The sequence below is a fragment of the Pseudoselenomonas ruminantium genome, assembly GCF_900113715.1.
Lineage (GTDB): Bacteria > Bacillota > Negativicutes > Selenomonadales > Selenomonadaceae > Selenomonas_A > Selenomonas_A caprae.
Map to the genome: position 1 here is coordinate 115,343 of NZ_FOQK01000002.1, position 86,501 is coordinate 201,843.

89 protein-coding genes and 2 pseudogenes (1 of these 91 cut by a window edge) are annotated in these 86,501 nt (G+C 49.9%); 67 read left to right on the forward strand and 24 right to left on the reverse strand.

Annotated elements, in window-relative coordinates; genetic code table 11:
* A protein-coding gene (locus tag BM181_RS01655; protein WP_075441995.1) for a metal ABC transporter substrate-binding protein crosses the window boundary here: on the reverse strand, positions 1 to 311 show its beginning. The gene continues 550 nt to the left of window position 1, outside the view; 311 of the gene's 861 nt are visible here — the first part of the coding sequence; its start codon is at positions 309 to 311; its stop codon lies off the left edge, out of view.
* 193 nt (positions 312 to 504) lie between these two features.
* A complete protein-coding gene (locus tag BM181_RS01660; RefSeq protein WP_075441835.1) occupies positions 505 to 942 on the reverse strand; it encodes a Fur family transcriptional regulator in 438 nt (145 codons plus the stop codon).
* A gap of 247 nt (positions 943 to 1,189) precedes the next feature.
* Here BM181_RS01660 and BM181_RS01665 point away from each other — a divergent pair, with 247 nt between their 5' ends.
* The 13 genes from BM181_RS01665 (at position 1,190) to BM181_RS01725 (ending at position 11,903) form a co-directional block, all read left to right on the forward strand.
* Positions 1,190 to 1,912, forward strand: a complete 723-nt coding sequence (locus BM181_RS01665; RefSeq protein WP_075441837.1) for a bifunctional metallophosphatase/5'-nucleotidase — start codon at positions 1,190 to 1,192, stop codon at positions 1,910 to 1,912.
* 149 nt (positions 1,913 to 2,061) lie between these two features.
* Complete coding sequence (locus BM181_RS01670) at positions 2,062 to 3,582, forward strand: FAD-dependent oxidoreductase (RefSeq protein ID WP_256211239.1); 1,521 nt, start codon at positions 2,062 to 2,064, stop codon at positions 3,580 to 3,582.
* Positions 3,583 to 3,637: 55 nt separating this feature from the next.
* Positions 3,638 to 5,161: an FAD-dependent oxidoreductase gene (locus BM181_RS01675; RefSeq protein ID WP_082336107.1), complete on the forward strand. Its 1,524-nt coding sequence runs from the start codon at positions 3,638 to 3,640 to the stop codon at positions 5,159 to 5,161.
* Between the two features lie 31 nt (positions 5,162 to 5,192).
* Positions 5,193 to 5,879 (forward strand): hypothetical protein, encoded by a 687-nt coding sequence (locus BM181_RS01680; RefSeq protein ID WP_075428352.1) that lies wholly within the window; start codon positions 5,193 to 5,195, stop codon positions 5,877 to 5,879.
* Between the two features lie 65 nt (positions 5,880 to 5,944).
* A complete protein-coding gene (locus tag BM181_RS01685) occupies positions 5,945 to 6,283 on the forward strand; it encodes a hypothetical protein (RefSeq protein ID WP_075441839.1) in 339 nt (112 codons plus the stop codon).
* A gap of 40 nt (positions 6,284 to 6,323) precedes the next feature.
* Positions 6,324 to 7,811: an FAD-dependent oxidoreductase gene (locus BM181_RS01690; RefSeq protein ID WP_143092077.1), complete on the forward strand. Its 1,488-nt coding sequence runs from the start codon at positions 6,324 to 6,326 to the stop codon at positions 7,809 to 7,811.
* Positions 7,812 to 7,839: 28 nt separating this feature from the next.
* Positions 7,840 to 8,661, forward strand: coding sequence for an acetolactate decarboxylase (gene budA, locus BM181_RS01695; protein WP_075441841.1), 822 nt, complete (start codon positions 7,840 to 7,842; stop codon positions 8,659 to 8,661).
* Positions 8,651 to 9,226, forward strand: a complete 576-nt coding sequence (locus BM181_RS01700) for a L,D-transpeptidase family protein (RefSeq protein ID WP_256211240.1) — start codon at positions 8,651 to 8,653, stop codon at positions 9,224 to 9,226. Before budA ends, BM181_RS01700 begins: the two co-directional genes overlap by 11 nt.
* Positions 9,227 to 9,369: 143 nt before the next feature.
* Positions 9,370 to 10,050 carry a hypothetical protein gene (locus BM181_RS15220; protein ID WP_075441843.1) on the forward strand — a complete coding sequence of 227 codons (681 nt, stop codon included), beginning with the start codon at positions 9,370 to 9,372 and terminating at the stop codon, positions 10,048 to 10,050.
* 13 nt (positions 10,051 to 10,063) lie between these two features.
* Complete coding sequence (locus tag BM181_RS01710; protein WP_256211241.1) at positions 10,064 to 10,504, forward strand: STAS domain-containing protein; 441 nt, start codon at positions 10,064 to 10,066, stop codon at positions 10,502 to 10,504.
* Between the two features lie 95 nt (positions 10,505 to 10,599).
* Entirely contained in the window at positions 10,600 to 10,905 is a 306-nt protein-coding gene (locus tag BM181_RS01715) for a transporter substrate-binding domain-containing protein (RefSeq protein WP_075441845.1), read from the forward strand.
* 91 nt (positions 10,906 to 10,996) lie between these two features.
* A complete protein-coding gene (locus tag BM181_RS01720; protein ID WP_074514168.1) occupies positions 10,997 to 11,590 on the forward strand; it encodes a DUF5662 family protein in 594 nt (197 codons plus the stop codon).
* Positions 11,556 to 11,903, forward strand: coding sequence for an arsenate reductase family protein (locus tag BM181_RS01725; RefSeq protein ID WP_075441847.1), 348 nt, complete (start codon positions 11,556 to 11,558; stop codon positions 11,901 to 11,903). Before BM181_RS01720 ends, BM181_RS01725 begins: the two co-directional genes overlap by 35 nt.
* A 503-nt stretch (positions 11,904 to 12,406) precedes the next feature.
* Here the strand turns inward: BM181_RS01725 and BM181_RS01735 are convergent.
* Positions 12,407 to 12,736 (reverse strand): branched-chain amino acid transporter permease, encoded by a 330-nt coding sequence (locus BM181_RS01735; protein ID WP_075441851.1) that lies wholly within the window; start codon positions 12,734 to 12,736, stop codon positions 12,407 to 12,409.
* Complete coding sequence (locus BM181_RS01740; RefSeq protein WP_256211242.1) at positions 12,723 to 13,475, reverse strand: AzlC family ABC transporter permease; 753 nt, start codon at positions 13,473 to 13,475, stop codon at positions 12,723 to 12,725. Before BM181_RS01740 ends, BM181_RS01735 begins: the two co-directional genes overlap by 14 nt.
* A 130-nt stretch (positions 13,476 to 13,605) precedes the next feature.
* Between BM181_RS01740 and BM181_RS01745 the strand changes: the two genes are divergently transcribed.
* From BM181_RS01745 to BM181_RS01755, 3 genes are all read left to right on the forward strand, one after another.
* Positions 13,606 to 14,481 (forward strand): LysR family transcriptional regulator, encoded by an 876-nt coding sequence (locus BM181_RS01745; protein ID WP_075441853.1) that lies wholly within the window; start codon positions 13,606 to 13,608, stop codon positions 14,479 to 14,481.
* A 181-nt stretch (positions 14,482 to 14,662) separates the two neighbouring features.
* Entirely contained in the window at positions 14,663 to 15,046 is a 384-nt protein-coding gene (locus BM181_RS01750; protein WP_256211243.1) for a DUF488 domain-containing protein, read from the forward strand.
* A 156-nt stretch (positions 15,047 to 15,202) separates the two neighbouring features.
* Complete coding sequence (locus BM181_RS01755; protein WP_075441855.1) at positions 15,203 to 15,919, forward strand: hypothetical protein; 717 nt, start codon at positions 15,203 to 15,205, stop codon at positions 15,917 to 15,919.
* Between the two features lie 22 nt (positions 15,920 to 15,941).
* On the opposite strand, the gene BM181_RS01760 is transcribed toward BM181_RS01755, so the two are convergent.
* Positions 15,942 to 16,283, reverse strand: a complete 342-nt coding sequence (locus tag BM181_RS01760; RefSeq protein WP_075441857.1) for a winged helix-turn-helix transcriptional regulator — start codon at positions 16,281 to 16,283, stop codon at positions 15,942 to 15,944.
* A gap of 124 nt (positions 16,284 to 16,407) precedes the next feature.
* Here BM181_RS01760 and BM181_RS01765 point away from each other — a divergent pair, with 124 nt between their 5' ends.
* From BM181_RS01765 to BM181_RS01785, 5 genes are all read left to right on the forward strand, one after another.
* The gene (locus BM181_RS01765; protein WP_075441859.1) at positions 16,408 to 17,208 is read left to right on the forward strand and encodes an amidohydrolase family protein; all 801 of its coding nucleotides are present in this window, start codon (positions 16,408 to 16,410) and stop codon (positions 17,206 to 17,208) included.
* A 137-nt stretch (positions 17,209 to 17,345) separates the two neighbouring features.
* Positions 17,346 to 17,915 (forward strand): hypothetical protein, encoded by a 570-nt coding sequence (locus BM181_RS01770; protein WP_075441861.1) that lies wholly within the window; start codon positions 17,346 to 17,348, stop codon positions 17,913 to 17,915.
* A 53-nt stretch (positions 17,916 to 17,968) separates the two neighbouring features.
* A complete protein-coding gene (locus BM181_RS01775) occupies positions 17,969 to 18,484 on the forward strand; it encodes a hypothetical protein (protein ID WP_143092078.1) in 516 nt (171 codons plus the stop codon).
* Between the two features lie 172 nt (positions 18,485 to 18,656).
* The gene (locus BM181_RS01780) at positions 18,657 to 19,019 is read left to right on the forward strand and encodes a DUF805 domain-containing protein (RefSeq protein ID WP_075441865.1); all 363 of its coding nucleotides are present in this window, start codon (positions 18,657 to 18,659) and stop codon (positions 19,017 to 19,019) included.
* A gap of 12 nt (positions 19,020 to 19,031) precedes the next feature.
* On the forward strand, positions 19,032 to 19,748 hold the full coding sequence (locus BM181_RS01785; protein ID WP_075441867.1) for a hypothetical protein: 717 nt from the start codon (positions 19,032 to 19,034) through the stop codon (positions 19,746 to 19,748).
* A gap of 43 nt (positions 19,749 to 19,791) precedes the next feature.
* On the opposite strand, the gene BM181_RS01790 is transcribed toward BM181_RS01785, so the two are convergent.
* Entirely contained in the window at positions 19,792 to 20,247 is a 456-nt protein-coding gene (locus BM181_RS01790) for a lecithin retinol acyltransferase family protein (RefSeq protein WP_075441869.1), read from the reverse strand.
* 173 nt (positions 20,248 to 20,420) lie between these two features.
* Between BM181_RS01790 and BM181_RS01795 the strand changes: the two genes are divergently transcribed.
* Positions 20,421 to 21,911 (forward strand): class I adenylate-forming enzyme family protein, encoded by a 1,491-nt coding sequence (locus tag BM181_RS01795; RefSeq protein ID WP_075441871.1) that lies wholly within the window; start codon positions 20,421 to 20,423, stop codon positions 21,909 to 21,911.
* A gap of 71 nt (positions 21,912 to 21,982) precedes the next feature.
* Here the strand turns inward: BM181_RS01795 and BM181_RS01800 are convergent, their stop codons facing one another.
* Positions 21,983 to 22,213 carry a hypothetical protein gene (locus BM181_RS01800; RefSeq protein WP_075441873.1) on the reverse strand — a complete coding sequence of 77 codons (231 nt, stop codon included), beginning with the start codon at positions 22,211 to 22,213 and terminating at the stop codon, positions 21,983 to 21,985.
* Positions 22,214 to 22,560: 347 nt separating this feature from the next.
* On the opposite strand from BM181_RS01800, the gene BM181_RS01805 reads away from it, so the two are divergent.
* The 17 genes from BM181_RS01805 (at position 22,561) to BM181_RS01885 (ending at position 36,323) form a co-directional block, all read left to right on the forward strand.
* Positions 22,561 to 22,959 carry a hypothetical protein gene (locus tag BM181_RS01805; protein WP_075441875.1) on the forward strand — a complete coding sequence of 133 codons (399 nt, stop codon included), beginning with the start codon at positions 22,561 to 22,563 and terminating at the stop codon, positions 22,957 to 22,959.
* 175 nt (positions 22,960 to 23,134) lie between these two features.
* A complete protein-coding gene (locus BM181_RS01810; RefSeq protein WP_075441877.1) occupies positions 23,135 to 24,451 on the forward strand; it encodes a YkvI family membrane protein in 1,317 nt (438 codons plus the stop codon).
* 205 nt (positions 24,452 to 24,656) lie between these two features.
* A complete protein-coding gene (locus tag BM181_RS01815; RefSeq protein WP_218150076.1) occupies positions 24,657 to 25,244 on the forward strand; it encodes a TetR/AcrR family transcriptional regulator in 588 nt (195 codons plus the stop codon).
* A 20-nt stretch (positions 25,245 to 25,264) separates the two neighbouring features.
* Positions 25,265 to 25,870 carry an alpha/beta fold hydrolase gene (locus tag BM181_RS01820; RefSeq protein ID WP_075441881.1) on the forward strand — a complete coding sequence of 202 codons (606 nt, stop codon included), beginning with the start codon at positions 25,265 to 25,267 and terminating at the stop codon, positions 25,868 to 25,870.
* Between the two features lie 16 nt (positions 25,871 to 25,886).
* Positions 25,887 to 26,369, forward strand: coding sequence for a GNAT family N-acetyltransferase (locus tag BM181_RS01825; RefSeq protein WP_082336110.1), 483 nt, complete (start codon positions 25,887 to 25,889; stop codon positions 26,367 to 26,369).
* A gap of 1 nt (position 26,370) precedes the next feature.
* A complete protein-coding gene (locus tag BM181_RS01830; protein WP_075441883.1) occupies positions 26,371 to 27,054 on the forward strand; it encodes a flavodoxin family protein in 684 nt (227 codons plus the stop codon).
* A 65-nt stretch (positions 27,055 to 27,119) separates the two neighbouring features.
* Positions 27,120 to 27,746 (forward strand): GNAT family N-acetyltransferase, encoded by a 627-nt coding sequence (locus tag BM181_RS01835; protein WP_075441885.1) that lies wholly within the window; start codon positions 27,120 to 27,122, stop codon positions 27,744 to 27,746.
* A 72-nt stretch (positions 27,747 to 27,818) separates the two neighbouring features.
* Positions 27,819 to 28,901, forward strand: a complete 1,083-nt coding sequence (locus tag BM181_RS01840; RefSeq protein ID WP_075441887.1) for a flagellar assembly protein T N-terminal domain-containing protein — start codon at positions 27,819 to 27,821, stop codon at positions 28,899 to 28,901.
* A gap of 123 nt (positions 28,902 to 29,024) precedes the next feature.
* The gene (gene ylxM, locus BM181_RS01845) at positions 29,025 to 29,384 is read left to right on the forward strand and encodes a YlxM family DNA-binding protein (protein WP_075441889.1); all 360 of its coding nucleotides are present in this window, start codon (positions 29,025 to 29,027) and stop codon (positions 29,382 to 29,384) included.
* A complete protein-coding gene (gene ffh / locus BM181_RS01850) occupies positions 29,381 to 30,769 on the forward strand; it encodes a signal recognition particle protein (RefSeq protein WP_075441891.1) in 1,389 nt (462 codons plus the stop codon). Before ylxM ends, ffh begins: the two co-directional genes overlap by 4 nt.
* A gap of 44 nt (positions 30,770 to 30,813) precedes the next feature.
* Positions 30,814 to 31,086, forward strand: a complete 273-nt coding sequence (gene rpsP, locus BM181_RS01855; RefSeq protein ID WP_075441893.1) for a 30S ribosomal protein S16 — start codon at positions 30,814 to 30,816, stop codon at positions 31,084 to 31,086.
* 14 nt (positions 31,087 to 31,100) lie between these two features.
* Positions 31,101 to 31,328 carry a KH domain-containing protein gene (locus tag BM181_RS01860; RefSeq protein WP_075441895.1) on the forward strand — a complete coding sequence of 76 codons (228 nt, stop codon included), beginning with the start codon at positions 31,101 to 31,103 and terminating at the stop codon, positions 31,326 to 31,328.
* Positions 31,329 to 31,395: 67 nt separating this feature from the next.
* Positions 31,396 to 31,827: a YlqD family protein gene (locus BM181_RS01865; protein ID WP_075441897.1), complete on the forward strand. Its 432-nt coding sequence runs from the start codon at positions 31,396 to 31,398 to the stop codon at positions 31,825 to 31,827.
* Positions 31,799 to 32,326 (forward strand): ribosome maturation factor RimM, encoded by a 528-nt coding sequence (rimM, locus tag BM181_RS01870; protein WP_075441899.1) that lies wholly within the window; start codon positions 31,799 to 31,801, stop codon positions 32,324 to 32,326. The genes BM181_RS01865 and rimM overlap by 29 nt, the downstream gene beginning before the upstream one ends.
* A complete protein-coding gene (gene trmD, locus BM181_RS01875) occupies positions 32,316 to 33,062 on the forward strand; it encodes a tRNA (guanosine(37)-N1)-methyltransferase TrmD (protein ID WP_075441901.1) in 747 nt (248 codons plus the stop codon). The genes rimM and trmD overlap by 11 nt, the downstream gene beginning before the upstream one ends.
* Positions 33,063 to 33,256: 194 nt before the next feature.
* A complete protein-coding gene (locus BM181_RS01880; protein ID WP_075441903.1) occupies positions 33,257 to 35,329 on the forward strand; it encodes a methyl-accepting chemotaxis protein in 2,073 nt (690 codons plus the stop codon).
* Between the two features lie 139 nt (positions 35,330 to 35,468).
* A complete protein-coding gene (locus tag BM181_RS01885) occupies positions 35,469 to 36,323 on the forward strand; it encodes a tetratricopeptide repeat protein (RefSeq protein WP_075441905.1) in 855 nt (284 codons plus the stop codon).
* Between the two features lie 595 nt (positions 36,324 to 36,918).
* On the opposite strand, the pseudogene BM181_RS15055 reads toward BM181_RS01885, so the two are convergent.
* A pseudogene (locus BM181_RS15055) lies at positions 36,919 to 37,869 on the reverse strand (DDE-type integrase/transposase/recombinase).
* A gap of 240 nt (positions 37,870 to 38,109) precedes the next feature.
* On the opposite strand from BM181_RS15055, the gene BM181_RS15825 reads away from it, so the two are divergent.
* The 6 genes from BM181_RS15825 (at position 38,110) to BM181_RS01920 (ending at position 42,640) form a co-directional block, all read left to right on the forward strand.
* A complete protein-coding gene (locus BM181_RS15825) occupies positions 38,110 to 38,415 on the forward strand; it encodes a DnaA ATPase domain-containing protein (protein ID WP_075441906.1) in 306 nt (101 codons plus the stop codon).
* Positions 38,416 to 38,427: 12 nt separating this feature from the next.
* Entirely contained in the window at positions 38,428 to 38,937 is a 510-nt protein-coding gene (locus BM181_RS15830; RefSeq protein WP_177207145.1) for a DnaA ATPase domain-containing protein, read from the forward strand.
* A 109-nt stretch (positions 38,938 to 39,046) separates the two neighbouring features.
* Entirely contained in the window at positions 39,047 to 40,033 is a 987-nt protein-coding gene (locus BM181_RS01905; RefSeq protein WP_075441910.1) for a cell division protein FtsZ, read from the forward strand.
* Between the two features lie 19 nt (positions 40,034 to 40,052).
* Complete coding sequence (locus BM181_RS01910) at positions 40,053 to 40,622, forward strand: HD domain-containing protein (RefSeq protein WP_075441912.1); 570 nt, start codon at positions 40,053 to 40,055, stop codon at positions 40,620 to 40,622.
* 21 nt (positions 40,623 to 40,643) lie between these two features.
* The gene (locus BM181_RS01915) at positions 40,644 to 41,705 is read left to right on the forward strand and encodes a restriction endonuclease (protein ID WP_075441914.1); all 1,062 of its coding nucleotides are present in this window, start codon (positions 40,644 to 40,646) and stop codon (positions 41,703 to 41,705) included.
* 257 nt (positions 41,706 to 41,962) lie between these two features.
* Entirely contained in the window at positions 41,963 to 42,640 is a 678-nt protein-coding gene (locus BM181_RS01920; RefSeq protein ID WP_075441916.1) for a hypothetical protein, read from the forward strand.
* Positions 42,641 to 42,766: 126 nt separating this feature from the next.
* On the opposite strand, the gene dnaE is transcribed toward BM181_RS01920, so the two are convergent.
* The 5 genes from dnaE to BM181_RS01945 form a co-directional block, all read right to left on the reverse strand.
* Positions 42,767 to 44,464, reverse strand: a complete 1,698-nt coding sequence (gene dnaE, locus BM181_RS01925) for a DNA polymerase III subunit alpha (RefSeq protein WP_075441918.1) — start codon at positions 44,462 to 44,464, stop codon at positions 42,767 to 42,769.
* 27 nt (positions 44,465 to 44,491) lie between these two features.
* Entirely contained in the window at positions 44,492 to 45,067 is a 576-nt protein-coding gene (locus tag BM181_RS01930) for an HD domain-containing protein (RefSeq protein WP_075441920.1), read from the reverse strand.
* The gene (locus BM181_RS01935) at positions 45,058 to 45,861 is read right to left on the reverse strand and encodes a hypothetical protein (protein ID WP_143092079.1); all 804 of its coding nucleotides are present in this window, start codon (positions 45,859 to 45,861) and stop codon (positions 45,058 to 45,060) included. Before BM181_RS01935 ends, BM181_RS01930 begins: the two co-directional genes overlap by 10 nt.
* A 427-nt stretch (positions 45,862 to 46,288) precedes the next feature.
* On the reverse strand, positions 46,289 to 46,918 hold the full coding sequence (locus BM181_RS01940; protein WP_075441924.1) for a formate dehydrogenase: 630 nt from the start codon (positions 46,916 to 46,918) through the stop codon (positions 46,289 to 46,291).
* Between the two features lie 287 nt (positions 46,919 to 47,205).
* Entirely contained in the window at positions 47,206 to 49,260 is a 2,055-nt protein-coding gene (locus BM181_RS01945) for an AAA family ATPase (RefSeq protein ID WP_075441926.1), read from the reverse strand.
* Positions 49,261 to 49,418: 158 nt separating this feature from the next.
* Between BM181_RS01945 and BM181_RS01950 the strand changes: the two genes are divergently transcribed.
* From BM181_RS01950 to BM181_RS01960, 4 genes and pseudogenes are all read left to right on the forward strand, one after another.
* Positions 49,419 to 50,402, forward strand: a complete 984-nt coding sequence (locus tag BM181_RS01950) for a helix-turn-helix transcriptional regulator (protein WP_075441928.1) — start codon at positions 49,419 to 49,421, stop codon at positions 50,400 to 50,402.
* Positions 50,403 to 50,501: 99 nt separating this feature from the next.
* Positions 50,502 to 50,969 (forward strand): helix-turn-helix domain-containing protein, encoded by a 468-nt coding sequence (locus tag BM181_RS01955; RefSeq protein ID WP_143092081.1) that lies wholly within the window; start codon positions 50,502 to 50,504, stop codon positions 50,967 to 50,969.
* Between the two features lie 6 nt (positions 50,970 to 50,975).
* Positions 50,976 to 51,170, forward strand: a pseudogene (locus BM181_RS15700) (helix-turn-helix domain-containing protein); the annotation flags it as partial.
* A complete protein-coding gene (locus BM181_RS01960) occupies positions 51,167 to 52,081 on the forward strand; it encodes an IS3 family transposase (RefSeq protein WP_177207146.1) in 915 nt (304 codons plus the stop codon). The pseudogene BM181_RS15700 and the gene BM181_RS01960, both read left to right, overlap by 4 nt.
* A 108-nt stretch (positions 52,082 to 52,189) precedes the next feature.
* On the opposite strand, the gene hypF is transcribed toward BM181_RS01960, so the two are convergent.
* Positions 52,190 to 54,550: a carbamoyltransferase HypF gene (hypF, locus tag BM181_RS01965; protein ID WP_075441930.1), complete on the reverse strand. Its 2,361-nt coding sequence runs from the start codon at positions 54,548 to 54,550 to the stop codon at positions 52,190 to 52,192.
* Positions 54,551 to 55,018: 468 nt separating this feature from the next.
* Between hypF and BM181_RS01970 the strand changes: the two genes are divergently transcribed.
* On the forward strand, positions 55,019 to 57,844 hold the full coding sequence (locus BM181_RS01970) for an ATP-binding protein (protein WP_075441932.1): 2,826 nt from the start codon (positions 55,019 to 55,021) through the stop codon (positions 57,842 to 57,844).
* A gap of 213 nt (positions 57,845 to 58,057) precedes the next feature.
* Positions 58,058 to 58,342, forward strand: coding sequence for a LysM peptidoglycan-binding domain-containing protein (locus tag BM181_RS01975; RefSeq protein ID WP_075441934.1), 285 nt, complete (start codon positions 58,058 to 58,060; stop codon positions 58,340 to 58,342).
* A gap of 47 nt (positions 58,343 to 58,389) precedes the next feature.
* On the opposite strand, the gene BM181_RS01980 is transcribed toward BM181_RS01975, so the two are convergent.
* The 4 genes from BM181_RS01980 to cooS are packed head-to-tail and all read right to left on the reverse strand — an operon-like array spanning position 58,390 to position 62,983.
* The gene (locus tag BM181_RS01980; protein ID WP_075441936.1) at positions 58,390 to 59,163 is read right to left on the reverse strand and encodes an ABC transporter ATP-binding protein; all 774 of its coding nucleotides are present in this window, start codon (positions 59,161 to 59,163) and stop codon (positions 58,390 to 58,392) included.
* Positions 59,160 to 59,924 (reverse strand): ABC transporter permease, encoded by a 765-nt coding sequence (locus BM181_RS01985; RefSeq protein ID WP_075441938.1) that lies wholly within the window; start codon positions 59,922 to 59,924, stop codon positions 59,160 to 59,162. The genes BM181_RS01980 and BM181_RS01985 overlap by 4 nt, the downstream gene beginning before the upstream one ends.
* 28 nt (positions 59,925 to 59,952) lie before the next feature.
* Positions 59,953 to 60,903 (reverse strand): ABC transporter substrate-binding protein, encoded by a 951-nt coding sequence (locus tag BM181_RS01990; protein WP_075441940.1) that lies wholly within the window; start codon positions 60,901 to 60,903, stop codon positions 59,953 to 59,955.
* 25 nt (positions 60,904 to 60,928) lie between these two features.
* The gene (gene cooS / locus BM181_RS01995; protein WP_082336113.1) at positions 60,929 to 62,983 is read right to left on the reverse strand and encodes an anaerobic carbon-monoxide dehydrogenase catalytic subunit; all 2,055 of its coding nucleotides are present in this window, start codon (positions 62,981 to 62,983) and stop codon (positions 60,929 to 60,931) included.
* 259 nt (positions 62,984 to 63,242) lie between these two features.
* Between cooS and BM181_RS02000 the strand changes: the two genes are divergently transcribed.
* The 5 genes from BM181_RS02000 to tnpB all read left to right on the forward strand — a co-directional run bounded on the left by BM181_RS02000 (position 63,243) and on the right by tnpB (position 68,254).
* On the forward strand, positions 63,243 to 64,637 hold the full coding sequence (locus tag BM181_RS02000; RefSeq protein WP_075441942.1) for a GntP family permease: 1,395 nt from the start codon (positions 63,243 to 63,245) through the stop codon (positions 64,635 to 64,637).
* 12 nt (positions 64,638 to 64,649) lie between these two features.
* Entirely contained in the window at positions 64,650 to 65,795 is a 1,146-nt protein-coding gene (locus BM181_RS02005; protein WP_075441944.1) for a glycerate kinase family protein, read from the forward strand.
* A 221-nt stretch (positions 65,796 to 66,016) separates the two neighbouring features.
* Entirely contained in the window at positions 66,017 to 67,441 is a 1,425-nt protein-coding gene (locus tag BM181_RS02010; RefSeq protein ID WP_075441946.1) for a hypothetical protein, read from the forward strand.
* 221 nt (positions 67,442 to 67,662) lie between these two features.
* Entirely contained in the window at positions 67,663 to 67,992 is a 330-nt protein-coding gene (gene tnpA / locus BM181_RS15835; protein ID WP_442758762.1) for an IS66 family insertion sequence element accessory protein TnpA, read from the forward strand.
* A 34-nt stretch (positions 67,993 to 68,026) separates the two neighbouring features.
* Positions 68,027 to 68,254, forward strand: a complete 228-nt coding sequence (gene tnpB, locus BM181_RS15705) for an IS66 family insertion sequence element accessory protein TnpB (RefSeq protein ID WP_082336114.1) — start codon at positions 68,027 to 68,029, stop codon at positions 68,252 to 68,254.
* Between the two features lie 204 nt (positions 68,255 to 68,458).
* On the opposite strand, the gene BM181_RS02020 is transcribed toward tnpB, so the two are convergent.
* The 4 genes from BM181_RS02020 to uraA form a co-directional block, all read right to left on the reverse strand.
* Positions 68,459 to 69,262, reverse strand: coding sequence for an Rpn family recombination-promoting nuclease/putative transposase (locus tag BM181_RS02020; RefSeq protein ID WP_075441948.1), 804 nt, complete (start codon positions 69,260 to 69,262; stop codon positions 68,459 to 68,461).
* A gap of 153 nt (positions 69,263 to 69,415) precedes the next feature.
* Positions 69,416 to 70,408, reverse strand: a complete 993-nt coding sequence (gene fba / locus BM181_RS02025) for a class II fructose-1,6-bisphosphate aldolase (RefSeq protein WP_074514112.1) — start codon at positions 70,406 to 70,408, stop codon at positions 69,416 to 69,418.
* Between the two features lie 150 nt (positions 70,409 to 70,558).
* Positions 70,559 to 71,437, reverse strand: a complete 879-nt coding sequence (locus BM181_RS02030; protein ID WP_075441950.1) for an RluA family pseudouridine synthase — start codon at positions 71,435 to 71,437, stop codon at positions 70,559 to 70,561.
* A 4-nt stretch (positions 71,438 to 71,441) separates the two neighbouring features.
* Positions 71,442 to 72,695, reverse strand: a complete 1,254-nt coding sequence (gene uraA, locus BM181_RS02035) for a uracil permease (RefSeq protein ID WP_075441952.1) — start codon at positions 72,693 to 72,695, stop codon at positions 71,442 to 71,444.
* A 336-nt stretch (positions 72,696 to 73,031) separates the two neighbouring features.
* On the opposite strand from uraA, the gene BM181_RS02040 reads away from it, so the two are divergent.
* The 9 genes from BM181_RS02040 to BM181_RS02080 all read left to right on the forward strand — a co-directional run bounded on the left by BM181_RS02040 (position 73,032) and on the right by BM181_RS02080 (position 83,719).
* On the forward strand, positions 73,032 to 74,261 hold the full coding sequence (locus BM181_RS02040; RefSeq protein WP_075441954.1) for an aspartate kinase: 1,230 nt from the start codon (positions 73,032 to 73,034) through the stop codon (positions 74,259 to 74,261).
* A gap of 264 nt (positions 74,262 to 74,525) precedes the next feature.
* Positions 74,526 to 75,770 carry an aminotransferase class I/II-fold pyridoxal phosphate-dependent enzyme gene (locus tag BM181_RS02045; protein ID WP_075441956.1) on the forward strand — a complete coding sequence of 415 codons (1,245 nt, stop codon included), beginning with the start codon at positions 74,526 to 74,528 and terminating at the stop codon, positions 75,768 to 75,770.
* A gap of 185 nt (positions 75,771 to 75,955) precedes the next feature.
* A complete protein-coding gene (locus BM181_RS02050; protein WP_075441958.1) occupies positions 75,956 to 76,582 on the forward strand; it encodes a DUF47 domain-containing protein in 627 nt (208 codons plus the stop codon).
* Positions 76,575 to 77,573 (forward strand): inorganic phosphate transporter, encoded by a 999-nt coding sequence (locus BM181_RS02055; RefSeq protein ID WP_075441960.1) that lies wholly within the window; start codon positions 76,575 to 76,577, stop codon positions 77,571 to 77,573. Before BM181_RS02050 ends, BM181_RS02055 begins: the two co-directional genes overlap by 8 nt.
* A 98-nt stretch (positions 77,574 to 77,671) precedes the next feature.
* On the forward strand, positions 77,672 to 79,303 hold the full coding sequence (locus tag BM181_RS02060; RefSeq protein ID WP_075441962.1) for a nucleoside kinase: 1,632 nt from the start codon (positions 77,672 to 77,674) through the stop codon (positions 79,301 to 79,303).
* 332 nt (positions 79,304 to 79,635) lie between these two features.
* Positions 79,636 to 80,985, forward strand: a complete 1,350-nt coding sequence (locus BM181_RS02065; protein ID WP_075441964.1) for an ATP-binding protein — start codon at positions 79,636 to 79,638, stop codon at positions 80,983 to 80,985.
* A gap of 283 nt (positions 80,986 to 81,268) precedes the next feature.
* Complete coding sequence (locus tag BM181_RS02070) at positions 81,269 to 81,949, forward strand: HI0074 family nucleotidyltransferase substrate-binding subunit (RefSeq protein ID WP_256211248.1); 681 nt, start codon at positions 81,269 to 81,271, stop codon at positions 81,947 to 81,949.
* A gap of 259 nt (positions 81,950 to 82,208) precedes the next feature.
* Complete coding sequence (tnpA, locus tag BM181_RS02075) at positions 82,209 to 82,604, forward strand: IS200/IS605 family transposase (protein WP_075441968.1); 396 nt, start codon at positions 82,209 to 82,211, stop codon at positions 82,602 to 82,604.
* Positions 82,605 to 82,609: 5 nt separating this feature from the next.
* Positions 82,610 to 83,719 carry an RNA-guided endonuclease TnpB family protein gene (locus BM181_RS02080; RefSeq protein ID WP_256211246.1) on the forward strand — a complete coding sequence of 370 codons (1,110 nt, stop codon included), beginning with the start codon at positions 82,610 to 82,612 and terminating at the stop codon, positions 83,717 to 83,719.
* A 35-nt stretch (positions 83,720 to 83,754) separates the two neighbouring features.
* Here the strand turns inward: BM181_RS02080 and BM181_RS02085 are convergent, their stop codons facing one another.
* Positions 83,755 to 84,318, reverse strand: a complete 564-nt coding sequence (locus tag BM181_RS02085) for a helix-turn-helix domain-containing protein (RefSeq protein WP_075441970.1) — start codon at positions 84,316 to 84,318, stop codon at positions 83,755 to 83,757.
* A 239-nt stretch (positions 84,319 to 84,557) separates the two neighbouring features.
* Between BM181_RS02085 and BM181_RS02090 the strand changes: the two genes are divergently transcribed.
* The gene (locus BM181_RS02090; RefSeq protein ID WP_075441971.1) at positions 84,558 to 85,523 is read left to right on the forward strand and encodes a helix-turn-helix transcriptional regulator; all 966 of its coding nucleotides are present in this window, start codon (positions 84,558 to 84,560) and stop codon (positions 85,521 to 85,523) included.
* A gap of 324 nt (positions 85,524 to 85,847) precedes the next feature.
* Entirely contained in the window at positions 85,848 to 86,129 is a 282-nt protein-coding gene (locus BM181_RS02095; protein WP_075441973.1) for a YkgJ family cysteine cluster protein, read from the forward strand.
* Positions 86,130 to 86,207: 78 nt separating this feature from the next.
* Here the strand turns inward: BM181_RS02095 and BM181_RS02100 are convergent.
* The coding region (locus tag BM181_RS02100) for an IS3 family transposase (protein ID WP_143092083.1) at positions 86,208 to 86,501 on the reverse strand (294 nt) is incomplete at its 5' end.

Sequence of the window (86,501 nt, forward strand, 5' to 3'; positions counted from 1 at the left end):
GACGCGTCAATCACCTTGAGGTCCTTCTGTTCCTTGATGACCTTGCCGAGGAAGTTTTCCATGCCAGCACCGTTGGCGATGAGGGCATCGGCCTTCTCCAGGGTCTTCATATCCTCGGTGGTCAGCTGGTAGTCATGCAGGCAGCCGGTCTGCGGCTTGGTCATATTGGTGACCGTGACGCCGTCAATGCCCTGGGTGATGTTGATGGCGTCGATGTACATGGGATAAAAGGTAGTGACAATGTGGAAGCTGCCGTCCTTGGCGGCGTCCGGTGAAGAGCTCGTGCTGCCCGCGCCACAGCCGGTGAGCATCAGGCAGAAGGCGGCGAGCAGGCAGAAAAACGAAGTTTTGCATTTCAAAGTGATGACCTCCTAGAAAAGAAAATAAGTAAATAGTAATATTACTATTTACGATTATAGCATGCAAAATAAAAATGACAAGAGCAGTTTGATAATTTTTATCATTGCTCTTGTCATTGACTTGTCAACGCTTGCCCTTGACTTGTCAATCTTTATGTTTTTTCTGCTGGCACTTTTGGCAGAGCCCGTAGAACTCGAAGATATGGCCCGTGATCGCAAAGCCTTTTTTCGCAGCCTCCTGCGCATAGGCATCGGTCATCGGGCAGACATCGATGCATTCGGTATGACCGCATTCGGTGCAGACCAGATGATGGTGATGATGGGCCGCATCGGCAAGCTCATAGACATTGCCGGAGCTGCGGAAGATCTCGTGGACGATGTCGAGCTCTGTCAGCAAGGAAAGGTTGCGGTAGATCGTATCGAGCGATACGTCGGGCTGCTGCTTGCGGACTTCTTCACGGATCTGTTGGGCGGTCGGGAACGGCGGGCAGGCGGAAAAGGCCTGCAGGACGGCGCGGCGCTGTGGTGTTATTTTATAGCCCTTGTCCCGCAAGCGGTCAAGGGGCGTTTGTTTTTTCGTCATAGGTTATCCCCTCGGTTGTCATGTTCTGCTGTCTGTTATTATAACGTCATTGTTCAAATTTTGCCAAGCGTAAAATAAAAGGAAAGGCTGTAGACGGTTTATGAGATTCAAGTTAGCAGGAAAATAAGGAAACGTGCGGAATACTAAGGAAAGCTAAATCAGTGCCAACCTGTACGATAAGGGCAGTCAAACCTGTATCTTTGCGCCCTATAAGTCTTTTACGTTCCATGGCGTCAAGGTGGCCGTCGTGGGGCTGACGACACCGGAAACGGCTTATAAGACGAATCCCGACAACGTAGCGGCCGTTACCTTTGCCAATCCCCTTGTGATTGCGAGGAAACTCCTGCCAAAACTGCGGGCTGACCATGATGTGGTAATCGGCCTGATGCATATGGGCGTAGATAAGAGCTCGGCAATCACCTCCGAGCGCATTGCCAAGGAGGTGCCGGGCTTTGATGTGATCATCGATGGCCACAGCCATACGACGCTGCCCCAAGGGCTGAAAGTAGGCAAGACCTTGATTTGCCAGACGGGATATTATGGGCATGATTTAGGCAAGGTGGAGCTTGTGGTCAAGGATCATAAAGTACGCAAGGTGCAGGGCATGCTGCTGGATCGGCAAGGGGTAGAGAAACTGGCAGCTAAGCCTAGCGATGGCGTGGCGCAGACCCTGAGCGAAATCAAGACGCAGGTGGATAAAGAGATGCAAGAAGTCGTAGCGGAAAGCCCGCGGGAACTGACGAGTGAGCGGGCCATCGTGCGCAAGCAGGAATCTGAGCTTGGCAATCTGGCCGCCGATGCGATACGCCATGCTGCTGGCGCAGATATCGCCTTTATCAACGGTGGCAGCCTGCGTAGCAATCTGCCCAAGGGAAAGGTGACAGATACTTATGATGCAATCATGTCTGGCCTGGATAAACTTCAGGCGGAATATACGGCGAACAATGCGGCAACAGAAATATCTGCATAAATAATAGCGGCAAGGAGAGTTTGACTGGTCAAGTTTGACCGGTCAATTTTTTTGCCTTTTAGCAGGGATTGTAGCAAAAAGAAAGAAATATAGAGATGTAATGTCAGATTATTTTCTTTTTTCAAATATTACTATAGGGGAGGCGTATTATGGAAAAATCCTTTTCGATTCCGATTTCCCGCCGCACATTCATGAAACTGGTCGGCATGGGGACTGTAGGGATGCTGGCTGGAGCGGCTGCTCCTGGCGGCGAAGCCGCAGCTGCACCGCTGGGGGCAAGTGGCGAAGGTCTGCCGACGATTCTGACTGCTGATGTCTGTGTGGTTGGCGGCGGCTCGGCGGGGACGGCTGCTGCTGTCAGTGCCGCACGCAAGGGCGCGAAGGTTGTCCTGGTTGAACGGGGGATTTCCCTTGGCGGTCTGGCGACCCAGGGATGTGTATTTCCCTGTATGCCAACCTTTGTCGATGGTAGTGACACGCCTTATATCACGGATCTGAACAAACGCATGGAAAAGCAGGGGGCATCGCCATCCCTGGGGATAGATACCGATACCTATTATGGTGGTGGCAGGTCACAATTTGTGCCAGAATATCTTTCGTATGTCTACGATGAGATGTGCGAAGAGGCTGGTGTTGAGATCCTTTACAATGCTGCCTTAGCGGGAGCTGTGAGTGATGGCGGCAAGATCACTGCCTGCATCGTCCAGACGCTAGAAGGCCTGGCTAAGGTAGAGGCCAAGGTGTTCATCGATGGCACGGGCGATGCCTTGCTTTCCCGGTTTGCCGGCGTTCCTGTAGAAAAGGGCTCAGAAAAGACGGGACATAACCAGCCGATGAGCCTGCGTTTTGAGATGGGCGGCGTTGATGTCGGCAAGGTCTTCCAGTTCTTTCAAAAGGAATTGAAAGATGATTATACACGAGGCCTGTTCGTTGATATTGTGGAGAACGCTCTGAAAGAGAAGAAACCGCCATTCTTTGAGTTTGCCAAGTGGAAAAAGAATGAGAAATTCTTCCAGGGGGGTGTTGCTCGCGGGGAACTGACCCAGGATGATATCCTGTATATCCAGGCCTTTGCGATTCCTGGCAAGCCCACTGTAATGTCGATGAACTGTCCGGAGATGCCGCCACTGAACTTCAGTGCTACTGATGCCGTTTCTTACAGCAAGGCGGTATCCTTCGGCCGGAAGATGATGCGCCGCTTAGCTGGATTCTTCAGCAAGAATATTCCTGGCTTTGAGCACGCCTATATCTGCCGCGAGGCAAGCATGGTGGGCGTGCGCGAGTCCTGGCGGGTTCGCGGAAAATACTATATGGAGGCCGAGGACTACCTGAAGGCCCATCATTTTGCGGATGCAGTCTGCCGCACGGCCTATCCGATTGACATCCACGATGTGAAACTTGATCTCTTTGAAAAACTGAAAAAAGGAGAGTATTACGAGATTCCCTATCGTGCCTTGGTAACGAACGAGAGGTCCAATCTGCTGGTTGTGGGGCGCTGTGCCAGCGGCAGTTTCGCCGCGCAGGCGTCCTTCCGCATACAGCCGACCTGTATGAGCATGGGCGAGGCAGCCGGCATTGCTGCCGCTTGGGGGCTTTCCCAGAACGTAGCTATAAACGAAATCAAATGGGAAGAGATTCCAGAAAGTATGCGCAGTTATGTAAGCAAATAAACACGATCGGCATATGAAGAAAAGAGATGAGGATAGTAAGTTTTAGGAGGAGCATATGGAAAAATCGTTTTCGATTCCGATTTCCCGCCGTGCATTCATGAAACTGGTCGGGATGGGGACCGTAGGTGTGCTGACAGGAGCGGCTGTCCATAGCAGCAAAGCCGCAGCTGCACCAATCGGAGCAAGTGGCAAAGGGCTGCCGCCGCTTCTGAGTGCTGATGTCTGCGTGGTTGGCGGCGGTGCCGCGGGAACGGCAGCGGCTGTCAGCGCTGCACGCAAAGGCGCGAAAGTTGTCCTTATCGAACGTGGTATTTCCCTTGGTGGTCTGGCGACGCAAGGATGCGTTTTTCCCTGCATGCCAACTTTCGCCGAGGGCAGTGACACGCCTTATATCACGGATCTGAACAATCGCATGGAAAAACAGGGAGTATCACCCTTTCAAGATGTCACAGACAGCGATACCTTTTACGGTGGCGGCAGAGCGCGATATGTGCCGGAGTATCTTTCTCTTGTCTACGAGGAAATGTGCGCGGAGCAGGGAGTGGATATCCTTTACAATGCAGCCTTAGTGGGGGCGCAGACCGATGGGGGGAGGATCACCGCTTGCATTGTCCAGACGGTAGCAGGGCTGGGAAAGGTAGAGGCCAAGGTGTTCATCGATGGCACAGGCGATGCCTTGCTTTCCCGGTTTGTGGGCATTCCCGTCGAAAAGGGCTCGGAAAAGACCGGACGCAACCAGCCCATGAGCCTGCGCTTTGAAATGGGCGGTATTGATATGGCGAAAGTCTATCATTTCTTTCGCGATGAGTTAAAGGACGGCTGGAAAACTCCATTGTCTGACAGACTCATAATAGATGCCTTGAAAGACGGAAGGACACCCTTCGTGGAATTCGATAAGATGAAAACCACGGCGAAATTCTTCCAAGGCGGTGTGTCGCGGGGCGAGCTGACAAAGGATGATGTCGTGTATATTCAGGCCTTCTCAATTCCGGGCAAGCCTGACGTAATGTCCATGAACTGCCCGGAGATGCCAGCACTGGAATTCAGTTCCACCGATGCGGTTTCTTACAGCAAGGCGGTATCCTTCGGCCGGAAGATGATGCGCCGTCTGGCGGCTTTCTTCATCAAGAATATCAAGGGCTTTGAGCATGCCTATATCTGCCGCGAGGCAAGCATGGTGGGCGTGAGGGAGTCCTGGCGGATTCGTGGGAAATACTATATGGAGGCCGAGGACTACCTGAAGGCCCATCATTTTGCGGATGCAGTCTGCCGCACGGCCTATCCAATCGACATCCACGATGTGAAACTTGATCTTTTCAAGAAATTGAAAAAAGGCGATTATTACGAGATTCCCTATCGTGCTTTGGTAACCAACGAGATGTCCAACCTGCTGGTTGTGGGGCGTTGTGCCAGCGGCAGTTTCGCCGCGCAGGCGTCCTTCCGCATACAGCCGACCTGTATGAGCATGGGGGAGGCAGCCGGCATTGCTGCTGCCTGGGGGCTTTCCCAGAATGTTGCCATAAACGAAATCAAATGGGAAGAGATTCCAGAAAGTATGCGTAGTTATGTAAGCAAATAAACATAAAGGAAAGGTTAAGGAGGAGACTATCATGCAAAAGAAGAAAATCGTGACGGCTGTTGCTGTTGCTGCGTTTGGCGTAAGCCTTGGCATTGGTGCGATGACGGCTCAGGCAGAGTTCCGCCCGGCTACGCAGGGAGCCATGGAGACCCGTACTGGCGTGCCAGTGGGACCAGGACAGGATTCGGCTGAGGATAAGCTGCCAGCCTCGGAGCGTTTTGTGAGTTCGAAGGATATGGGCTCACAGCTTGAGTATCAGCTTTGCCTGCCGCGTTGGTATGACTCGAGCAAGTCTTACCCGCTGATTGTCGTCATCAATGATGTGGCCGGGGAGACCGATGGCAGAGCCCTGCTGAAACAGCCGGATGGTGTCAGCGCCTGGGTGGACGAGCTGGAGAAAAACCAGCAGTATGCGATCGTGCTGACTATCCAGACTACGCAGGCTTCTGATGCGCGCATCGGTCATCTGACGAGCACGGAAGGCATGAATGTCCTGCGGGGAATCTTAAAGGATGTCCGCCAGAACTATGGCGTCAATAAGGATGCTATCTATGGCATCGGCGAAAATAAAGGTGCCTGGGCTATCCAGCTCATCAATGAACAACTGCCGAGCTATTTCAAAGCATTCTATAACGATGAGAATACGGCCGATGGCAAGATCGATAACAAGGTAATCCATGACTGGCTGATGAAGGAAATGGCATCGCAGGCCAAATGATGGCATTGGGAGAGCAGGCGAGGGGCTGAGTTGATTCAGCCCCTTGTGCCTTATAAAAGGAGGTGATGGGATGTTTCTGGGCGAAAAGGGGAAATACAGGCTCGTGCAAAATTGTGTCCTTTGTGGTGCTGTTCCGTGTGATACGGCCTGCCCAGAAGGGCTGGCACCCGCACGGCAGCTGCGGAGCCAGCATTCCCATCCTTGCGAAACTCACGCCGAATGTGGCGCGCATGAGCCCCGAGGCTGAAGCGGCCCTTAGCGGCGGTGCGGATGGACTTTCGGCTATCAACACCATCAAATGGATTGTGCCAGGTGCTGGCCATGCTGACGCCAAGAATACGGCACCAAAAGAGTATTTTACGCATGTCTTTGACTTTTTAGAGACCTATATGCGAGCAGATTGAGCGGTCAATTGACAAGTCAAATTTGAATGGAGGTACTTCCATGGGAAAATCTTTTTCGATTCCGATTTCCCGCCGTGATTTCATGAAAATGGCCGGTATGGCCGCCATAGGGGTCCTGGCAGAAGGCGCGATTGGCGGGACAGATACCGTAAGCGCTGCAGGGAGTAAGGCAGGCACCATAAACTATGGGGGCAAGGAAATCCCGGTGCTGTTTTCGGTAGATGTTTGCGTGGCTGGCGGCGGCCCCTCGGGAACAGCAGCGGCCATTATGGCGGCGCGCAATGGGGCCAAAACCGTGCTGATCGAGCGTGGCGTGGCCCTCGGGGGCCTGGCCGTGCTTGGCTGCGTCTATCCCTTTATGGATACCCATGCGCCGGACAGCGATACGCCCTATGTGGCCGAGGTCAAGGCGCGCCTGCGCCAGCATGGCATCGAGCCTTTTGATGGCGTGACCCAGCAGACCTGGCATAATCCGGAGACGCTGACCCTCATCTATGATGAGATGTGCAGCGAAGCTGGCGTGAACGTTCTCTTTCAGACGGTGGTGGTCGATACGGTGGTAGAGGGCCAAAAACTTACGGCCTGCATCGTCCAGACCATTGCGGGCCTGGCAGCCATCCAGGCCAAGACCTTTATCGACAGTACTGGCGATGCCTATCTTTCGCGTTCGGCAGGTGTTCCTTATGAGCGTGGTTACGAAAAGACCGGGAACAACCAGCCGCTGTCCTTCCGTTTTGAGATGGGCGGCATCGATGTCGGCAGGCTTTATCAGCATGTGGCCGTGGAGCTCCAAGAGGACTGGTGCAAGTCTAAGCCGCCGTACTTTGAGATCGCCGAGGCCATGCACCGCAAGCAGCGGTATAAGCTCGAAGATCTGATGGCAAAAGGTGTGGCAAGCGGCGAAATCACACAGGAAGAGGCCGAGTACATGCAGGCCTATACCATTATTGGCAAGAATGGTGTCATGAGCATGAACTGCCCGGAGATTCCTGTGAAGTTTTCGGCCACCGATCCCGTTTCCTATAGCAAGGCCGTAGCCTATGGCCGCCGCATGATGCATAATATCGCTAGCTACCTCATCGCCCATCTGCCCGGGTTTGAGAAGGCCTTCATCAGCCGGGAGGCGGCCATGCTGGGAGCCAGGGAGTCTTGGCGCATCCGTGGCAAGCATTATCTGGTGGAGGACGATTATCATAGCCAGAGCCGCTTTGCCGACGCGGTCTGCCGTACGGCCTGGTTCATCGATGCCCATGGGGAAAAGGTTTCGGAGAAGCTGCCCAAGGGCGGCTATTATGAGATCCCTTATGGCTCATTGGTGACGGAGGAGGTAGAAAACCTTATCGTGGCGGGACGCTGCATCAGTGCCAGCTTCATCCTGCAAGCCTCGATGCGCATTCAGCCCACCTGCATGAGCATCGGCGAAGCCGCGGGCATTGCGGCGGCCTGGGGGCTCAAAAAGCATATCGCGGCCAATGCGATTGCCTGGGATAAGATTCCCCCCGAGAAACGCAGCTATGTCAGTAAATAAGCATTGAATATAGAGAGGAGCGTTCTTTATGTATCGGACAAAGAAAATCTTGGCATCTGTTCTGGCAGGTCTGCTGCTTGGCAGCACGGGCTATGCGGCCGCGGCTGATCGGGAAAGCATTGCGCAGGTAGCGCTCTTGCAGTCGCTGGCTCAAGGATATTTTGGCGGCACAGTCACATCCGGGCAGCTGCGTGCGCTTGGCGATACGGGAATCGGTACGTTCGAGGGATTAAATGGCGAGATGATCGTGCTCGATGGCAAGGTCTATCAGGCGCTGGGCGATGGGCGCGTCATCGTTGCCCCGGACAAGACGATCATCCCGTATGCCACCGTGACTTTTTTTGACCAGGATATTGCCGTTAGCCTCAAGGATATCAAGGATAAGGCAGCCTTTGAAAAGGTCTTGAACGATACCGTCCAGAAACAGGGCGCCAACAGTTTCTATATGGTGAAACTCCATGCGCAATTTGATTCGGTGCTGTTCCGGAGCGAATATGGCAGCAAGGAGCCCTATCCTACGCTGGTGGAAGCTTTGAAGGGGAAACAGACGGAGTTTACGGAGAAGAACATCAACGGCACCTTGGTGGGCCTGTATTGCCCCAGCTATATGGCGGGACTCAACTCGCCGGGCTGGCATTTCCATTTCTTGTCGGACGACAAGAAAAAGGGCGGTCATATCTTAGAACTCACGCTGAAAGAAGGGACTATCTATCTGGACAAGACGGATAAGTTCACGATGATACTGCCTGATGACAAAAAGTTCCATGATATCAATCTGGCTAAGGATATGAAGGAAGATATCCGCAGTGCGGAGCAGGATACCAAGAGCAGTCTGCAGGGTGGAAAATAAACAGACTACGGCCTGGGTGTCAATGCATGAAAAGGACGGAAATGGTCAGTGGCAGCAAGTCATGACTACGCCGGGCTATATCGGCAAGAATGGCTTGGGCAAGACCAAGGAGGGCGACAGCAAGACGCCGGTGGGCGTCTTCCGTTTCAACAAGGCCTTCGGTATTGCCCCTGACACTGGCTGTGCCATTCCCTATACGCAGGTAGATGAACATATCTATTGGTCTGGCGACATGCGTCCCGGCATGAGATATAACGAGATGGTGGATATCCGCAAGTTCCCAGGCCTTGATAAAGAAGCCAGCGAGCATATCGCTGACTATACGGTTCACTATGTCTACTGCTTGAACATCAGCTACAATGAGGCTGGTGAGCTTGGCAAGGGTTCGGCCATTTTCCTGCACTGCACGGCGCCGATGAAACCATACACTGGCGGCTGCGTAGCCATCCCACAGGACAAGATGCGCTTTGTGCTGCAGAGGGTACGCCCTGACTGTGTGGTATTGATTGATTCCCTCAAAAATATCGCCCCGTCTGTGGCGGCTGATTGGGGCGTGTTGCAATGAATTCCCTTCTTGTAGAGCGTAGGAAGAAGGCAGGAGGTACAGCCGCAGCGTCGGTAAGTTCAGCAACAACTATATCTGGGAAGAAACCATGGGCGATGCTATTTGCCGGAATGTATTTGCGTAGAAATAATGGAGGTCCCTAAATGTCAGTAAAGAGTATGCAGGCACGAGTCAATCCCGTATATCTAACCGCTAAGACAGCTGTGTGCTTGATGGAAAGGGCGAAAATACCAGGGGCTGAGGAGATTGCCTGTGCCTTGGCTTTAGACGATAAGGCACTGCTGCAAAATATGAAGGATGAAGAAACCATCCTGGGCAATGCGCTGGTGGTTGAGGCCAAGTATCGCACGATGTGCCGCTTGATTGAGGCGTCTGGGATTATGACCTCTGTAGATTTGCCCTGCGGCTATACGCCAAAGGCAATTTATATGACGGAACATGGCAGGAAATTTGTTGGACTGGATCTGCCAATCGTCATACAGGAAATAGAACCGATTATCCGTCAATTGGCTGGCCAAGCGGAAAATGTGACCTTCTATGGAGTAGACGCTACCAATTACAGCTCATTGAAAGCTGCCTTGTATGATGTTAGCGGGCCCTTATGTATCTCAACCGAGGGCATGATGATGTATTTCAGTGATGACGAGGCTGATACCGTCATCGCCAATATCCAATGCCTGCTAAGCGAATATGGCGGCTGCTGGATAACGCCTGACCCTGAATATGCGCTGCAGTTTTGCGGCACTTTCCAGGCCGTTTTCGGCGAAGAATCGCTGGCGAAACTCATGGCGACAAGGGACACGGCTCAAGGCCAAGAAGATTAATCTTGGGGAACATATGCCGGAATTAAGCGTTTATAAGCAGCTTGCTCCAGAGCAGATTGTGCGCTTTAAGGAGGCCATGAGGCATTGTCATTATTGGGTCATTACCCTTGACGAGACAAAGGGATTACACGATACGGCGAGGTTCATGGAAGAGCAGTCCTTTGCGATGGAATATGCGTTGGAAAAGGGAATCCTGCACCTGTCGTTGTGTGGTAGGCTTGATACCATCTCAGCACCGCAACTGCTGCTGGTGTGGGAGAAAGCCAATCATGGCGGAAACATTGAAGGGATAAGGATTGATTGTACCCGACTGAAGTATATATCATCGGCAGGAATCCGCTTGCTGCTTGAGATACAGGAAAACTGCGGCAGACCTCTAGGTTTTTCTGGAGTCAATGCAAAAGTAAAAGAAATCTTGCAGCAGAATGGTTTGGCGGAGCTGAATGAAAGCTGAATGGTGGGAAGGTGGAACAGTTATGCTGAAAAAAGTTGCGCTGGTTAATCGGATATGCCTGCTATTGCTGGCAGTATTGATGCTGGTGGGGACAAATGCGGAGGCTGGTCATCTTCAAGCAGGCCCAGCTTATCGTTCATGATGACAATGCGGATATTCCCCGGCAGATTGCCGAGGGCAAGGCGGACATCATGATTACGGAAACCGTAGAGGCTGCACATTATGTCCGCATGGACAAGCGGCTGGCCGCTCCACTCAAGGACAAGCCCTTCACGCGTCACTCCTGTGGTATCCTGATGCAAAAAGGCGACCAGGAATGGCTCAACTACATTAACTTTGTACTGGCAGAACTGAAGATGGACGGGACCTTGGCAAACTTGGAGGAAAAATATCTGAAATAGAGAAAAGCAGCAGGAAATAAAGGATATACAGGACACGCGAAAGGTATTATACTTGATAAGGAATATTTGTCGATAGTTGGAGGCTGTGTTTGTGAATCTGGTGGAACGTGTCTGTGGTCATACTTGGATGATCCTGCGTCATAAGTATTGGGTGTTTCGGTTTTGCTGCATTGCGGGGATTCCGTGGCAGGGATTTATGCACGACTGGTCGAAATTTTCGCCGACGGAGTTTATCGAAAGCGTAAAATACTACAATGGCAAGGTTTCGCCGATAAAGATCTGCAAACGGGAAAACAATGGGCTGTCCATGGCCTGGATTCACCATCATGGACGGAATCTCCATCATTATGAGGCTTGGTGGGATAATTTTGACCATGGCGCCCATCCCCAGGATATGCCCTATAAATACGCGGTGGAAATGATATGTGACTGCCTGGGGGCAGCTAAGGCCTACGGCCGGGATGAGTTCACCTTTCAGGCCGAATACGAATGGTGGCAGAATAAATGTGCCACCGGTGTTGGCATGAGCCCGAACATGCAGGCTTTTGTGGAAACGATACTCAGTCAGCTGGCGGCGACGGAGGATTTGAACTTGCTGCGGCCCAAGTCCCTGCGAAAAATTTATGCATCAGTTGTGAAAGAAGGAAAATATGAATATACAGATTTTCGGCACCAAGAAGTGTAACGATACGAAGAAAGCCCAGCGGTTCTTTAAAGAGCGCGGAATAAAGTTCCAATTCATCGACATGCTGGACAAGGGCATGAGCAAAGGCGAATTCCAGTCCGTGGCCAGGGCCCATGGAGGCATCGATGGGATGATCAATCCGGATTGCAAGGATAAAGAAGCCTTAGCCCGCGTAACCTATATGGCCGATAAGCTGAAGACGCTTCTGGAGAATCAGCAGGTCATAAAGACACCGGTGGTAAGGAACGGCAAAGAGTCAACCGTTGGTTATGAGCCGGAGATTTGGAAAAGCTGGCAGGCAGCAAAGGGATAACCTGCGCAAACAGGCGGTCTGACATGTCAAATCTTGACATGTCAGACCGCCTGTTTACGTGGAAGCTAGCCCTCGTCACCATTTGGAGGCATCGGATCTGTGGGGGAGATTGCCAGAGTTGGGGTAACAGGCTGACAATCAGTCCCGGCATGATGATGCCGCAGGCCGGTAATGGATTCGTGCAGGATGATTTGAGCAATGGCCAGGCCAATTACGGGAATCAGCAGGGAAAGCGGTGCTACTTTTGCGGCAGTATATTTTCCAAGCAGTACACTCCACATGCCATAGCCAAACAGAGTAGTACCATAGGACAGGTATCCATTTTCCCCCGAAGATTTCCAGCCCGTATTCTAACGGACAGTGGATATTGTACGCGCTTTTGGCTGCGTATCCCAGCCGTAAATGGTTGTAAATGCTGTTCCTTTGCTGTGTCATAAGATAACCGCCCCACAGGCTATAATCCTGCGGAGCGGTTGGCTGGTTATGGGAGACAGAGGAATAGCTCAGCGGAAGACAAGCTGCACAAGCAGCATATAGAGAGCGGTACCGCCGCCGATGGCTAGCAGCATTTGATGGGTGCGGGCCTGGATGAAGGCGGTGACGGCAACGGCGGCAGCTTCGGGAAGACCATGGCTGCCGCCGGTCAGCTCTACGCCCCGCAGGCAGTAAACGACTAGAAAGCCAAAGACCGCTGCTGGCAGGACTTTGCCCAGATAGCGGACAAAGTTAGGGGTGTGCTCCGGGGTCGGGAAGAGGGCAAAGGATAAAAAGCGGGTGAGGGATGTGGCTGCCACCACCATCAATACGGTGATGATCTGTTCAGTCAGTGACATGTTCCGGCTCCTTTCTAGCGGGGGCGAAGTAATGGCGGCCCAGGGCAAAGACAGCGAAAATTGCCAGCAGGGTGGGGACAAGGTATTGTTCCGGTCCCCATAGCATGAGGCACAGGAGAGAAATTGCGATGCCGGCAAGGGAACTTTGGTGGCGTTCCTCCAGCAGCCATTGCTCCGTAAAGATGCTGACAAACATAGCTGTCAGCACGAAATCGAGCCCCCGAGTATCAAAGGTCAGCAAGGAGCCGCATAGCCCGCCGACAGTGGCTCCGCCAACCCAGTAAAGATGATTGAGCAGCGTTACCCAGAAGAAAAACCAGCCTTTGTCGATATCCGCAGGGATTTTTGCGGTGAAGTTGATGGAAAAGCTTTCATCACACATGCCGTAAATGAGATAAGGCGTTTTCAGGCCATGGCCCCGGTATTTTTCCAGCATGGATATGCCATAAAAAATATGCCGGGCATTGACAATCAGCGCCACCAGGAAGGCATGCAGGGGATTGAAGGGGGCCAGCAGCATGGGGACTGTCAGGAATTCCACCGAACCAGCAAAAATAAGCAGGCTCATCAGGGCAGGATAGATGAAACTAAAGCCGGAAGCATTCATGAAGACACCATAGGCAATGCCGATAAGGAGAAAACCGGCAAAGATGGGCATGGTATAGGGGAATGCCGTCTGCAATGCCCGCCAAGCAGGATGCATGCTGGGGGATGTGCTGTTTGTAGTTTCTGTAGACATGTTTGTACTCCTCCTAGGTATGCGCTTGCTGAAATGTTACAGATAGATTACAATAAAAATAAACATGATACAACATGCAAAAAATCATAGTTCGCATGATTTTTTGTCATGGAGAAAGGAGTTACGCAGGATGGACGCCATCAAATGCCGGGCTTTCCTAGTGGCTGCCCAGAGGGGGAGCTTTACAGCGGCAGCACAGGAACTGGGGTACACCCAGTCAGGCATCACCCGCATGATAAATGCGCTGGAGGAAGAACTGGGATTTCGGGTTTTTGCCCGTGTCAGAGGCGGTGTACAACTCACCGATAACGGTCATAGGATACTGCCCTTGCTGGAAAATATTGTTCGTGCCTGCCAGCAGGTGGAGGAATACAGCGGGGATATTTGCGGCCTGGTACGGGGCACGGTTTCCGTGGGCTGTTACTATAGTGTATCGTTTATGTGGATGCCGCAGATCATTCGCAAATTCCAGAAACGGTATCCGCATATCCGTGTGAATATGCTGGAACGCAGCAACCGTGATCTGGCCCCCCTGCTGGCCAGCCGCCGTCTGGATATCTGCGTGGGGGCCAGGCTGTCTGAGGTAGACTACGAATGGATTCCCCTTTACCGTGACGAGATGGTGGCCTGGCTGCCCCAGGGACACCCGCTGACCAGAGCCAAACAGCTCATGCCGAAGATGCTGGAGGGAGAGACTTTTATTCAGCCGCTGCCTCAACAGGATACGGATTTGGATAGGCTGCTGCAGGGCGAAAATCTGTCGATGAATCTGCGCTATTCCACCCAGGAGGCGTTTACCGCTTACAACATGGTAGAAGCCGGGTTGGGGGTAAGCCTCAATCAAAGGTTGATTTCACAAAAATGGCACGGTCAGGTAGAACTGGCATCCTTTTCTCCGCCCCAATACTTCGAGATGGGCATAGCTGTGCCGTGTCTCAAAGAAGCATCGCCTGCCACCAGAAAGTTAATCGAATGTATCCGTGAAACTGTGGCAGAACTTATATAATATGCGCAGCCTTTATCTAGGTAAAATACGGATGGCATCAGGGAAAAGGATACGCCGGCAGCAAGAAAATGAGCCGTAGAGTTGGAACCTGTGTATTCGCGTGGGGCTGTGATAAAGCTGACAGCAAATGGGGATGGGATGTGCTAAGGTATTCCTAGATAGGGGCAGATGGAGGGAGGGCTTGCAGAAAGGATTGCTTATGGAGAACAGGATTTTACTCAAGCGCATCTATGAACCGCCAGAGGAAAGTGATGGATACCGGATACTGGTGGATAGATTGTGGCCACGAGGCATCAAGAAGGAAGCGGCTCATCTCGATGAATGGGCCAAGGTCATTACGCCTAGTACCGAAATCCGGCGCTTGTATCATCAAGGCGAGATGCCCTTTGATGGCTTTGCGGAGGCCTACCAGGAAGAACTGGCAGCTAGTGAAGGGGCGGTGGCCTTTGCTGCCCATTGCCGAGAGCTGTTAGCGGCGCAGAATGTGACCTTGGTGTATGCGGCGAAAAACGAGCAGGAAAATCATGTACTGGTGCTGCGGGAGTGGCTGCGGCGGAATATGTAAGAATGGGCGGTTTGACAAGTCAGATTTTGACTTGTCAGGCCGCTCGTTGTATTTTTACGGAAGGTTGACCGGTCAATGGGAAACGTTAAGTAAACTATAAGAATTAAAGGGTATAATACGGATTGTTTCACGTTGCAAAATCAAAGGAGGCTTATTGTGAGTACTTTTTGTGAACGCACCAATTCATCTGATGTAAGCTGGTGCAAAAAATGGATTTTGGCGCTGGCAATTGTCCAGACCCTGAGTATGGGGAAATCGTTCCTGTTTATGACGGGGAAAGGGGATGGTGATGCTGCTATGCTGTTCAATATAGTAACAGTAATAGCTGTCATTTTGTTCCTGATCCTGGCGATATATGTCAATTATAAGAATAAGGTCTGGCACTTTTTATTCCGGTTGCTGTTAAGTGTCATGGGCAATGTGATTTTATTGGTGATGGCCGCTTATTCTATTGGTGTTGCCGCGGCAATCGTTTGGGTGGTGGCCGCTGTCTTTGTCAATCGCCGGCGGTTTGCGGTATTTCTGCGGTATAAAAACTATATCCGCTATATCGTGGCAACGTATATCCTGACGGCTGGCCTCAGATTGGCCGTGATGCGGCTCTTTTTTCATAAGCCGGAGATGTGGCCGCTGATTCAGCTTGGTTCGTTTGCCATTAGCATGGCGCTGCTCGGCTGGTTCTATCATTTGCTCATGCAGGAGATACAGAAAGGGAGAACGTTCTTTGAGGCGACGCGCATTGTGGCGCTGATTCCCGTGGCCTTTATCTATTTCCTCATCGGCTTGCTTACCATTGTGCCCGTGAAATTCTTCTCGGGCGAAAGCCTTTTCGGTGAAGAGGGAAATGATTATCTCGTAATGCCACAGAAATAATCCATTTGAGGACTTTGATCAGTCAAATTGACCGGTCAATTTGACGGCTGGAATAAGCTTTGCCCCAGTCGCAGAGCTGCTTGAGGACGGGCTGCAGGGTCCGTCCTGTGGCAGAGAGTGAGTAGATGGTACGCGGGGGAAGGTCTGGGATGACTTCGCGTTCGATGATGGCCGCTTGCTCGAGCCGGCGAAGTTCTTGGGACAGGGCTTTGGGCGAAATCGTTATCAGTGCACACTGGAGCTCATTGAAATGAAAGGGGTGCTGGGAAAGCTGCCAAAGTATTTGGAGCGTCCATTTGCCACTCAGAAGGTTGAGGGCGGTTTCCATGGGACATTGGGGTGTGACGGATGGGATTTTTGTCATGTGGTGCCTGCCTTTCTGCGTAAAGGTATAGAAAAGTATAGCTGCTAACCGAAAAGTGCGTACTTATCGCAGGCGCAGCTTCGTGATACAGTTATTGTAGCAAATACGTCAAGGGGGAATTGCTATGATAATTGATAGTCATGAACATTTGTTGCTGCCCGTGGAGCGTCAGCTGGCGAAAATGGACGAAGCGGGGATAGAACGGGCTGTGTTATTCGGTACGACGCCGCATCCGGAGCTGGCAAAGGATCTTATGGCGCTGGAGACGGAAATGGCGGCTTTGCAAAAGATATTGGCGGGGGATAATCCGCAGGCGTATTGCGAGCGGCTGCGGGAGAAAAATGCCGAAGTCAGCCGCATGGTGGCCAGGTATCCGGAGCGGTTTTGGGGCTTTGGCAATGTACCGCTGGGGTTGGAACTGACGCAGACAAAGGCTTGGCTGGAAGAGCAGATTACCGCGCTCGGTTTATGTGGTGTCGGAGAAATCGCCCCGGGGAATGAAACACAGATGCGGCAAATCGGAACAATCCTTCAAGCCATGCAGCGGACAAGGATTTATCCGCTATGGGTGCATACGTTTGCGCCCGTGTCCCGTGACAGCCTGGCAATACTGATGGAGCTATGCCAACGTTACGAAAATATACCGGTAATCTTTGGTCATTTAGGGGGCACGCATTGGCTGGAGGTCATAAAGTTTGCCAAGGGTCAGCCAAATGTCTATTTAGATTTATCGGCAGCATTTTCAACGCTGGCCGTGAAGATGGCACTTACGGAACTGCCGCAGCGCTGCTTGTACAGTTCGGATGCTCCTTACGGGGAGCCGCTGCTGAGCCGTCAGCTCGTGGAGTATATGAGCCCGTCGTCGGCAATCGCCGCGGCCGTATTGGGAGAAAACACTCAACGCGTATTGAACTTAATAGGATAGCCAGCTGCTGGCCAAACGGGAAAGCCTCACGGTAAGCGTGGGGCTTTTCTTAATGAGACGCTAATGGGAGACTAGGTACGCTTTAAGTTATGTAAGGTATCATAAATGAAAATAAGCTGAAAAGAAGGGCGGGAAAGATGGACAAGAAGAGGAAAAAGTGGTTGAGGAATATTGGTGTGATTATGCTGGTTCTTTATGAAGTACTTCCCGGAAATCTGCTTTGGCGGACCGAGGTCGAGATGACAGCAGCTGATGATTTTTATCTGTGTTATCCCGTAGAGGAGGAAATGACGGATGGGCGGACGCTGTCACTTTATTTGCCTGTGCAGCCAGCGCAACGGCAGCCTGCCGCCGTTGCGCCTTATGAGCGCTTGACTGCGTATAAGGCCATCGAAGGCGGTGGTGAGATACAGATTGTACATGGTGTATTAACGACAGAACAGACTAAGGTGCGTTTTGATTTGGCTGGATTTGGCCAAGTATTTCCGCAGGTAGCGGGAACTCTTGCCGTGCAGGGGGAGGGAACTCGACTGGTGGGCGGTACGCCGTTACATATCCTTGAAGGCGTGGACAAAAATGAGCGCAAGGAATGTTTGGGCTATCAGGCGGGCCGGGATGTCTGGCTGTTTTATTTTCAATGTGCCGAGGATGATGATATGGCTAAGGCTATGCTGGAAAGGGCTATTGAAAGCATAGCCATAAATTGATGGGGAAGGTGAAACATACGCGTATATTTATTCTTGCTTGTTTGCTTTGGGGCATGGCTTGTCTCAAGTATGCTGTTTTTCCCGAGGTGTTCTGGCCATCGTCTTGTCTGGCCGTAAATGATACCAGTCAGATAGAGATGCAAGTACCGCGGGAACTGAAAGCACTTCCATGGGAAGATGAGGACTGTAAGGTTTGGCAAGCGAAATGCAATCGCTTTTTTGTCGATGCCCATTTGCAGCCATGGGGCGATGAACCTGTTGAGCTGGTGGCTGACCCTACACCGCCGGAGCGCGTGTATAAGACGCTGGCACGCTATAAGGTCAAGGATGTGGTGCTGAAGGAAGCGGACTTGATGGCGATAGATGGCCGCCCGGTCTGGCGATATGAGTTTACAGGTCAAAAGGATGGCAAGGCCTATGAAATCGTGGCAGCTTCCTATCCCATTGCGCATAACAGCTATATCGTGACGTATTTCTATCATGCTGGCAGTGAGGCGGCGCGGGATGACGTGCTGCGCAGTATCGAAAGCCTGCGGGTTACAGAGCGGCGGGAAAAGGGGGGGAACTAGCAAGCAGAATTAATGAGAGTTTAATGGCAGGCTGGTTATTATCTAATTTACACGATTTATCATGAATTATGGAAATTAGCTGAAAGCCTATGGCAGCTAGCGATAATTACCCGCGCAATCACTGTGGGAATTATGGATAAAAATTTTTATTTAGTCAAAGGAGACGTTGATTATGGCAGTAGAAAATGTATGCAAGTTAGATGAAGAGGGATTCATGCAGAAATTCTTCAGCACCGAAGGGCGTTTGAACCGTTTTCGTTTTTTTATCCGCGGCTTCGGGTTCGGCCTGGTAAGCGAAGGCTTGATGTTTTTAGCGATGGACTATCTGTGGCTGGTGGTTTTACTGGGCATTATCGGGATGGTTCCACAGTTTACGCTGGGAATCAGACGTGTGCATGATTTGGGTAAATCCGGCTGGTGGTATTTGCTTATCCTGGTGCCCTTTGTTAACTTTTTCTTTGCACTGTATATCTTGTTTAAGAAAGGTACTGAGGGAGAGAATGAATATGGCCCAGATCCACTGGCTGAACAGTAAGGAGTTTGCGGCGTGAATACTATGAGTGAACGAGACTGTGCTTCGGATGAATCTTGGTGTAACAGGTTTTGTTTGTTGCTGTTGGGCGTCGAGTTGGTAATCTTTTTGCGAGTCTGGGAATTTTTGTTGGGGGGCTGGGGCAATAATGGCGAATTATTGTTGTCGCTGGCTACCTTTTTACTCAGTGTGTCTTGGCTGGTTATGCTGCTTTACATCAATATCGCCAATAAGGTATTATTCTTTTTCTTTCGTATCTTGATCAGTGGTATCGTGAATTTGGTGGGATTCTATGCGATTTTTCATTTTCTGGGTGTTGCTGGTGCGGTGATTTGGGTGTTAGGAGCATTGCTTGTCAATCGTAGCCGGTTGAAAATCTTTTTTGCGTATCCTAACTATATTGGCTACGTAGTAGGAGGTTATGTGTTTTCGTTCATGGTTAACTGGCTAATAGGTCTGTTAGGGACGGATCCGTATAGCTGGTGGATTGCCGTGGGCATTTTGCCATTCCTTCCGTCGTTTGTACTGCTGATTTGGTTGTGGAATCTGCTGACACAGGAAATACATCAGGGCAGAAGCTTTTTTGACGCGATGCGCATTTTAGAGTTGATGCCGATGACATTTGGTTATTTTCTGATTGGGGTACTTACGATCGTGCCCATCAAGCTGTTCTCGGGCGAGAGCCTATTTGGTGAGGAAGGCCATGATTATCTGGCCATGCCGCAGGAATAATACAGGACGGAAAACAAAGAAGACTGACCGGTCAATTGACTGGTCAGTCTTCTTTGTTTTGGGGCAGGGGCGGCATGAGCATCTGCAAGCATTCGAGCAGGTAGTCGGTCTGGGCGGACTGGGCGATACCGGTCTTGCACCATAGGGCAAAATGCTCGCAGTTGTTGAGCAGCAGGCTATAGCCGTGCTCGCCGAGTTTGCTGCGGGCACGCGTGACGGTTTCCTGCGGCGAGAAAAGTTCGACATCGCCGCCTGCCAGACGATGTACCAGCCAGTCGAATAGTGCAGTTCCTGCTGGGGTCGTAGCGTTCAGCACATAGATGGTGTCGCTGCTGCCCTTGAATTCAGCGAGCGTAGTCTCGGCAATGATGCCATCGCTGAGCAGCGGATTCCGTTCCTTGTGATAGTGGATGACCTGCGCATCGCCGGTGTAGATGCCGAAGTGCCGGTAGCCGGTACGTTTGACGTAGACGATGTCGCCGCTGTGGATGATAGCCATAGGATAGTTGCAGCTCCTTTCTTATGGGTGAAGATTTCCAAGGGTATATAGACTTTATTCGACAGCTGAACAGAATATCCTTTGACAAAAATTAGTACCTGGTATAAAATTGATAGCAGGTACTAAATTAGTACCAGGTGCCAATTTTTGTTTAAGAAGAAAAGAGTGATAACATGCTTATCCATGATTTGATTTATCAAGGGGCGCCAAATGATTTGGCCATTGTCGATCATGAGCGCCGGTTTACGTACCGTGAGCTCCAGGCTGCCGTGAAAGCCAGCCGCGACCGTCTTCATGCTGCGGGTGTCCATCAGGGTGACCGTGTTGGCATCTTTACGCGCAACAGTGCGGAGTTCATCTTTGCCTATATGGGCATCACTTCGTTAGGGGCAATCACCGTGCCGCTGAATTTCCAGCTCAGCAGCCGTGAGATCGCTTATATCATCAAAGATGCCGGTATCCAGATGCTCTTGACGTATCAGCCACTGAACCTTGTGGATGCGCTCGCACAGCTGCGCTGCCAGCTCAAGGTGGTGCAGGTTGATATCCGCACGATCGGCAAGCCGCAGGCGGGGCTGGCGGAGGCACCGGAGCTGTCGGAGTACTTCAGTGCCGACAATCCGTGCCAGATCATCTATACATCGGGAACGACGGGCAATCCTAAGGGGGCAGTGCTTTCCCATCATAACATCGTATTCAATACCAAGCAGTTCAGCTATATGGGCTGCAAGCCGGGGCATAAGGCGCTTTGCGTGTTGCCGATGTATCATTGCTATGGCCTTACCTGTGCGGTGTTCTATACTTTGAGCGTCGGGGCGGCCATCGTGATCCTCGATTCCTTCACGCCGCGGACGACCCTCAGCACGATCCGTGAGGAGGGCGTTACGGACCTCTACATCGTGCCATCTATCTGCAGCCTGCTGACAAAGCTCGGCACGCTGGAGGATATGAAGTCGGTGCGGCTCGTGGTCAGTGCTGGTACGACGCTGCCACTGAAGATCCAGCAGGACTTCACGGCGAAGTTCGGCCTTGAGATCTGTGAGGCTTATGGCCTTTCGGAGACGGCACCGATCGTCACGATGACGCCATTGGGCAAGGCCAAGGCAGGTTCCTGCGGGCCGGTGGTTCCGGGGACACAGTGGAAACTCATCGATGATGAGGGGGCGGAGGTTCCGCGCGGCGAGCTGGGCGAGCTTATCGTCAAAGGCGATAATGTGATGCTTGGCTATTGGAATCTTCCCGATGTGACGCATGATGCCATGCGCGGTGGCTGGTTCCATACGGGCGATGTGGCCAGAGCCGACGAAGATGGCTATATCTATATTGTCGACCGCATCAAGGATATGATTATCAGCATGGGCGAAAATGTCTATCCGCGCGAGGTCGAGGAGCTTATCTACCAGTTCCCCGGGATTCATGAGGTGGCTGTCATTGGCATTGAGGATAAGCTCCGCGGTCAGGTCGGTGCCTGCTTCTACAGTGTCCATCAAGGAGCAGAGGTCAATATCCGTGAGCTCAAGCAATTCCTGCAGAACAATCTGGCCCTCTATAAGATACCCCGCGAGTTCCATATCATGGATAAACTGCCGCGGACAACGACGGGCAAGATTGCCAAGAAGAAGATCTGGGCGGAATTCCAGGCTGGAATCAGCAATAGCCGTTGATAGCTCTGCGCATATAAAAGAGAGCACATCTGATGATATGCCCTCTGTCTATGTTTTAGCCTATATCGCTATTATTTACCAACACAAGCGCTTGCGTTTTGCGTTTCAAATACATTTGCTGCCATAGTAATTTTATGACCACCACCGATAGGGAGTTTCATTTGTGTTTCATCTACATTTGCTGCCATAGAATTTGCATCATGTTTGCGAGGGCGAGGACGAGGGCGAGGATAAGGCATAATTCCCCCAGATACCTTGTCCATTTCCATAGCTTCCATCTTATTCATGAATTTCTTATCCATTTTATATTCCTCCTTACATTGTTACGTGTTGTTATCTTACTTGTTGTCCTTGCTGTGGCCTAAGTCAACTCTATTTGAAACACACCCAGAGCGGGCAATTCTTGGGCGGAATCGTTGTCGGCATCGTGAGCGTCTTAAAAAAGTTTTTTATTACCTTAAACATTTTATTTCCCCCTCACATCTTTGTGTATTGTTATCTTGCTTTCTGTTCTTTATATCCCCAAGCGGGGAAAGTGTTTAGGGCGATAGAAAAAACTCAACGAAGCACAACCGATAGGGGTTAAGTATTCCTGCGGTTATCCGATATATAGGCAGAAGAGTGTCTTTTTGCGGTTAGGAGGAATTCGATGGAAATCCAGGCAACGAAAACGGTGCTGTGGAATCAAGGGGCAGCAGCGTCCGCAGCAGCAACGACGGACAAGACGCCGGCAGCCAAGTCAGCGTTTGCGAAAATGCTCAGACAGCTGGAGACTGGCGGTGGCGTCCGCGAGGATGGTGCCGGTGACAGTGGCGAGGAAACCACAACGATTACGCAGGTCATGTCCGATGGATCAGTGCTCATCACGGTTTATGAGGGGGATCGCATCGTCTCGCAGAGTAAGACGCATGCGGCGCATCCTGAGGATAATCCGACGATACTGAGTACGCAGGTGGACAAATCGGGTAAAATAGGAACTGACGAAAACGAGAAACTTGCCAGTGCGGAAACAGCAGCGTCGATGCTCGATTTGTTGCAATCCCGTTGACAGGAATGAGGAGCCTGACCAGGCGATAGGCTGGTCAGGCTTTTTTAGTGATTTTAAAACAGACAGATTACCGGTCGGTTTGCCTGTAAATTGGTCTGTTTTTGCGTTACTATAACAAATATGCTAAAATATATATAAAAATATTTTGTTATTGCATAAAAGAAAGGATGACCGGATGAAATTCAGTAAGGAATCTATATCAATTGCTATGGCCTATGTAGGGGTATTGGTAGGCGCGGGCTTGTCCTCGGGGCAGGATTTGCTGCAGTATTTTTTGAGTTTTGGTGAGATCGGCCTGGCTGGCGTTGCCGTGCTGGGCATTTTGAATATAATCTTTGGGCGCATCATCGTGACGCTCGGTTCTCATTATCAGTCAAGCAACCATCAGGAAGTCTTGGAACAGATTGCGCATCCCATCATCCAGCGCATCATCGATGTCACGCTGGTCGTGTCCTGCTTTGTCGTCGGCTTTGTCATGGTTGCTGGTGCCGGAGCTAATCTGCAGCAGCAGTTTGGCCTGCCAAGCTGGCTCGGCGCTTTGGTGTGCTCGCTGCTGGTCTGCGTGATTGCGTTCCTTGATTTTGACAAGATTACGCGGGTGCTCGGTGTGTTTACGCCCATCATTGTCGTCATGATCTTACTGGTGACAGGTTATACGTTTTGGGGCAAGTCGTATGACTTTGCCATGCTCGATGCGGTGTCGAAATCGCTGCGGCCGGCGATGCCCAATGTCTATCTGGCCGTCATCAATTACTTTGCGCTCTGCGTGATGAATGGTGTTTCGATGGCTTTTGTACTCGGCGGCTCGGTCGTGCGCATCAGTGATGCCGAAAAGGGCGGCGCGCTAGGCGGCGCGATTATCGGAGTGATTGTCGGCAGTGCTTCGATGGCGCTGTTTGCCAATCTCGACAAGGTCAAAGATGCGGAGATTCCGATGCTGACGCTCGTGAATCAGATCCATCCGGCCTTTGCCGTCATCTATGCGGTAGTGATATTCGCGCTGATCTTCAATACGGCATTCAGCCTCTACTATGCGACGGCGCGGCGTTTCGCGGGCAGTGATATCGGCAAGATGCGCAAGATTCTCATTGGCATTGTTGCGCTTGGTTATGTTTGCAGTTTTGGTGGTTTTTCCCAGCTGGTTTCGTGGATGTATCCATTGCTTGGCTATATGGGCATCTTGCTGCTGGTTGTCCTGGCGGTGGCCTGGGTAGAAGAACGGGAGAACATCATTCGCGAAAAATTCCTGCGGCGCAAGATGATGCGGCTGTTGTTCCGCAAATATGACGATGAGGCCGAATTCAATGCCGGCCATAAGAAAGCCTTCAAGAAGCTCGGGGAAATGTCGGCGGCCGATACGGAGGAGCTGACAAGAGACATCAAGAGCTATGTCGAAGATGTCGTGGAGAACACAGACGATTTACAGGCCTATGCCAAGGAGAACCTGTCGATGGAGGGGGCGCCCCCTAAAGACGGACAAGAAAAGAAATAACGGATTGGCGGCAGCTGCACGGCTCGTATGAGGTGCAGCTGCCGTTTTATTGTGCGCGCGGAGCGGAAGAATAAAAGAAAATAAGAACAACCGCTTGACAGTACGCGTCAAATCATGTAAGATAACAACTGTTACGTAACGGATGTTTTTAAACGAAAGGATCGTGTTTATGCCTCCAAAGGTCAAGTTTCAAAAAGAGGAGATTGTGGCAGCGGCTCTCGAAGTCGTGCGCAAGAAAGGAATCGATGCGGTGACGGCGCGCGAAGTTGCCGCAGAGCTCGGCGTGTCGCCACGGCCGATCTTTACGTGGTTCACGACGATGGAACAGTTGAAGGTCGAGGTCTATGCCATGGCCAAAGGACGCTATCAGGCGTATATCGAAACGGGACTCAAAGGCCCGGTGCCGTTCCTGGGCGTGGGCCAGCAGTATATCTGCTTTGCCAAAGAGGAGCCCGAGCTTTATAAGCTGCTCTTTTTGACAAAACCTGATGAAGCGGTGGGGGGCGCGATGGACGCGCTGCATTTTTCGCAGGAGCTGGTGCGCGAGTCGATCATGCGCATCTATCATATGGATGCGGCGACGGCGGATAAGTATTTCCGCAATCTGTGGCTCGTGGCATTCAGTTTTGCGACGCTTATCGTCACCGATGACTGCCCGTATACGGATGCGCAGATGAGTGCCGTCTTTACGGAGATGAGCCTTGCCTACTGCAAGGCGTTCAAGGAAGTGCCGGGCTTTGCTACCGGCGAGTTTGACAAGGATGCGATCTTTGGGGCATTGGTCAAGAAGTGAAGAGAAAGTACGAGGTTGGTATGGATATTGTTGTCTACGTCCACGGGAAGGGCGGAAGTGCAGAGGAGGCTCAGCATTATCGGAAGATTTTTCCCGCGGCGGAGGTGCTGGGCCTTGATTATAAGACCTTTACCCCGTGGGAAACAGGAAATGAGATCCGGGAGATCGTTAGGGATTTATATAAGAAGTATGACAATGTTTTGCTGATAGCTAACAGCATCGGCGCCTTGTTCAGCATGTACGGCGGGCTTGATGCATACGTCAAGCAGGCGTTTTTCATTTCACCGGTGGTGGATATGGAAAAGCTCATCCTGGATATGATGCAGTGGGCGCAGGTGACTGAGGAGGAGCTGGAAGAAAAGGGTGTGATCCACACGGAATTCGGTGAGGATCTGTCCTGGGAATATCTGTCCTATGTCCGCACGCATCCCATCGTCTGGACGGTGCCGACCCAGATCCTGTACGGCGGCAGGGACAATCTGACCAGCCTGGCGACGATGCAGGCCTTTGCCGCGGAACATGCTGCCGGGCTGACAGTGATGGAAGATGGTGAGCATTGGTTCCATACCGAAGAGCAGATGGAGTTCCTGGATAAGTGGCTGCAGCGTGTCAAAGATAATATGTAAAAACAGGGGAGGCTTTATGGTAACGACGGAACGGTTGAGGATATATCCAACGGATGCGGCGCAGATGAAGGCGGCGATTGCGGCGGCCAAGGATGCCGGGCTGAAGAAGGCCTATGAGGAGATGCTCGCAGGCTGCATGGCGCATCCCGAGCAGTGGGACTGGTATGCGATGTGGGTGATCGAGCTGGGCGATGGCAGGCGCATCGGCGATCTGTGCTTCAAGGGGCTGGGCCGAGATGGTGTGGCAGAGATCGGCTATGGGATCGAGGAAGGATACCGTGGTCAGGGCTATGCCACGGAGGCCGTCCGGGCTGCGCTGGGATGGGCTTTCCGCCATCCGGCAGTCGTGAGCATCGAGGCGGAGGCTGAGGCGGACAACGCCGCGTCGCAGCGCGTGCTGGACAAATGCTGCTTCCAGGCCAGCGGGCTGACTGGCGAAGAAGGGCCGCGGTTTTCCCGCAGGCGGCTGGGGATCGAGTCGATGTTAGAGGTGGTGTGACATGAAAATCCTGGTATTGAATGGCAGCCCGAAAAAAGAACAGAGCGATACGATGCATATCACGCGGGCGTTTCTCGCTGGCATGCAGGAGGCTGCGCCGCAGGAAGTCGAGGTCATCCATATCGCGGAGAAGCATATCGAGTTCTGTGTGGGCTGCTTTACCTGCAAGCGCAATGGCGGCACCTGCATCCATGCGGACGATATGAAGGCCCTGCTGGCTAAGGTGCTTGAATGCGATTTGCTGCTGCTTAACTTTCCGCTCTATGGATATGGCATGCCGGCAAAGCTCAAGGCTTTCATTGAGCGGACGATGCCGCTTTCCTGTATGAAGATGAAGAAGGTTGGCGAGCGGTATGAGCACATCGGCCAGGCAGATTTTGCGCATCTGCGCTATCTGATGATCTGCGGCTGCGGGTTCCCGAACAGCAAGGGGAATTTCGAGCCGGCCGTGGAGCAGTTCAAGCTGCTGTTCCCGCATCAGCATACGATACTTACAGTGCCCGAGAGCCCGATGTTCAATGTGCCGGAAGCTGATGTGGTCACGAAGCCGCGGCTGGAACTGGTGCGGGAGGCTGGCAGGCAGTATGCCGCGCAGGGGACGATCGACGCCGGTTTGGTGGCGCAGATCGGCTCGCCGATGATCCCGGAGGAGAAATACGCGGCCATCGCCAACGGCGAGGCCTGAGGATATAGCAGGCAGAAAACAAAGAAATCAATGCAGCAGAAACAATCGATATAGAGGTGAAAAAAATGACAATCAGTTTTCGCAGAGAAACGGAAAAAGACTATCGCGCCGTCGAGAATCTCGTGCGCGAAGCGTTCTGGAATGTTTACCGTCCTGGCTGTGTGGAGCACTTTGTGCTGCACCGGCTGCGGAAGGATATGGATTTCGTGCCCGAACTGGACTTCGTCATGGAAAAGGATGGCGAGATCATCGGGCAGAATATCTTTGTGCGGGCGCAGATCAAGGCCGATGATGGCCGGCGCATCCCCATCATGGCGATGGGGCCGATCTGTGTCGCCCCGGCCTATAAGCGCCAGGGCTACGGCAAGATGCTGCTGGACTACTCGCTGGAGCAGGCAGCAGCGCTGGGCTGTGGGGCCTTGTGCTTCGAGGGGGATATCGGGTTTTATGGAAAGAGCGGGTTTACTTATGCGAGCAATTTTGGCATCCGTTATCATGGCCTTCCGGATGGTGCAGACGCATCTTTCTTCCTCTGCAAGGAGCTCGCACCGGGATTCCTGAAGGATATCAGCGGCGAGTATGCGACGCCGGCCGGCTATTTTGTGGCGGAGCAGGAGCCGGAGACTTTTGCTGCCTATGAAAAAACTTTTCCGGCGAAGGAAAAGAAAGTGCTGCCGGGACAGATTTTTTAAAAAAGTTCTCAGCCTTCTTATAGATATTGATGTTATACTGATAGTATCGATAAGGGAAGGAAGGCGAGGGCAATGGGGAAGAAACTTGCAGTGCTGACAGGGCTGCTGATGCTGCCGGTGATGACGGCATCGGCGGCCGTGGTGACGGTGACGGGATATGGCGGCTCGGAGCGCAGTGCGCTGAGGCAGGCTTTGCGGCAGGCCATTGAGCAGCAGGTCGGCGTCATGGTCGACAGCCGCAGCTATGTGCAGAATTACCAGCTGATCAATGACCGCATCTACACGCAGGCCGATGGCTATATCAAAAGTTATGAGGTACTGTCATCGGTAAAGGATAACGGGCTCTATACGGTCAAGGTGCGCGCCGATGTCTCGGAGCAGAAAATCAGCGCGGCGCTTGGCACGTATGCCCAGAAAAAAGCTGTGGTCGGTGCCAATATGCAGGACCCGCGTGTCGGTGTCGTGGCCATGGACCAGCAGGGCATCCGCTATGCAAGCCTTGAAAATGCCGTGATGGAAGGCATCCGCATGCAGGGCTATACGCGCATCGTTGACGTCAATCAGCTTGACAAGTCAAAACAGAAGCAGCTGCTGGCGGCAAGCTATGCCGGTGACAAGTCAATGCTGAAGACTTTGACCAGTCAATTCCCGCTGGACTATCTGGTGACGGTCACGGTCGACAAGGCCGTGGGCAGTGTGGCTGATTATGCGCCGATGCCAGGCTTTGAGAACCTCAAGAAGGCCAATGTCACCGTGTCGGTGCGCATGCTTAATGTCAATAATGGCGAGGTCATCTATACCGGCGTATTCACTGGCAAGTCTGAGCGGCGCGGGCCTAATGCGGTAAATGAGGCTGTAGCGGCTGCCGCCAAGGGTATCCCTGCGGCCATCGGCAAGGCTGCACTTAACAAGGCGGCCAATCCCGAGCAGCACTTGCAGCTGGTCGTTACGGGCAGCAAGCTCGGCAATATCAGCGCGGCGACAGCCTATTTGCGCGAGCTTGCAGGCGTTAACAACGTCTTTGTCCGCAGCACGAGCTTTGGCAATATGACCGTTGACATTGACTTTAACGGCACGGCGCATGATTTTGCGACAGTGCTGGAGGCAAATGGCTGGCAAATCCTCGCGCTGGGCGCGGAGTACGTAAAAATATAAATAGAAGAAAAAGAAATTTATGTGCCAAGGAAAAATGCTTGACAGGTTATGATGGCTTCGGTATAATAGCAATGTCAAGGAGAAAGCCTTGGCACATATTTTTGTAAAACAGGTGATAGGAATATGGAGCAGCTTTTATATCTGTCGGCTTTGTTTGACCTGTATGGGGCGCTTTTGACCGAAAAGCAGCAGGAATGCCTGCGCATGCATCTGTTTGAAGATTTCTCTTTGTCGGAGATCGGCGAGGAGCTGGGGATTTCCCGGCAGGCTGTCTACGACAACATCCATCGGTCACAGAAGGCCATGGAGGCGTATGAGGAAAAGCTGGGTCTGGCGCATCGCTATCAAGAGGAGCGGCAGGAACTGGCGAAAATATATGAATCCATCGAAGGCCTCAGGCAGCCGGGCAATGAAGCGGCTGTGACTGAGGTGCTCGACCGGCTCGCGCCATTCTTGGGGCGTAGTCAGGAGGTATCGCTTTGATTTTTGAGAGTTTATCCGACCGCCTGCAGGAGACATTCAAGAAGCTCCGCGGCCATGGCAAGCTGACTGAGGACGATGTCAACGACGCCATGCGTGAGGTGCGTATGGCCCTGCTTGAGGCCGACGTCAACTTCAAGGTAGTCAAACAGTTCATAAAGACCGTCAAGGAGCGCGCCATCGGCCAGGATATCCTGGAAACGCTGACGCCGGCTCAGGTCGTAATAAAGATTGTTGATGAAGAGCTCACGAACCTCATGGGAGGTACGCAGAGCCGTATCAATATGAGCCCGAATCCGCCGACCGTCATCATGATGGTTGGCCTGCAGGGCGCCGGCAAGACGACGTCTGCCGGTAAGCTGGGTCTGGCCCTCAAGAAGCAGGGCAAGCGCCCGTTGCTCGTCGCCTGTGATATTTACCGGCCGGCAGCTATCAAGCAGCTGCAGGTCGTCGGCAAGCAGCTTGAGCTGCCTGTCTTCACGATGGAGCAGGGCACGGATGCTGTGACGATCGCCAAGAACTCCATCGCGTATTCGCAGTCGCATGCCAACGATGTTATCATCATCGATACCGCTGGCCGCCTGCAGATTGATGAGAAGCTCATGCAGGAGCTGCGCGATATCAAAGGCGAGGTCAAGCCGCACGAAATCCTGCTGGTCGTCGATGCGATGACTGGTCAGGAATCGGTCAATGTCGCACAGGCCTTCAACGATTCGCTCGGCCTTGATGGTGTCGTCATGACGAAGCTTGACGGTGATGCCCGCGGTGGTGCGGCCCTTTCGGTCAAGGCAGTCACGAGCGTGCCCATCAAGTTCGTCGGCATGGGCGAGAAGCTCGAGGCCTTGCAGCCATTCCATCCGGACCGCATGGCATCGCGTATCCTCGGCATGGGCGATGTGCTCTCGCTGGTCGAGAAGGCGCAGCAGACCTTTGACATGGAAGAGGCCAAGAAGATGGAGCGCAAGCTCCGCAAGGATGAGTTCACTCTGGACGATTTCCTCTCCCAGATGCAGCAGGTCAAGAAGCTGGGTTCGCTGGAGAACATCCTCGGCATGATCCCTGGTATGGGCGGCCTCAAGAAGCAGCTCGAAGGCCAGAATATCGATCTTGACGGCAAGGAGATGCGCCAGATCGAGGCCATCATCAAATCGATGACACCGGCCGAGCGTGCCAACATCGACATCATCAATGGCAGCCGCCGCAAGCGCATCGCGCTGGGCTCCGGCACTCGCGTGCAGGATGTCAACAAGCTCCTGAAGCAGTTCGGCGAGATGAAGAAGATGATGAAGAAAATGAAAAAGATGCAGAAGGGCAAGAAAGGCTTCCCTGGTTTGGGAGGACTTGGCGGCCTGGGCGGCGGTTTCCCGAAACTTCCGTTCATGCATTGATTTTTTATAAAGTTTATTTTCCCTACGAAAGGTGGTGAATTTTCATGGCAGTAAAGATTCGTTTGAACCGTATGGGTGCAAAGAAGAATCCGTTCTATCGCATCGTTGTAGCTGATTCCCGCGCTCCGCGTGATGGCCGTTTCATCGAGATTCTCGGTAACTACGATCCGTCCAAGCAGCCGGCAGTCGTAAGCGTTGACGAAGCTAAGGTTCTTGATTGGATGAACAAAGGCGCTCAGCCGACCGATACCGTTAAAAATCTCCTCAGCAAGCAGGGCATCATGGCTAAATTTGCTGAAGCTAAAGCTAAGAAATAATTGGGAGGCTCAACATGAAAGAACTTGTTGAAGTTATCGCCAAATCCTTAGTGGAACATCCCGAGGCCGTCCGTGTGGACGAACGACAGGAAGATGGGCAGACCGTGCTCGAACTTCATGTTGCCGAGGATGATATGGGTAAGGTCATCGGGCGTCAGGGTCGTATCGCGAAAGCCATGCGTACCGTGGTCAAAGCCGCGGCCACCCGGGAGAATACCAAAGTCACGGTTGAGATTATTTAGATGAAACAGCGGCAGGTTCATGCTTTACATGAGCAGGCCGCTATTTCTATGTGTAGGAGGAACTGTCATGGATATGATTTCACTGAAAATGCCGGTCACGATCAAGGCAAAGCTGACGGAGAAGCTCAAGGCAAAAATCATCGGTGACCTCGAAGAGGGTATCAACCGCGCGGAACTCGAGGTTCAGCAGCTGAACATCCAGGAAAAGCGCGTGATGCAGGAGAATCAGCCGGAGGATGCGGAGAACCCGACGCCGGAGGAGATCCAGCGTTTGCAGTCCATCCAGGCGCATTTCGGCCAGGAGCGCCAGAAGCGCTTGCAGTACCGTGAGGAAGCTATGGCTCGCAAGGAAGAGACGGAGAAACTCGTTCTCGGTGCTGAGATCGTGCAGGGCACGCTGGAGCGTCAGGTTGACGTCCATGTGGGCGATGACATGCGCGAGCTCATGAATGTGGAAGTGCTGGTGGAAGATGACAAGATTATCGCCATCCGCAGCTAAGAAGCGCGTCACCATCGGCAAGGTCGGTGCTGCCCATGGCATCCATGGCGAGATGCGCATCATCCCGCTGACGGATTTCACCGAGCGCTTTGCGTCGATGAAGGAAGTCATGGTGGGCGATGAGCTGCTGCATGTGGAAAGCTGCAAGTATCATAAGCAGTACGTGCTGATGAAGTTCCGCGAGTATCCGGTCCGCGAAGACGCTATGCGCCTGACGGGCAGGCTGCTCACGGTGGACCGCAGTGAGGCGGCGCCGCTCTCCGAGGGCGAGTTCTACACCTTCGACATCATCGGCCTGACGGTCTATGATGTGGGCGGCAAGGAGCTGGGCAAGGTGGAGAACGTCCTGCGCACGGGCAGCAACGATGTCTACCAGGCGCGCCGCACCGATGGCGGTGAGCTCCTGATCCCGGCCCTCAAGGCCGTTGTCAAGGAAATCGATATCGCTGGCGGCCGCATGGTCGTCGATATGCCGGAGGAGATTTCCGATGCGCATTGATATGGTGACGATCTTTCCGGAGATGTTTGCCGGGCCATTCGGCGACAGCATCACGAAGCGGGCGGTGGACAACGGCATCCTCGACATCCACTTCACGAATTTTCGTGATTATACGGAAGACAAGCATCATCACGTCGATGACACGCCCTTTGGCGGCGGTGCGGGCATGGTCATAAAGCCTGAGCCGATGTACAAGGCTGTGCGTGATGTGCTGGCGAAAACGGAAGAATTCGCCGCCAACCGCCGCGTGCTGATCATGGACCCGTCGGGGCCGACCTTCACGCAGGCAAAGGCCAAGGAGCTGGCCGGCTACGAGCAGCTCGTCTTTATCTGCGGCCACTACGAGGGCTTTGATGCGCGCATCTATAAGCTCGCCGATGAGGCCATCTCGATTGGCGACTTCATCCTGACGGGTGGCGAGCTGCCAGCTATGGTCATCACCGATGCGGTCTCGCGCATGCTGCCGGGGGTGCTGGGCGCTCCCGATTCGGCGCCGACCGATTCGTTCTACGATGGTCTGCTGGAGTTCCCGCAGTACACGCGTCCACGTGAGTTTGAAGGCATGGCCGTACCGGAGGTGTTGCTGTCCGGCAATCATGCCAAGATCCGGCAGTGGCGCCGTGAGCAGTCGCTCTTGGTAACGAAAAAATACCGGCCTGACCTGCTGGAAAAGGCCGAGCTTAGTGAAAAAGACCGTATTTTCCTGAACCGTCAGGAAAGCGGTACAGACTGTTAGCAACAAATTCCAACCCATAGGCAATAGCGGCTGTCAGCCGCTGGCCCATGGGTTTGTTTCTTTGTGGGAAAAAGATGGAGAGGCAGAAGGAATTTTGTGCCCCATTGTCGTATAAAGGAAGTATCGTAGGATTATGCTGACTTACGTGTCGGTGTAAGAATGGGGACTCGATGAAAGTATAAGGAGATGATAGGATGGAAGAACTTCTGGCACGTTTCAGTGTCAAACAGAAAATCATGGTTCTTGTTTCGGTGGTATTTGTAGCGACGATGCTGGTATTGGGCATTGTCCTCGATCGCATCATCACGAATCATGAGATGGAAAACTTTGTTGAGGAGACGGATTTGCAGGCAACGCAGGTAGATACGTCGATGGATCTTTTCCTGCGCGGTCTGCGCGATGGCCTTGTCAATATGGCCAACGATCCAATCCTCAGAAACGGTGGCGGCGTCACGGTGTATATCGATGGTGAGGCTGGCGCCGATGGCATGATTGCCATGGATCCGCAGGCCAAGGGCGGCTTTGAGCTGCAGGCCTATCAGCTCTTCCAGCGTATGGCGGAGGCCAATAAGGGCGTCATTTCCGTTGTCAGCTATGGTACGACCGATGGCGGCTACCTGCAGTATCCGGCCGTAAAGCGCAAGAAGGGCTATGATTCCCGTAAGCGTGACTGGTACAAGGAAAGCATGGCGGATACGAATGCTGTGCGCATCACGAAGCCGTTCAAGACTTCGAAGGGTACGCCGACGGTCGGCATCTTCGCTACGGTCAAGGATATGTCGGGGCAGCCGCTTGGTGTCCTGGGCTTAAACATTGACCTGCCGGTAGTCACGGACATGATTTCGCAGATCAAGGTCGGCGAGACGGGCTATCTGATGATGCTCGATGCGGACAATGTCATCATTGCCGATCCGAAACATCCAGATGCAGCCTTCAAGAAGCTCGAAGAGTCTGAGCTTGGCGATATCGCGTCAATCAACATGAGCGCTAAAGGCTTGCAGGAAATCGAGCTGGATGGTTCGAAGAAATTTGTCAATATTTATGTATCCGATAAGACGGGCTACAAGTATCTGACGATTGTCGATAGGAGCCAGCTTATGTCGAGCGTCAACAGCATGCGCATGACGCTGGCTGTAGTGCTCGTCGTAGCGCTGGTGCTGATCTTCTTCGCGACCATGTGGATTTCGAACATCATCGTTTCGCCGCTGCGCGGCCTCGAGCAGTCGGCTGGCCGCATCGCCAATGGCGACCTGCGCCAGAATGACCTGACCATCGAGACCGATGATGAGATCGGCAACCTGGCCCGTTCGTTCCACAAGATGTCGGACGAGCTCAAGAAGCTGCTGGGCCAGATCAAGGGCAGTGCCGACGAGGTATCGAACTCCTCGGGCCAGATGTCCCATGGTGTCGAGCAGGTCGCCCAGACCATCACCCATGTGGCTGAGCGCGTCGGCGATATCGCTGAGTCGGCCAATACGCAGAATGAGACGATGACTGGTGTTGTCGGCCATATCCGCAACATGACCGAGCAGGTCACGAACATCGCGGAGGCCTCCGAGCATATCAGCAAGACTTCGAGCAAGGCTGGCACGGCTGCCTTCGAGGGCGTTGCCGCCATCGAGGACGCCGTCAACAAGATGCGCGAAGTATTCGGTACGGTCAATGAGTCGGCAGCTGCTGTCGGCGAGCTGGGCCGCCGCTCGGAAGAGATCGGCGAGATCGTCAGCACGATCCAGAGCATCGCTGAGCAGACGAACCTGCTGGCACTCAATGCTGCCATCGAGGCAGCCCGTGCTGGTGAGCAGGGCCGCGGCTTCTCGGTCGTTGCCGATGAGGTCCGCAAGCTGGCTGAGCAGTCCTCCGAGGCTGCCCAGGAGATCGCCCAGAAGATCGGCGGTGTCCAGAAGGTCACGATCCAGGCAGTCGATTCGATGAATGCCGGTACCGAGCAGGTACGGGTAGGCAGCCAGGCTGTCAAGGAAGCTGGCGACCAGTTCAAGGTCATTGCCGAGCATATCCGCATCGTCGATGAGATGGTCAAGGAGTCGGCAAGTAATGCCAACAAGGTGGCCGATGCGAGCATGTCGGTGCTCAAGGATGCCGAGAATGTCGAGGCTTCCACGAAACGCATCACCGAGAACATCTCCTCGATTTCGGCCGCCACTGAAGAGCAGTCGGCTTCGATGGAAGAGATTGCCGCTTCGAGCCAGCAGCTTTCGCGCATGGCTGACGAGCTGCAGAATGAGGCCAACCGTTTTAAATTCTGATGATTGACCGGTCTTGTGACTGGTCCGGATAGGATGCACCGCCGTGTGATACGATATCACGCGGCGGTGCATTTTCGTTTTGGGGCACTTTGTGGTACAATATACGAATATGACATTAGGACAGGAGGGTATCACGCAGATGAAAGAATCAGCCCTGACACAGGAAATCAATGCGGCTATCACGCAGGCCGTCGATGCCTGTGAGAACAAGAATACGGAAGAGGCCGCAGCTATCCTCAAGAAGGAAATCGAGCGCATCGAGGCGCTCAATCTCTATGCGGATGGACAGGCCGATTATTACGATTTCAATACGTTGATGGAAATGGTCATGTTCCAGAGCCAGCATCCGGAAATCCAGCCGGTTGCCGATATCGAGGAGCCAGTGAACCGTCTCTATGCGATGTACGGTTCTGTGCTTTTAGAGCTCGGCGAGCTTGACAAGGCCGAGGAGGCACTGGCCATTGCCATGGACTGGAATCCGATGAGCGCCGACATCGCCTTTGAACATGCAGAAGTCTATAAGCAGAAGAAGGATATGAAGACGTTCAAAGCGCTCACGACGAAGATTTTCTCCATCTGCTATAAGCGGCGTGAGATTGCCCATTGCTATCGCAATCTCGGCTATTACTTCGTCGAAAAGCAGATGTGGGACGAAGCCGTCGGCTGCTATCTGCTCAGCATGACCTTTGCCGAGGCGGAGGGCCGCTTCCAGGCGGAGAACGAGCTCAAGTATATCTACGATGAGACAAAGGGCGAAGCAACGCGTCCTTCCCTGGGGGCGATGCGTTCCTACGGCGAGAAATACCAGTTCCCGATTGGCCCCGATGCCAAGATCATCGAGACGGCCATGCTTTACGGCAAGACCATGCTGGCGAATAAGAAGCTCCAGCATGCTTCGTATTTCCTTGACATTGCCTATAAGCTCACGGAAAGCAAGGAGCTAAAGGAACTCTTGGACGGCATCAACAAACAATTGGGCAGTGACATGCAATAAAGAAATAGGCTGTGGCGTATTGTATGGACGAGAAAAAAGGCAGTTCTAACTGTTGGGGCGTGGTCATATTTTCACCTCGTGTTAAACACATTATCAGAATTTGTCGGTGTAAGCAAGCACGTTAAATATCTGCAATTAAGCATGATCAAAGGATAAAAGAGGCATAATCCTTGCGTGTGTGCGTTATTCTTAGAGTCGTTTATTAGCCTTATTGATTTAATAAAAGCTAAATCTATATATAGGCGGCTATTGGCAGGCCGTGCCGTACGGCGAAAATAGGGCAGTTTATTGCAGGGGAATAACGCAAATGCAGATTTTTAACGGAGTTATTGCGGAATAATAACGGAGGAATTGCAGAATTTTGACGTCCATTGCAGAAAAATAACAGCAGGAAGGGATTTTGTGTGGATAAGTTGTTGATTGACTGGGGAAAAGGTGCGTGATAGGGATAAAATCAAGGATACTGAATCTGTGGATGTTATTTTTCTGCAATGTCAGCGTTATTTCTCTGCAATAGGAAAAATTTTTTGTCCGTTAAAATTGTGTATTTGTCAATGATGTGAGACCTACAAATAGGGTAATCCTTTAGAATGATTTAGCTACACTGTTCTAAAGATTTGCGTTTTTGGACGGGAGACATCCAGTTCAGTACCTGCATAGGAATATTATTAGACCTACGACGGTAACGTGACATTTGTGCTGTTAAATCCTTAAAAGAATAGAATTTCAGGAAGTTATAGAAGCGCTCCTGGTCGTTGCGGTGGCTGCGTTAAACCTTGCCATTATGCCGCGGCGTCCTGGGGCGAATCTTTTTATGTACAATGCCCAGCTTCTGGCATAAGGAATCCAACGGATGTATACGGTCTGTCTTCGTGATATGAGTAAATTCGGCACCGTTATCCGTTTGTAGTACGCGCGATTTATAGCCAAAGTAAGCGATAGCACGTTTTAAGAAATCTACGGTGGAGAAGCTGCTTTGTTCCAGATATGGATAAATAAACCGCTCTCTGGAAGCCTCATCAATGACTGTGTACTGGTAAAATTTCTGTGGAACCTGACCGGTGTAGCAGGCAGCAGGAACATATTTCACATCCATTTGCCATTTAACGCCGATTTTGTCGGGAGTATGATATGGCTTGGGAACGTAGGGCTTTTTAGTGGATGGTGCTTTTGATGAAAACCCAAGCCGAACAAAAACACGGTAGAGAGAAAGCGGATGCCTTTTATATCCCTTGTTGGTCTTTAACTTTCCGTACATTTCCAGCAAGGAAATGTGTGGGTTGCGTTTATGCAGGTCACGAATCCATTTCAGCTCGAGGTCTGTATGTGAGTTAGGATGTGGCGTATGAGGCCGGTGAGAGTGATCCAGAAGCGAATCCCGGGTACCGTCAAAGCGTTTATTCCATCGCATAATGGAAGCCTTAGAAATATGGTAGCGGCGGCAGACAAACTTTACACCAACACCAGTTCGATAAAGTTTGACAGCGTGGAATCTAGTTGAAGTTTCATATGGAAGATAACGGGTGGAATGTGATATACTATTCAAAACGGTTGACGTCCTTTCTGAGAGTTTGGTGTGGTAATTAAATTCTAAAGGACTCAACCGTTTTTTGTACAGTGGTGGTCTCACATCAATTGTAAAGCTACAAGGAAAAAATTTTTGTCCGTTAAAATTCTGCAATAATCATAACATTTACGATGTGCATTATTTTGTACATCGTAAATGTTATTATTAATAGAAAAGTAAGATGTGATTCTGGTAGTAATGATGAGGAGGATGGGAATTATGTATGGAAATGATGAGCATATACTCAATAAAAATTATAAATTGAGAAGCATGATAAGAGGGTATTCAAATCGGGATGCGTATCATGCTGCATTTGAAGTGGCTTGTGATAATAAGTCATATAATCCGGTAGTGATATATGGGAATAAGGGGCTAGGAAAAACGTATTTACTTCATGCGATTGCGAACGAAACATTTTATGAAGGCGGTTTGCGCGGAATTTCATATAAAAGATGCGATGAGCTGATGGATGAGATAAAAAATGAAAAATTTACGGATTTGTTAGTTGATCACTATATGCAATAGGAATTGTTATTGTTGGATGATTTTCATAGAATAGAAAATGATGCGGAAATACACGAGACAATATTGAAGATTATTGACGGACGTAAGGAGAAAGAAAAACATACGGTAATAGCATCCCGGAGAAAACCGATGAATATTTTTGGATTAAGCAAAAATTTACGTTGGTGTATAGAAAGTGGCTATGTAGTAAAGATAGATAGTCCTGGTACTACCGAACGATTAGCAATGTTAAAGATTATTCAACAAAGACGAAAATTGAATGAGATGTTAGATGACGAAATTCTATGTTTAATTGCAGAAAAGACAGATGGTAAAAATATGGAGGAGCTTGATGATTTTCTGAATACCTATCTAATTAGAATGATAAAGAGGGATTGTGACGATTATTCTTCCAATAATGATATGTGTGACAAAATTGATTGTATAAACACACTTCTTAAAGATGAATTTAATAATTATTATAATAGTTTTATGGGAAATATAGATAATATGGCTCGACAAACAATAATGTATAAGAAGTAATTTTCGTTAAAAATCTGCAATACGCATAGCGTTTGTGTTTTTGTGTATTTATTATGCTATGTTTGTACCAGTGATATATAAAATAATGATTTATTTAATGGAGGAGAACATGACTGTAAAAAATGAGAATATAGAAAATGATTATAATAAAGCGACTGTCAATATAAAAATAGTAGGGGCAGGAGGTGGAGGAACCAGTGTACTGGAAAGTCTGGCGGCAAATAAATTGTTTGATAACATTGAAATGGTAGCCATCAATACGGATTCGCGTGCTTTGAATGGGTTGAGCAGATGGGGAATATCAACTATTCAGGTAGGAAGCAATATTACCGATGGTTACGGCACAGGCGGTGATATGAAGAAAGGAGAAATCTCGGCATTACGAGATGAACATATATTGCGAGAGATGATGCAAAATATCAATATGCTATTCATTACGGCTGGTTTAGGAGGTGGAGCAGGTTCAGGGATTGCACCTGTAGTAGCTAAACTTGCTAAGGAACAAGGCATTCTGACTGTGGCTATTGTTACCATGCCATTTTCCTTTGAAGGATGTAAGCGTAATCGTACGGCAATGACTTCATTAAATGAATTGGAGAAAGAGGTTGATGCCTTGATAGTAATTCAGAATGACAAACTTATGACTTTACCGGAGGCAAAACAATTAACGGTCAGCAATGCCTTTAAGCTGACGGATTCGGTATTAGAGCGAGCGGTTACGTTGATAACCAAAATTATCATGACTACTGGTGATGTAAACATTGACTTTGCCGATATAAGCACAATACTTAGACAAAGTCAGTCCAGTGATGCGGTATTTTCGGTAGGTGTGAGCGAAAAAGGCGATGTAGCGGAAGCTCTGGAAAAAGCCTGCAATAGTCCGTTGCTCAAGCGCAGTGTCAAAGGGGCGCAGGGGGCAATCCTGTATATTATCGGTGCCGATGATATGAGCATGTATGATATAAATACCGCAATTATGAAATTAAAGGCTGAAATGACAGATGCAGCGAATATTATTTGGGGCTATATGGGAACTCCGGATAAGGCTGGTACGGTGGAAGTCATGCTGATTGCCACGGATTTTATTGACTGTTAAATTGAATGGGGGCATTCTTATGGTCTTGATGAAGCGCTATCAGAAATTGAAGGATAAAGTTATGGACAGGAAGGAGGAGTTTCAGAAGCTGATGTCGTATGTCGAAAATGAGACAGAATATTTGACAGCGCCAGCTTCGACGAGGTTTCATCTGTGCCATGAAAAGGGGCTTTTAGAGCATAGTGTAAATGTCGCTGAAACCATGCTGAAACTAAAAAGCACGCTGGCTCCGGAGATAAGTGACGAGAGCTGCGTTATCGTGGCACTTTTGCATGATTTGGGTAAAGCCGGGATGCCGGGGAATCCGCAGTACATCAAAAATGAACCGACATCGAAGCAAAAGGCTTATGGCTATGCAGCTAATCCGCCTTATCGGTTTAATAATGAACTGACCTATCTTAGCGTGCCGATTAGAAGCCTCTATCTCATTACGCCACGTTTCCCGCTCACAGAGGAAGAAGTGCAGGCCATTGCTTACCATGATGGACAGTATGTAGAAGAAAACAGAAGCGTGGCATCCCATGAGGAAAAGTTGACATTGCTCCTCCAATATGCTGATAGTTGGAGTTGCTTTGTGGTGGAAGAATGATTTTGAAAGGAGAGATGTGATATGAATTATTGGTTTCATCGTATCAGCTATGAGGCGCGTGTGTCTTATCCTCTTTTGGAAAAAGGATATATGACCATAGGATTTGGTGATCTCTTGCCGAAGTATGGTACAGTCGTTGCGGAGATTAAGGCAGGTACTATTGATGAGGAAAAATACAATGAAATTTTTCAAGAGATCTATAACAAAGTTAGCCGTAATCGTTGGTTTTTGTGGAATTTTTCTAGATTTGCAGTGGGCGATTGGGTAGTTATTCCTTCGTGGGGAACATTTGCTGTATACGAAGTATTGGAAACGGCAAAATCAATTAACAATTTGCCGCGTGACATCATTGACAGCATCAAGGATTGGAATGGTAAAGGTGTTGTTTTTGATGGTGCAGGAATTTCCGATAGTGATGGTAAAGAATACGATTTGGGGTTCTTTGTGAAAGTAAAGCCTGTTACTGAATTTGTACCTAGGGAGACATTTCTCAAAACTGATCTAACGAAACGTTTAAAATCACGCGCGACTAACGGAACAATGAATGATTTGTCTGATGATGTAAAAGATGTTGTAGCTAATGTAAAAAATGACAAACCGCTAAATTTTTACAAAACAGTATCGGAAAACTTGAGTAATTCATTAAAAGAGTTAATCCAAAAGGAGATTACTCCAGATAAATTTGAACAGCTCGTTGAATGGTATATGAAAAAACTTGGAGCAGATGATGTGTATATTCCATCGAAAAATAATTCGAATAAGCCTAATGATGCGGATGCTGATGTTATAGCAACTTTTTCAAGGCTTAATCTAGTGGTTTACATTCAAGCTAAGCATTATGAAGGTGTTCAAGACAATAACTGGGCGATAACGCAAATTCAAAATTATATAGATGCCGTAGATAAAAATAATTATACTTGTGCCGCTTGGATAATATCATCTTGTGATGAATATTCGCCAGAAGTAAAGCAAGCAGCTCTTCAGCAGAGTATTCAAAATATCTCTTTACCTATTCGATTGATAAATGGCGGTGAATTTGCAAAAATGTTGATTGATGTTGGGGTTAGCGATTGCGTAATCTAAAAATAACATAGAGCATAAAAATATGCACGCTGAAGTTTATACTCTCACACTCTCAGCGTGCATATTTTTATCGTTCATTCATTTTCCTTTTCCCATTTATCATATTTTTTTGGTGTGCGGAATGGTAAGTGTTAAATAAGAACATGGAATTGCCTCCTTAATTCTTATTAAGTTTTTATTATAGGGAATACAATGTGCATTTTTTTGCACATTGTTAATGGTATATTGAAGATATACATGATAAGGAGGTTGAAATCATGAACTTTATCGATAGTGGCGAATATGTACGCATTGACGGAAAAATGAAATTGCCAGATTTTCCGCTTAGTACCGTGATATTGCTAAAGGGAGAGCCGTACGATTTAATTTTTTACCAGAATGGCTGTACGGGGAAAAGAGCGACTACTCCGTGGAGTGTTTGGAAGAATACTCCACGGAATGATTCACTGGAAGGCTATTTGACTACTTGGTTTCCCGTAGATAACGCGCTGTTGCAGCCAAGGAGAATCAACCAATGGAATTGGCAAGGTCTTACAGAAGTATTTTCGTTGAATGAAATGGGTTGTTGCTTGAAAGATGTATTTATTCATACAGGCGATAATGAGCTGCTTTACCCGAATTATATGGGGGTAAAACCCAAAAAGGTACATGACAGTCCAGTGATAATGCATTACCCCAATATTATGTTTAATTGCATGACAAATTTTAAGGGAAAATTATTGCTGGGGCATGGACGGAAAAATAACATTTTGACCAAATATGATGCTGTGGTGGAAGTGGATGCTGATGCAGGCAAATTACGGTCAGCAGAAAATGTTACCACACTGATTAAAACCATAAAGCAATGGATGATTCAAAATCCAGGGTATAGGATGGAAGATATATTACAAAAATTCCCGAATATTGGACGTGATAGATTATATTGGTTTATTTAAGATAATCGATATATTTTTCACTTGTGACAGTTGATGAGAAAATTTTGTGATATGTGTACGCTTTGTAGCAATGACCTCCTGACAAAAATGAACTGTCAGGAGGTCATTTCAGATAGAATCTTAATCTTAGGATAATCTCCGTGATAGCGTCAGACTCACCATAAACATTCCCATCTCCTCCAAATATTTCACAGGAAAGTCTGCCACTAAACTGTTTTCTGATTCGGACACTGGCAAATAATCCATCAATGGACCATGAGCAATAACCACCATTGATGCATGGGGAGATGTATGCCGTGGTAAACCTTTAATCTCATGAGCAAGGTCAACCCATCTCTTGATTACTTCCGATGATTCATAATGCTGACGAAATTCCGCAGACGTATTCAATGCCTCATCCAAAGTCATACGTAATTCATTTGGTATAGTTCTGGCTATAGCATCTATGTGCTCATAATCAATCCCCAAAACTCTGCCCACCTCTCTTAATGCAGCTTTAGCCAGCAGCGTACCAAAAGTGACAATCTGTGCTACGCTATCATAACCATAGCATTCCTTAAGATAATCGATGACGAAATCTTGATTATCTATCTGTTGGTTATAGCCCAACTTAAATTCAGGTAAGGATATATGATCCAGATTCAAAACAGTGTCAGCTTCTAAATTACACTTTGAAGGTTCTACTTTACTAAGTCCAAGAACATAAGCTATAATACTACCTTCCAAATAACTACACCGTGACCTTACACTAATATCATGTTCTCGGCACAATTCAATAATATCTTGTGCAATTAGGATATATCTTGCAAGGTCGCTTCTTTTAATCATGTCCAGTTCATAACATAATTGTTTCTGTATTTCTTCTGTAATCACCGAATAATATTCAGGGAGAGCTTTTTCGCATAGCGCACACAAGTATTCATCATCCGTTTTATAAGCTTTGGGCAGAGAAAATGCAGGCATTTGCATTTGACCAAAGGTAAAGTCAACCTGACAGCGTTCAGCGATTTTTACGGTATTGGCAACAGCCTCTGGATATTCCGAGAACAATATTGCTATTTCCTGTGGAGATTTAAGGTAATACTCTCCATTATCATATCGGCCATTCTTATATTCGTCCAAGTCCATGCCATGTTCTATACAATGCAGAACAGCATATAACTCACTATCTTTCTGACGTAAATATCGACAATCGTTGGCTGCCACCAAACCTAAGCCAAAATTCTCAGCTAATTCAACCAAGCTCTTATTGACAATTCTCTCTTGGCTTAAACCGTGATTCTGAACCTCAATGAAAAAATTTTCTTTGCCGAAAATATCGATGTATTCTTGAACCACTCTTTTCGCTCTTGGCTTATTGTTGCGACTAATTGCACGATAAACTTCGCCATCAGCACCAGACGACAGGCAGATAAGCCCTTCATGATATTTTTGTAGAAGTTCTTTATCCACTCGTGGCTTGTAGTACATACCCTCTATATTGGCCAACGACACAAGCTTCACCAGATTTTTATAACCCATTTGATTTTCTGCCAACAAAATCAAATTGTAGTACGTTTCACCATCAACAGTACAGCGGTAATATCGCGAGGTAGGGGCCACATACAGTTCACAGCCGATAATCGGTTTTATTCCCTGCTTCTTACATTCCTTATAGAAAGGTATAACTCCGTACAGCGCTCCATAATCGGTAATCGCTAAATGTTTCATCTCCAGTTCTTTAACTCTTGTCACCAGCTCTTTGATACGAGCTACACCGCTATAAAGGCTGTATTCTGTATGGACATGAAGATGAGCAAACCTGCTCTCATCAAACGCTGTCATAGTCTGCCCTCCTATATGATGAATATTTCATTCTGCAGTTTCGACAATAAAGCCACTCCAATTATCCGCATACTGCAAAAGCAAGGTAAGTTTCCCCTCCCTTGCCGCCACACTGCGGTTATCTTCTACATACTGACCGTCGTGATAGACTATGGCCTGTACTTCTTCCTCTGTTAATGGGAAACGACTGGCTGCCAGATAAAGCCCACGGATAGGAACGCTCAAATATAACAGGTCTTTATTGAAGCGATATGGCGTAGTAGCAGGATAGCCGTAAGCCTTCTGCTTGGGGCTCGGTTCATTTTTTAGATATTGCGGCTGCCCAGGCATCCCAGCTTTGCCTAAGTCATGAAGCAGTGCCACGATGACACAGCTTTCATCACTAATTTCCGGGGCAAGTACTGCCTTGATTTTCAGCAGGTTCTCTGCCACATTGACACTATGCTCCAAAAGGCCACGCTCACGGCAAAGATGAAACTTGGTAGAGGCAGGCGTTGTTAGATACGCTGTTTCTTTTTCTATAAACTGCATCAGATTAGCAAATTCTTCTTTTCGACTTATTACCTTATCTTTTAATGCTTGATATCGTTTCATCAATTCCATAACAATTCTATCCCCTTACTACCATTCACCAATAACACTTTTACATTCTTTGGTGGTTTTGGACATCCTATCATTTTCTTGAAAGCCTTCTCATAATATTCTTTCCAATCGTCTTCCAGAACTGAATTAAATGTTTCATCATTGACAACATTAAGCAATACCAACGTGGTTTGTATGTTTTTTAGTTTTTCATTTATATAATAGAGAAAAGTTAATCTATTACCTAATTGATAATAAGTATTCATCCAAATATCTTTTTCTTTCCAAGTTTCAACTGTATATGATTTATTAGTATAGTAATTATATGCGCTAAGCATAGATTTTTCTATTAGCGCAATATTTTCTTTTGATTTAGAACCACATTTTGTTTTCGCTTCCTCCCTATAAGCTTTTGCCTCAAAGAGGAACAACTGCTTGCATCCTGCTTTATTCTCATGTATTGCCATCGCATCCCATACAGGCTGTTGTGACGGCCAAAATTTAAATATAGTATCGTATAAATCATTTTTCTTATCTATCCCTAAAACAGTTTCCCTTATGTTTCTGTGAGCAATTTGATTTAATTTATATTCACGATAATCTTCACTAGCAAGAGGAGATATCCACGCTCCATCATCGAAATTCAATTTTCCCTGTATTCCTCTTTTATACTCCTCCAATTTCTTGGGGTCAATATCCAATTTTCCCTTCAATAATTTTCTTTGCAAAATTTCTTGATCTGGATTAACTATCGCCTGCATCCATAATTTACTTCCTTTTTCTCCTGGACCAGGTGCTGTTGAATTTCCACTCATAAATATCACTCCTTTTAATCTGCCGCTAATTAAACCACACTTGTTTTGAGACCAATTCAGCCACTTTAGCTGGAGCATCCATCAAAGTTCCTTCCATTGCCGAACAACTATCAAAAAGCATAGACATTCGGCCTTTAACGTAATATTTCTCTTCCTTACACAAGGAACGTACAATTAGCGAAACGTTATCTTGTCATAGTGTTAAAACGCTATGGAGATATCGCGTATAGCGATTAACGAAATAGCGATAGTTGAATCGTCATAATGGATATTGGAGGTACACACCTCAGGCTCTTAGCCATAATTTCCATACGCAAATAGCTATCTGCTATCATTCGTAATTTGCATGCAGCTTCATAGTTCATCTGCACCTGAACCGAATTCCCTTTAATGAATGCCCCTGCTAAAGTGGCTGATTATATCCTAATTATTCTTCCAGCAATTCCTCAACAATAAATTGGTTCTCACCTGCCAGGTCAAACCTGGGCGTGTAATCAACTTTGGTAGCGAGCAATGCTTCATCAATCTTGAGAGATACTTCGTCAGCCTTGCGATTAAATTCCTTAACCATTGCCCTTACCTTGTTCCTGTCATAATCAATCGTCATAATGCGGTCAATATCATAGTAGTAGGAAGTTTGATTACCGTCATTGTTAAACACATATCCTTGGCCTTCGCCCTTTTGCAGTTCATGAGAACTCTTCAAGTTTGCTAAGCCTTGTAATACTTGAAGCATTGACCGCCTACTTTTATTAGCATCTACAGCTGCGTCAAGGTTAAAGCCCATCCCTGCCTTAGCTTTGCCTATTGCGCACGACAGTTTTTCTTTTTCTTCCATAAGTTCCTGCCATACTTTTAACAACGCCTCTATAGCAAAACCTTCTTCGCTGCGCTCACTAACATCGACAGTCTCATCCTTCTGTCCTTTTAAGGCCTTGCTGCGCAAGTGTTTTTCTGTAATCGTCATAACGTTGTCATTATCGGACAAATATCTGGTGATGTAACTCAGTAAATCATTGACTTTGTTCTGCGTTTGAAAAGCTTCTTTCAAATTCATGATAAATACCTCCTTGTATAAATGAATCATATAATATTATCCAAAATGTGAACCTGAATGCTTTAATGCCGCTGGAATATTTATTGGTTCCAAATCTCTTAGCGCATCTCTTTCAGATAATTCATATCTTTTTTCTAATGGATATAATTTCACAATCTGTCATCAATATCTTGTTGTTATCTTCTTTCTCAGCCTTGAAATTCCTGCCGCGTCAATCAACTAATTCCATCCCTATATAAAACATTTCAAAGCACCACCTTACTGACCATACGACATTATCATTTACTCTATGGATTGGGGACAAAACCAAGTGTTCTGTTCTTGGATTTGTACTGTTTCACCACATTTACATCAAAATCTTCTTTTTTCAGTTCCAATAGTATATGGCGGTCAATTTCCTTTCCCTTGTATTCCTGCATAAGTCTGCTGGCCTGTTTTATTTGTGCTTGTTCCAGCAGGTTGCGTACAAAGCGGCCGTTGCCGAAGTTGTCTGTTTGGCTGGCTTTGTTGAATAATTCTCGGCATTTTTCATTTATACCTGCACCGAGCGTCAATTCCTGTTTGCTGGCCATCAAATGCAGGATATCCAATAGTTCCTGGGGTGTGTAATCGGGAAAATCAATATGGAAGGCGATACGGCTGCGCAGACCTTCATTCTTTTCGAGAAATCTTTCCATTTTATCGGGATAGCCGGCGAATATAACAATGGTATCATCGCGGTTATTTTCCATTTCCTGCACGATGGTATTGATGGCTTCGTCTCCGTAAGAGCCTTCACAGTCATCAACAAGCGAATAGGCTTCGTCAATAAACAAAATCCCGCCTTCGGCGTGTCGGAATTTTTTCTTTATCGTTGGGGCTGTCCAGCCTACATATTTGCCAACCAAATCGGCACGGCCACATTCCACAAATTCACCGGATGATAGGATACCTTCACTGTTAAGAATTTCTGACAGTAATCTGGCTACCGTGGTTTTAGCACTCCCCGGATTGCCGGTAAAGACCATGTGCATATTGGGGCGGAACTGGTTTAATCCCATAGTAGAACGTATTTTTTGCGCGCGGAAGGTGTCCAGTATATTTTCGATAACTTTTTTGACTTCCTGCAGGCCAATCATGGATTGCAGGCGGCTGTATGCGTCTTTTTCAGCATGCTTTTTGACGGCAAGTGTAACCCGGCTGACTTCTTTATATGCTGTGTATGCGTTGTTACGTAAGTTATTTCGATAGAGCCGGTCATACATCTGATAAATATCGGAGGGGCGGAATACAGTCTTATCACCTAAAACGTATTCTATCTGCTCGGTGTTATAGGAAATCTTGCCATCAGTTAATAGTTTTTGCAGATATTTTGTTGCTGTTTGCCGATTCCCCGTGCCTTCTTTTATTTCAATAAAGAACATTTCCTCTTGTAGTGAGCTGATTAGATTGTGTGTAAAGCCGGGATTATGTGTGTTTTCCACAAGAATAAAGAGGGTGTTCCGTTGATACTTACGGATTTGTTCGGTGAAAAAATTTACGACTTCCTCATAACAGGTTGTGTAGTTTTGATGTTCTTCTTTGCTTCCCGTAAGTTCTATGACAATAGTACCGCCTGCACTTTGTCGGAAAATAGACTCGATATCCGAATCGTTAAAACAGCCTTCAGTAATATCGGAAATATAACTGATGCAACGGCTTACAAGACGTTGATTGGCGTAAAGGTTGCGGCATAAGCAGGTGGCAAGTTGCAAGGCGGAATTTTTATTATCAGCAGACAGCTTATAGTGTACAGGATGACCTTGATACTTGTGTGGATGGGTCGGGGTATAGATACGCTTGATTTCCTCCAACAAGGTTTTATCTGGTATAAATGTATGGGCATCTTCAAGGGCAGCGTTTAAGTTGGTGGGAAATTTATCAAAAATTTGTTCTGTGATTTGAAAATCTCTGTTGTTATAATAATCAAGACTATAATTGTCGTTGTCCCAATAGCGATTGCGGCTAATAAAATGAGAACTGTTTTCTAAAAACTTTCTTGCTTCTTTAGGGGAGATTTCCTTCATCTGTGCTTTTCTTTGCAGGGAAAGTCCATATTTTTCGCTTACACAGTCAGCCAAAAATTTAAGTAGAGTTTTAGATGAGGGTGATTCAAGCGAATCAATAACGGCAATAAAGAATAGTTCCTCCGGGGAAGCCTTGTAAATGGTCATAAATATTTTTGATTCGTTGGCGTCCGTTTCGAGCGTATCATTTATATCTTCTATTAGCCTGTGCCAAGCGTTCTGTGATTCTTCATAGTTTTTTTGCATTTTGCCATTATCAACGAGTGAACAAGCAACCTTTACCTGATAAAATAACATGGCAAACGCCTCCTTTTCTGTTGTGGTGATTCATCTTATGCTTATTTTAGCAGACACAAGGTACATTTTTTTGTACATCTCATCTGCTAAAATAAAATCAGAAAACATGAAGGATTGGAGGATTTTGCCTAGAACAAAGGCAAAGAGGAAGTGATATGATGTACGCGACAGGCAATAAGAAAATGCTCAATATGCTGATATTGGAGATTCTGAAAGAATATACGGATGAGAATCATCGTTTGACGCAAATGGAGATGATTCAGTTACTGGAAAAGAATTATGGCATGACTTGTGACAGGCGGTCCGTGCGAGCGAATATTGACTCTTTGAAGGAATTGGGCTATGAAATTGCTGCGGATAAGGGCTATTATTTGCTGGAACGGGATTTTGACGATGCAGAATTACGTTTGCTGATTGACAGTGTATTATCTGCGAAGGGAGTATCGCAGAGTCAGGCGAAGCGGTTAATCAAAAAACTGGTTAAGCAGGGAAACCGTTATTTTCAGGCAAAAGTCAAACACATTGCGAATCTGCCGGAAATGCGGCATTCAGATAATACCGTGGTTATGAAGAATGTCGAAGTGTTAAATGATGCTATTGAAAAAAAGCGGCAGGTGAAATTTATCTACAACCGTTACAACACTTCGTTTAAGCTGGTGCCTAAGCGGGATGAGCCATATGTTGTCAATCCTTATCAAATGGTGGTATGTAATGGCTGGTATTATCTGATTGGTAATACGGAGCCTTACGACAATGTATCCCATTACCGCATAGATAAGATGAAAAAGGTGACTATAGTAGATAAGCCGGCTAAGGATAAGTCATTGGTGGATGAGTTTGTTCATGGCTATAACCTGCCCAGACATATGGCGGAGCATATCTATATGTTTGGTGGCAACACTATTGAGGTGCAATTTCAGACGGGGAAATATCTTATGGATCAGTTGGTGGACTGGTTTGGCAAAGATTTTTCGGTAAAGCCGTTGAATAATGAGGATATGCTGGTGACGGTCAAGTGCAACGAATATGCGATAAAATATTGGGCATTGCAGTATATCGAGCATATAGAAGTGCTGAAGCCCGTAGATTTTCGTCAGCAGATAAGCCACATATTAAAGGATAGATGGCAGGTACATAAATGAGTAAACGAAAGGGGCTGTTGCACGTAATGATATGTGATATGCTCCCCATTAGGTAGACAGAAGAAATAATAAAACTGTCTATCTAGTGGGAAGTTTTGTATGCGCAGAAAAAAGATAGCACCAGAGACTAAGGTGCGTTATGTTGAAATGTACAAACGTGGAGAAGGAAGCGGCATGGCCTTGGCTAGAACCGCTGGAGTTGCCCTGGCTTCATTTCAGCAATGGGTGAGAAATTATGAAGTATATGGGCCTAAAGCATATACCAAGGGGTATCAACACTATTCCAAGGACTTGAAGGAAAGTGCTGTACGAGATTATCTGGCAGGCAAAGGCTCACAGGATGCCATTTGCAAAAAGTACGGGATTCTTTCTAAGAGCAAGTTGCAGAAGTGGATTATGAAGTATAATAGTCACGAAGGATTGAAGCCATCCGGCCAGGAAAGGGGCAAAATCGTGACTACAGGTAGAAAGACTACTTTAGAAGAGAGAGTTTCCATAGTAGAAGATTGCATATCCAATGGTCGCTGCTATGCTGAAACAGCGGATAAATTTTCTGTGTCATATTAGCAGGTATATACATGGGTACGCAAGTATGACAATAAGGGCATTGATGGACTGAAGGATGGCCGTGGGCGTACCAAGCCAGATTATGAAATGAGCGAGATTGAACGCGTCAGATATGAAAACCGAATGCTGAAAGCGCAATTGAAACATCAGCAGATGGAGATAGATTTCCTAAAAAAACTCGAAGAGATAGAGAGGCGGTGATACTAGAGCGGACGCGTCATACAGATACATACCGAGCAATTCGGGATCTGAGCAGCAGTCATAAAGATTATGCCATAAGTGAGCTATGCAGGCATGGACACGTGACAAGAGTCGCTTACTACAAATGGCTGCACAGGAAGTCCTCCCCGAATGATGGCCTGAACCACAAACTGGCTGCCCTTGCAGAGAAGATTCACAAGGAGCATCCAGATATGGGCTACCGGCGCTTCCGTGATAAGATTGAACATGACCACGGTTTGCACGCCAACGATAAACGTGTATTACGTATATGTCGCAAGAGAAAATTGCGCTCCGTAATTAAGGGGAGGCACAATTGCTGCACTAAGCCTGCGGTTGATCCATATTACACCGCAGAAAACTTACTAAACAGGGATTTCCATGCAGACAACTACAACCAGAAATGGGTAACTGATGTGACGGAATTCAAATACACAGCAGAGGACGGTACAGTCAAGAAAGTATATCTGAGTGCTATACTAGATTTGTGCGACCGCCGGCTAGTCTCTTATGTGATTGGGGACAGTAATAACAACCAACTGGTATTTCAAACCTTAGACAAGGCGTTGGAAGCTAATCCAGGGGCGCAGCCACTGTTTCACAGCGATCGTGGCTTCCAGTACACGAACAAAAATTTTAGGACGAAGATTGAACAGGCTGGTATGAGGCAAAGCATGTCTCGTGTAGCACATTGCCTGGATAATGGCCCAATGGAAGGCTTTTGGGGTATATTAAAGCGGGAAATGTATTACCGTAGGAAATTTAGGTCACGCCAAGAATTAGTACAGGCAATAGAAGATTACATAAATTACTACACTTACGAGCGCCCGCAACGTCGGCTTGGGATTTTGACCCCAAGCGAATTACATGAACATTTGAGTTTAATGGCATGAAAAACGGCCCACATGATTGTGAGCCGCATAATGTTTATTTTTTTCACTGTCTACTTGACGGGGAGCACACCATAAGTAATTTTTTACTCATACAACAGCCCCTTTTTCTTATTGGTTTAGATGATACATGGCTGCGACGGCCTGGCCGAGGCAGATGCCGCCGTCGTTGGGCGGGATAAGGCTATGGCGCAGGACGCGGAAGCCTTTAGCCTTGAGCGCATTGCTTACCAGCGTGACCAGCAGGTGATTCTGGAAGACGCCGCCCGAGAGCGCGCAGGTGGTAAGGCCCGTGTGCTCCCGCGCCTTATCGCAGGCGGCGGTGATGCAGGCGGCAAGGCCGGCATGGAAGAGAAATGCCAGCTTCTGCGGATCGGTTCCTGCCAGCCGCTCGGCAAGGATATGGCGGAAGAGCTCATCGGTAGCCAGGATGATTGATGGGTCAGCCGTTGACGGGGCAAGATTTGACTTGTCAGCGTTTGACAAGCCAAGCCGGCGGAGGTCAGGCGATGACTTGTCAAGCTCTATGGCTTGCGGGGTGAGTCCCTGGGCCGTAAGATAGCTTTCGGCGGCGAATTCAAGGTACATCGAGGCCTCGCCTTCGAAGGTCGAGGCGGTGCGGATGCCCAGCAAGGCACTGACCGCATCGAAGAGACGGCCGGCGCTGGTGGAGCGGATGGCGTTGACCTGGCTATCGGCCATGAAGAACTGCGCAGGCAGGTCTTTGGCTGCGCAGAGATGCAGCGTATCGGCAAGGGCCGTGACTTTTTCTTTATCGTTATAGAGTCCGTAGAGCATGGCGACGGCAACGCGCCAGCCTTCGGTGGCGGCTTTGTCGCCGCCGGTCTGCAGGAAGGGGGCGATATGGCCGAGCCGCGTGAAGCCTGCGTAGCTGGCCCGCAGGATCTCGCCGCCCCAGATCGTGCCGTCGGTGCCATAGCCGGTGCCGTCGAAGCTCACGCCGATGACCGGTTCATCGCAGTCGTTTTCGGCCATACAGGAGAGAATGTGTGCGTAATGATGCTGGATCGGGAACAGCGGGAGTCCGAGCTCTTGGGCGATGGCCGTGGTGTTGTAGCGGGGATGCATATCGCAGGCCACGATGGCCGGTTCGTTTTCGAGCAGCTCGGTCAGCCGGCCGATGGTCTCACGCAGGGCCTGCATAGTGCGCAGGTCGCTCATATCGCCGACATAGGGCGAGGGATAGAAGAGATTGTTCGAGCCCACGCAGAAGGTGTTTTTGAGCTCGCCGCCGATGCCGAGCACCTGTCCGTGGAAGTCGTTCTTCAGCATAAAGGGCAGCGGCGCAAAGCCACGGCTGCGCCGGATCATATAGGGCTTCCCGTCAAGCCAGTCCATGACGGTATCGTCGGCGCGGATGCGGATCTTGCGGTTATGGGACAGCATCAGGTCCGTAAAGCCCGACAGTGCTTCGCGAGCGCCGGCGTCGTCGCGGCAGATGGGGGCACCTGCGGGATTGCCGCTGGTCATGATCAGGGCATCCGGCATCGTGATGCCGTCGGGATAGTCGAACAGCAGCATCTGCACAGGGGCGTAGGGCAGCATGACACCGACCTTGGGATTGCCCGGGGCGACGCTGTCACTGAGCTGGCCGCCAGCCCTGCGCTTCAGCAGCAGGATGGGCTTCTGGTGTCCCGTCAGCATTTCCTCCTGCCCGTCTTCGAGGTGGCATTCGCGGCGGATGGCGGCCATATCGCGCATCATGATGGCAAAGGGCTTGACGGGCCGGTGCTTGAGGGTGCGCAGGCGGTTTACGGCCGCATCGTTCTGGGCATCGCAGCAGAGATGGAAGCCGCCGATGCCCTTGATGGCGACGATGCCGCCCGCGGCGATGGTCTGACGCGTCCGCGTGATGGCCGCAGCGCCGCGGCAGTCCTCATTGCCAATGATATAGACCTCAGGGCCGCAGTCGTTGCAGCACACCGGCTGGGCATCGTAGCGGCGGGTAGCCGGGCTCGTGTATTCTTTTTCACAGGCTAGGCATAGGGGGAACTCGCCCATGCTCGTGCGCTCGCGGTCGTAGGGCATGGAGTCGAGGATCGTCAGCCGCGGGCCGCAGGCCGTGCAGTTGATAAAGGGATGCAGATAGCGGCGGTCGTTCGGGTCGAAGAGCTCGGCGCGGCATTTGTCGCAGGTCGCGATGTCGGGGGAGACGAAGATATCGCCGCGCTCCTTGGCGCTTTCGATGATGGCAAAGACCGTGTAGGTCTCGGGAGCGTCGAGACGCTCCGTGTCGAGCTTCAGGATGGTGGCGCGCTCCGGCGGCTCGCTCTCGATGGCGGACAGGAACGCGTGGACAGCCTCCTCGCTGCCCTGGGCGAAAATCTCGACATATGGGCCCTTGTTGCAGACGCTGCCGAGGATATGGAAGCGCGCGGCCAGCCGGTCGACGAAGGGACGGAAGCCGACACCCTGGACGATGCCGTATACTTTGCTATGGAAAAGAGACATAGGCTTGCAACCTTTCGTAGAGGATTTATTCTATCTATCATTATAGCCGTTTTCCTCGCTTCGTGCTATATGGACGGCGGCGAGATTAGAGGCTGCTGGGAGTCTTCTTAAAGTTTACAGAAAAAGTGGAAAATGGAAAAATATTTCCGCGATGGGGCTACTATTTTTGATAAAGATGTGTTATACTAACATTGTCGATAGGAATTAAACCGGATATCCCACCGGTTTGCATCGGAACCTATCGGTCTCTTCTCTGGAAACTTATCCCAGTTTCCAGTATCCCATTTCCTTACATCTTTTTAGATAGAAGCGGAGTCAGTGGAGTGACTCCGCTTCTTCGTCTTCAGATACAGGGCCCCGGATTTGTCCGGGGCTTTTTTCGTGGCGATAAATCTGCGGCAAATAAAGGAAGACGCCCCTCGGACAGCGAATATCTGAGAAAAGGAGTTTCAGCGAAAGGGGATTGCTATGCGAAGCGTGCTATCTGTTTGGCTGTGCCTGCTGATGGTGCTGCAGTTCTGCCTGGCAGGCGTGGCGGCGGCCGAGGGACGGGCGCAGCATGTCGTCCGTGTGGGCTGGTTTGATTCGTCGTTCAACAGCATCGATGCCTATGGGCGCCGGACGGGCTACGCGTATGAATATCAGCGCCGCATTGCGGCCTATACGGGCTGGCAATACGAATATGTCGAGGGCAGCTGGGTAGAGCTGCTGCAGATGCTGCAGCGGGGCGAAATCGATTTGCTGGCCGATGTATCCTACAAGGAAGACCGCGTCGGCACGATGCTGCTGTCGGACTATGCGATGGGCAAGGAGGATTACTATATCTTCATCGATCCCGCGAAGAACCGCATCGATCCGGATAATTTGTCATCGCTCAATGGTAAAAGACTGACGGTGTTCAAGGGCAGCATGCAGTCACAGATTCTCAGGAATTGGGTGGCAGAGCATGGCCTGTCGGTGGATATCCTTGAGCTGGCGGCGTCTTGGAAAGAAGCCGAACGTCTGCTGAAAAATGGCGAGGTCGATGGCTTTGTCACCAGCGCTTCGTACGATCTTTACGTGGACAATGCTGACCCCGTGGCGCGCATCGGCTCGTCGGACTACTACTTTGGCGTCAACAAGAACCGTCCCGATATCAAGGAGGAGCTCGATAAGGCCATGAACCTTATCCTCAGCCAGAACCTTTACTATAACCGCAACCTGAACCAGAAATACATGAGCAATACGGGGGTGCGGCGGTTCTTGTCCAGCGATGAGCGCGAGTGGCTCAATGCTCATGGCACGATCCGCATCGGCTATCCCGACAACATGCTGCCATTCTGTGCCCAGGATGCCTTCGACGGCCATGTCAAGGGACTGCTGGCCGACTACATTCGCAAAGCCATGGGCGGGATGAAGAATTCGAAGCTGCATTTTTCGCCCATGGCCTATCCGACCTTAGACGATGCACTCGATGCTCTGCAGGAGGGCAAGATCGACTGCGTGTTCCCGGCTGATTTCAGCGACTATGAGGCTGAGCAGCAGAACCTGCTGGTCACGACCCCGCTGGCCGATGCGATGATCATGGCTGTGATCCGGCCACAGGACAGCGGGATGTTCTCCCTGGAGGCTGAGCTGCGCTGTGCGGTCGTCAGCGAAAGCCCCGAGGTGGACGGCCTGCTGAAGGATAAATTCCCGCGCTGGAAGCCCGTGTATTTCTCGAGTGTCGACGATTGCCTGCAGGGCGTCGCCCGCGGCCGGGCGGACTGCTTCCTCATCAACAGCTACCGCATGGGCAGTATGCGGGACAAGATCGAGGAATATCATCTGACCGCTGTGCCGACCAACAAGAACAGAGGCATCGCCTTCGTGACGCGGCCGGACAGCATCCAGCTCTATGCCATCCTCGAGCGGCTCAATCAGGGCATGGACAGTGCCGAGGTGAACGATTCGCTGACGCGCAATACCTATATCGACCAGAAGATCTCGGTGAGCGACTTCGTCAAGGCCAACCTGAATCTGGTCTTCCTGCTGGTGGCCTTGATCGTGTCCTTCATCGTCATGCTGCTGCTGCAGAGCCTGGCGACGGCGCGGAAGACCAAGGCGTTGAACCAGAAGCTGCAGGAACGGCAGGCAGAGCTGGAGACGGCCAAGAAGCAGGCCGAAGTAGCAAGCGAGGCGAAGACCTCGTTCCTGTTCAATATGTCCCACGATATCCGCACGCCGATGAATGCGATCATCGGGTTCTCGAACCTTTTGCAGCAGAACCTTGACAACAAGGAGCAGGCCCGCGACTATATCCACAAGATCCAGCAGGCCAACGACTTCCTGCTGTCGCTGGTCAACAACGTGCTCGAAATGGCGCGCATCGAAAGCGGCAAGATGACGGTGGATGCAGAATACGCAGACATGCGGGTGCTGATGGAGTCGACCTGCTCGGTGTTCGAGGCCCAGATGCAGGACAAGCGGATCACCTTTGCCTATACGCTGAAGATGGAGCATCCCGAGGTCCTGGTGGATAAGACCAAGGTGCGGGAGATCTTCCTGAACATCCTCAGCAATGCCTATAAATACACGCCGGAGGGCGGCTTCGTCACCCTGGAGGTCTGTGAGCTGCCCGGTGAGCAGGCGGGCCAGGCGATCTATCAGACGACTGTGGCGGATACGGGCATCGGCATGCCCGAAGACTTCCTGCCGCAGCTGTTTGAGGCCTTCACGCGGGAGCGCAACACGACCACCAGCGGCATCATGGGCACGGGCCTTGGCATGCAGATCGTCAAGAAGTTGGTCGAATTGCTGGCGGGGACGATCAGCGTGTCGAGCAAGCTGGGAGAGGGCACCACCTTTGTCGTCCGGCTGCCTCTCCAGCTGGCGGACAGGGACGAGGGGGAGAAACTGCAGGCCGAGGCAGCTGGCAGCATCGCGGACTACCGGGGGATGCGCATCCTGCTGGCCGAGGACAACGAGCTCAATGCGGAAATCGTCATCGCCGTCCTCAGCGAGCAGGGCTTCGAGCTTGAGCATGCCATCGACGGTGCCGACTGCGTCGAGATGCTGGAGCGCGCAGAGCCTGGCTACTATGATTTCATCCTGATGGATGTCCAGATGCCGCGCATGGATGGCTATGAGGCATCGCGGGCGATCCGCGCCCTCGCTGATCCGTGCAAGGCTGGCATCCCGATCGTTGCAATGACGGCCAATGCCTTTGACGAAGACAAGCGCAGAGCTTTCGCGGCGGGCATGAATGCGCATGTGCCCAAACCCTTCAGCAACGAGAAGCTCTATGCGGCCATCTGCGAGGTGCTGAAACGCTGACGAAACTATGCCAAAAAGTGCGTTAAGCCCTTTGTTTATGCGGCTTAACGCATATCTGAAAAAAATCTGTAAAAAAGTGTTTCTTTTTGCGGAAAACCTATTGCCAAGGGCCGCAAAAAGGAATATAATCAAGTCACAAATCAAGGATGTTCACAAAAGAAATCCAGTTCATTTGCACTAATATTTTTATAGGTTTTACAGGAGGAACCCAAAATGAAGAGGGCGTTGGTCATTCTTATGGCTGTCGTGTTCGCTGGATTCACCAGCATGGATTGTGAGGCAGCTGCAAAAAACTACGAATTAGTCGAAACGGTGTATACGGTGGAGCAGGGCGATACATTAAATGGCATCGCTGAGACCTATATGGCGAAAAACGACTATGGCCCGCGTGAGATTCGTGAGTTCACCTCGGGAATCAAGGAGCTCAACGACTGGCTCCTGCAGCGCGATATCAAGGCTGGCGACGAGCTGCATATCAACTATTGGGTAAAGAAATAAAGGATAAAACAAATCCCCGGCACGGTTGGACGTGCCGGGGATTTTTCTCATATATAGTATTCGGTCCTGTCTTCGGGCTTCAGGGAGAACTCGGCAAATACGTGGTCGCGGATGCGCAGGAAGTCTGGGCTCGTGCGGTCGCGCTGGCCGTGTAGGTCCACGGGGATGATGGTCTTGATGCGGCCGGGATTCGGCGTCATGATGACGATGCGGTCGGCCAGGACCACGGCTTCGTCGATGTCGTGGGTCACGAAGAGGATGGTTTTGTGCCGGCTGCGGTTGATGGCGGAGATCTCATCCTGCAGCTTCATGCGGGTCAGGGCATCGAGGGCTGCAAAGGGCTCGTCCATGAAGATGATTTCGGGGTCGACGGCTAAGGCCCGGGCGATGGCGACCCGCTGCTGCATGCCGCCGGAGAGTTCAGCCGGATGGCTTTGGGAAAACTCCTTGAGCCCGACGAGCTCGAGGTATTTCTGGGCGATTTCCTGACGCTTGGCCGCCGGCACAGACAGGCTCTCCAGGCCCAGCTCCACATTCTTTTCGACGGTGCGCCAGGGCAGCAGGCCGTAGTTTTGGAAGATCGTCACATGCTTGACCGATGGCTTCGTCACCGGGGTGCCGCCTATGGTGATGGAGCCTTCTGAAACCTTGTCAAAGCCTGCCAGGATGTTTAAGAGCGTGCTCTTGCCGCAGCCGGAGGGGCCCAGCAGGCAGAGGAACTCCCCGCGGTCGATCTTGAGATTTACCTGGTCCAGGGCGCGGAATGCTTGCTTCTTTTTCTGATAGGTCCGCGATACGTTTTGGATGTCGATATAGCTCATGCGTTGCTCCTTTCTGGGATGCCCCAACGGCGGTAGATGCGTTTTTCCAGCCAAGTGATGCTGCTGTCCAGCAGGAGGCCCAGTACACCAATGGTGATGATGGCTGTCATCAGGAGGTCGGCCCGCAGGTTGTTGCGGGCATCGATGATGAGGAAGCCAAGGCCCGACTGGGTGCCCACCATTTCGCCGGCGACGAGGAAGACCCAGGCGGTGCCCAGGGCCAGATGCAGCCCTGTGGCAATGCGGGGGAAGATGGCGGGAAAGATGATTTTCGTCAGGATTTGGGGCTGGCCGATGCCAAAGTTCTGGGCAACCTTCAGGTAAACGGGCTCAATGCCTGCAACGGCGGCTACGGTTGAGAGCAGCACGGGGAAAAAGGCGGCGAGGAAAATAATGACGAGCGATGGCATATCGCCGATGCCAAAGACGAGCACGATGAAGGGCAGCCAGGCAACGGGGGATATGGGGCGCAGCACCTGGGCGATGGGATTGAGGAAGGCCCAGATGCTTTGATACCAGCCGAGGATCAGGCCCAGGGCCATGGCCAGCACCACTGAGGTGGTGTAGCCCAGCAGGAAACGGTAGAGGCTCGTGCCGATGTCCTTCAGCAATACGCCGTCGGCGAGGATTTCGGCAAAACCATGTACCGTTTGAGCGGGGGTGGGGAAGAGGGCTTCGTTCCAGCCGCCCAGCCAGGCGATGGACTGCCAGCTGATGAGTACCAGGAGCAGAGCTCCGCTGAGATGGATCGCAGGTTTCATAGAGTCACAGCCTTTCGGGATAACAGATTCATTCGTACAAACGGGAATCGACAAACTCTTCGTAGCCCGGCGCCTTGGTCAGCAGGTGGCTGGCCTCCATGCGGGTGATAAGCTCCTCATAGGAGGCGCGTGGGATGGAAAGGTTGTCGTAGGAAATCCATTGGAGGGAGAGGTCAAGGATCTTATCCTTGGCCTTGAGGTATTTCAGCGCAATGGTCTTCTGCGCCTCGGGATGCCCGGTAAGATAGCTGCCTGCTTGCTTGTACTGCTGGACAAACTGGCGGGCCAGCTCGTGGTTGGCCGCTAAGAAATCCCCATTGAAGACCAAAAGGCAGCAGATGCTGTCGGGCCAGAGCTCCTGCGCTGGGAGGAGTTCGTGCCCATTGCCCAGCACCACGGATTTTGCGCCGAAGGGCTCAGCCACGCAGTAGCCAGCAATCTGTTTGGCCGCAAGCGCCGCGGGCATCTCGGGCGGTGACATTTCGACGACGGTCAGGTCCGTTTCGGTCAGGCCATTCCTTTTGAGCAGCTGATCCAGCAGCAGTTTATGGGAGGACTGCTTGTGCGGGATGGCAAAGACCTTGCCCTTGAGGTCAGCAGGCGTTTCGATGTCGTTGCTGACGATTATGGCGTTGCCATCGCGATGGCCAAGGGCGGCGGCCTTCACGTCGATGCCCTGCTCTTTGGCTTTGACGGCCAGCTCTGCCAGTACCGAGGCGCCGTCGACTTTGCCGGTGTTCAAGGCGTCCATGAGCTCGGGCCAGGAGCCGTATTTTATGAGCTCGATTTTTACCGGGCTTTCTGCTGTTTCCAGTTCCTTGGCGGCAAATAAAGGCAGAGCATGGGTTATCGGAAGGTAGGCGATGCGGATGGTTTTTACGCCATCCTTTTCGGCCTGCGGTGCAGCAGGTGACTGGCCACAGCCAGCAGCCGCCAATAGTGTCAGCAGGATGGTCAGGATAAACAGGATTCGTTTCATAGGCAGTCTCCTTTCACTGGCTAGCTTAGTCCCAGCCAAGTTTTTGCCGCTGGGCTTCGATGTCAGCGACAATCTGCGTAGCTAGTGCTTTAGGGTCGGTATTGACATGCATGACGGCGCCGAGGGTGGCTTTCGTATCGTGCTTCAGGAAGCGTTCGACGTTGACAGAGCCCTGAACCGGCGGCTCTACGCAGTGATAGGAGTCAATGCCAAAGAGCCGGAAGGCCAGCGAGGCGTCAAGTCCTTTTTCGTTGGACCATTCGGGGCTGGCAAAGGCATAAGGCATGTCCTTGATATCCTTTTGGCTGGCAGATGCAATGCCGCCAAATACCGTCGAAGCGCGCGTGTTGTCGATGCATTCGCCCATATGCCAGACCGGCGGCAGTTCGTGGGCGGACAGAAACTCCTGCAGGGACTTGCCGGCTTTTGCGGCGCCAGCCTTGCTGCAGAAGCCGAGCTTTAAGAGCGGGAAGGACGCGCAGCCATTGGTGAAAATTAAGATGTTGTTCTTGAGCAATTCTTCAGCTACATCGACGGTGGCTCGTTCATAGACGACGCGGGGATTGCTGCAGCCGACCATGTTGACGATGCCGCGAATCTGTCCCGCCTCGAGGGCGCGGGCCAAGGCATGGTAGCCGGGGAACTGCTCGGCGATGTTTTCGGCCGTAAAGCCGACATCGGCGGTGACCTCGTAAGCGGGGATGAATACCGGGACATCCCGGCGGGCGGCAAAGCTTTCGATGGCGCGGCTGACAATCTTGCGGGCGAGCTTTTCGGTGTCGCCGATATTGGTGTGATGATGGTCGTAGGCATAGTGCTCAGCACCTGGCAGCCGTGCGGAATCGCTGGTGGTCACCACCGTGGTCTTGAAGCATTTGGCAACGTCCATGATGGATGGGAAGACATCCTGCACATCGGCGACCCAGAGATCAAGGGCGCCGGTGCCGAGAACGAGCTCGGCACCGACCGCATTCGAAAGCGGGATGACGCCCTCGTAGCGGTACATCGCCGACAGGCAGGAGCAGCAGATGCCGTAGAACTGGATGCCTTTGGCTCCGCTCTTTTGGGCGAGCTCGATGAATTCCTGCGTGTGGCCGATGCGCACGATTTCGCTGACAAGCGTCGGCAGATGACCGTGGACGGCGATGTTGACATAGCCTTTTTTGAGCGCACCGATATTGACCTTGGAGGTAGCCCGGTGGCCTGTGCCGAACATGGCATCGGTGCCGATGTTGGAGGCGACGACACCCGTAAAGCAGAACGCCAGGCCGCAGCGCAGGAATTGCTTCATGATGCTCTGCCAGTCGCCGTCGGTGCCGACGCCAGTGCGATGATAGGCATCAAAGACTTCGTTATAGGCGCTGATGGGCAGGATATCCAAATCCTGCCAGACTTTCTGCCGCTCGGCCGGGGCCAGGGCCTTGATGGTTTCATAGTCATCGGGCAGAGCCCGGGAGAGGTCCGCCAGCAGTACATCGGCGAGCTTGCCCGCCAGACGCTTGGCGCTTTGGCCCCGCGTTTCGATGCCGAAAGCCTTGCAGACTGCGCGCAGTTTCTTTTCGCCGAGCAAGGGAAGATTGAGCTTGCCTTCGGCAATGAATTTCAGTGATAAGAGAATCTCCCGGGCATGGACGCCATGCTGGGCCACGCCTGCGGCAGCACTGCGCAAAAGATTGCGGGCGACGATGAGGTCGGCATCGGCACCGCAGACACCCCGCGGGCTCTTCGGCGTGATCTTGCAGGGGCCCATGTTGCAGATCTTGCAGCAGACACCACCAAGGCCAAAGGAACACTGCGGCTTCTGCTGGTCAAAGCGGTCAAACACCGTATCATGGCCCAGCTGCTCCAGGCGCAGCATCATCTCACGCACGGCAGGGTCCGGCGTCTGCTCTAAGACATCCTGCTTGGAGGCAAAGGTCTTGCGATACTCGGCCACGGCCTTCATATAGTCGTTGATACCGCCATGCACATGGGGATGCTGTGGATCGTGGTCATGGGTATGCCAGTCGGCATGTTCATGGACGGTATCGTACTCGTGCGGATGGTTGTGTGGATGCTGGTGATGATGATTCGTTGACATGTTGACCGCTCCTTTTGACATTTGACATTTGACGATTGACAATAGATTATAACAAAGTAAACATATAGAATAAGTATGAATAAAGGAATTGCTTTATATATTACTGTAAATATGTAAACTTGTCAACAAAACATACAAAAAATATTGGAAAACTAAATGCACTGACCAGCCAATGGGGGCAGGAAATCTGCTTAGTATGCAGAAGTAGTATCCCGTAAGGAAAAGGGGAGCCATTTTTCCATTCAAAGGAGGTCTTATTATGACTGGTATTTCCTTGTTTGTCGTCTTTGCTTTGGCAATCGTTGTGATGATTGTGGCAATCTCGAAGTTCAACATCCATCCGTTCTTATCGTTGATGGGGACATCGTTATTGCTGGCAATCGTCGTGCAACTGCCGTTAGCGAAAATTCCAGGTATTATCGGCGCTGGTTTTTCAGGAACGTTTTCCAGTATCGGTATCGTAATCATCCTTGGTGCTTTGATTGGACTTATTTTGGAGCGAACCGGTGCAGCTATTCGCCTCGCGGATGTGGTGATTCGCTGCGTCGGGGAAAAGCATCCTGAACTTGCGATTATGTTGATGGGTTGGATTGTATCGATTCCGGTATTCTGTGATAGTGGCTTTGTTATCCTGAATCCAATTCGGAAGGCGCTCTGCAAGAAGTTGCAGCAGGTATCGCCAGTAGCTATGGCAGTAGCCCTTTCCAGTGGCCTTTATGTGGCGCATGTCTTTATTCCGCCGACGCCGGGACCAATTGCGGCAGCAGGTTCTTTGGGACTGGCTGATAATCTGGCTGCGGTTATCCTGATGGGCGTTGTCGTGTCGATTCCGGCCTTGCTCGCTGGCTATGTTTTTGTCCGCTATATCAGCGGTCAGAATATCCCGTCTGCAGAAAGTGATACAGAACAGGGGGCAGAGGAGACTGCCAAGAGCTATGATGAACTCGTGGCAGAATATGGAAAACTTCCTGGGGCTTGGGCCTCGTTTGCGCCGATTGTCATGCCAGTCGTATTCATGGCGTTGGGATCGCTGGTTAGTATGATGAAATTGGCAGGGCCAATAGCGGAGCTTTTGAAGTTCCTCGGTACGCCAATCATTGCGCTCGCGATTGGTGTTCTCTTTGCTGTTTTGCTGCTCAGCTCCACGCAAAAGCTTGGCCAGTTCCGTGCCATTACCGAGGAGGCACTGAAGACAGTAGGTCCGATCCTTTTCATAACGGCAGCTGGCGGTGTACTGGGGAAAGTCATTACGGCAGCAGGCTTTGTGGAATTCATGAAAGAAAATGCAGCTTTCCTGGCTACGGTAGGGATTTTCTTCCCGTTCATCATTTCGGCAATCCTCAAGACAGCACAGGGCTCGTCGACGGTGGCCATCACTACTACGGCGGGAATCCTCGGTATGTTTTCGGATTCGGCCTCGATGATGTCTGCGTTGGGGCTTAACACGGAAATGGCAGCCCTGCTGACAGTCATGGCAATTGGTGCTGGTGCGATGACTGTATCGCATGCAAATGACAGTTATTTCTGGGTAGTCACGAATTTCAGCGGGATGGAGCCGCAGGCTGGCTATCGCACGCAGACGATGATGACGCTGGTGGTTGGAGTCGTTTCGATGCTTGCCATTTGGCTGTTGTCGCTTATTTTGCTTGGATAAGGAGATTATTTGATGGAACATATTGTCATTGCCATTGATTCGTTCAAGGGGAGCCTGTCGTCGCTGGCGGCCGGGCAGGTGGCCAGCGATGCGGTGCGGGCGGTCTTTCCGCAGGCGCGGGTGGAGATATTCCCGCTGGCTGATGGCGGCGAGGGAACGGTGGATACGCTGGTCGAGGGTCTGCAGGGGCAGATCGTGCCCGCTGTGGTGACGGGGCCGCTGAAAGCGCCGGTTACAAGCCGCTATGGGCTGGTACCGGCAGAAAAGCTCGCCGTCATTGAGATGGCTGATGCCGCAGGCCTGCCGATGGTGCCGGTGGAAAAGCGCAATCCCCTGCAGACGACGACCTACGGGCTCGGCGAGCTTATCCTGCAGGCAATCGATGCAGGCTGCCGGGAGTTCATCATCGGGATTGGCGGCAGTGCGACCAATGATTGCGGCCTGGGGATGCTTACCGCCTTAGGGTGGAAGTTCCTCAAGGCCGATGGCTCGCCAGCTGGCATCTGCGGCGGGGACTTAGCAGATGTGGCGGCAATCGACGGGAGCCGGGTCGACGCCAGGCTGAAGGAATGCCAGTTCCGCATTGCCTGTGACGTGACGAACCCGCTTTATGGCAGTCAGGGCTGCTCGGCGGTATTTGGTCCGCAGAAAGGGGCCACCCCCGAGATTGTCAAAGTGATGGATGAGGCCATTCACCACTTTGCAGACTTGGCCGAAAAGGAGTTGGGGGCAATAGGTGCTGCGGTACCAGGAGCTGGAGCCGCCGGTGGTTTAGGCTTTGCCTTTCGGACGTTTCTAGGCGGAGAGCTAACGCCGGGCACAGAGCTCTGTCTTGAGACTATCGGTATTCGTCAGGCCCTTGAGACAGCCGACCTGTTGATTACTGGCGAGGGCCGCATGGATCGGCAGACGGCCATGGGCAAGGGGCCAGCCGGCGTTGCTCAATTGGCGCACAAGCTGAATCCGAAGATAAAGACTGTGGCGGTCTGCGGCTGTGCTCTTCCCGATGCAGAACAGGTCAACCAGCATGGCATTGACGCATATTTTCCCATCCTTCATATGCCAATGACGGCAGAAGCGGCCATGGAAGAAAAAACTACGCGTCTGAACCTTAAACAAACAGTAATGCAGATCCTGCGGTTGACGAAAAAAAAATAAAACCTTGACGGTTTGTTTTTATAGGAGTATACTTAATTCATCAGTTGGATAATTGATGTAAATGGTGACTGGATAGTTGCTGAAAAAGATTATAGGGTTCTGGATAGGTCCTGGAAATATAAAAGAGTGTAGAGTGCTATTTGGCATAAAATATTTCAGGATCAGCAGGCATGCTGGTCCTTTTTTATTTCCAGAATCTATAAAGAAAGGAGTTTTATTTTATGTCAAATTCGTTTATCTTAAAATTTGCTAATCTTCCAGGTGAATTGGTTGTTGGCCACATGAAAAAAATTAGTGGACATGTAAGAGGTCGTGCATTTATCGAGGTTATTGATCATCTTAGTTTAGAGGCAAATCCAAGAGAGTCAAAAGTGGGCATTGTTACAGAAGCGATACATGAGACTCTTGATAAGACACCAGAGTTATTTCCGTTTAAAACGAAAGGAGTTTTATTAGCTGTTTCAGAATATACAGCTCTTGAAAGAAATCGTTATCGAATCTCTACCCAAAATGACAAAATTGAAGGAATTTTAGATGGCGGACACAATACGTTGGCAATTGGATTATATATTCTTGAAAAAGCATTTGAAGAGCAGGGAGAAGTGATGCCGAAAGGTATCAAAACTTGGGAAAAATTTAAATCATCCTGGAAAGATTATCATTCTGTTATCGAAGACTATCTTGATATTATTGAAAAAAATAATGAGTCACCCATTGATTTTCTCGTACCGGTAGAGTTGCAGGTGCCAGCTAGTAGGGAAGATGGAATAGTGGTACAAAAATTCCGAGATAGTTTGTTTGATATTTGTGAGTCGCGTAATAACAATGTTGAATTGCAGCTTTCTGCAAAAGTTAATCAGAATGGATATTTTGACCAACTCAAAAATATGATGGATGGTTACAATAAACATATATCTGATCGTATTGAATGGAAACCAAATGCTGGTGGCACGGTTAAAGTACAGGATTTAATTGCCTTATCTTGGATTCCACTACAGCTTGTAGATCCAGTAAGAGATGATGAAAATTCTGACAAATTATTTGATCCATCTGCTGTTAATGAAACGCAGATGTATAGCGGTAAAGGCCAGTGCTTGAAAAACTTTAACCGCTTGATGGGGTCGCCGGATGTATCAAGTAAATCAGATAATGACTATACAAAGGCTGTTATCAATGATCAGGTATTGTCAGCGTTTAAAATTGTGGCACAGCTTCCTACTTTATACGATTACATTTATTCGCGTTTTGCGGATCTTTACAACGAAAATGAAGGAAAGTTTGGAAGTATTACCGCCGTAAAAAAAATGAATGAAAAGAAAAAAAGTAAGAAAACACCTTTTAGCGGTGAAGCTATTTCTAAAGATATTAACATTAGTCCGGATGGTTTTTTGATTCCTTTATTCTACGGGTTACAAGCTCTTTTGGAAAAGAAAGAAGTCGACGGAAAAAATATCATCGATTGGGTAGTAAATCCAAAATCGTTTATGGATAAACATCTTTCAAACATTGTAAGACAATATAAGGAATTGTTTTCAATATGCGACTATGATCCGCAAAAGGTTGGAAAGGCAAAAGCTTGCTATTCATCAGCCAAAATGGCTTTTAAGGCTGAATTGGATGATGAATTAAAAACTATGTCAGAATAATTTTTAGTTCAAAGTATGTGATAGGGAAAATAAAAGTAACCGCAAAATAATACAGTGTATGTAAATTTTTCCTCCCAGATGAGATAATTGACTCAAATAAGCCACACGAAAAAGCTGAAAACGTGAAAAAGCCATTTTAGTCGAAAATTGTCTGGGAGGTTTTGGTTTTGACTTAAATTCAGCAACTCAAGCAGCAGCATTCTTTAGCATCCTGGAAACAGATCATCCTTGCCCAACAGAGTAGCGGGCTTACTGCTGCAGAATATTGCCGCCAGCAGAATATCAAGTACAATGCCTTTTACTATTGGCAGCGCAAAATTTGCGAAGATTTTGCCGTGTCTGCACTTCAGATTCCTCAAAAGAGTGCGCATGCCCCTGAGTTTGCGACGTTAGCAACTGCTACCGTTACGGCCACAGTTCAGACCGCAATGCTGCCCTCAATATTGAATCTTTCCTGTGGTCCCGTGAGCTTGGAAGTCAATGAGCAGACATCGAGTGAATTGCTTGCTAAGACGCTTGCCTGTATCAAGGAAGTGTTTCCGGTATGCTAATCCGTAATCTTACGGCCGAGCATGTCTATCTGGCGTGCGGCCGGACAGATATGCGAAAATCCATCGACGGCTTGCCGCGCTGGTACTGTCAAAGTTTCAGCTTGACCCGTACCAGCCAGCCTTGTTCCTTTTCTGTGGCCGCCGTAAAGACCGTATCAAGGGACTGCTATGGGATGAGACAGGATTCCTCTTGCTCTACGAACGCTTGTCCATCTCGCAACCTAAAGCTATACAAAAGGTCACCCCTGCGTACAGCTTTTAATTCAAACTGTGTACAACATCTGCAAATCTGTGGATAGCTCAGCCCGCGTCTGAACTGCAAATAAGATGAGCCTGACCATCGATAACGTGGTCAGGCTTGTTTTAGTTATTGATAACACCGGATGATTTAGCGCTTACCTTACAAATAAAATGACATCTGATTGGTCAATATTTGACTTGTCAGATGTCATTTTGCGGTTTAATATCATAGCTGCGCTATATATTTTTGTTGTTCATTTACAGGGATTTTTAAAGCATCCATTGCTTGTTGGGCTGTCAAATGCAGGGATTCCATCAAATTGCGGATGGATTTGAGTCGTTCAGAATCCTGGCCTTCAGCATATCCTTCCCGTCGTTGCTGTTTTAGTTCCATCATAAGCGTCATATACTCCACCCTCGTTTCGTTATGTTGCTTTACACGTTCGACTTCAGCGGCAATGTCTTGGGTAAATTTTCCTTTGGCGGTCTGCCCGTTGACATAGGCTAAGAAACTTTCGATGTCCTTGTCGACTTTACCAGTGGTGCCTTTCGCGTTAAGAAAAATTTTTGTGGTTTCATCACCGAGTTCTAAATTTTGTTGTTCGTGACAAATATTGGAGAAGGTATAGATTTTTTCGCCCAAATCAAATGGGTCAAAGGTGCAGATAAAGATTACATAAGACTTTTTTAGTTCAATATAGTCCATACCTTTGCCGAGGACATCAAGGTCAATCATAGCTTGATAATAGCGGGTTCGTTTTGGCAGCCAGCCATCTGCCCCGTCTGTAGTCTGGATTTCGATATCGATGATGGTGCCGGCGTCTGTTTCAACGTAAAGGTCAAGACGGACTGCTTTGTTGGTAGCTCCTATGGCAATACTTTTCTCGGCAACCGGGTAAATGATGCTTTTTACCTTGATTTTCAGCAGCTTCTGAATAAGGCGTTTGCAGAGTCGCTTGTTCTGCATGACCTTTTGAAATAGGAAGTTGTCACTGATGGTAAGTTCTTCCCATTCTTTAATGCGTGCCATGATTATGCAATCTCCCTTCTGCCTTTATTTTACAACGGAAGAGGAGGTAGTGGCAAGGGGGGAGTTATGTGGAGATAAAAAGAGACCTGCAAGTAAGTCCGATAGAACTTACTTGCAGGTCTTTTACGCTTTGGTTAAGCGGCCCGCAACAAATTATTTGTTGATGAGCGCAAGGATTTCCGGTGCACGGCCGTCGGAACCGAGAACCTCTTTGATCTTGTGCTCAACGAGCTCTTTGATGTAGGAGCGGCCATCAGCAACGTACTGACGCGGATCGAAGTGCTCCGGATGAGCCATGAAGTGCTCACGGATACCAGCCGTGAGAGCCAGGCGCAGGTCGGAGTCGATGTTGATTTTGCAAACTGCGGATTTAGCAGCCTTGCGGAGCTGATCCTCAGGAATACCAACAGCATCGTCGAGTTTGCCGCCGTTGTCGTTGATGATTTTGACGTACTTCGGAATAACGGAAGAAGCACCATGGAGAACGATCGGGAACTCAGGAATCTTCTTCTCGATTTCAGCCAGGATGTCGAAACGGAGCTCAGGCGGTACGAGAACGCCATCAGCATTGCGCGTGCACTGCTCCGGTTTGAATTTGAATGCGCCATGGGACGTACCGATAGCGATTGCGAGGGAGTCAACGCCAGTCTCTTTGACGAATTCCTCAACCTCTTCCGGCTGCGTGTAAGCTGCCTCGTGAGCAGCAACCTTTACATCATCCTCGATACCAGCAAGTTTGCCGAGCTCAGCCTCAACGCAAACGCCATGCTCATGAGCGTAAGCAACAACTTCCTGCGTGCGTTTGATGTTCTCTTTGAAATCATAGTGAGAACCATCGAACATGACAGACGTGAAACCGTCATCGATGCAAGCTTTGCAAGTCTCGAAGTCTGCGCCGTGGTCGAGGTGCAGAGCAACAGGGATATCGTTGACCTCCAGAGCAGCCTCAACGAGGTGACGGAGATACGGGCCCTTTGCATATTTACGAGCGCCAGCGGAAGCCTGAAGGATAACCGGGGAATTCAGCTCAGCAGCTGCTTCCGTGATACCCTGAACGATTTCCATGTTGTTGACGTTGAAAGCACCGATAGCGTAGCCGCCCTCATAAGCTTTCTTGAACATTTCTTTAGTACCGACTAATGGCATTTTTCATTACCCCCTAAGTAATTTGTTCATGAAATGAACTTGAACTAGACTCATTATATCATAGAAAAGAGTTATGGTGTATAGTCCGCTGGTAAATTTTTGAAAATTCTTCAAAACTGATACGAAGCAATAGCAACCCTTAGATATTGCTTATAAAGTCGAAACAATCCGTTGCATGTCGGCAGGCAGCGGTGCTTCGATGCAGATGGCCTGGCCGGTCATCGGATGCGTGAAGCTCAGCCGGCAGGCATGCAAGGCCTGCCTGTTTATGAGCTCGCGCGTGCCGCCGTAGAGGTCGTCGCCTAAAAGGGGATGGCCAAGATGGGCCATATGGACGCGGATCTGATGGGTGCGGCCCGTCTCAAGGGTCAGATGCACCAGGGAGCGCTCATGGTTCGTGCGGATGGTTTCGTAATGGGTGCGGGCAAACTGCCCGTCGGGAGCTACCTTGCGCAGGATGATGCTGGGCAGGGCGCGGGCAATCGGGGCGTCGACCGTACCTGCTGGCGGCGTGAGCTCGCCGGGGATCAGCGCCAGGTATTCGCGGTGGAACGTCTTGACGCCCTTGGGGGAGAGCTTGTACTGGATCTGCGGCTGCTTGGCAATCAGCACGAGGCCGCTCGTCTCGCGGTCGAGACGGTGCACGGGATGATAGGCGTGAGCCTCGCCCTGCTGCGCATAATGAAACAGGACGGCGTTGGCAAGGGTGCCGTGTGCTTCCTGCGTCGTCGGGTGGACGAGCTGGCCGGCGGGCTTGTTGATGACGAGCAGCCAGTCGTCTTCGTAGCGGATGTCCAGCGGCAGGTCTTCGGCCGTGATATTGCTGGGCCGCAGGATGTCGTAGGTCACGATGTCGCCAGTCTTGAGCTCTGTGCGCGCCGCGTTGACGAGTTCGCCGTTGACGCGGAAGGTGCCAGAGTGCTTGATGCGTTTCCAAATGGTATTGGATATGCCTTGGTTTTGCGCTAAAAAAGCCCTGGCGGGCATAGACGCCAGAGCTTCCGGAAGCGCCACTACGATGCGTGGCATATTCTTAGCTGAGCTTTTCGCCGCGCAGCGAGGCGATAAGGCGGAAAGCGATGGACAGGATGATGGCTACGACCGTTGCCAGGCTCATGCCCTTGAGGGCAATCGTGCCGATCGTGATGCTGGCCGTCGAGACGCCCAGGCCCAGGACGATGGAGGTCAGCATGAGGTTGATGGGCTTGTTGTAGTCAATCTTGCTCTCGACGAGCACGCGGATACCAGAAGCGGCGATGACGCCGAACAGCAGCATCGAGACACCGCCCATGACCGGCGTCGGGATGCTCTGGATGATGGCAGCCAGCTTGCCGAAGCAGGAGAGGACGATGGCGAAGACTGCAGCGCCGCCGATGACCCAGGTCGAGAAGACCTTGGAGATGGCGAGGACGCCGATGTTCTCGCCGTAGGTGGTGTTCGGCGTCGAGCCGAAGAAGCCCGAGATGATCGTCGAGATGCCGTTGCCGAGGATTGACCGGTCAAGTCCCGGGTCCTTCGTCAGGTCAGCGCCGACGATGTTGCCCGTGACAATCAGATGGCCGACATGCTCGGCGATGACCACAAGGGCTGCCGGCAGGATGATGCAGATGGCATCGAAATTGAAGACCGGCGTGTAGATGGTGGGCAGGGCGAACCACGGTGCCGTCTCGACGAGGGTCCAGTCGACCATGCCGCAGAGGGCGGCGATGATATAGCCGCCGACGACGCCTAAGAGAATCGGGATGATGGCAAGAAAGCCGCGGAAGGCGACGGAAGCGAAGACCGTGATGGCCAGGGTGGCGAGGGAGACGAAGATCGTCGTGCCGTCTGCCGGCTTGTCGCCGGTCAGGCCAGCCATGCCCGCAGCTGTCGGCATGAGCTCAAGGCCGATGACGGCAACGATGGCGCCCATGGCAGCTGGCGGGAAGATGATGTCAATCCACTTGGTGCCAACCGCGCGGACGAGCAGGCCGACGAGACAGAAGACGATGCCGACGGCGATGAAGCCGCCAAGCGCTGCCTCGTAGCTGTACTGGCCCAGTACCAGGAAGACCGGGGAGAGGAAGGCAAAGCTCGAGCCGAGGTAAGCCGGGATGCGGCCCTTGCAGAGCACGAGATAGAGGATGGTGCCGATACCGTTGAAGAGCAGCACCGTTGCCGGGTTGACCTTGAACAGGATCGGGACCAGCACCGTCGAGCCGAACATGGCAAACAGATGCTGCAGGGAAAGCGGGATAGTCTCGAGAAGCGGCAGCTTCTCGTCCACGCCGATGGAACGATTACGCAAGTGAAAACACTCCTTCTTTACTTATAAAACGAATTATGCCTAAAACAATCTATCATATTATGGGACGTATGTCCACTTTTTTGCTTACGGGTCAAAAGCGGGCAAGCAGGATGGTTGTTTAGCAGTTTGCAGGGGAAATTGCCTGAAATACAGCTTGATTGTAACGATGAATCCTAGGATTGTTTCTTGCAAGTGAACAGGTTTACACAAATTTGCGATTTTTGGTAGACATGTGATTTTTTTTCCTGTATAATATGTTTCGATTAAAAGATAAATAAAACAAGACCGTGGTTACTTTGTTAAGGATGACTGCGTGTTGTGTTTAGGGGGAGAATCATGGCACTTATTGTAAAGAAGTTCGGTGGCAGTTCTGTGGCTACCACGGAAAAGATCATGAATGTTGCCAAGAGAGTTCTCGGCGAGAAGCAGCCGGGAGATCAGATTGTCATGGTCGTATCGGCGATGGGCGATACGACGGATGACCTCATTGCTTTGGCAGAAGGCATCAACAAGAATCCGTATCAGTACACGCGTGAGATGGATATGCTGCTGACGACTGGCGAGCAGCAGTCGATTGCCCTGCTGGCGATGGCGTTCAAGACACTGGGCCATCCGGCTGTGTCGCTTACCGGCCCGATGGCCGGCATGAAGACGAACTCGGTGCATACGAAAGGCCGCATTGTGGATATCACGCCGGAGCGCGTGCATCAGGAGCTCGACAAGGGCAATATCGTGGTCGTTGCCGGTTTCCAGGGTGCCAATGAGCTCGGCGACCCGGTGACGCTGGGCCGCGGCGGTTCCGATACCTCGGCAGTTGCCTTGGCCGGTGCCTTGAAGGCGGATACCTGCGAGATCTTCACCGACGTCGATGGCGTCTACTCGGCTGACCCGCGCATCGTCAAAGGCGCCCGCAAGATGAAGGAAATCACCTACAACGAGATGCTGGAGATGGCACGCCTTGGTGCGGGCGTCATGCAGCCGCGTTCGGTGGAGATGGGCGAGTATTTCCATATCCCCATCCATGTCCGTTCGACATTCACGACTACGCCAGGCACAATCATTAGGGAGGATTATACGATGGAAGATAAAGATTTTGTTATCCGGGGCGTTGCCCATGACGAGAAGGTTGCCAAGATTGCCGTGCTCGGTATCCCGAATACGCCGGGCATCGCGCATGAGATTTTCTCGGCTTTGGCAGATGCCAACATCGATGTCGATATGATCGTCCAGAGCATCCGCAACATCGAGAAGAATGTCACGGACATGGTCTTCACGGTGGCTGCCAGTGATCTGGCTGAGGCCAAGAAGGTCGTCGATGGCGTAGCCGATAAGCTCAGTGCCGTCGCCGTTCTCATCGAGGAGGATGTCGCCAAGGTATCCATCGTCGGTGCTGGCATGCTCGGCAATCCGGGGACGGCTGCGCGCATGTTTGGTGCGCTCTCTCAGGCTGGCATCAACATCGATATCATCAGCACGTCGGAGATCAGCATTTCGTGTCTCGTCAAGGGCTCGCAGCTCAAAGAGGCGGTCAATGCGATCCATGATGAGTTCTTTCCGGTGAAATAAGGAATCTGTGCTCTGTGCATGCCAGCAGTCCCTGCTGGTATGGCAGAGCCTTTTTATGCCCGTTTTGACTTGTCAGATGACCAGTCAAGGTTTGACAAGTCAAGGGGGCGGGTAAAAATATTGTATACATACAGCTGTGCGGGTAGACAGGACAGCAAAGAACAGTTATTATAGTATTTGTACGAATTATAGTGCTTATTGCGAAAACAGCAGGGCAACTATGGTATGACGAAAGCTTTATGATTTGAAAGGGGAACTATTCCGATGACGACGAGTATGGCAGCTACTCATGCTGCAAGCAAGAGACTGAAAGATGCGATCTTTGGTGCCAGCGCAGCCTGCGCTGAGGCCGCGAAGAAACACGGCGCTGACAAGGTTACCAATGCTACGATGGGCGTCATGATGGATGATGAAGGGAAACTGGCCAGCATCCCGACGATGGAGCGCGTTTTCCGTTCCCTTTCGGTTGAGGATTATGTGCGCTATGCACCGATTCCGGGTCTGCCGGACTATCTCGAGGCAGTCATCGACCTGACCTTTGCGGACCAGAAGCCCGAGGGCTACACGGCAGCGATCGCCACGGCTGGCGGCACGGGTGCTATCCATCACGCCGTTGCCAACTATGCCGAGCGCGGCGACAAGGTGCTGACTTCGGACTGGTTCTGGGGCACCTACAACGTCATCTGCAACGAGTGCGGCTGCCAGCTCACCAACTACGCCCTGTTCGATGAGAACAACAACTTCAACATCGCTGCCTACACGGCCAAGGTCGATGAGATCATGAAGACCCAGGACAGCCTGCTGGTCATCATCAATACCCCGGCCCACAACCCGACGGGCTTCAGCCTGACCGAAGAGGATTGGGACAAGGTCCTTGACCTCACGAAGAAATATGCTGCTGAGGGCAAGAAGATGAGCATCCTCGTCGATATCGCCTACATCGATTATGCCGGCGAGAAAAACGAGACGCGCAAGTTCATGAAGAAATTCGGCAACCTGCCGGCCAATATCTTCGTCATGTTCGCGTTCTCGATGTCGAAGGGCTACACGGCCTATGGCCAGCGCACGGGCGCTCTCGTCGCCGTATCCTCCAGCGAGGAAGTCATCACGGAATTCAAGGAAATCAACAAGTACACGAGCCGTGCGACCTGGTCCAACATCAACCGCGGTGCCATGACGCTCCTGGCTAAGATTTCGGCCGACAAGGAGACGCTGGCGCAGTTCGAAAAGGAGCGCGACGAGTTCTACCAGATGATCCAGGAGCGCGGCATGCTGTTCATGAAGGAAGCCAAGGAGTGCGGACTCAATGCGCTGCCGTACAAAGGCGGTTTCTTCCTCTCCGTGCCGGCCAAGGATCCGCAGGCAGTCTGCGACAAGCTCCACGATGACCTGATCTTCGCTGTGCCGCTCAAGATGGGCGTCCGCATCGCTGCATGCTCGGTATCGGCAGCCAAGATGAAGGGCATTGCGGCCAAAGTCCTCAAGGCGCTCAAGGCCGTTGAAGGCTGATTGGCTGATAACAAAATGTTTTTAACGAAATAAAATATTTTCGAAAACCAATTCCTTCTATTAAGTGGAAGGAATTGGTTTTTTTGTGCGATAATAGTGAAATTATTAGTTGAATCGCAGGGGGAATGATGATATAGTTAGACATGTGTATGTGATATTTCGTTCGGGGGAGGACTCAGAACAGTATGTTTAAATTCAAAAAGAAAGACAGCGAATTCTTTGACCTGTTCGTCGAAAGTGCGAATTATTTTTACAAGGGCGCGCTCATGATGGATGAGGTCATGCTGGATTACAGCAAGGCGGTCGACAAGGTAAAGGAGATCAATGATCTGGAGCATGAGGCTGATAAGGTCAACGACAAGATTATCGATAAGCTCAACCTGACCTTCATCACGCCGATCGATCGCGAAGACATTTATGCACTGGCAAACGGCCTTGATGATGGCGTGGATTACCTTCAGGGAACCTTGCAGCGCATTGTGATGTATCGTACCGGCAAGGCCATGAGCGGTGCTGTCGCCATGACCAAGCTGCTGATTGAGGCGACGGAGCAGACGATTCGCGCGTTTACCTTGCTCAAGGATATCCGCAAGAATCAGGCTGAGATCCTCGACGCGACCCACAAAATCGCTCAGATCGAGAGCGAGGGCGACCGCGTTTACCGTCACGAGATAGCATACCTCTTTGACAAAGAAAAAGATCCGATCGAGCTCATCAAATGGAAAGATATCCTCGAAAAGCTCGAGGATACACTGGATCACTGTGAGAAAATGTCTGACATGATCCGGGGAGTGGTAATGAAATATGCATGAAGTACAGTGGCTTATTTTCACAGTTATAGCGCTGGCTTTGCTGTTTGATTTCATCAACGGTTTCCATGATACAGCCAACGCGATAGCGACCGCGGTTTCTACGCGGGCGCTGCATCCGAGCTATGCCATCATGATGGCGGCGGTACTGAACTTCCTTGGGGCCATGTACAGTACGGGTGTAGCGAAGACCATCGGTACCGATATCGTCAAATCCGCGCAGCATGTCGATGAACATATCATTGTTGCCGCGCTGGTCGGTGCGGTGCTTTGGAACATCATCACGTGGTATTTTGCTGTGCCGTCGAGCTCCTCGCATGCACTGGTTGGCGGTATTATCGGTGCCGTTCTCGTATCGGTTGGTACGGATGGACTGAATTTTGCTGGTATCGGCAAGATTATCCTGTCCCTGATCGGTTCACCGATTCTCGGTATCGTGTCGGGCTGCCTGGTGATGACGCTTTTGTTCCGGCTCTTTGGGCGGTTCAGCCCGTCGGCCATCAATCATCGCTTCAAGAAGATGCAGGTCTTATCGGCGGCCATGATGGCATTCTCGCATGGCTCCAACGATGCGCAGAAGTCGATGGGTATCATCACGCTGGCCTTGCTTTCGGGCGGCTATATTGATGTATTCGAAGTCCCGACCTATGTCAAGGTCCTGGCGGCGACGGCAATGGCCTGTGGTACGGCAGTTGGCGGCTGGCGCATCATCAAGACGATTGGCGGCAAGATTTTCAAGCTCGAGCCGATTTCGGGCTTTGCGGCGGACCTCAACTCGTCGACGGTCATCTTTACGGCAACGCTTCTGCATCTGCCGGTCAGCACGACGCATGTCGTATCGGGCTCGATCATGGGTGTCGGCACGGCCAAGCGCGTCAATGCCGTCCGCTGGGGCGTCGCCCAGCAGATGGTCATGGCCTGGGTCCTCACGATTCCGTGCACGGCTATGATGGGCGCTGTTGCTTATCTGGGCGTCTGTGCCATCTTTAAATGATAGAATTTTATCAGTCGTAGTGTTACAATGATAGTAACACTACGGCTTTTTTTTACCAATGATTCCAGCTGTTTGCCCGCAAGATGGGAGGGATGGAGATGCGAGTAGTTCCAGGACTTACGCTTATCGAAATGGCCAGGCAGGCACAACCAGATTTTTCGAGCCGCATCGTAGCAGCGAAGCTCGATGGCGAAATCCATGATTTGCAGAACGACATCACCGGGGTGCGCGATGTGGAGTTCATCGTGCTTGACAGCAAGACGGGCTGGCAGGTCTATCAGCGCAGCGTCTTGTTCCTGCTGATTACGGCGGTGCATGAGCTCTATCCGCAGGCGGAGGTCGTCACGCAGTTTACGGCAAATAAAGGACTTTTCTGCGAGGTGCGCCAGCTGGCCGAGGATTTGCGCACAGGCACCTATGTACAGCAAATCGAGCAGAAAATGCGCGCAATCGTGGCTGAGAACCGGCCCATCCGCAAGGAGTTCCTGCGACGTGAAGAGGCGGTGCAGCTATTTAGGGCTGTGCATCAAGAGGAAAAAGCTGCACTGATTGCAACGCTTGCGCGGCCGGTGGTCAGCTTGTACCGCTGCGGCAGTTTTTACGATTACCTATATGGCCCGATGCTGGCTGCGACAGGGGAGCTTGGAAAGTTCGCGCTCGACTTCGAGCCGCCAGGCATCCTGCTGCGGCTGCCGGATGAAGAGACGGCGGGCAAGATCCGTGAGCGGGTGCCCCAGCCAAAACTCAGCCAGATTCTCTCTGAGGCCAAAAGCTGGGCCAAGATCCTGCACTGCAATTATGTCATGGACCTCAACCGGGCCAATCGCGACGGGCAGATTGGCGAGGTCATCCGCGTTTCCGAGGCGCTGCAGGAAAAACGCATTGCTGAAATTGCCGACTACATCGCCCAGCATCGCGGCGGGGCGCGCCTCGTGCTGATTGCCGGACCGTCTTCGTCGGGCAAGACATCGTTTGCGCAGCGGCTGCGCATCCAGCTGCGGGTAAACGGGCTTGAGCCGGTGTCGATATCGATCGATGATTATTTCCGGGCCCGTGAGGAAGCCCCGCGCAACGAAAAGGGAGAGTACGATTTCGAGTGCCTGGAGGCGCTCGATACAGAGCTCTTCAATCAGCATATGGTCGACCTGCTGGCCGGCAAGTCCGTGCAGCTGCCGCGCTATAATTTCCTGACGGGCCTGCGGGAATGGCCGCAGCAGCCGCCGCTGCAGGTGACGCCCGACCAGCCCATCATCATCGAGGGCATCCACGGACTCAACGAAAAACTCAGCGCCGCTGTCCCGCGGTCACAGAAATACAAGATTTACATCAGCGCCCTGACCCAGCTCAACATCGACGCCCATAACCGCATCCCGACAACCGATGCCCGCCTCCTGCGCCGCCTGGTCCGCGACTATCAGACGCGCGGCGCCTATGCCTTAAAGACCCTCAAGCAATGGCCCAGCGTGCGGGCCGGAGAGGAAAAGAACATCTTCCCATACCAGGAAGAAGCCGACGTCATGTTCAACTCGGCACTCATCTACGAACTCGGCGTGCTAAAGAAATACGCCGAGCCGCTCTTAGAAACGATATCGCCCGCCGTACCCGAATACGCCGAAGCCCGCCGGCTGCTCGACTTCTGCGCGTATTTTGACGACATCAAAGCCGAAGACGAAATCCCCAACAACTCCCTGCTGCGCGAATTCATCGGAAAGTCGGTGTTCTTTAAGTGAAAGAATAAAAATATCTTCAAGGAAAAAGAATTGGTCGAGGAAGTGGTGGTTGCAAAAATTGCAATACCCACACAGCATGAAACTTTTTATCTTAGGGCGGCATACAGAGGAGTGGGGATTTCTGCTTTAAAAACAGACGTTTCCACTCCTTTTTGTGTATGGTTTGCGACTGCGAGGAAGCTAATGAAAGAATACTATCTAAAAAAGATGAAATCGGCTTGTAGGCTAAAATTGTGATATAATGTATGTGATAACCGTTATTTTTGTGATAGTTGACCTGTAACTGTTCATAAAAATGTGATACACAGACATATGTTATGGAGAATTTTGTGATGGATAGATTGAGAAGAAAAATAGATGACCGATTAGTGCAGTGGTCTAAAGAGTCTGATCGGCTGCCCTTGATTGTTAAGGGCGCGCGTCAGATTGGTAAGACGGAAGCAATCAAAAATTTTGCGGCAGCAAATTATGAGAATGTGATTGAGATAAATTTTGTTTTACAGAAGGAGTATCGGACTATCTTTGCGGATGGTTACGAGGTGGACAAGATTCTCCAGAATATTACATTTTTGAATCCCTCTTTGCAGGTAGAGGCTGGCACAACCCTTATTTTTTTTGATGAGCTTCAAGCTTGTCCTGCTTGTGCGACTTGTCTCAAGTCGTTTAAGCTGGATGGAAGATATGATGTTATTTGTTCGGGATCGCTCATGGGGATCAGTTATCGGGAGATCGAATCCAATAGTGTGGGTTACAAGGAAGATATTACGATGTATCCACTAGATTTCGAAGAATATTTATGGGCAAAAGGGTATAAACAGGAACAGATTGATGTTTTATATCAGCATATGGTGGCGCTGAGTCCGTTATCTAGCGCTGCGATGACTGCGTTGCGTGACGCTTTTCGGGAATATCTGGTTCTTGGAGGGATGCCGGCGGTGGTCTGGTCGTTTATACAGAAAGGAAACTATAGTGGCGTGTTGAATCTTCAGAAACAACTGCTTTTGGATTATGAAGAAGATATCACAAAGTATGCGCAGGGGCTTGATCAGACAAAAATCCTGAATGTTTATCGTAAAATACCAGTATTTTTGGGCAAAGACAACAAAAAATTCCAAATTTCCAAGGTGGCTCATGGTGCGCGGAGCCGGGAATATGTTGGGGTAACTGATTGGCTGAATAATGCAGGTATTGTAAATATCTGTTATTGCCTGGAGCATCCGGAACTGCCGCTGAAAGGCAATTATGATCCAGATAATTATCGGATTTACTATGGGGATACGGGACTTCTGATTGCTGCATTGGACGATGAGGCACAGGAAGACCTACGTCAGAACAAGAATTTTGGCGTGTACAAAGGTGCGCTGTTCGAGAATGTGGTGGCTCAGATGCTTGTTGCGCAAGGTTATGGCCTGTATTTTTTCCGTAATCGGGCAGCAACACTGGAGATGGATTTCTTTATTCGCGATGCCGATTCGCTGATTCCAGTAGAAGTCAAGGCCAAGAATGGGGCAACAAAATCGTTGAATGCTCTGATTGCCCAAGAAGACTACCCGGATATCCGGCGGGGAATCAAGCTGGGAGATACGAATATTGGCAGTAATGAACGATTTGTAACATTTCCTTATGCACTTACCTTCTTGCTAAGGCGATGGATTATGCAACAAATAAAAGATAAGAATTAAAAAAGACATATTCTTTGCCCCTGTCAGGCGTTACCGACAGGGCTTTTGCACCAAGAAGCAGGTCAACCATTGCCTTGCTGACTGCCTGAGCATTTTTCTTGTCAGCCTTGCCGCACATAAGGTATGTAGTGGTCAAGCATTTTTCTTTTTGGGGGCTGGCCGGTCATTTTGACTGGTCAGCCCTTTGTTTTTCGTGATATACTAAAAAGAAAAGCGCGGATTAGATAGGGGGGTAAGGCATATTTATACGATAGAGAATAGATATTGGTGGAGTATTTTTGCCATACTTCGTAATTTTTCCGATAGCATAGAATGGGTTAAGTTGTTTGGCTCGAGAGCTCGGGGTGATGCTAGGTTAGCGTCTGATATTGACCTGGCGGTGTCCGGTGAAGCGGAGGCTATCGTCAGATTAGCAATTGCCTTGGAAGATAGTCAGTTGCCTTACACTTTCGACGTTATTGACTACAGGCGGCAATCGAATGAGAAATTGAAGCAAGCTATAGACGTCGATGGAAAACTGATCTTTAACAATTCGGGAGGGGCAACTGTTATGACGAAATTGCAAATAGAAATGAAGCAGGCGGATTATCATCGTGCACTGGAGAGATTGCAGTCTGCTTTGCAAAAAGAGCCCGATGCGGATGATATGTATCTTGATGCTACGATTCAGCGCTTTGAGTTTTGTTTTGAGTTAGCTTGGAAGTTGATGAAATGTGTTCTTGACTATGAGGGAATCGAAGTCAGTAGTCCGCGCTCTAGCATCCGTGAGGGCTGGAAGCAGGGAATGATAGCTGATGCGGAAACCTGGCTGGATATGCAGGAAAAGCGGAATTTATCGACGCATCCCTATAATCAGTCCACAGCGTTGGCGGTATATCGGTTGATAAACGAAAAGTATATAGACTTACTGCTGGCCTGGGATAAGGAGGTTCAGCGAAGATTGGAATCTGACATGTCAATTTGACAAGTCAAATGTCAACCGCCTCGCCGATTCGCTGATTCCAGTAGAAGGCATGGCCAAGAATGGAGCAACTAAATCATTAAATGTTTTGATTGATCAAGAAGACAATCCAGTTTAACCTAACCCGCGAGAAGTCCTCCACCTATTAGGTGGGGGATGAAGGCGGGTATGGCGAATTTACGTAAGTAATTGAGCCATACAATTGCTTTTTGTCTTATTGGGGAGTATAATCAGTCGTAAAAGAGAAAGGACTTATTATACTATGGAATTAGACAACAATAACCATTCAGTGTTCTTACTCTATTATCATCTGGTTTTGGTAGTGAAGTATCGTCGCAAGGTATTCTCTGACCGAATGAGCCAATATGCTAAAGATATTTTTGTTCGCATTGGCTCATCATACAACATTACGTTGGAGGAATGGAATCACGACCAAGACCATGTGCATATCATGTTCCGTGCTCATCCTAATACAGAGCTGTCGAAATTCATCAATGCTTATAAAAGTGCCAGCTCTAGGCTAATCAAAAAAGATTTTCCAGAGGTTAGGCGCAAGCTGTGGAAAGAAATGTTTTGGTCGAGAAGTTATTGCCTGTTGACAACAGGCGGTGCTCCTATTGAGACAATTAGGAAATACATAGAAAATCAAGGCAGGTGATTATAGTGAATAAGGCATACCGATACAGACTCTACCCAACAACTGAACAAAAAATTATGTTTGCTAAGACTTTCGGCTGTGCCAGATTCATCTATAACAAGATGCTTGGTGACCGCCTTGACTACTACAAAGAGACAGGCAAGAAGCTGAACAACACTCCCGCACAATACAAATCTGAATTTCCTTGGCTAAAGGAAGTAGACAGCCTGGCTCTTGCAAATGCTCAGCTAAACCTGAATAAGGCTTACAACAACTTTTGGAATAATCGCAGACACTTTGGAAAACCACGCTTCAAGTCTAAGAAAACGGGGCATTGTTCGTACTCTACGAACAATCAGAAAGGCTCTGTCCGATTAGATGGTAATAAGGTAAAACTGCCGAAAGTTGGTTGGGTAAAATTATGCCTGCATCGCCCGCTGATGGAAAATAGCACTATTAAGACTGTAACCATAAGCAGGACACCAACAGGAAAATACTACATCAGTATTCTTGTAGAGTATGAAAACCAAATACTCCCCATAATACCGAAGAACTTTCTTGGGCTGGACTTTGCTATGCACGGTTTGTATGTTGCTTCCGATGAGGATGATGCGGACTATCCAAATTTCTTGAAGAATGCCGAGAAAAGATTAGCCAAGGCACAAAGAAAACTTTCTAAGCGGCAAGAGGGAAGTCATAACAGAGACAAACAAAGGTTGCGTGTAGCTAAGTTACATGAAAAAATTGCCAACCAACGCCACGACTTCCTTCACAAAAAAGCCCGCTACTTGGTAGACCACTATGATGCCATAGGCATAGAAGATATTAGTGTCAAAGCTATGGCGAACCATAAGAAAGGCGGAAAATTCAGCTTTGGTAAATCCGTAGCCGATAATGGCTGGAACATGTTCACAAATATACTGGAGTACAAGCTTGCATGGCAGGGCAAACAACTTATAAAGATAGACAAGTGGTATCCAAGCAGTCAATTATGCCATATTTGTGGCTACCAAAATGACGAAACTAAAAACTTGTCTGTAAGAGAATGGGATTGTCTCGCTTGTGGTAGTCATCATAACCGCGATAAAAACGCTGCAATAAATATTCGAGAAGAAGCTAGACGAATATCTGTCTAACTAATCTCGTAAAATACCGTGGGTCGCACGGGAATCTACGCCTGTGGAGAGAGTGTAAGTCGCTGCAACTCTTCGGAGTCAGTGGTGCTGTTCTCGTGGAAGCAGGAAGCTCCCGCCTCTATAGGCGGGGGTACGTTCACGCGCTGGATTATGTAGCAATGAACGGAAAGAAATAAAATAAAAAAAGCTTCATGCTGATTGGCAAGAACTGTCATTCGCATGAAGCTTTTTGTTATTCTTTTTTTTGATAGAGCTACGATGGCATCGATGATATCCTTCGATTTCTCATCTAATCGTGGGTACTCGGCAATCAGAGAATCCAGACGGCTGTCATTGGATGTCTCTTGAACATTGGCTATATGTATGTAATCTGTGTTCAGTGCCTTTGAGGTGGTGATATAGGCGTTGGAAATGAAGAAAGCAATGTCAGTGGCGAGGGCTGTGGCCAAATGCTGCAAATCTTCAGCGGCAATGCCGGTGGTATAGCCGCGTTCCCAATTGGAAATCACCTGCGAAGATTTATGGATGCGTTGCCCCAGCTCTGTTTGTGTCAGCCCCAGCTCTTTTCGTCGTGCTTTGATTCTGCTACCAATGGACATGTTTTGTATCACCTCTACAGGCTATTATACAGAATATCTAATGCAATAAGTTAAAATTAACGAAATAATAGAAAACAAAAATAAAATAGCGAATTCCGTTATAAAGTGATATAATATAGAAAAATATCATGTCACTTTGACATAGCGTTAGAGAAAATGAGAGCTGGTAAAACGACATGGGGTGTCGCAGCGATATTATATGATTAAGGTAAGCTAATAGAGAAGGGCGGTGTGAGCGAGTGAAGCCGACGCTTAGGATTGTCCATCTGTTTTGCCGGCTGCTGCAACGGGAGCGGCTGAATCGTGAAAATGTTATCGAGGAGTACAAGATCAACAGCCGTACCTTTGACCGCGATATCAGCGATATCCGCTATGTCCTGTCGGAGCTGCATGAATGCGACGAACTTATTTATGACCGCAACGACAAATGTTACTATCTGTCCAGAGGCGGCCGGCATGATTTTACTGGCAGGGATGTAATGGCTCTTCTGAAAGTGTTATTGGGAAGCCGTGCTTTATGCCGTGATGAGATGATGGGGATGGTAGATGCCATTCGCGCATTGCTGCCATATGAGGATAGGAAAGCCCTTTACTATGCAATAGAGGATGAACTTAAACATTATATTGAGCCAATACATGGCAAATCCATACTGGAACTGCAGTGGAAAATCAATAAGTCCATCATAAATAGACAGAAAATACGGATTGTTTACACAAAGACGGGTGGAAAGCGAATCAAGCGGGATGTATTGCCTGTGAATATCGTATTTGCAGAGTTCTATTTTTATCTGGTAGCGTTCCGTGATGAATCCGAGTATGAGTATCCGGCATTTTTCCGCCTGGATCGCATCGAATCCGTCAAGGTACTAGGCAAGGTGGGAGAAAATCCGCTGTATACGAACTTCCGGTATAGCGATATGCGCCCAGCCGTGCAATTCATGTATGCAGGAGAGCTCTTTGAAATCAAGCTGCGATGCCGAAAATCGGCATTGGAAGCTGTGTTGGATAGAGTGCCGAAGTATGAAATCATACGGGAAAAAGAGGACAGCGTCCTGGTAACAGTGACGGCATTTGGCGAAGGTTTTATCCGCTGGGCAGCCATGCAGGGCGAGAATGTAGAAATCCTTGCCCCGCAGGAACTGAGAGAGCGGATGGGACAGTGGTTCGCGAAAGCGGCGGAAGTGTATAGGCAGGATGTAAAATGAAATTTAAGTTGTAAGTTTACATAATAAAATTACTGAATATTTAAAATGATTAAGCAAAATATTGCCATGGATATAAGATGTCTTGATGATCATTTGATAGAAAATTGGCGATGTATTGCGAAAAAAGAAATGGGGGATAAAAATGGTAGCAAAAAGGATTGAGTACATGTGCAGCCAGTGTGGCAAGAAGGAAATACGGTTCGTGTCTATGGGGAAACCGCAGCCAGGTAAGTGTCCTAGAAAGGGAAACGGAAAGCCGCATTCATGGACGGTGAATCGAAAATTTGATACATAGTTGCGTTATTCTATGAGGAGTGTATTGATGTGGGGAAGTTTCCTTGCCAAAAATGTGGTGAATGTTGTAAACATATAGGAGCATCCCCATTTGCTAAGGATTTGGCCTTGCCTAGTGGTATTTGCAAGTTCTTAGATTTAGAAACGAATCTTTGTCGACAATATTCGCATCGGCCGATTTTTTGTAATGTTGATAGATTTTATGATGTATTTTTGAGTGATTATTTAAGCAGAGACGAATATTACAAACAAAACAAGGAAGTTTGCAATTTACTGGGAAAAGCGAAAGGGATTGAGCAAAATGAAAAATGAAGTCCTTTCCATGGTATGTAGTGACCCCATAAAGTTAGACCTTACCGGTAGTAGCAATTATTTGCTGCTACCGGTTTTTTATGCTGCGGCATGACGTAAACGGTAATCTACTGGGCTGAGCCACCCCAGCTTAGCTTTGATTCTGTGCTTATTGTAGTATGTGATGTAATGCCGTATAGCTCGTTCAAGTTCTTCGAAGCTGTGATAGGTATGCCCATAATAGATTTCCTGTTTTAGCAGGCCAAAGAAATTTTCCATCACGCTATTATCCAGACAGGTGCCTTTGCGAGACATACTTTGAAAAATTCGTTCTTCCTTTAATCGGCCTACATAGCTGCCCATTTGGTAAGCCCATCCCTGGTCGGAATGGAA

Excerpts from the sequence above, each read along its gene's own strand:
- BM181_RS01905 (WP_075441910.1), top strand. The coding sequence starts at position 39,047 with ATGACTGTAAAAAATGAGAATATAGAAAATGATTATAATAAAGCGACT.
- BM181_RS01935 (WP_143092079.1), bottom strand. The coding sequence starts at position 45,861 with ATGAGTGGAAATTCAACAGCACCTGGTCCAGGAGAAAAAGGAAGTAAA.
- BM181_RS02005 (WP_075441944.1), top strand. The coding sequence starts at position 64,650 with ATGGAACATATTGTCATTGCCATTGATTCGTTCAAGGGGAGCCTGTCG.
- BM181_RS02000 (WP_075441942.1), top strand. The coding sequence starts at position 63,243 with ATGACTGGTATTTCCTTGTTTGTCGTCTTTGCTTTGGCAATCGTTGTG.
- BM181_RS15220 (WP_075441843.1), top strand. The coding sequence starts at position 9,370 with ATGTCAGTAAAGAGTATGCAGGCACGAGTCAATCCCGTATATCTAACC.
- BM181_RS01940 (WP_075441924.1), bottom strand. The coding sequence starts at position 46,918 with ATGAATTTGAAAGAAGCTTTTCAAACGCAGAACAAAGTCAATGATTTA.
- rpsP (WP_075441893.1), top strand. The coding sequence starts at position 30,814 with ATGGCAGTAAAGATTCGTTTGAACCGTATGGGTGCAAAGAAGAATCCG.
- BM181_RS01740 (WP_256211242.1), bottom strand. The coding sequence starts at position 13,475 with ATGTCTACAGAAACTACAAACAGCACATCCCCCAGCATGCATCCTGCT.
- BM181_RS01945 (WP_075441926.1), bottom strand. The coding sequence starts at position 49,260 with ATGTTATTTTATCAGGTAAAGGTTGCTTGTTCACTCGTTGATAATGGC.
- BM181_RS01660 (WP_075441835.1), bottom strand. The coding sequence starts at position 942 with ATGACGAAAAAACAAACGCCCCTTGACCGCTTGCGGGACAAGGGCTAT.
- BM181_RS01825 (WP_082336110.1), top strand. The coding sequence starts at position 25,887 with ATGGTAACGACGGAACGGTTGAGGATATATCCAACGGATGCGGCGCAG.
- hypF (WP_075441930.1), bottom strand. The coding sequence starts at position 54,550 with ATGTCTCTTTTCCATAGCAAAGTATACGGCATCGTCCAGGGTGTCGGC.
- BM181_RS01955 (WP_143092081.1), top strand. The coding sequence starts at position 50,502 with ATGCGCAGAAAAAAGATAGCACCAGAGACTAAGGTGCGTTATGTTGAA.
- BM181_RS01690 (WP_143092077.1), top strand. The coding sequence starts at position 6,324 with ATGGGAAAATCTTTTTCGATTCCGATTTCCCGCCGTGATTTCATGAAA.
- BM181_RS02045 (WP_075441956.1), top strand. The coding sequence starts at position 74,526 with ATGACGACGAGTATGGCAGCTACTCATGCTGCAAGCAAGAGACTGAAA.
- BM181_RS02085 (WP_075441970.1), bottom strand. The coding sequence starts at position 84,318 with ATGTCCATTGGTAGCAGAATCAAAGCACGACGAAAAGAGCTGGGGCTG.
- BM181_RS01975 (WP_075441934.1), top strand. The coding sequence starts at position 58,058 with ATGAAGAGGGCGTTGGTCATTCTTATGGCTGTCGTGTTCGCTGGATTC.
- trmD (WP_075441901.1), top strand. The coding sequence starts at position 32,316 with ATGCGCATTGATATGGTGACGATCTTTCCGGAGATGTTTGCCGGGCCA.
- BM181_RS01725 (WP_075441847.1), top strand. The coding sequence starts at position 11,556 with ATGAATATACAGATTTTCGGCACCAAGAAGTGTAACGATACGAAGAAA.
- BM181_RS01675 (WP_082336107.1), top strand. The coding sequence starts at position 3,638 with ATGGAAAAATCGTTTTCGATTCCGATTTCCCGCCGTGCATTCATGAAA.
- BM181_RS01835 (WP_075441885.1), top strand. The coding sequence starts at position 27,120 with ATGACAATCAGTTTTCGCAGAGAAACGGAAAAAGACTATCGCGCCGTC.
- BM181_RS01670 (WP_256211239.1), top strand. The coding sequence starts at position 2,062 with ATGGAAAAATCCTTTTCGATTCCGATTTCCCGCCGCACATTCATGAAA.
- BM181_RS02040 (WP_075441954.1), top strand. The coding sequence starts at position 73,032 with ATGGCACTTATTGTAAAGAAGTTCGGTGGCAGTTCTGTGGCTACCACG.
- BM181_RS01860 (WP_075441895.1), top strand. The coding sequence starts at position 31,101 with ATGAAAGAACTTGTTGAAGTTATCGCCAAATCCTTAGTGGAACATCCC.
- BM181_RS01880 (WP_075441903.1), top strand. The coding sequence starts at position 33,257 with ATGGAAGAACTTCTGGCACGTTTCAGTGTCAAACAGAAAATCATGGTT.
- dnaE (WP_075441918.1), bottom strand. The coding sequence starts at position 44,464 with ATGACAGCGTTTGATGAGAGCAGGTTTGCTCATCTTCATGTCCATACA.
- BM181_RS01780 (WP_075441865.1), top strand. The coding sequence starts at position 18,657 with ATGGCAGTAGAAAATGTATGCAAGTTAGATGAAGAGGGATTCATGCAG.
- BM181_RS02060 (WP_075441962.1), top strand. The coding sequence starts at position 77,672 with ATGCGAGTAGTTCCAGGACTTACGCTTATCGAAATGGCCAGGCAGGCA.
- BM181_RS01980 (WP_075441936.1), bottom strand. The coding sequence starts at position 59,163 with ATGAGCTATATCGACATCCAAAACGTATCGCGGACCTATCAGAAAAAG.
- BM181_RS01885 (WP_075441905.1), top strand. The coding sequence starts at position 35,469 with ATGAAAGAATCAGCCCTGACACAGGAAATCAATGCGGCTATCACGCAG.
- BM181_RS01985 (WP_075441938.1), bottom strand. The coding sequence starts at position 59,924 with ATGAAACCTGCGATCCATCTCAGCGGAGCTCTGCTCCTGGTACTCATC.
- fba (WP_074514112.1), bottom strand. The coding sequence starts at position 70,408 with ATGCCATTAGTCGGTACTAAAGAAATGTTCAAGAAAGCTTATGAGGGC.
- BM181_RS01770 (WP_075441861.1), top strand. The coding sequence starts at position 17,346 with ATGGACAAGAAGAGGAAAAAGTGGTTGAGGAATATTGGTGTGATTATG.
- cooS (WP_082336113.1), bottom strand. The coding sequence starts at position 62,983 with ATGTCAACGAATCATCATCACCAGCATCCACACAACCATCCGCACGAG.
- BM181_RS01795 (WP_075441871.1), top strand. The coding sequence starts at position 20,421 with ATGCTTATCCATGATTTGATTTATCAAGGGGCGCCAAATGATTTGGCC.
- BM181_RS01805 (WP_075441875.1), top strand. The coding sequence starts at position 22,561 with ATGGAAATCCAGGCAACGAAAACGGTGCTGTGGAATCAAGGGGCAGCA.
- rimM (WP_075441899.1), top strand. The coding sequence starts at position 31,799 with ATGACAAGATTATCGCCATCCGCAGCTAAGAAGCGCGTCACCATCGGC.
- BM181_RS01735 (WP_075441851.1), bottom strand. The coding sequence starts at position 12,736 with ATGTCACTGACTGAACAGATCATCACCGTATTGATGGTGGTGGCAGCC.
- BM181_RS01820 (WP_075441881.1), top strand. The coding sequence starts at position 25,265 with ATGGATATTGTTGTCTACGTCCACGGGAAGGGCGGAAGTGCAGAGGAG.
- BM181_RS02055 (WP_075441960.1), top strand. The coding sequence starts at position 76,575 with ATGCATGAAGTACAGTGGCTTATTTTCACAGTTATAGCGCTGGCTTTG.
- ylxM (WP_075441889.1), top strand. The coding sequence starts at position 29,025 with ATGGAGCAGCTTTTATATCTGTCGGCTTTGTTTGACCTGTATGGGGCG.
- BM181_RS01765 (WP_075441859.1), top strand. The coding sequence starts at position 16,408 with ATGATAATTGATAGTCATGAACATTTGTTGCTGCCCGTGGAGCGTCAG.
- BM181_RS01810 (WP_075441877.1), top strand. The coding sequence starts at position 23,135 with ATGAAATTCAGTAAGGAATCTATATCAATTGCTATGGCCTATGTAGGG.
- BM181_RS01800 (WP_075441873.1), bottom strand. The coding sequence starts at position 22,213 with ATGGATAAGAAATTCATGAATAAGATGGAAGCTATGGAAATGGACAAG.
- BM181_RS01745 (WP_075441853.1), top strand. The coding sequence starts at position 13,606 with ATGGACGCCATCAAATGCCGGGCTTTCCTAGTGGCTGCCCAGAGGGGG.
- BM181_RS01680 (WP_075428352.1), top strand. The coding sequence starts at position 5,193 with ATGCAAAAGAAGAAAATCGTGACGGCTGTTGCTGTTGCTGCGTTTGGC.
- BM181_RS01915 (WP_075441914.1), top strand. The coding sequence starts at position 40,644 with ATGAATTATTGGTTTCATCGTATCAGCTATGAGGCGCGTGTGTCTTAT.
- BM181_RS01760 (WP_075441857.1), bottom strand. The coding sequence starts at position 16,283 with ATGACAAAAATCCCATCCGTCACACCCCAATGTCCCATGGAAACCGCC.
- BM181_RS01715 (WP_075441845.1), top strand. The coding sequence starts at position 10,600 with ATGCGGAGGCTGGTCATCTTCAAGCAGGCCCAGCTTATCGTTCATGAT.
- BM181_RS02010 (WP_075441946.1), top strand. The coding sequence starts at position 66,017 with ATGTCAAATTCGTTTATCTTAAAATTTGCTAATCTTCCAGGTGAATTG.
- BM181_RS01865 (WP_075441897.1), top strand. The coding sequence starts at position 31,396 with ATGGATATGATTTCACTGAAAATGCCGGTCACGATCAAGGCAAAGCTG.
- BM181_RS02020 (WP_075441948.1), bottom strand. The coding sequence starts at position 69,262 with ATGGCACGCATTAAAGAATGGGAAGAACTTACCATCAGTGACAACTTC.
- BM181_RS01970 (WP_075441932.1), top strand. The coding sequence starts at position 55,019 with ATGCGAAGCGTGCTATCTGTTTGGCTGTGCCTGCTGATGGTGCTGCAG.
- BM181_RS01685 (WP_075441839.1), top strand. The coding sequence starts at position 5,945 with ATGGGATGTTTCTGGGCGAAAAGGGGAAATACAGGCTCGTGCAAAATT.
- BM181_RS01920 (WP_075441916.1), top strand. The coding sequence starts at position 41,963 with ATGAACTTTATCGATAGTGGCGAATATGTACGCATTGACGGAAAAATG.
- BM181_RS15825 (WP_075441906.1), top strand. The coding sequence starts at position 38,110 with ATGTATGGAAATGATGAGCATATACTCAATAAAAATTATAAATTGAGA.
- BM181_RS01910 (WP_075441912.1), top strand. The coding sequence starts at position 40,053 with ATGGTCTTGATGAAGCGCTATCAGAAATTGAAGGATAAAGTTATGGAC.
- BM181_RS01710 (WP_256211241.1), top strand. The coding sequence starts at position 10,064 with ATGCCGGAATTAAGCGTTTATAAGCAGCTTGCTCCAGAGCAGATTGTG.
- BM181_RS01775 (WP_143092078.1), top strand. The coding sequence starts at position 17,969 with ATGGCTTGTCTCAAGTATGCTGTTTTTCCCGAGGTGTTCTGGCCATCG.
- BM181_RS02065 (WP_075441964.1), top strand. The coding sequence starts at position 79,636 with ATGGATAGATTGAGAAGAAAAATAGATGACCGATTAGTGCAGTGGTCT.
- BM181_RS01830 (WP_075441883.1), top strand. The coding sequence starts at position 26,371 with ATGAAAATCCTGGTATTGAATGGCAGCCCGAAAAAAGAACAGAGCGAT.
- BM181_RS01840 (WP_075441887.1), top strand. The coding sequence starts at position 27,819 with ATGGGGAAGAAACTTGCAGTGCTGACAGGGCTGCTGATGCTGCCGGTG.
- BM181_RS01950 (WP_075441928.1), top strand. The coding sequence starts at position 49,419 with ATGTACGCGACAGGCAATAAGAAAATGCTCAATATGCTGATATTGGAG.
- BM181_RS01790 (WP_075441869.1), bottom strand. The coding sequence starts at position 20,247 with ATGGCTATCATCCACAGCGGCGACATCGTCTACGTCAAACGTACCGGC.
- budA (WP_075441841.1), top strand. The coding sequence starts at position 7,840 with ATGTATCGGACAAAGAAAATCTTGGCATCTGTTCTGGCAGGTCTGCTG.
- BM181_RS02050 (WP_075441958.1), top strand. The coding sequence starts at position 75,956 with ATGTTTAAATTCAAAAAGAAAGACAGCGAATTCTTTGACCTGTTCGTC.
- BM181_RS01930 (WP_075441920.1), bottom strand. The coding sequence starts at position 45,067 with ATGGAATTGATGAAACGATATCAAGCATTAAAAGATAAGGTAATAAGT.
- BM181_RS02030 (WP_075441950.1), bottom strand. The coding sequence starts at position 71,437 with ATGCCACGCATCGTAGTGGCGCTTCCGGAAGCTCTGGCGTCTATGCCC.
- BM181_RS01990 (WP_075441940.1), bottom strand. The coding sequence starts at position 60,903 with ATGAAACGAATCCTGTTTATCCTGACCATCCTGCTGACACTATTGGCG.
- tnpA (WP_075441968.1), top strand. The coding sequence starts at position 82,209 with ATGGAATTAGACAACAATAACCATTCAGTGTTCTTACTCTATTATCAT.